The following is a 115,343-nucleotide window of genomic DNA, read 5'->3' as shown; positions in this document are numbered from 1 at the left end:
GCCTGCACGCCCATGGCGTTGGCCGTCGTCGCAGCCGGGATCCGCGCCTCCGGAAGCGAGTGGTAGAGGCTGGTCATCAGGGGCGTGCCGACGAACGCCAGCCCGACGCCGCGGACGAACAACGCCGCGACCAGCACCGGCGGATTCGTGTGCGCCGAGGCGAGCGCGAACGGAAGCGTGCCGGCCGCGACCAGGGCGAGGCCGACGAGGACCGGCAGGCGCGCGTTGCGCGAGACGTCGACCAGCCACCCGGCCAGGAGCACCGCGACGAGCGTGCCCGCCCCCTGCGCGGCGAACAACCAGCCGGCCTGCCGGGCCGACAGGCCGTCGACGGTCTGGAAGTACAGCGGCACCAGGAACACCGCGGCGAAGAGCGCGAAGTGGTGGAGCAGCGACGCGGAGGCCGAGGCGGCGAACGCGCGGTCGCGGAACAGACGCGGATCCACCACCCGCCCGGTGGATCGGGCCGCCCACCCCACGTACGCCGCGAGCAGCCCCACCCCGGCCGTCAAGGGGAGTGCGACCTCGGGCGTGACGACCGAGGCGACGTTCCCGCCCATCCGGCTCAGCCCGAAGACGACCGCGGTCAGTCCGCCGCTCAGGCAGATCAGCCCGCCCACGTCGAGCCGGCCGGCGACCGCCGGGTCGGGTGCGAAGGGAAGGAGCACGGCGGACAGGATGCTCGTCAGCAGCAGCAGGGGGATGGTGAGGAAGAAGATCCACCGCCACGACAGCACGTCGATGACCACTCCCGCGACGACGGGCCCGGCGATGGGCGCCGCCTGTACGGCCACCGCGATCAGGGCCATCGCCCGGCCGCGCCGCTCGCGGCCGGCGACCTCGGCGACGAGGATGCGGCTCAGCGGGAAGACCATCCCGGCGCCGAGTCCCTGTATCACCCGGAAGGCGATGAGGGCGCCGAACGACCAGGCCAGCCCGCACAGGACCGAGCCGGCCAGCGACAGGACCAGTGCGGTGATCCACACCGCCGCCGCCCCGAACCGCTGAGCCAGCCATCCGGTGACAGGGATGACCATCGTCGCGGCCAGCAGGTAGGCGGTGATCACCCACTGCGCGTCCGCGTACGACGCCCCGAAGTCCATGGAGAGCGTGCGCACGGCCGTCCCCATCACGGTGCCGTCCAGGAGCACCATGAACCCGCCCAGCGCCGGCACCGCCGCCACGATCATCGGTGGCGCGTCGAGCATCCGCGCGCCGGGCCGCGGGCCGTCGGCGGCCGGAGGCGCGGACGACAGCGGCAGCGTGCGCGGAGGCGGGGCGTCGGAGGGCCGCGGCCCGTCGTACGGCGGTGGGCCGGCGCCGGGACCGGGGTGGGCGGCGGGATGGGCGGCCGCGCGGGCGCCTTCCGCGAGCAGGGTGTCGGCCGAATGGCCGGCGCCGAGGAGGCTCAGCAGGATCTGCCGGGCGGCGGGGCGGCGGGCGGGGTCCTTGGCCAGGCAGGCGATGAGGATCTCGCGCAACGGGCCGGTCAGTGCGCCGGTGAGGGGGCCCAGGTCGGGGTCGGCGTGCAGGATGCGGTGCATGACCGCGGGGATGGAGTCCTGCCCGAAGGGCGTGGCCCCGGTGGCGGCGTGCGCGATCGTGCAGGCCCAGGCGAAGACGTCGGCGGCAGGACCGACCGCCTGTCCCGCGATCTGCTCGGGCGCCATGTAGGCGGGGGTGCCCACGACCGCGCTCGACATGGTGCCGGTGGCGTCCAGCGCCCGCGCGATGCCGAAATCGATCACCCGCGGTCCGTCCGCCCCCATGATGACGTTGCCCGGCTTGAAGTCGCGGTGCACCACCCCGGCCTCGTGGATCGCCGCCAGCGCGGTCACCGTCGCGATCGCCAGCCGCTCCAGCGCACCGCCCGTCACCGGCCCGCCCGAGGCGATCACCTCACCCAGCGACGGCCCCGCCACGAACTCCGACACGATGTAGGGGCGATCCCCCGCCACGTCGGCGTCCAGCACCCGCGCCGTGCAGAACGCCGCCACCCTGCGCGCGTGGTCCAGCTCGGCCGCGAACCGCGCCCGCGCCCGGTCGTCCCCGGCGAACCGCGCGTGCAGCAGTTTCACCGCCACCGGCTCACCGCCCGGGGCCAGTCCCTGGTAGACGGTTCCCTGGCCGCCCTCGCCGAGCAGACCGAGCAGCCGGTAGAGGCCCACCTGCCGCGGATCGTCGGCACGAAGCGCCCGTAACCCCGCCATGTCCCCCTCCCGGTATCGGACGGGGCGACATTACCGGAACCGATCACCACGGGTCAGGATCAATCGAGAAGCGCCTTGTCCGACGGCACAGGCCCGGCGGGCAGCATGACCCGGAACGCCGTACGGCCGGGACGGCTCTCGACGTCGACGGTGCCGCCGTGCGCGGCCACCACCGCCTTGACGATCGCGAGCCCCAGGCCGCTGCCGCCCGAGGCCCGGGTGCGGGCCTTGTCGGCGCGGACGAAGCGCTCGAAGATCTCGCCCCGCAGGTCCTCGGGGACTCCGGGGCCGTCGTCGGTCACGGTCAGCTCCACCTTGTCCGGGCCGGGCACACGCAGGGCCACGGTCACCGTCGTGCCGGGCGGGGTGTGCGCGCGGGCGTTGCCCAGCAGGTTGGCCACCACCTGGTGCAGCCGGTCGGGGTCCCCGGGCACGGTGACCGGCTCCTCGGGCAGATCGAGCCTCCAGCGGTGGTCGGGCCCGTAGGCGCGGGCGTCGCCGGTGGCGTCGATGGCCAGGCGGGTCAGGTCGACCACCTCGCGCGCCAGCGGGCGGCCGGCGTCGAGCCGGGTGAGCAGCAGCAGGTCGTCCACGAGCGTGCCCATGCGGGCCGACTCGGCGTCGATGCGTTCCAGGGCGTGCCGCACGGCGCCGGGGACGGCCCGCTCGTCGCGCCGGGCGAGCTGGACGTGGGCGCGGACGGTGGCGAGCGGGGTGCGCAGTTCGTGACTGGCGTCGGCGGCGAAGGTGCGCATCCGCTGCTCGCTGGCGTGGCGGTGGGCGAGGGCCCGCCCCACGTGGCCGAGCATGCGGTTGAACGCCTCCCCCACCTGGCCGATCTCGGTGCGGGGGTCCTCGTCGGGCACCCCCTCGGGCAGCTCCACCTCACCGTCGGCCAGCGGCAGGCGGGCCACGCGCCGGGCCGTGGCCGCGACCCGGTCCAGCGGGCGCAGCGACAGCCGCACCCAGACGGCCCCGGCGATACCTGTGACGAGCACGACGACGGCGAACACCCCGATCTCGGCCATCTGCAGGCGCTGCACGGTGTCACGCACGTCGTCCAGGGGCAGGCCGGTGACGAGGAGCTCCCCGTCGTCGTTCTCCACGGCCATCACCCGGTAGTCGTCGAGTCCGCCCGAGGACATGTCCACCGTGTGCCCGAGCCCGTCGGCGGGGACGGCGGCCAGCAACCTCTGGTCCGCCGCGGACAGGACCGGGTCGGCCCGGCCCACCACCGCCGGCTCGCCCACCTGGCCGTCCCGGACGAGGACGCCCAGCGTGCCGGGGGCCTGGCCGCGCGAGTCGCCGCGCTCGCCGTACGGATTGCGCGGATACCCGTGCTCACGCTCCTCGTGGGCCAGGCTCGCCGCGAACCGCCCGGCCGTCACGGACAGCTGCTGGTCCACTCGTTCGACCATGAAGCGTTCGAGCAGGAGGGACGAGGCCGCCCCGGCCGCCGCGCAGGCGAGCACGAGCAGCACCAGCGTGCCCACCACCAGGCGGGCCCGCAGCGTCGTCGGCACCAGGCGAAGCAGGCGGCGGCGCGTACGCGGCACCGTCCGGCGCGGCGCTGTCTCGCGCGGCACCGCCTGGCGCGGCGAGCCGGTCACGGCGGCGCTGTCACGGCCGCAGGACGTATCCCACGCCCCGCACCGTGTGAATCAGCGGCCTGCGGCCGGCGTCGATCTTCTTGCGCAGGTAGCTGATGTACAGCTCGACCACGTGCGCCTGCCCGCCGAAGTCGTACGACCAGACGCGGTCGAGGATCTGCGCCTTGCTCAGCACGCGCCGGGGGTTGCGCATGAGGAAGCGCAGCAGCTCGAACTCGGTCGGCGTGAGATCGACCAGCTCCCCGTCCCGGGTCACCTCGCGGGCGTCCTCGTCCATCACCAGATCGCCCACCACCAGCCGGTCGCCCTCGGCGCTGCGCGCCATGCCGGCGCGGCGCAGCAGCCCGCGCAGCCGGGCGAGCACCTCCTCCAGGCTGAACGGTTTGGTCACGTAGTCGTCCCCGCCCGCCGTGATGCCCGCGATGCGGTCCTCCACCGCGTCGCGCGCGGTAAGGAACAGCACGCACACGTCCGGGGCCTCGGCACGCAGGCGGCGCAGCACCTCAAGCCCGTCGAAGTCGGGCAGCATCACGTCCAGCAGCACCGCGTCGGGCTGGAACTCCCGCGCCTCCTGCACGGCCGACGTCCCGTCACCCGCCGTGCGCACCTCCCATCCCTCGTACTTCAGCACCGCGGCGAGGACCTCGACGAGGTCCGGTTCGTCGTCGACCACGAGGACGCGTACGGGGGTTCCGTCGGGGCGGACCAGTCCGGGCTGGTCGTTCGAAGTCTTACGCATGATGCTTACAGGGTCCTCCCCGCTCACCGGGCCTACCCTGTGAGCCGCCTCAGAGAATCCTATGAATGATCCGCAGGTGCCCCGGTTCATAGGAAAACAAGAGGTTCGGTTGGCACGGTGGGTCGCGTGATGACGACGAGGAGGCACCCGTGACCACGACATATCCGGGGACAGCGGTGACGGCCCGTCACGCGCGTCCACCGCGCCGGAGCGTGCGCGCCCGCCCCGAGGCCGTCCTTGCGCTCATCGCCGCGGGCGTCGTCGCGGTCGTCGGCATGTGGTGGGCGAACACGCCCAGCGTCGCGGGCTTCGACGACTGGCTGACGAACGGGGGGCGCATCACCGGGCTGCTCGCCGGATACGCGATCGCCGTGCTGCTGGCGCTGATGGCCCGGGTCCCCGCGCTGGAGCGCGGCGTCGGCTCCGACCGGCTCGCCCGGTGGCACTCCATGGGCGGCCGCTACGTCGTCGGTCTGGCGGTGGCGCACATGCTGCTGATCATCTGGGGTTACGCGCTGACCGACCGCACCGACGTGGTGAGCGAGACGGTGACGCTGAACCTCACCTATCCCGACGTGCTGAAGGCCACCGTCGCGCTGCTGCTCCTGGTGGGCGTCGGTGTCGTCTCCGCCCGTAAGATCCGCCCGAAGCTGCGCTACGAGACGTGGTTCCACCTGCACTTCTACACCTATCTGGCCGCGTGGCTGGCCTTCGGGCACCAGCTCGCCACAGGCGCGGAGTTCGCCGTGGCCCCGGTCGCCCGCACCTCCTGGTACGTCCTCTACTGGGGCGTCGCGGCGCTGATCGTGTGGTATCGCTTTCTCACGCCCGTACGGCTGGCCGTGCGGCACCGCCTGAGGGTCTCCCGGGTGGTGCCCGAGGCTCCGGGGGTCGTCTCCGTGTACGTGACCGGACGGCGCCTGGACCGGCTGCGGGCCGAGCCCGGCCAGTTCTTCCGCTGGCGGTTCCTGACCAGGCACCTGTGGTGGTCCCCCAACCCGTACTCGCTGTCCGCCCCGCCCGGTGCGAGCGAGATGCGGATCACGGTGAAGGACCTGGGCGACCAGAGCCGCTCTCTCGCCGGTCTGCGGCCCGGCACCCGGGTGCTCGCCGAGGGGCCGTACGGCGCGTTCACCGCGAGCGGGCGCCGGGCGCGCAAGGTGCTGCTCGTCGCGGGCGGCGTCGGCATCACGCCGCTGCGCGCGCTGTTCGAGTCGGTGCCGGCCGCCTCCGGCGACCTGATCCTCCTCTACCGTGCGCGCGACGAACGGGACCTGGTGTTCCGCGCCGAGCTCGAGGAGATCGCCAGTGCGCGCGGCGCGACCCTGCGCTACTGCGTCGGCCCCCGGGCCGTGATCGGCGACCCGTTCACCCCCGCGACGCTCGCCGAGCTGGTGCCGGACCTGCCCCGCCACGAGGCGTACGTCTGCGGGCCGGCCGAGATGACGAGCGCCGTCACCGCCGCCCTGCGGGCCGCCGGGGTGCCGAAGCGCCGCATTCACCACGAGTCGTTCGAGTTCTGACCATCCGGATTGGAAGTGCCATGCGCAGAGCAATACTGGCCGTGCTCGCGACCGCCGTCGGTCTCGTGCTGCTGCTGTCCTTCAAACCGCACGAGGTGACCTCGCTTGCCGAGCGTCCGGCCGCCGTCACCCAGCGTGACGCCGGGGCGGCGGGCGGGAGCGGGGAGGGCTCCGGCGACGGCTTCTCCGGCCGTGACCGCGACCACGACGACGAGTTCGACGGCGGGGACGGGGACCGCGTCGGCGGGAGCTCCTCCGGTGCCGCCGGCTCCTCGGGTTCCTCGGGTTCCTCCGGTGCCGCCGGTTCCTCGAATCCCACGGGATCCTGGACCGGGCAGGGCGCCACCGCGGGTGTCACCAGCGGTGGGCAGACCCTCACCGGCGACTCCGCCGACACCCGCTGGGGACCGGTGCAGGTGGCGATCGTGATCTCCGGTGGGAAGATGGCCGGCATCAAGGTGCTCGACGCCCCGGCGAACAACCACCGCGACATCAGGATCAACAACGAGGCCCTGCCGATCCTTAACGAGGAGGCGCTGACGGCGCAGTCCGCCCAGATCGACACGGTCTCCGGCGCCACCTACACCAGCGAGGGTTACATCCGCTCCCTGCAGAGCGCGCTCGACAAGGCCGGCCTTTGACCCGCCACGTCGAGCACGTGATGGGGACGGTGTTCTCCTTCGACGTACGTCACCAAGACGACGACGCCGCACCGTTTGTCGCGGCGGCCATCGAGGAGGCGGTGGCCTGGCTGCACCACGTCGACGAGGTCTTCTCGACCTACAAGCCGGACAGCCCGGTCAGCCGGCTGGGCCGGGGCGAGATCACCCTGGCCGACTGCCCGCCGGAGGTGGCCGGCATCCTCCGCATGTGCGAATCGGTGAGCGACCGGTCCCGCGGATACTTCACGGCCTACCCCGGGGGCCGGCTCGACCCCTCGGCCATCGTCAAGGGCTGGGCGGTCGAACGGGCCGCCGCCATGCTGCGCGAGGCGGGCGCGCCGGACCACTGCGTGAACGGCGGCGGGGACGTGCGGCTGTCCGGCGCGGCGGGCCCCGGCCGCTCCTGGCGGGTCGGCGTCGCCCACCCGCTCCGCCCGGGAGACCTCGCCGCCGTGGTGTCGGGCAACGACCTCGCCGTGGCGACCTCGGGCACCGCGGAGCGCGGGGCGCACGTCATCGACCCCCACACCGGCCGGCCCGCCACCGAACTGGCCTCGGTGACGGTGATCGGACCCGACCTCGCCCTGGCCGACGCGTACGCCACCGGCGCCTTCGCCATGGGCGGCGCCGCCCGGGAGTGGGTGGAGGAGCTGGACGGCTACGAGGCCTTCGCCGTCACCGCGACCGGCGCCACCTGGCGGACGTCCGGATTCCGCGCCCAGGCCGCGACCTGAACTCGGAGGCCCCGTCGCCGTACGCCTGGCATGATCGACGGCGAGGCCGGTGCCGCAGGTCGGCGAACGACGATCACTCAATCAGCAGGCGGCAGCTAAGGTTCCGGCGTTCTGCACGCGGTCCACCTTGATGTGGATGGCCTGACTGGCTGCCACCTTGGGGGCCTCCACAGGCTGTGCCGCTGCCGCCGGGGCTACCTTGAGCTGCGCCGCCCGGACCTCCGCGCTGATCTCAATGCTGTGATCGATCGCCAGTGCCGCGGTGAAGGTGCGCGAGCTCAGGATGTGGTTGAAGAGCCTCTGCAGATCCTCGCCCTTGGCCTTCCGGATAGCCTTGCGCTCGGCTCGGTCTATCTTCGCGTACGCCCAGATGTTCGCGTCCTTGGCGTGGCCTTCCAGGCACTCGAAGATGAAGTAGCTGCCACGCTGGTGAAGGATCCCTGCGAGTGGAATGTCGTAGTGGTTCAGCACCTTATCGATCTTGGTCGAGTCGGCCGGTCGCCAGGGCTCGGCACCGATACTCAGATGAATCTGATCACTCATCGTCACCCTCCCTCCACTCCGGATCTCCAAAGCAGGCGTTGAAGCGATCCCTGTCATCATCTGTCCACGGACGCTTCGAGTCTAGATTCTCCACCGAAACGCGAACCAGGTTCCACGAGTTCGGGGTGAACCTGACGCGAAATAACGCCTCCCGGGGGGTTCCCGCTGTCGCGTATCTCACACCCTCACCGGGGGCGGCGGCCGACCGCCTGTTCGGAAAGCAGCGGACGGCTTCATCGACTGTCAGCTTGCCACGCATCAAAGAGACGGCGTTCGCCACCTGCGGTTTTACCGGTTCATCCTTAAATGGCCGACCTTTGACGGGGCGGTCTCTATTGCCGTACTGAGTGAGGATCTCTTCGTCTCCGATCCTCTCTCCACGCCTGAACAGTCGCATGAGGAGAGATGTTAAAGCCAGGCCGGAGCACCTGTAATCAGGGCAACACTTTCTGCGATTAAGTGCAGCTCACAGCGATCCAAAATGGTGGGGAATTGCCACATTTGAACCATCGGTCGCATATTAGCCTATATAAGAACCTGCTCCTTCCTGCATTAATGCCGTATAAGCATGAACAGGCGGCGTGTCACCACGCGAGAGCATGCTTGAGCCGTGTGGCGGCGGCCACGGCGGGCCACAGGCGGGTGGCCAGGTTCCTGGCGAGGATGCCGCCTCGCGTCGCGGGAGCGAGAAGCGCCGACGCCTGCGCGACGTTGCGCTGCTTGGGGTCCACCAGGCGCCGGTGCGCCGCCTCGTACCGCAGGAAGGCCGCCGCGGGGTCGCCGGAGTGGGCGGCCAGTGCCTCGGCGAGGGTGAACGCCCCCGCCATGGCCAGGGTGGAACCGTCCCCGAACAGCGACACGCAGGACGCGGCGTCGCCGAGGAGCGCGACGCGGCCCTTCCACCACCGGGGCAGGCGCACCTGGCTGACGGAGTCGAAGTAGAGGTCGCCGGCGGTGCGTACGTGGTCGAGCAGTTCCGGCGCCCGCCAGGACACGTCCGCGAAGGCGTCGATCAGCATCCGCCTGTGCTGCTCGGTGTCGCGGTGGTCGAACCCCGGCGCCGCCGGGCTGCGGTAGAGGAAGAACGCGCCTGCGGGCCGGGGGTTGACGGCGATCGCCTTGCCGGGCGTGTTGTGCATGAGAATGTCCCGGCCCGCTCCGGCCGCCCCGTCGGGGAGCGGCGTCGTCGCGACGTACAGGCCCATGTGGCGCACGAGCCCGCTCTGCGGCGTCCCCGTCTCCTGGCCGAACGTCAGGCGCCGCGTCACCGAGTGCAGGCCGTCGGCTCCGATCACCAGGTCGAAGCGGCGGGGGGCGGCGCGCTCGAAGGCGACGTCCACCCCATGCTCGTCCTGGCCGAGCGCCGTGATGGAGTCGTCGAAGAGGAACTCGGCGTGGTCGCGGCTCGCCTCGTACAGGATCGACGCGAGGTCGCCGCGCGGCACCTCGACCTCGTCCGGCCGCTGCACGGCGCGCATGTCCATCCGGCCGACCCGCCTGCCCGCCGCGTCGACGAAGCTGACCCCCGTCGTGCCGGTGGCGGCCCGGCGCAGCCGGGGCATGACGCCCATTCGTTCCGCGACCGTGACGGCCGGCCCTCTGACGTCCACCGGGTTGCCGCTGGACCGGGGCTTCCCCCCGCGTTCCACGACCGTGACCCGGAATCCGTGCCTCGCCAGCCAGTAGGCCAGCGTCGGGCCCGCGATCCCGGCCCCCGAGATCAGCGCTGTGCTCATCACGTACCCCCTAACCGGAAGATTTTCCTCCGCATAAGCGACGGTATCCTAACCGGAGGAAAATCGTCCAGATCCTTCGCGAGGTGGCAGTGGAGAAGGGGCTGCGCGCCGACGCGCGCCGCAACCGGGACCTGATCGTCGCCGCGGCCCAGGAGCTGTTCCTGGAGCAGGGCGTCGACGTGCCGCTGGAGGAGGTCGCCCGCCGGGCCGGCGTGGGCGTCGGCACGCTCTACCGCCGCTTCCCCGACAGGGACGCGCTCCTCCGGGCGGTCGGCGAGGAGAGCCTGCGCCGGCTTGTGGACCTGGCGGAGACGGCCTGGCACGAGGAGCCGGACGCCTGGCACGCGTTGTGCCGTTTCCTGCGCGGCTCGGTGGCCCTGCGGCTGGGCGTGCTGCCGGCCAAGCTCGAACCGCACCTGCACCAGCGGATGCGCGTCGGCCCGGATCTGCACGAGATGCGGCAGCGGGTGATCGTCGCCGTCCTGCGGATGATCGAACGGGCGCAGGCGGACGGCGTGCTGCGCGCCGACGTCGGCCCCGGCGACATCGCCCTGCTGATGACCCTGGACGTGTACACGCCACCGGGCATGCACAACGAGCAGGCCATGGGACGCGTGGTGGAGATCATGCTGGACGGCCTGCGCGCCGACGCGGAGTCGCCCCTCCCCGGAGCTCCGCTCGGCGAGGACGACCTGCGCCACTACACGGCCGTAAAGCTCCCGCCCACCGAGTGATGCTCGGGAGCCTTGTTTCCGCTGCTAGCGTTCCGAATTGGCGGGAGGAGACGGCGTGCTCGTGATCCACGCGGCCTGCGACGGCGGGCGGCTCGCACTCCAGGTGAGGGAAACGGCGTGATCGTGATCCACGCCGCCTGGAACGGCGGGAGACTCGTGCTCTGGGCGGAGGAGACGGCCGGCGCGGAGCCGGTGGCCTCCCACGCCGAGGTGCGCCCTCACCCCTTCGCCGCTCCGGCGAGCACCCTCGCCGCGGAGCTGCCGCGCTGGGGGGACGCCGCGGCCGAGGCGGCGGGCAAGGCCGTGTCCGGCGAGGCGGTGCTGCTGCTGCCGAGTTCGGCGACGAGTCCCCTCCCCTCGCCGGAGACCGGTCTGCGGATCATCGCGCGCCGGGCGAGGATCAGCCCGTGGCGGGTGCCCGCGCTGCTGGTCGAGCCGGGGCCCGCGCTGCGGCTGCTGACCGGGGCGTTCGAGCCGCCGCCCGCCGCCGGGCCGTCCCTGCGCTATCTCACGGTCGTCGCCGCCCACGCCCGTGACCTGGTGCGGCGCGGCCGGGTGCTGCCCCAGCTCGTCGCCGAGGACGGCGGCTACGCGGCGCGCTGGCGGCCGGTGTTGACCGGCGCGCACGCCGACCGCGTCCGCGAGCTCGCCGCCGCCATGCCGCCGGCCTGCCGGGCCGTGGGAGAAGAGCGGCCGTCCGCCCATGTGCTGATCGAGGCGCTGGCGGGTCTGGCCGACGCCGCCGTACGGCAGGCGCTGCCCGAGCGCCTGCTCGGCGGGCACCGGCCCGGGCCGCGCAGTCCCCTGGCCGACCGGTGGACGGTGGCGCTCACCGGGGACACCGCGGCCCTTCCCGGCGCGCGCCGGGAGGAGGCGGAGGCGCTGGCCCGGCCGCTGGAGGACTGGTTCAGGGCGGCCCACCAGCTCGACGGCCCGGTCAAGGTGTGCTTCCGCCTCGTCGAGCCCCTCCTGGCCGAGGAGCAGCCCGGCCACGAGGCGGGCGCAGGGGCGTGGCGGGTGGAGTTCGCCCTCCAGTCGGCCGAGGACCCGAGCCTCTACGTGCCCGCTCCCCTCGTCTGGGCGGGCGAGAGCATGCCCGGCCTGCCCGGGCGGCCGGACGAGACGCTGCTCGCCGGCCTGGGCCGGGCGGCGCGTCTCTACCCGACGATCGACCACGCGCTCCGGGAGGCCCGGCCGACGCACGTCGGCCTCGACGTGGAGGGGGCCTTCCATTTCCTCCGGCACGCCGCGCCCCTCCTCCAGTCGGCCGGGTTCGGCGTGCAGCTGCCCGCGTGGGCGGGGCGCACCCGGCTCGGCCTGAAGCTCACCGCACGGTCCCGCTCCGGACCCGGCGCCGCCGCCGACCAGGGGTTCGGGCTGGCGCAGCTCGTGGACTTCCGGGCCGAGCTGGCCGTCGGCGACGAGACGATCAGCGAGGCGGAGCTGGCCGATCTGGCCCGGCTCAAGGTGCCATTGGTCCGGCTGCGGGGGCAGTGGGTCGAGCTGGACGCCCGGCAGCTCGGGGCCGCGCTCAAGGCGGTGGAGCGCCGCGGTTCGGACCGGATGACGATCGGCGAGGTCATCCAGGAGGTGGTCCACGGCGGGGACGACGAGCTGCCGCTCGTCGAGGTGGACGCCGACGGCCTGCTCGGCGACCTGCTGTCCGGCGAGGCCGACCGCCGTCTCGAACCCGTGGCGACCCCGGCCGCCTTCCACGGCACGCTGCGGCCCTACCAGGAACGCGGCCTTGCCTGGCTCAGCTTCATGTCCCGGATCGGACTCGGCGGCATCCTCGCCGACGATATGGGACTCGGTAAGTGCCTGATGCCAGATTCACCGGTTTTCGTGAATGGCGCGCTTACCCCTGCGGCCGATATCTGGCAGAACTACGCCGCTGACATCCTCTCCGAGGAGGGCGGTGAGTGGGCCACCCCGTTGTCTCCGCTCTTCACCAATGCGATCGACGCCAAAGGTCGGATGGTGCAGGCCCCATTCACTCGTCTGTACCGCCAGCATGTGCGGGAACGGCTTCGCCGAGTCCGTCTGGACGATGGCAGCGAGATCACGATCACCAGGCGGCACCGCCTGCTCGGCGTCAACGGGTGGACCCGTGACATCCGGTCCGGCGACCGAATCTGCGTACCCCGTCGCATCCGTTGGGATGGAGAGCCGGTCGATCCCGACCTCACCGTTCTCCTGGCGTGGCAGATAAGCGAGGGCCACGAGAATCGCAAGGCGGATCTGCGAATAACCCAGAAAAACCGTGCCGTTCTCGACGCACTCCATGAGCGGGTCCTCCGGATCGGCACCCGCTTCGGGCTGTTCGTGAACAAGCCGACTGTACGACCTACAAGGAATGTTCACGAGTTGCGCCTGTGCAGCGTCGACTATGCCGCGTTCCTTTCCGCCCGAGGCTACAAGTGGGGCTGCCTGTCCGCCGCGAAGCGCATTCCTGATTTCATCATGGCCGCTGACGATGACACGGCCCGGCTTTTCCTCAGGGAGTTCTTCACGGCCGAAGGCAGTGTCGTCGCGGGAATGCGGATGATCGAGATCGCGTCCGCCTCGCGCTGGCTCATGTCCCAGCTGAGCATGATGCTCCGCCGTTTCGGGATCTGGCTGCGGACGACTGAGAAGATGAAGGCGGCCACCAACGGCACTGGAATCAGGCGGCCGTATCAAATCGGCATGATCGGCGGTCCCGGGGTTCGGCTGTTCCGAGATCTCATCGGGTTCTCCGACCCGGTGAAGCAAGCCAAATTGGACGGCGTCTGCGCGAAGCCGGCCAACTCGAATGTGGAGGGCGTACCCGGCAGCGATCTTCTGTTACTCGCTCGGGCGTCCACCGGCCTTCCCATGCGTCATTTCGGTGTCGGTACCGTCTACTTCACAGGGACCCAGGAGCTTTCCCCGAAGAGCGCGGCCATGGCGGTTCAGGCGATGGACCGAATGTTGTCCGGCGCAGCGGAACGCGAACATCTGACGCAACCGGAGAATCGATGGACCGGGAAGGTCGCTGCCGCCTATCGCGCCTTGGATCGGGATGCATTGCGCGCCATCCGTGATGAGCTCGTCATGCGCGCGGAGCGTGAGGTCTTCTACGCGCGAGTCGTCTCGGTGGAAGAGATCGATTACGAGGGATACGTCTATGACTTCGAGGTGGCGGAGCACCACAACTTCGTCGCCGGGAACGTCCTTTGCCACAACACAGCCCAAACCCTTTCGTTGCTGGTGAATGAGCGGGAGCAGGAAGAGCAGGTGGGGGCGACGCTGCTGGTGTGCCCGATGTCGCTGCTCAGCAACTGGCAGAAGGAGGCGGCCCGCTTCGCGCCCTCGCTGGACGTCTACCTCCATCACGGCACGAGCCGCCTGCGCGACGAGGAGCTGGCCGAGCGGGTCGGCGTGGCCGACCTCGTCCTCACTACGTACGGCACGGCGTTGCGCGACCGGGACGCCCTGGCCCGGTTCAGCTGGTCCCGGATCGTCTGCGACGAGGCCCAGGCCATCAAGAACGCCGCCGCCCGGCAGGCTCAGGCGGTGCGCTCGCTCCCGGCGCGAACGAGGCTGGCGCTGACCGGCACCCCGGTCGAGAACCATCTGGCCGAGCTGTGGTCGATCATGGAGTTCTGCAATCCCGGCCTGCTCGGATCGGCGAGGGCCTTCCGCGACCGCTACCAGGAGCCGATCGAACGGCGGGGCGACGAGGTGGCCACAACCGCGCTCAAGCGGGCCACCGGCCCGTTCGTGCTCCGGCGCCTGAAGACCGACAAAACGATCATCTCCGACCTTCCGGACAAGATGGAGATGAAGGTCTGGTGCACGCTCACCCCCGAGCAGGCGAGCCTCTACCAGGCGGTGGTCGAGGACATGATGGACAGGATCGCCGGCAGCGAGGGCATCGAGCGGCGCGGGAACGTCCTGGCCGCGATGACCAGGCTCAAGCAGGTCTGCAACCATCCCGCCCACCTGCTCAAGGACGGCTCCCGGCTGACCGGCCGGTCGGGGAAGCTGGCCCGGCTGGAGGAGCTGGCCGAGGAGATCCTCAGCGAGGGCGACAAGGCGCTGGTCTTCACGCAGTACGCCGAGTTCGGCTCGATGCTGCAGCCCTATCTGGCGGCCCGCCTCGACCGCCCGGTGCTGTGGCTGCACGGCGGGCTGCCGAAGAAGACGCGCGACGCGCTGGTCGAGCGGTTCCAGACCGAGGACGAGCCGATGATCTTCCTGCTGTCGCTCAAGGCCGCCGGCACCGGGCTCAACCTCACCGCCGCCAACCACGTCGTGCACGTGGACCGGTGGTGGAACCCGGCCGTGGAGAACCAGGCCACCGACCGGGCGTTCCGCATCGGCCAGACCCGCAACGTGCAGGTCAGGAAGTTCATCTGCGCGGGGACCCTGGAGGAGCGGATCGACGAGATGATCGAGCGCAAGAAGGCCCTGGCCGAAAGCGTCGTCGGGACGGGCGAGGACTGGATCGCCGGGCTGTCCACGGCGGAGCTGCGCGAGCTGTTCCGCCTGTCCCCCGAGGCGGTGAGCTGAATGCCGGTCGGGCGGGACGGCTGGTTCGAGGCCGCGCGGCCCATCAGGGTCGAGGGCGGCATCAAGGCGCGCTCGAAGCGGGGCTCCATCGGCGAGCAATGGTGGTCGCGGCGGTTCATCGACATCCTGGAGCGCGTCTGCGACGCGGGCAGGCTGAGCCGGGGGCGGGCCTACGCGCGCCGGGGCCAGGTGCTCGACCTCGACCTCGGTCCCGGCCTGGTGAAGGCCCGGGTGCAGGGCTCGCGCCCGGAGCCGTACGACGTGAGCGTGCGGATCACGGCGTACGGCGCGCGGGAGTGGGCGGGGCTGGTCGAGGCGCTCGCCGCGCAGGCCCTCCACCGGGCCAAGCTGCTCGCCGGGGAGATGCCGCCGGAGATCGAGGACGTCTTCTCCGGGTGCGGGCTTCCGCTGTTCCCCGGCGAGCGCGGCCTGGACATGGCCTGCTCCTGTCCCGACTGGGGCTTTCCGTGCAAGCACCTGTCGGCCGTGCTCTACCTGCTGGCCGAGGCGTTCGACGGCGACCCGTTCCTGGTGCTGGCCTGGCGGGGCATGGGCAGGGAGGTGCTGCTCGACGCCCTCCGCGCCACCGGCGGAGGCGGCCACGGCGGCGACGTTCAGGGTGGCCGCGTTCAGGGTGGCCTCGTTCACGGTGGGTCCGGCGGCGGCATACCCGAGCTGCTCGACGTGGCCGACGTTCCGTTCGCCGAGCGGATCGGCGACTTCTACGAGTCCGGCGCCTCACCGGCCCGCCTCGGCCCGCCGGCCGACCCCGGGTCGCCTCCCGACCTGCTGCTGCGCGCGCTGGACCCGCCGCAGGTCAAGGCCAGGCACATCCCGCTCCTCGACCTGCTGCGGCCCGCGTACCGGACTCTCGCGGCCGAGGAGAACGAGTAGGGATCAGGTGTCCTCGAAGCTCTGCGGAACCATCACCCGGACGCCGTTCGGGATGGTCCTGAGCACGAGCGGGGTGCGCAGCCGCACCTCGCCGTCGATGTCGGCCGCCATCGGCGGGTCGGTCTCCAGCAGCATCTCCTGGCCGGTCACGAACGGCCCGCCCGCGAGGCTGGTCCACCTGCCGGTGGTCGCCCGCACGAGGGTCTCCCCGAGCAGGCGCAGCCGCTTGCCGGAGCCGAGCTGGTAGGCCACCAGCTTGCGGTTGTCGATGCTGACGTCCCTGGCGATCTGCCAGCCGCCGTGGAAGCGGCCGTTGGCGATGTTGAGCTGGTGGGTCAGCAGCTCGTGGCGCTTGCCGTCCACCGTGATGTAGGCGCGGAACGGCCGGTGCCTCGGCAGGATCGTGATCGCGGTCAGCGGGTAGGCCGCCCGGCCGAGCATCCGCTTGAGCCACGGCTTCACGGTGCCCGCCACCTCGACCGAGACGCCGAAGCTCGCGAGGTTGGCGAAGGGCCGGTCGCCGCAGATCCCGAGGTCGATGTCGGCCACCTTGCCCTCGGTGAACACGCCGATCGCCCCGGCCAGGTCGAGCGGCAGCCCCAGGCTGCGGGCGAAGTTGTTGGTGGTGCCCAGCGGCAGCACGCCGAGGGCGACGTCGCGGCCCGCCACGTGCCTGACCGAGCTGCTCAGCGTGCCGTCGCCGCCGCCGACGACGAGCAGGTCGGGGCCGGAGTCGAGCGCGCGGGTCAGGATGTCGCGCAGCCGCGAGGGGTCGGTCACGGGGTGGACGCCGGTGAGCCGGAAGTCCCGCTCCTTCAGCAGCCGCAGCACCTCGGCGTAGTGGCGGCGGCCTCGCCGGGACTTGGTGTTCACGACGACGGCTGCCTTCCGCTCCCGGTGGATGGCCGCCGTGTGATCCGCCTTGCTCCGCACGCTCACATGCTAGGGGCCGCCGGGCGCGGGCGCGCATTCCACGAAAGGCGGGCATGAGTGTGCCCGGCTGCCGTCCGGAGCGGACGGCGGCCGGGCACGGGGACCGCAGGGTTTTACAACCCGGTGGCGGTTACTTCTTGGCCGGGGTGACCTGGACGATCGCGCCCAGGTTGGCCGGCAGCGGGCTGATCAGCTTGATCTGCACGCCGAGCTGCTTGCCCTCGTCGCCGGGGTTGCCGGTGCCGAGGATCGCGCCGCCGATGTCGGTGCCGTACAGCTCCGTCGCCGGGGTGCCGTCCGCGTGGACGATCCTGGTCGAGTACGGCTGGTTGTCCTTGGACGGGACGACGGCAGAGGAGTCACGCTGGCGGTAGTAGAGGCTGTCGTCGCGGACCTCCAGGCCGGGGTACCAGCCCTTGGCGTCCGTGAACGTCGACACCGCGGCCTGCTTGCCGAACGAGGTGCAGTACTCCGTGAACGGCTCGCCCTCGACGCACTCCTTGAACGGGTAGGTGCCGACGAAGTTGAACGCCGCGTTGGACGACTGCGGACGGGACGGGAGGTTCTTCAGGACCGACGGGTCCTTCTCCGCCGCCGCACCCGTACGGCGCAGCGGGTCGAAGTGCGAGTCCACGATGAGCAGCTCGCCCTTCGGGCCCACCGACGGCAGGTCGAACGTGCGGCCCGAGACGTCGTTGTTGGCAACCGAGGTGTCGCGGTACCACACGAGCAGGCCGGGGGCGTTGTACTTGACCTTCTCGACCTTCCACGCGCCGTCGCGCAGCCAGGTCGTGTCGTAGGCGTACTGCAGGCCCTTGTCGAACCCGTCGAAGTTGCGCCACTCGGCCAGGTAGTACTGCGCCGCCTGCTCCTGACCGGAGTGGATGACCCAGCCGGCGCCGCTGGAGTCGGTGAACGTGCCCTTGGTGGCCGTCCAGCCGTTGGCGCCGCCCTCGACGTCGTCGGTCCAGACCGCGGTGGCGCCGTTGTTCAGCGAGAAGTCGTCGTTGAACCAGCCGCGCTGCACGGACGCCGCGTCCGTGGCGTAGCGCAGGCGGATCTGGACGGACTTGCCCGCGAACGGCGCGAGGTCGACGTACAGGTGGTGCCAGCCGCCGCTCTCACCGGTGAGGCCGTACTTCTTGTTGCCGTAGTCCTTCAGGCGGCCGTTGGGGTCGGTGTAGTCGTCGCCGGTGCTGGCGAGGCTGCCGTCCTCGTTGTAGATCTTCTGCTCGGTCCAGGTGGTGCCGCCGTCGGCGGAGATCTCGAAGAAGCCGAAGTCCCAGTCGGCCTCGATGCCCCAGTCGCTCCACCACCAGAACTTCGCGTCCGGTCCGGCGGGGACTTCGACGGTCCTGCTCAGCTTGTTGTCGGCCCAGTCCTGGTCGCTGTTGGACCACCACAGGTTCGCCCCGCTGTGCGGGGTGGACATGATGTTCTGCTTCTCCGGCAGGTTGATCCGGACGCCGTCCTCGGTGCCCTTCGGCGTACGCGAGGTCTGGCCGACCGCCACGAGCTGGTTCTTGCCGCCCGGCTCGATGACCTTGGGGTTGGCCCAGCCGAGCACCCACTTGTCCCACAGGCCCATGTGGGTGGGCAGGGACTGGAAGATCGGCCCGGAGTGCGAGCCGCTCGACATCAGGTCCCAGAAGTCGACGTCGGAGTCGCCGGCGCCGGTGGTGTCGTACAGGTCCGGCAGGCCGAGGTCGTGGCCATACTCGTGGGCGAACACACCCACGCCGGAGTCCTCCGGCTGCAGGATGTAGTTGGAGATCTTCACGCTCGTGCCCGGCACCGTGTAGCCGCCGGCCACGTCGCTGGAGTGGGCCCACAGGGCGAGCGTGCCCTCGGCCCCGCCGCCGCCCGACTTGTCCTCGCCGGCGTGGATCAGCACGAGGTGGTCGACGACGCCGTCGGGCTCGTCGTAGTTGCCGTCGCCGTCGGCGTCGGAGGTGTCCTCCACGTCGTAGTCCGCCCACGGGAAGTTCGGGTTCGACTTCACGAGCGCGTCGACCGCGTCGACCGCGAGCTGGGCGGCGCCGCGCGGGTTGTCCGGGTGGCCGGTCATGTCCTGCGGGTAGGTGTGGCACTTGCCCGCGCCGTACCACGCCTCGGAGTGCGGGACCTTGATCCAGCCGACGGCCTCACCGGTGACGGTGTAGGCGCCCTTCGACATCTCCTCGTACATGTTCTTCATGGTGGAGCCGGAGATGTCGATGCCCTTCTTGCCGTCCCGGGGGTCGGTCAGGTCCGGGCGGACCCGGGTCGTGATCCCCTTGGAGGTGTAGAGCATGTTGTTGTAGTGGGCCGTGTTGAAGTCGGCCACCCACATGGAGTTGTTGTCCTTGCCCCCACCGCCGGCGGTCGCGGGGTCGGGGATCTTGTTGTGCAGCGGGCCGTTCAGCTTGGTGCCCGGCGGCTCGGTCACGCAGTCGTCGACGTCGTCGATCGTCTTCGGGTGGGACCAGCCGGAGAAGTCGTCGTTGGCCTGGTCGTTGAACTCGACCAGCAGCGTGAGGAGCTTGGCGGTGCGGGTCGTCTTCGCCTTCTTGTAGATGAAGTCGAAGGGGTTCTTCCCGGTTCTGATCGCCTGCTTCTCGTGCTTGGCCAGCACCCGTGCCGCGACCGGGTTGCCGCTCGCGAACTTGTGGTCGACGGCCTGCGCCAGGGCCGCGGTGCGCTTGGCGCCCTTGGCCGGGACCTTCTCCTCGGTGGTGGTGAAGTCGCCCTGCACACGCGGCGGCGCGTAGTTGATGTAGTGGTCCTTGGCGGAGGGCTGGTAGCCCGCCGTGGGCGCCGCAGCCGCACCGGCCGCGGCCAGACCTCCTGCCGCCAGCCCGAGCGCGGGCACGATCGCGGCGAGACGCCGGATTCTTCTGGACAACGAGATCCCTTCCCGTCCGGGTTCCCCGGACACCCATGCACGGCGCGCCGGGATGAGCGCGCATGCGGGACCTTAAACGAGGGGGTAAAGGGGGGGTAAAGAGGCAACCGGTATGGTTGTCAAAATGTGATCTGTACCGAAAACCGTTAATAATTCCGGATGAGACCCGATACCGAACCGTGCCGTAAAGTCCAAACGTGAACGAGCTGACCTCCGCGCTCGCCGCGGCGCTGCCGGACGGGCGAGTCCTCACCGATCCCGACGTCATGGACTCGTACGCCAGGGACCGCACGTTCGTGCCGCCGGGCAGGCCGCTCGGCGTGGTGCTCGCGCAGTCGCGCGACGACGTCGTGGCCACGATGCGCTGGGCGAGCGAGCACCGCGTGCCGGTGGTCCCGCGCGGCGCGGGCACCGGGCTCGCCGGCGGGGCGACGGCCGTCGACGGCTGCGTCGTCCTGTCCCTCGCGCGGATGACGGCGATCCGCGAACTGTCGCCGCAGGACGAGATCGCGGTCGTGGAGCCCGGTGTGATCACCGCCGACCTCGACCGGGCGGCCCGCGAGCACGGCCTGATGTACGCCCCCGACCCCTCGTCGTACGAGATCTCGACCATCGGCGGCAACCTGGCGACCAACGCGGGCGGCCTGCGGTGCGTGAAGTACGGCGTGACCCGCGACTCCACGCTCGGGCTCGAGGTCGTGCTGGCGGACGGGCGGGTGCTGAACACCGGCCAGCGGACGATGAAGGGCGTGACCGGCTACGACCTGACCGGCCTGTTCGTCGGCTCGGAGGGCACGCTCGGCGTGATCACCGCCGCGACCGTGCGGCTGCGGCGGGCGCCGCGCGAGATGGCCACGGTCGCCGCCGAGTTCACCTCCCTGCGTGACGCCGCGGCGGCCGTGTCGGCGATCGTCGCCGCGGGCTGCCAGCCGTCGATGCTCGAACTGATGGACCGCACGACCCTGCAGGCCATCGACGAGTGGAAGAACATCGGGCTGGAGCCGTCCACCAGGGCGATGCTCATCGCCCAGGCGGAGGGCTCGGCCGACGAGATGGCGGCGCTGTGCGGGGCCGCGTCGTTCGTCGCGGTGTCGTCCACGCCGGAGGAGGCCGCCGAGCTCATCGGCATCAGGCGCCTGGCCTACCAGGCCAAGGAGCGGCTGGGCCAGTGCCTGGTGGAGGACGTGTGCGTGCCCCGCTCCGTGCTTCCCGAGATGATCACCACGATCGAGGAGGTCGCGGCCCGGCACGGCGTGATGATCGCGACGGTCGCCCACGCGGGGGACGGCAACGTGCACCCGGTGTTCGTGTTCGACCGCGGCCTCGCCGAGCCGCCGGAGGAGGTCTGGACCGCGGCCGACGAGGTCTTCCGCGCCGCCCTCGACCTCGGCGGGACGCTCACCGGCGAGCACGGCGTGGGCCTGCTGAAGAAGCGCTGGCTCGGCCTGGAGACCGGCCCGGTGGCGGCCGAACTGCACCAGGGCATCAAGCAGGTGTTCGACCCGCTGAACATCCTCAACCCCGGTAAGGCGATCTGACCACTGGTAGCGTTTGGTCCCATTGTCAGGTTGCGTGTTAATCGGGGGCGATGGTGGCGTTAGAGGCTGGGGATCCCGACCGCCTGGGCCCGTTCACGCTCGTCGACCGGCTCGGGGAGGGCGGCCAGGGGGTCGTCTTCCTCGGGCGCGGCCCGGCGGGCGAGCAGGTCGCGGTCAAGTTGCTGCACACCCGGCTGACGGCCGATCCCGAGGCACGGGAGCGGTTCCTGCGCGAGGTCGCGCTGGCGCAGCGGGTCGCGCCCTTCTGCACGGCCCCCGTCCTGTACGCCGACCTCGCGGGCAACCAGCCGTTCATCGTCAGCGAGTTCGTGTCCGGGCCGTCGCTGCGGCAGCTCGTCGACCGGGAGGGCCCGCGCAGGGGCGCCGCGCTCGAACGGCTCGCCATCAGCACGGCGACGGCGCTGGCCGCCATCCACCGGGCGGGCATCACCCATCGCGACTTCAAGCCGGCCAACGTCCTGATGGGCCCCGAGGGCCCGGTCGTCATCGACTTCGGGGTAGCCAGGGCGCCCGACTCGCCCCAGTCCACCGCGACCGGCGCGTCCATCGGCACACCCGCCTACCTGGCCCCCGAGGTGCTCTCCGGCGGCACGGCGGGCGGGTCCGCCGACATGTTCGCCTGGGGCGTCACGATGGTGTTCGCCGCCACCGGCAGGCCCGCCTTCGGAGCGGACTCGATCCCCTCGGTGATCACCCGGATCCTGCACTCGCAGCCCGACCTGGGCGACCTCGCGTCGCCCCTGCGGGACATCGTCGCCGCGTGCCTGTCGAAGGACCCCGCGCTGCGTCCCTCGGCCGAGGACGTGGTCGCGCGGCTCACCGGGCAGCCCACCGTGCCCGTACGGCCCGCCGCCGCGGCCGGGCCGCAGGCACCCGGGCCGCAGGCACCCGGGCCGGGACCGCACGGCGCCGCACCCCATGCCCCCATGCCGGGACCCGGGCCGCACGCGCCGGGCCCGCCCGCACCGGGGCCGCGGGGCGCCGGAGCGCCCGCACCGCCCGTACGGCGCGGGCCCGGCCCCGACGGGTCGCGACCGCGGCGGCCGGTGCTGACGTGGACGGCGGCCGGTGTCGGGGTGTCGGTCCTCGCGGCGGCGGCCTTCCTCGTGCCGACGTGGGTGTCCGCCCAGCAGATCTCCTCGGAGGACCCCCTCGGTCCCACCGCGTCGCCCACGGTGACGCCCATCGTGGCGCAGTCCCAGGACGACGACGTGCCCATCCCGCAGCCGTCCGATCTGGTCACCAACCCCGTGCGGCCGAAAGACAGGAAGCCCTCGCCGAGTCCCTCGGCACGCCGGCCGAGCGTGGGACCGAAGCCGGCCGCCTCCCCCACGCGCACCCGCCAGGCACAGCCGTCGCCCTCCCACCCGGTCCCGACCCAGGTCAAGCCCACTCCCAAGGTCACCACGCCGGCGCAGACCACGCCGGCGCCCGCGAAGACCACTCCGGCTCCGGCGAAGACCACGACGGCGCCCAAGCCCAGCGCGACGGCGAAGGCCACCCCGACGCAGACCGCGGCGCCCAAGCCCAACCCGTACACCGCCAAGGGCGTGTGCGGCGGCGGCTACGCCGTCGTCGACTCGCACTCCTACGGGCAGGCGACGACATACCTGCTCTACAACGCGTCCAACGGCTACAACTGCGTGATCACCATGTCGAAGTACGTCGTGCCCGGAAAGATCAAGATGAGCGCGGTACTCAAGGTCCAGAACGGCTCGTCGAAGACCGACTCCGGCAGCTACACGACCTACGCCGGGCCGATCCGGCTGCCGGCCAAGGGCAAGTGCGTCATCTGGGGCGGCGGCTACGGCACCGCCGCCTGGAGCAGTGCGTGGTCACACTGCGGCTGACGCGAAAGGCGTTGGTGCTGGTTCGGGTCGGGGTTGATTCGGCCGGGGCCGACCCGGAGCCGGACCCGGCTCGTTGACGTGACGGCGGCTCACCACGGAGGATCATCAGGTGACAGAACTCGGTTCGGTGGTGCCATGACGGTGCTCGTCAGCCGGCTGGACACCTCCAGCGGCGAGTACGGAACGCGGCGCGAGGCCATGCTGGCGAAGCTCGCCGAGCTCGAGGCCGAGCACGCCAAGGCCGTCGCCGGAGGCGGGCCCAAGTATGTCCAACGGCACCGGGAGCGCGGCAAGCTGCTCCCCCGCGAGCGGATCGAACTGCTCGTCGACCCCGACTCGCCGTTCCTGGAGCTGTCCCCGCTGGCGGCCTGGGGCACCGAGTATCCCGTCGGCGCGAGCGTCGTGACCGGCATCGGGGTGATCGAGGGCGTCGAGTGCGTCGTCACGGCCAGCGACCCGACAGTGCGCGGCGGCGCGTCCAACCCCTGGACGCTGCGCAAGACGCTGCGCGCCGCCGAGATCGCGCTGCGCAACCGGATGCCGTACGTGAACCTGGTGGAGTCGGGCGGCGCGGACCTGCCGTCGCAGAAGGACATCTTCATCCCCGGTGGCCAGGTCTTCCGCGACCTGACCCGGCTGTCGGCCGAAGGCGTCCCGACGATCGCGCTGGTCTTCGGCAACGCCACCGCGGGCGGCGCGTACGTGCCGGGCCTGAGCGACCACGTCGTCATGGTGCGGGAGCGGGCCAAGGTGTTCCTCGGCGGCCCGCCCCTGGTGAAGATGGCGACCGGCGAGGAGTCCGACGACGAGTCGCTGGGCGGCGCGGAGATGCACGCGCGGGCCTCCGGGCTGGCCGACCACCTCGCCACCGACGAGTACGACGCGCTGCGGATCGGCCGCCGCATCGTGCGGCGGCTCAACCGGCGCAAGAGCGGGAACGTTCCCGCCCCCGGCTACGCGGCTCCGCTGTACGACGAGGACGAACTGCTGGGGATCGTGCCGGAGGACCTGAAGGTCCCCTTCGACCCCCGCGAGGTCCTGGCCCGGGTGGTGGACGGCAGCGACTTCGACGAGTTCAAGCCGCTCTACGGGCCGAGCCTGGTCACCGGGTGGGCGAGCGTCCACGGCCACCCGGTCGGGGTCCTCGCCAACGCCAGCGGCGTGCTGTTCGGCGCGGAGTCCCAGAAGGCCGCCCAGTTCATCCAGCTCGCGAACCAGTCGCGTACGCCGCTGGTCTTCCTGCAGAACACCACGGGGTACATGGTCGGCAGGGAGTACGAGCAGAGCGGCATCATCAAGCACGGCGCGCTGATGATCAACGCGGTGGCCAACTCGACCGTGCCGCACATCACGATCGTCATGGGCGCCTCCTACGGCGCGGGCAACTACGGCATGTGCGGGCGGGCCTACGACCCCCGCTTCCTGTTCAGCTGGCCGAGCGCCAAGTCGGCCGTCATGGGGCCGGCCCAGCTCGCGGGCGTCATGTCGATCGTGGGCCGGGCCGCCGCCCAGGCGCGGGGGCAGGTCTACGACGAGGAGGCCGACTCGGCGATGCGCGCGGCGGTCGAGGCGCAGATCGAGTCGGAGTCGGCGGCGTTCTTCCTGTCCGGCCGGCTGTACGACGACGGGGTCATCGACCCCCGCGACACCCGTACGGTGCTCGGGCTGTGCCTGTCGGCGGTGGCGGGAGCGCCGGACGCCGGCCGGGCCGGCTACGGCGTCTTCCGGATGTGACCGGCATGCTCATCGGCACCGTGTTCATCAGCACCGTGTTCATCAGCACCGTGTTCACGCAGATCGGCGGGGGTGAGGGGTCATGATCGGGCGGCTGCTGGTCGCGAACCGCGGGGAGATCGCCCGCCGGGTCTTCCGCACCTGCCGGGAGCTGGGAATCGAGACCGTCGCCGTCTTCACCGACGCCGACGCGTCCGCCCCGCACACCGCCGAGGCCGACCAGGCCGTACGGCTGGGCGCCCCCCTGGCGTACCTCGACCCGGAGCGGATCGTCGAGGCGGCCCGCAGGTCGGGAGCCGACGCGGTCCATCCCGGATACGGCTTCCTGTCGGAGAACCCCGGCTTCGCCCGCGCGGTGCTGGACGCCGGGCTGACCTGGATCGGCCCCTCCCCCGAGGCCGTCGCCGCGATGGGCAAGAAGATCGAGGCCAAGGCGCTGATGGCGGAGGCCGGCGTGCCGGTCCTGCCGACCATCCCGCTGTCCCCGGACGGCCCAGTGGGCCCGGTGGAGATAGCGGCTCCCGTGCTGGTCAAGGCGTCGGCGGGCGGCGGCGGGCGCGGCATGCGGGTGGTGCGCGATCCGGCCGATCTGGCCGGGGCCGTCGAGTCGGCCCGGCGGGAGGCGCTGTCGGCCTTCGGCGACGGGACGCTGTTCGCCGAGCCGCTACTGGAGGGCGCCCGCCACATCGAGGTGCAGATCCTCGCCGACGCCCACGGCACGGTCTGGGCGCTCGGTGAGCGCGAGTGCTCGATCCAGCGCCGCCACCAGAAGGTGATCGAGGAGGCCCCCTCTCCCGCGGTCACCCCCGAACTGCGCCGCGAGCTGAGCGAGGCGGCGATCCGGGCCGCCCGCGCGATCGGCTACCAGGGCGCGGGCACCGTCGAGTTCCTGCTGTCGGACGAGGGCTTCTTCTTCCTGGAGATGAACACCCGCCTCCAGGTGGAGCACCCGGTCACCGAGTGCGTCTACGGGGTGGACCTTGTCCGGCTGCAGATCGAGGTGGCCGAGGGCGCCCATCTCGCCGCGCTGCCGCCGAGCCCGGTCGGTCACGCGATCGAGGCCCGCCTGTACGCGGAGGACTCCGGAGGCCGCCCGCAGAGCGGCGTGCTGCACCGTTTCGAGATCCCCGGCGTGGACGGCGAGTTCGGACTCGGGGCACGGCTGCGGCTCGACTCGGGAGTGCTCTCCGGGTCGGAGGTGGGCGTCCACTACGACCCGATGCTGGCCAAGGTCGTCTCGTACGGCCGGGACCGGGCGGAGGCGGCCCGGCGGCTGGCGGACGCGCTCGCGCGGGCGCGCATCCACGGGCTGACGACCAACCGCGACCTGCTCGTGGGAGTGCTGCGGCACCCGGACTTCCTGTCCGGGGCGCTCGACACCGGCTTCCTCGACCGGCATCCCGCACCGGCCCCGCTCGCCGGTCCCGAGGCCGTACGGCTGTCCGCGCTCGCGGCGGCGCTGGCCGGGGCGGCGGCCGGCCGCGCGGCCGCCCGGCGCGACGGCGTGCTGGGCGGGCTGCCGAGCGGCTGGCGCAACGTCCCGTCCCAGCCGCAACAAGCGGTGTTCTCCGCCGAGGACGGCGGACGCCTGGAGGTCGCCTACCGGCTGACCAGGGACGGGCTACGGGCCGACGGCTTCGAGGACGTCACGCTCGTGGCGGCGGAACCCGGCCGGGTGGTGCTGGAGACGGCGGGCCTGCGGCACGCCTTCGAGGTGGCCGCCTACCCCGGCATGCACCCGGGCATGGTGCATGTCGACTCCCCGCTCGGTCCGGTGCGGCTCACCCCGGTCGAGCGGCTGCCCGAACCGGCCGCGCGCGTGACGCCGGGAGCACTGCCCGCCCCGATGCCGGGTACGGTCCTGCGTGTCGAGGTCAAGCCCGGTGACATGGTCGAGGCCGGGCAGCCGGTGGTCGTGCTGGAGGCGATGAAGATGGAGCACCTGATCGTGTCCCCCGCCTCGGGCACGGTGGCCGCGGTGCACGTGACGCCGGGCGCGCAGGTCGAGGCGGGCGTGCCGCTCGCCGTCATCGAGCCGTCGCCGCCGCGGGAACCGGACGGTGGCCCGCACCCGGAAGGCACCGGAACGGAGCCCGCGACGGAGCCCGGGACCGCGGCCGGCCCAGCGGCCGGCACAGCGGCCGGTGCGGGTTCGGACCCGGATCGCGGCGCGGATCCGGGCACGCACGGCGGCCCAGAAATCGGCGCGGAGATCGGCCCAGAAATCGGCAGGGAGATCGGCGCGGATCCGGGCGGGGAGGCGAGCCGGCCGTGAGCGAACCCCAGGAGGTGCTGGTACGCCGGGAGCAGGCGGGCGGCGTGGCCACGATCACGCTCGACTCGCCGCACAACCGCAACGCCCTGTCGTCCCGGCTGCTGCGGCAGCTCGACGACGCCCTGTCGTGGGCGCTGGACGAGCCCGCCGTACGGGTCGTCGTGCTCACCGGCGCGGGGCCGGTGTTCTGCGCGGGCGCCGACCTGAAGGAGCAGCGCGGCGGCGGGGCGCCGGTCACCGCGTCGTTCCCCGACATCTTGCTGCGGATCTGGGAGAGCCCGAAGCCGGTCGTGTGCCGTCTGAACGGAACGGCGCGAGCGGGCGGCCTCGGCCTGGTGGCGGCCTGCGACTTCGCCGTCGCCCCGGCGACCGCGTCGTTCGCCTTCACCGAGGTGCGGCTCGGGGTGGTCCCCGCCATGATCGCGGTCACCTGCCTGCGGCGCCTGGAGCCCCGGGCCGCGGCCGAGTATTTCCTCACCGGAGAGGTCTTCAGCGCCGAACGCGCGGTGGAGATCGGCCTGCTGACCCGGGCCGTCCCGGAGGAGGACCTCGACGCGACCGTGGCGCACTACACCGGCATGCTGCTGCGCGGCGGCCCCGAGGCGCTGTCGATCACCAAGCGGCTCGTGCGGGAGGTGCCGCTGCTGCCGGTCGAGGAGGGGTTCCGCGCGATGGCCGCGCTGTCGGCCGAGCGCTTCACCTCGGAGGAGGGGCAGGAGGGCATCCGGGCCTTCGCGGAGAAACGGCCCGCCGCCTGGGTGCCCGCCGAGACCCCGGCCGGAGACGCGGGACGATGACGGCGGAGGCCGGACGGCCGGGACCGATGCGGGTCGCGAACTGCGGCGGCTTCTACGGCGACCGGCTGTCGGCCGCCGAGGAGATGGTCGAGGGCGGGCCGATCGACGTGCTGACGGGCGACTGGCTGGCCGAGCTCACCATGTCGATCCTCGCCGGCAACCGGCTCAAGGGCCGCCCCGGCTACGCGCGTACGTTCCTCACGCAGATGGAGCAGGTCCTCGGCACCTGCCTCGACCGGGGCATCAGAGTCGTCGCCAACGCGGGCGGCCTCGATCCGGCCGGCTGCGCCGAGGCGGTCTCGGCCCTGGCCGACCGGCTCGGGCTGCACGCGGCCGTCGCCCACGTCACCGGCGACGACCTCATGCCACTCGCCGAACCGCCGGTCAACGCGGACACCGGCGAGACCCTGCGGGCGGCCCCGCTCACCGCCAACGCCTACCTCGGCGGCCGGCCGATCGCCGTGGCGCTGGAGCACGGCGCGGACGTCGTCGTGACCGGGCGGGTCACCGACGCGGCGCTGGTCACCGGGCCCGGCATGTGGTGGTTCGGCTGGGATCCGGGCGATCTCGACCCGCTGGCCGGTTCCGTCGTCGCCGGGCATGTGATCGAGTGCGGCTGCCAGGCGACCGGCGGCAACTACGCCTTCTTCGGAGAGGTGCCGGACCTCGCCCACTGCGGCTTCCCCATCGCCGAGTTGTACGCCGACGGGTCGAGCGTGATCACCAAGCACCCCGGCACCGGCGGGCTGGTCTCGACCGGGACCGTGACCGCGCAACTGCTGTACGAGATCGCCTCGCCCCGCTACCTCGGACCGGACGTGACCGCCCGGTTCGACACCGTCCGGCTGGAGCAGGAGGGCCCCGACCGGGTCAGGATCACGGGCGTGCGCGGCGAACCGCCTCCGGACACGCTGAAGGTCGCCGTCACCTACCTCGGCGGCCACCGCAACACGATGACGCTCGTGCTGACCGGCCTCGACATCGCGGCCAAGGCCCGGATCGCGCAGGAGGCGATCTGGGCCCGTGTCCCCCGCGAGTCGTTCGAGCAGGTCCACGTGGAACTCACCCCCCTCGGCGCGGGCGACGCCGGGACCGCGTTGCTGCGGATCACGGTCATGGATCCCGATCCGCGCAGGGCGGGGCGGGCGTTCTCCTCCGCCGTCGTGGAGACCGGCCTGGCGAGCTATCCCGGCTTCTACGGTCTGACGCCGCCCGGCGACGCCTCCCCCTACGGGGTCTACTGGCCCTCGTCGGTCGACGCGCGGGCCGTGCTCCCGGTGGTGACCGTGGACGGAGTCCGCGTCGAGGTGCCGCACGTGCCGCCGTCCGGCCCGGTGCTGGGCGAGCAGGCGGGCGGGCCGCCGCCCGGCGACGCGGTCGGCGCCGCGATTCCACCGTACGCCGGGGATCTGGCGGCCGGGCCGGTCGCGCCGCTCGGCACGGTCGCCGGCGCCCGCTCGGGCGACAAGGGCGGCGACGCCAACCTCGGCGTCTGGGTGCGCGACCCCGCCCGGTATCCGTGGCTCGCGGCGTTCCTGACCGTGGACCGGCTCAGGGAACTGCTGCCGGAGGTCGGCGACCTCCCGATCGAGCGGTTCGCGCTGCCGAACCTGCACGCGCTGAACTTCGTCGTCCACGGGCTCCTGGGCAGAGGCGTGGCGGCCAGCCCGCTCCTGGACGCCCAGGCGAAGGCGCTCGGCGAGCGTCTTCGCGCCGTGTGCGTGCCCGTTCCCCCATGACTAGGATTGCGCCCGACCGCCGCCAATCGGGAGAGAAGGACATGCGATTGCGCTTTCTCGGCTCCACGTCGGAGGCGGGGGCCTGCCCCTCCCTCTACGAGACCGACCGCGGCACGATAGTCGTGCAGGGCCTGGAGGTCGTGGACCGCGAGGCCCGCGCCGACCTGCGCCATGTGCTCGACGGGGAGACCGCGGTCGAGGTGCCGAGGGAACTCCTCGTCGAGATCGCCCGGCGGGTCTTGCCTGATCACGACTGATGGCCGCCCTCTGGCGTGATCCGGCGTGCCGGGTCTACGTTGGTCCGCACCACGGCCGGAGGTGGGCATGAGCGGTTTCCATCAGGCCCGCATGGACCTGGGAGCCCAGCTACGCCGGTTGCGGGAGAACGCCCGCCTGTCCGGGAAGGACCTCGCCGAGCGGCTGCGCTGGCAGCCGTCGAAGGTCTCGCGGATCGAGAACGCCCGCCAGACGGCCACCGAGGACGACGTGGCGGCGTGGGGGAAGGCGGTGGACGCCGATCCGCAGGCGATCGACGGCCTGGTCCGGCAGGCGGCCGGGCTGCTGGAGCGGCAGGACTCCTGGCGGCAGCGGCATCGGAACGGCCTGGCCGCGCTGCAGGAGGACGTCCGCGACCTGGAGGCGCGTACCCGGCTGTTCCGGGCCTTCGAGCCGGGCGTGGTGATCGGTCTGCTACAGACCACCGAGTACGCCAGGCACATCTTCGGCAAGGTCAGGCGGGTGCATGAGTCCACCGACGACGTGGACGACGCCATCCGCGTCCGCATGCGGCGCCAGGAGATCCTGTACGACCCGGCCCGGCGGTTCCGGTTCGTCATGCCGGAGGCGGTGCTGCGTTACCGGCTCGCGCCGCCGGACGTGATGCGCGGCCAGCTCGACCGGCTGATCGCGGTGACCACGCTGCCGAACGTGGAGTTCGGGCTGCTGCCGTTCGAGGCGCAGTTGCCGTCCGCCCTGATGAACTCGTTCTGGATCTACGACGACTGCCTGGTCGGGGTGGCGACCAGGACCAGGGACCTGCTGCTTCGCGACTCCGAGGACGTCGCCTTCTACGCCCAGGCGTTCGAGGAGTTCTGCGAGGTGGCGGCCTTCCGCGACGACGCGAGGGCGCTGATCGTGCGCGCCCTCGACGACTACGCCCGGCCGCGCTGATCCGCCCGCCGTACGCTCACGGCGAGGTGCCGCCGGCGGGCCTGTGGGCCTTGAGCCGGTCAGAGCTCGGCGGCGAGCGAGCGAAACCCGGCGATCACCTCCGCGCCGCTGGGGGCGCGGTCGGGATCCACCAGCCATTGCAGCATCAGGCCGGTCAGCAGGGCGAGCGGCACCGAGCCGCCGAGTCCCTCCCGTCCCTCGCGCTGCCCCTTGGCGAGGTGTTCGCGCACCTCCGGTGACCGCTCGGCCTGCACCACGGCCTCGAGCTGGGCCACCCACAACGCCCGGTGGGTGGTGAAGCTGTCGATCAGCGCCTGCCAGCCCTCCTCGGGTTTGCCGGACGGGGCGCGAGAGGCGAGTTCCTGGGAGAGTTCGTCGACCGCTTCGACCAGGGCCTGGGTGAGCAGGGCGTCCTTGGAGCCGAAGTGGTAGCCGATGGCGGCATGGCTGACCCCGGCGGCAGCGGCGATGTCGCGGACGGTCGTGTGCGCCCAGCCGCGCTCGATCAGGCACCGCTTGGCACCGGCCAGCAGATCCTCTCGGTTTCCCATGCCGCGCAGCATACCCGACCTCTTGCCCAAATGGTTTATCCAAACGGTTTGACCAAATGGACAAACGCGGGCTACGGTCATGCCGTGACCACGACGAAGGTTCTGATCTCGGGTTCGAGCGTGGCCGGACCCGCCCTTGCCTACTTCCTGCACCGCGACGGCTACGACGTGACGGTGGTCGAGCGCGCGCCGGACCTGCGCGACAGCGGCTACGCCGTGGACTTCCGCGGCGCGGCCTTCGAGGTGCTGGAGGAGATGGGCATCCTCTCCGAGGTCCGCGAACACGACACGAAGATGGGCGGCACCGTCCTGGTCGACGAGGAGGGCGCCGAGATCGGGCGCCTGCCCGCCGAGGCGTTCGCCGGCGAACTGGAAGTGCCCAAGCGGGAGCTGACCCGCGTCCTGCACCGCATCACCGCCGGCGACGTGGCATACGTGTTCGACGACTCGATCAGCGCACTGACGCAGCACGAGTCTGGGGTCCACGGGTCTGGGATCCACGGGTCTGGGATCACGGTCGAGTTCGAACGCGGCGGCACCCGCGAGTTCGACCTGGTGTTCGGCGCTGACGGCGTGTATTCGAAGGTCAGGCAGCTGGCCTTCGGCCCCCATGCCGAGGCGCTGCGGCACCTGGGCCTCTCCGGTGCCGGCTTCAGCATCGCCAACCACCTCGGCCTGCGCCGCGGCGGGATCCTGCAGCACGGCAAGGACACAGCGATCTTCCTGCTCGGCACCGGCGACGCCGACCGGCTCACGGTCAGTCTGTCCTTCTCCACCGCCTCGCCCGCACTCGACAGGCGGCCCAGGCACGAGCAGGAGCAGGCGGTGCGCGCCGCCTTCGCCGGGCGCGGCTGGCAGGTGCCCCGCCTGCTGGAGGCGATGAGCGAGGCCGACGACTTCTACTTCTCCTCGACCTGCCAGGTCCATCTGGACCGCTGGTCGTCGGGCCGGATCGCGCTGGTCGGCGACGCGGGGTACTGCGCCGCGCCGACCAGCGGCATGGGCACCTCACAGGCGCTGATCGGCGCCCGGACGCTGGCACGCGCCCTGGCCTCGGCCGGCGGCGACCACGCGGCCGCCTTCGCCGCGTACGAGGCGGAGCTGCGGCCCTACGTCGCGGAGAACCAGGCGATCGGCCAGGAGACCGCGGCGACGATGTTCGGCGGCGGTGGAACCGGCCCCGCGGGCGCGCACAGCGCGTAGCGTCGCTCGTCCTGAACGTGCGCAGCCTGCCGTGCAGGTCACACACCTAGTCCCGCCTCACTCCACCTGTGGGCGTCCGTCACTTCCCCAGGGCGGTCTGCAGGTCCATGACGTGGTCCTGGGTCTGCTGGAGCAGCGGGCGCAGCGCCTCGGCCACGTCGCTCAGGCCGAGTTCCTGGGCCTGCTCCACGCGCTCGCGGTAGCGGCGCAACTGCTCCTGCTCCAGCTCCAGGTCGAGCCGGAGGGCGTCGGCGCCGTCGGTCGCCACCGGCACCTCGGGAACGCGGACGCTCGGGACGCCGCCGAGGAAGTCGATCTGCCCGGCCAGCGTGCTCGCGTGGTCGAGTTCCTGACCGAGGTGCTGCTTGAGCTCCTCGATGATCGACAGGTACTGCGCGCCCTTGATCGTGGCCGTGTGCTGCACGTACTGCACGATCGAGCGGTACTCGCTCTCCAGGTCCTCGTTGAGCAGGGCGATGAAGCCCTCGGTGTCCATGTGGGGTCGTCCTTTCGTCGGTCGGAAGTCCCATCACGTACCCGCTGAGGAGGCGGCCGAACGCCGTCAGCCCAGCTTGTACAGCGAGGACCCGTCACCGTCCGTACCGCTGTCCGTGCCCCCGTACTCCGCGGGCTCGACCTGCGTGCCGTGCGCCTTCACCCATTCGGTGACGTCCGAGCTCGCGCCGCGGGAGGGTCCGAAACCGCCGTCGCCGATCAGGATGTACGTGAGCTTCCCCTCGGCGACGTAACGCTGCAGCTTGTCGACCGTCATCGCCGGGTCCGACCCGGTGAACCCGCCCATCGCGATGACCGGCTCGCCGGTGGACAGGATGAGCGACGACGCGCTCTGCGCGCTGTCCACCGCCACCAGCCAGGTGGCGCCGCCCTTGTTCCGCTTCAGGTAGGCCGCCATCGCGGCGTCCACCTGGCCGCCGGGCCCGCGCATGCCGCGTCCGCCCTGCCGGTTCCCGGCCTGCACGTTCCCGGCCTGCGCGTTTCCGGCCTGCGCGTTCCCGCCGGGCGCCTCCCCCTCGGGAGCCGTCGCGCCTCCCGGTCGCGTGCCCGCCGGCGGGTTCATGCCGCTCGTTCCCCCCGGCCCGCCGGGGCCGGGGCCGCCGGGGCCGCCGGGGCCGAACGGTCCTCCCATGCCCTGCGACGGCCCCGCCGTGGGGTTGGTGCCGTTCACCGCCGCGCCCAGCGGCGTCACCGCGTACGCCGCCGGACCGGCCAGCCCGGCCGCGACCGCCGCGGCCAGCGCCACCGCCGTGATCCGCGCGGCCGCCCGGCCCCCACGCCCGGCCGGGCCGCCACGCCCCGTGCCGCGGCCCGCGAGCGCCGTGACCGCCAGGGCGAGCGCCGCGACCGCCGTGCCGCCCGCGACGGCCCAGGCGAGCCACGGCACGAACTCCGGCGTACGGCGCAGCACGACGAACGACCAGGCCCCGGTCACGGCGACCGCGGCGGCCAGGATCAGCCGCCAGACGGCCGATGCGCGTGCCGCCCGCCACATCAGCACGCCGCCGATGCCGGTCAGCGCGGCGACCGCGGGGGCCATCGCGGTCGTGTAGTACGGGTGGAAGGTGCCGCTGGAGAAGCTGAAGACGGCGTAGTGCACGACGAGCCAGCCGCCCCACACCAGCAGCGACGCGCGCACCGCGTCCCTCGCGGTCCCCTTCGACGGCTCGGGGCCCGGCCTGGCGACCAGGACGAGGCCGCAGACGAGGGCCACGGCGGCGAACGGGAGCAGCCAGGAGATCTGCCCGGCCATGACGTCGTTGAACAGCCTGCCCGCGCCGGACGCGCCGCCGAAGCCGCCACCGGCGCCACCGCCTGGACCGCCGCCCATGCCGCCGCCGAAGGCGCGTGTCACGCCTTCCGGGGCGTCGGCGGGAAGTCTGCCCGGGCCGCCGCCGTTGCCCGCGCCGCCGAAGATCCGGCCCAGGCCGTTGTAACCGATCACCAGGTCCCAGACGGTGTCGTCCGTGCTGCCGCCGATGTACGGCCGCGAGGACGCGGGCCACCGGTCGACCACGACCATCCACCACGCGCTGGTGACCACGAGGACCGCCCCGGCGGCCAGGAGGCGCCCGATCCGGCGTACGAACGCGCCCGGCGCGGCGTAGAGAAAGGTCAGCGCGAACGCCGGCAGCACGAGGTACGCCTGGAGCATCTTGGTGTTGAAGGCGAGGCCCACCAGCACGGCGGTGACCAGCAGCGTGCGCAGGCGCCCGGTGCGGATCGCCTCCAGGCAGAACCATCCGGCCGCGACCAGCAGCAGCACCAGGACGGTGTCCGGGTTGTTGTCCCTGTTGATGGCCACGGTGATGGGGGTCAGCGTCATGACGAGCGCCGCCAGCAGGGCCGCGGCCCCGGCCGCACGGGCGTCGAGCCCGCGTAGCGCCCGCCGTACGGCGGAGTGGACCAGGGCGACCGACGCCACGCCGGCCGCCGCCTGCGGCAGCAGCATGCTCCACGTGCCGAACCCGAAGATCCGGGCCGAAAGGCCCATCACCCACAGTGCGAAGGGCGGCTTGTCGACCGTGATGTACGACCCGGCGTCGAGCGCGCCGAAGAAGAACGCCTTCCAGCTCTTCGTGCCGGAGTAGATCGCGGCGGCGTAGTAGTCGTTGGCGTACCCGTTGCGGCCGAGCGCCCACGTGTAGAGCACTGCGGCGAGGACGAGGACGGCCCACCTCCCCCAGCGCAGGAGCGGGGTCACCCTGTCCGCCGGGGCCCGGTGGCGTGTCTGAGTCACGGCGGCGAGGAGGGTCATCGGGAGTCCTTCCGGGGCGCGAAGACCCAGGATCGCAGGAGCAGGAAGCGCAGCAGGGTGGCCAGGCCGTTCGCCACGACGACGGCGGCGAGCTCGGCCGCCCGTGACGCGCCGCCGGGCAGCGCGGCCAGGCCCCCGCTGGTCAGCGCGAGCCCGGCGACGAAGGCGACGAGCCCGCCGAGCTGATGCCGCAGAGCGCCCGCCCGGCCCCGCACGCCGAAGGTGAAGCGGCGGTTGGCCGCGGTGTTGGCGACGGCGGTGACCAACAGCGCGATCGCGTTGGCCGCCACGGGCGGCAGCACCGAGCGCAGCATCCAGAACAGCGCCAGGTGCGCCACCGTGCTGATCGCCCCGATCACCGCGAAGACGGGGATCTGCGTGCGCACCGACGTCCGGGACGGCGGTGCCGCGGGGGCCGCGAGGCTCCCCCGGGCGACCCGCCACATGCCCCTGAGGTCGTCCACGGCCGTCCTGACGATGTCCACCCGGCTGTCGGGGTCGTCCACCCAGTCGACCGGCACCTCGTGGATGCGCAGCCCGTGCTGCTCGGCCAGCAGCAGCAGCTCGGTGTCGAAGAACCACGCCTCGTCCTTGACGGCGGGCAGCAGGGCCTGCACGACCTCGGTGCGGGCCGCCTTGAAACCGCACTGCGCGTCGGAGAAGCGCGCCCCCATGAGCGAGCGCAGCAGCAGGTTGTACGACCTGGAGATGACCTCCCGCTTCGGGCCGCGCACCACGTTGGACCACGGGGACAGGCGGGTCCCGATCGCCAGGTCGCTGTGGCCGGTCATCAGCGGCGCGATCAGGGGGAGGAACGCGTCCAGGTCGGTCGACAGGTCCACGTCCATGTAGCCGACCACGTCGGCGTCGCTGGACTCCCACACCCGCCGCAGCGCCCGGCCCCGGCCCTTCTGGTCGAGGTGGACGGCCCGCACCCCCGGCAGCTCCCGGGCCAGCCGCCGGGCGATCGTCCACGTGCCGTCCGTGCTCGCGTTGTCGGCGATCGTCACGCGGAAGCCGTACGGGAAGTCGCCGCTCAGGTAGGCGTGCAGCCGCTCCACGCTCGCGGCCAGGACGCGCTCCTCGTTGTATACGGGGACGACAACCTCGACCAGGCGGGTCCTGCGGGACGCCCCCGCCGCCGGCCCGGAAACCATCGTCATGCTCATGCGGTCTCCTCGCCTGACGGCTCGGAGTGGCGTCGCGCCTGAGGCGCGCCGATGACGCCGGCGCAAACCGCGCTGTGCCTGTTGAGTCGCTCGCTTCGCTCGCTCATGGGCCCACGCTCGCGGGCCGGAATGGGACGGCTCTGAGGCGTTCATTAACCCCGGATGAGAACGCTCCCGAGAGGCTCAGGTCAGACGATCGGGGGGCGGCCCGCGCGGGTGAGCCGTGCCACGGTGGCCCAGGACATGGGACGGCGCTGCCCGTGCCCGCCCTTCAGGCCCTCGCGCAGCCCGCGGAACCAGACGGCGAGGTTCGCACGGGAGCGAATCCGGGCGACGCTGACCACGGTCCAGAGGGCCAGATAGACGGGAATGAGCGGGGCGGGCAGCCGGCGGTAGGCGAGCCACACGCGGTTGCGCGCGACGAGGCGGTAGAAGGGAGCGTGCCTCGCGGGGTCGGTGGCGGGGTGGTGGATGACGACGTCCGGCGCGTAGTAGCCGGTGCGTCCGAGGTCCCACAGCCGCCAGCTCAGGTCGATGCCCTCGTGGAAGAGGAAGAAGTGGCCTGGCCAGCCCCCGGCCTGCTCGTAGTCGGCGCGGCGGATGAGGACGACGCCTTCGGCCATGACGGTGATGGTGCCCGGCCGGGTGGCCGTGCCGGCGCGCAGGCGGGGCACCCATCGGCGCAGCGTGACCCCGGTGCCGGGGTCGGCGATGCGGGGCTGGATGTAGGCCGCCCGGGTGTGGCGGCGGGCGACGGCGACGAGCCGGGCGAGGGTGTCGGTGGCAGGCAGGACGGCGTCGTTGTCGAGGAAGAAGACGAACTCGCCGGCGTCCGGCCCGGCGAGGGCGTCGGAGCCGGCGTTCCGCCCGGCGGGGATGCCCTCGTTGACGGGCAGGACCACCGTACGGACCCCGGCGGGCACGTGATCGGGCTGTACGCCGTTGCCGACGATGACCACGCGCAGATCGACGTCCCGCTGGGCCAGCAGGGATTCCATCGCCCGTTCGAACGGCTCGGGCCGGTCGTTCATGGTGAGCACCACCACGTCGACGGTGGCCTTCGGGCTGGTCATCCTGTCGCGTCTCCCGAACGGGCTCGGCACCTGGTGGAGCGAGCGGGATCTCGTCATCCGTCGTTCCCGTCGCGTTAACCCACCACCCTAGTGGTCGTCACCTGGGGATCCGGGCCGATCGCGGACGCCCGGGCGGCAGTGGCCCCGCCGGACCTCGGCGTCCACGCACCCGAGCCCGCCCAGACAGGTCAGGCCGTGGTCGGGCCGCCGGGGAGTTCGACCGTGGCGAGCGTGCCGCCTCCCGGCGCGTTCTCGATCGCGACCCGTCCCCCGGCGTCCCGTACGGCCTGCGCCACGATGGACAGGCCGAGGCCCGAACCGGGCAGGCTGCGCGCCGACGGCGAGCGCCAGAACCGCTCGAAGACGTGCGGCAGCTCGTCCCCGGGGATGCCCGGGCCCTCGTCGCGCACGGTCAGCACGCCGCCCTTGAGCCGCACGGTCACCAGCCCCCCGGGTGGGCTGAACTTCACGGCGTTGTCGAGCACGTTCACCGCGGCCCGCTGCAGGCCCCGGGCGTCCCCGTGAACCTGCCACGGCTCCAGGTCGACGTCGAAGCGCAGCCCGGGGCCGCGCCGCCTGGCCCGCTCGACCGCCGACGCCACCACCTCGTGCAGGTCGATGTCGGACGACAGCTCGCCGCTCTCCGCCTTCCTCGACAGCTCCAGCAGGTCGCCGATGAGGCTCGACATCTCCTCGAACTGCTCCTTGACGTTCGCCAGCAGCCGCCGCTTGGCCGAGGGCTCGATGGCGCGGCCGGTGTTCTCGCTGCGCAGCAGCAGGTCGATGTTGGTGCGCAGGCTCGTCAGCGGGGTGCGCAGCTCGTGTCCCGCGTCGGCCACGAGCCGCCGCTGGCGCTCCTGCGAGCTGGACAGGGCGGCGGTCATGGTGTTGAACGACCGGCTGAGGCGGGCGATCTCGTCCTCCCCCTCCACCGGAATCGTCACGCGCAGGTCCTCCGTCCTGGCCACGTGCTCGACCGCACGGGTCAGCCGCTCCACCGGGCGCAGCGCCGTACGGGCCAGCCAGAGACCGGCCACGGCGGCGCCGAGCACGCCGAGCACGCTGACCGAGCCGAAGACGAGGGCGAGGATGCGGAGCGTCTGGTCCATCTCGGCGGTGGAGCGGAACACGCTGACCGTCATCGGGCCCTGCGGCAGGGGCGGCTCCGGGAACTGCGCTGCGTCGCCCGGCGGGCCGCCGAGACGCGGCTCATATCTGAAGGTGTAGACGAGCACGGAGGTGCCGTCGGTGGTGACCGCGTCGCGCAGCACGGGCGAGCCGCCGGAGACGGCCATCACCCGCTCCCGCGCGGTCGGCGTCACCTGCGCCGATCCGGACGCGACGCACACCGAGCCGTCCGCCAGGACGATCTGCCAGCTGCGCCCGGAGGGGTCCCAGTCGGGCCTCGGGTGGCCCTCCTTGCGTCCCTGACCTGCGCAGTCCCGCAGCGCGAACCCGACCTGTTGCGCCGGCGGCTGCAGGTGCGTGATCGAGCCGACGATCTGGCCGCGCATCTCGCCGCGCACGAGCAGCCAGCACACGGCCGCCGCCACCGCGACGGCCAGGGCGACCGCCGCCGCGATCAGCAGGGTGAGCCGGGACCGGAGCGAACGCCGCCTCACGGCGACGGCCGCAGCACGTAGCCCACGCCGCGCACGGTGTGGATCAGGCGCGGCAGCCCGCCCGCCTCGGTCTTGCGCCGCAGGTACATCACGTACACGTCGAGCGAGTTCGACGACGGCTCGAAGTCGAAGCCCCACACCTCCCGCAGGATCTGCTCGCGGGTGAGCACCTGCCGGGGATGGGTGAGGAACAGTTCGAGCAGCAGGTGCTCGGTGCGGGTGAGGTCGAGCCTGCGTCCGGCCCGGGTGACCTCCCAGCTCACGGTGTCCATGCGCAGGTCGCCGAAGGCGAGGACGTCGCCGCCGCTCTCGTCCTGCGCGTACTGCCCGCCGCGCCGCAGCAGCGCCCGCACCCGGGCGAGCAGCTCGTCGAGCTCGAACGGCTTGACCAGGTAGTCGTCCGCCCCGGCGTCCAGGCCGGAGACGCGGTCGCCGACGGCGTCGCGCGCGGTCAGCATGAGGACCGGGAGCCGGTTGCCCGAGGCGCGCAGCCGTCGGCAGGTCGTCAGCCCGTCGAGCCGGGGCATCATGACGTCGAGGAGGACCCCGTCGTACGTTCCCCCGTTCTGTGCGGCGCGGTCGAGGAGGTCGAGCGCGGTCAGCCCGTCCGCGGCGGTCTCGACCGCGTAGCCCTCGAACTCCAGGCTGCTGCGCAACGCCTCCCTGAGAGCGGGCTCGTCGTCCACTACCAGTAGTTTTGCCGGTTCCTCACGCACCGGCACAAGCTACCCGAGCGTCATGAAGGTTCCGTTAAGAGCGCCATCGCGGCGTTGTGACCGGGGATGCCGCTGACGCCGCCGCCGCGCCGGGCGCCCGCGCCGCACAGCAGCACCCGCTCGTGCGCCGTCTCGACGCCCCACTGAGCAGGCCGAGCCCCGTGGCCGCCCTCCTCGCCGTACGGCCAGGACAGGTCGTGGTGGAAGATGTGGCCGCCGGGCAGGCCCGCGTCCCGCTCCAGGTCGAGCGGGGTCTTGACCTCCAGGCAGGGCTCGCCCGAGGGCGCGCGCAGCAGGCAGTCCTCGATGGGCTCGGCGAGCACGGAGTCGATCGAGGCGAGCGTGCGGGCCAGCGCCTCCCGCTTGGCCGCCGGGTCCGTGAACAGGCGCGCCGGCATGTGCAGGCCGAACAGCGTCATCGTGTGCGCCCCCGCCTCCCGCAGCCGCGGGCCGAGGATCGAGGGGTCGGTGAGCGAGTGGCAGTAGACCTCGGCGGGCGGCAGGTCCGGCACCTTCCCCGCGGCGGCCTGCGCGTACGCCGCGGCGAGCTGATCGCGGCTCTCGTTGATGTGGAAGGTGCCGCTGAACGCCTCGGCGGGGTCCACGGCGGGGTCCCGCAGCCGGGGCAGCCGCGACAGCACCATGTTGATCTTGAGCTGGGCGCCCTCGGGCCGCTCGGGCGTCTCCCCGAGCAGCCGGGCGAGCACGGCGGGCGGCAGATTGGCCAGCACCTTCCCCGCTGTCACCGCGTGCTCCGCGCCGTCGTCGAACGTGACCTCTCCCGTGCCCGGGTCGATGGCCAGCACCTCGGCGCCGGTGCGGATCTCGGCCCCGTGCCGCCGGGCGACCTCGGCCAGCTCGGTGGTCACCGCGCCCATGCCGCCGACGGGCACGTTCCAGTCGCCCGTGCCGTCGCCGATGACGTGGTAGAGGAAGCACCGGTTGGCCAGCAGGTCGGTGGCCGGATCGGCGAAGGTGCCGATCAGGGCGTCGGTGAGGACGACCCCGCGCACGGTGTCGTCGGCGAACCGCTCGTCCACCACCTCGCCGACGGGCCGTTCGAACAGGTCGCGCCACGCCTCGTCGTCCCCCACGACCTCCCGCAGGGCCGTACGGCCGCGCAGCGGTTCGAGCAGCGTCGGCGCGACCCGCCGGGCCACGTGGGCGGTCATCCCGTAGAACCGCTCCCAGGCCGCCAGGTCGTGCCGTCCCCCGGTCACCGCCTCGAAGGAGGCGGCGGTGCGCGCGGCGTCCTCGTTGTCCACGAGCAGGCCGGTGTCGCCGGCCGGGGTGTAGGAGGCGAAGCGGCGGCGGCGCAGGTCGAGGCGCAGCCCGAGATCCTGAACGATCTTCGTCGGCAGCAGGCTGACCAGGTAGGAGTAGCGCGACAGCCGCGCGTCCACGCCGGGGAACGCGCGGGCCGACACCGCGAGGCCGCCCACGTGGCCGAGGCGTTCCAGGACCAGCACGCCGCGCCCCGCCCGGGCGAGGTAGGCCGCGGCGACGAGGCCGTTGTGCCCGGCGCCGGCGATGACGACGTCGTAGTGCGAGCGTGGCATGGAGCGTTCTCCCGGGTCGTACGTGGCTCGGAGTCGCGGTTGTATGCGGGCCGGATGCGGGTCGCGGCGGCGGGCGTGGGAGGGTCTCGGAGGGGGTGACGGGAGGATGGCGGCGGGTGGGCCTGGGCGGACGCCCGCAACTTATCGCAAGATTCCCCGCATGACCCGGGCAGAATATGCCGAAGCGGACAATCTTCCGCCAACGAAAGCACCCCAAGCGGGAGACAGGAGAGACATGCGCGTTTCCGATGAGGTCGCAGAGGCGCTGGCCGCCGGCCGTCCGGTCGTCGCCCTGGAGTCCACCATCATCTCCCACGGGCTTCCGCAGCCCCGCAACCTCCAGGTCGCCCTCGAACTGGAGGACATCGTCCGGCAGGCGGGGGCCGTGCCGGCGACGGTGGCGGTGCTGGACGGCGTCCCCCGGGTGGGCCTGGACAAGGACGGGCTGGAGCGGATCGCAACCGAGCCGGGCCTGCGCAAGCTCGGTTTCCGCGACCTCGCCCCGGCCGCCGCGCTCGGGCTGAGCGGTGCCACGACCGTCTCGGGCACCTCGTTCCTGGCCGCCCGCGCGGGCGTGCGGGTGTTCGCCACCGGGGGTCTCGGCGGCGTCCACCGCGGCTGGACCACGGTGCAGGACGAGTCGGCCGACATCGACACGCTCAGCCGCACCAGGATCACGGTCGTGTGCGCCGGGGTGAAGTCGATCCTCGACGTGCCCGCGACGCTCCAGCGGCTGGAGACCAAGCAGGTCACCGTCGTCGGCTACCGGACCGACGAGTTCCCCGGCTTCTACCTGCACAGCTCCGGCGAGCCGGTGGACTGGCGCATCGAGACGCCGCAGGAGGCCGCCGGCGTCATGCGGGCCCAGGACGCGCTCGGCGGGCTGGACACGGCGCTGATCGTGGCGAACCCGGTTCCGGCCGAGCTCCAGCTCGACCCGGACCTGCACGACCGGGTGCTCGCGGAGGGCCTGCGCGCCGCCGAGGAGCGCGGGATCACCGGGCAGGCCATCACCCCGTTCCTGCTGGAATACCTGGTCGAGGGCACGGGTGGCGCGTCGCTGGAGGCCAACCTCGCGGCCGTACGCGGCAACACCCGCCTGGCCGGGGAGATCGCGGCCGCCTGGGCGGCCGGGTGAGCGGTCTGCTGGTGATCGGCGACGTGGTCACCGACGTCGTCGCGCTGCACGACGGCCCCGCGGCCACCGGCACCGACACGCCCGCCGACATCGCGTTGCGCCCGGGCGGCTCGGGGGCGAACACCGCCTCCTGGGCCGCCCGGCTCGGCGCCGACACCCGCCTGCTCGCGCGGGCCGGGTACGACACCGGCGAGTGGCACGAGGCCCAGCTGACCAAGGCCGGGGTCCGGCCGCACCTGCGGATCGACCCGGAACGGCCCTCGGCCGTCGTGATCGCGATGGTCGACTCCACCGGGGAGCGGTCCATGCTCACCAACCGCGGGGCGAGCGGCCACATCGGGGTCGGCGACTGGACCCCCGACCTGCTCGACGGGGTCGGGCATCTGCACCTGTCGGCGTACACGATGTTCGCCGAGCCGGGCGTGGAGCTCGTGCGGCTCGCCATGCGCGAGGCCGCCGGGCGCGGGATCCCCGTCAGCGTCGATCCGGCCTCCTGCGGGCCGCTGCGCGCGTTCGGCACCGAGCGGTTCCTCCGTGAGACCGCCCCGGCGAGCGTCGTGATCCCCAACCTTGAGGAGGCGCTGCTGCTCGCGGACGCCGCGGATCCCGAGACGGCGGCCCGCACGCTCAGCGCCCACTACGGCACGGCGGTGGTCAAGCTGGGGGCCGGTGGTGCCCTGCTGGCCCGCGATGGCCGTATAGTCGCCAGAGCGGCCGCGCCCCCGGCGGAGGTGGTCGACTCGACGGGCGCGGGAGACGCGTTCGCCGCGGGGTTCCTGGTCGCCTCGATGGCCGGGAGCACACCCGAGGAAGCCCTGCGCAAGGGGTGTGAGACGGGCGCGGCGGCGGTCGCGCAGGTCGGCGCCCGGCCGGATCCTGGGAACTTTACCCTATTGACACCAATTGCTGGTTTGCGGCGTAAGCTGCACCATTAGCAACATGCGTCACTCTCGGGAGGGTGCGGTCATACCGATGGACGCCGAGTCAACGATCTGCCTGAGCGACCTGGTCCCGGCCCTGCGCTGGAGCCGTCCTCAGCAGGTGGCCGAGATGCTGGCCGACCCGCGCCTGCCCGGCGGCTGGTGGGCATCCGTCGGGATCGGCCGCGCGATGCGGGCGACCGGCGTTGACTGGCTCTGCGAGCGGCTCGCCCGCCTGGCCGTCGGCCGCTGGGATCACCTGCCCCTCACCGACCTGCTCCCGGCGCTCCAGGTGCACACCGTGGACCCGGCCATGCCCGGCTGGCCCGATCCCGTACGCACCGTGGTCAACCACCTCGGCGGGTGGTACCGGCTGCGCCGTCTGACGCCGTGCGATCTCCAGGCCCCGGCCGCCCCCGCCTCGCCCGAGGTCCTCCTGACCACGGTGTTCCGTGAGGTGTTCGGACGCCTGGAGAGCGAGCTGGCGTCCGGGCGGTCCGCGCAGGCGCTCGCGGGGGGCGAGGCCGCACCCCAGGCACAGGCACAGGCACAGCCACAGGCACAGGCGCAGGCACAGGCGCCCGCCGGTCCCGCCTCCGAACCCCTCCCGCAGGCCGCCGCGCCCGGAACCACCTCCCAGCCCTTCCCGCAGGCCGGGCCGTCCGCTCAGCCCTTCCCGCAGGCCGCGCCCGGGACGACGTCGCAGCCGTTCCCCCAGGCCGGGCCCTCCTCTCAGCCCTTCCCGCAGGCCGCCGCCCCCGGAACCACCTCGCAGCCGTTCGCCCGGCCGGCCGCGCCGGCGCCCGGGCAGGCCGCTCAGACGCCCGCCCAGACACCCGCGCAGCAGGGGCAGGCGCCCGCCCGGCCGGGGCAGGGCGCGCCGTCACCGGCCCCGTCGCCCGCCGCGCCGGCGCCTGTCGCGGGGCCGGCCAAGCCCGCCACCCAGCCCTTCGCCCGGCAGTCCGGGGCCTCGCTGCCGCAGCCCGCGGCCGCCCCCGCCCAGCCGCCGGCCGAGGCGGCACGGGAGCGGCAGCCGGCCGACCTCAGCGCGCACCCGATGGTCGCGGTGATCGAGGGCCTTTTCCGCGGCTGGGACCCGCTCGCCAGAGCCGTCGCCGCCGAGCGGCTGTTCGCCGCCGAGCCGGTGAGCCTGCGCACGCTGGCGCACAACCTCAACGTGGACCGCGAACTGCTCTCCCAGGCCCAGCGCACGGCTGAGGAGCGGGTGCTGCTGTGGCTGCGCTCCCCCGACTCCGCGCCGCTCACCGGCCATCTGTTCGGGCTCACCGAGTGGCTGGGCGCCGCCGCCACCCAGGAGCAGCTCATCGCGGCGGACCCGTCCCACCCCATCGAGGTCCCGGCCCTCGGCACGCCGCTGTGGCGGGTGCTGGTGACGCTGATGCCCGACCGCCGCCTGCAGGACGGCTGGCTCGTGGTCGGCGACCTGGCGGGGCTGCGGGAGAAGACCCGCCAGCTACTGGCGAACAAGCCCGCCGACGCCGACGTCGTGGAGCTGCTCGGCCAGCTCGGCATCCGCGCCCACTCGGCCAAGGCGTGGCTGGACTCCATGCCGCAGCCGGGCTCCCCGTCCGAATTCGGCTCCCTGCCCACCCGGCACGGCCCCGACCAGACGGCGAAGCCCGCGCCGCTGCCCCGCCGTACGCCGGGCGCGAACGGGCACCACCACGGCCGCGGCGGGGTCCCGATCCCCTCGCAGGCCAACAACGGGCCCGACGCCGCCACCGCGCTCGCCGCACTCAGCGCGCTCACGAGCGGCAGCCTGAACGGCACCGTGAACGGGCACCCGGGCGGTCATCCGAACGGGAACCTGGCGGGCGGTAACCTCGCGGGGGGCGTGCCCCGGCCGCACCTGGTGCCGAACCCCCGCCCGACCTCCAGCCCGGCCTCCGACCCGCGCCGCTGGCAGCGGATCGACGTCACCAGCGGTCATCTGCGCGGCGAGCCGGTGGCGGTCCCCGAGGGGTACGCCGCCCAGCTCGGCATGCGTCCGGGGACGCTGCTGTCGGTCACCGGCCCGGGGGACAACGCCGTCGTGCTGGTGTGGCGCGACCGGCAGCCGGTGTTCGACTCGCTCCAGCCGGTCCTGATGCGGCTGAACGCGCGGCCCGGCGACTCGGTCTACGTGACCGTCGACGGCTACCGCCTGGACGCCCAGCTCACCTCGGCCGTCTGACCGTCCCGCCCGCGAGTGGCCAACGGCGCGACGCGCGCGGGATCTCGCCGGAAGGGCGGCCGGGTCATGCCTGCCGCCCGGTGCCGACGATGAGCGTGTAGTCGGCGCCGACGCGGAAGCCACCGGAGGACCCGTGGATGGTCAGCGTGTGGCGGCCGGGCCGCAGCGGCTGCAGACGCACCCAAAGCCCACACGCGTAGAAGGATTCCGTTCCCTCCACGCCGGTCAGAGGATTGTCCGCCACACCGGTCACGGCGACGTCCTCCTCTTCCATCCGTTCCGGCCTGGCCGGTCGGCCGTCGAGGACGGCGCCGCCTTTCGCTGTGACCATGAAGTCCTCACAGTCCGCCTGGGAGCCGACCAGATTCACCAGCGGGAACACCACCGGCCTCCCCGAGGGAAGCGCGCATGTCCGCCGTACGGTGCCGCCGAAGGTGCCGGCGAGGAACCAGACGTCCTCCGGCTGGTTCCGGTCGCAGAACTCTCCGGTGTCGTCCGCGACGGGGTTGGTGCTCTCGGCCTCGGAGGACGCCCACGTCCACCAGCGTCCTTGGATGGACTCCACGGGCGAGGCGGACGGCTCCGAAGACACGACGTCGTCCGTGCTGCTCTTGCGGCCGACCGCGCCACAGCCGACGAGGAGACCGAGAAGCACCAGAAGCGGCAGAACGGATCTTGGAGGCATCCGGGAATCATAGGACGCGATCATCGCCGGCCTCAGGTCGATCAGGAGTTTCCCGATCCCGCGAGCCCGGACAGCGCACTCATGTCTTCGGTCTGAGCATCTTGCGGTAGTAGGTGGCGGACACCTCGTAGCCGAGGGCGCCGTAGAACTCGGCGGCCCGCCGGGTCGCCAGCGCGACGTATCCGGCCTGCCGTGAGCGCGCCCACGTCTCGAACTCCTCCAGCAGCCGCCGCCCGATGCCGTGGCGGCGGTAGCCGCTCTCGATCATCGCCTCCTCGACCCACGCGACCCTGCCGTTGGCGAACAGCGTGAGGTGGGTGAAGCCCAGCAGGTAGCCGCGTACGGTCCCCTCGACCGTGGCGACGATGAGGAAGGCGTCCTCGTTCTCCAGGAGTTGCGGCAGCGCCGCTTCGAACGGCGCACGCTCGGGCCGGAACGTCACCGCGAACTCGCGGGCGAGTGCGAAGATCTCGTCCGCGTCGGTCTTCTCGGCCCTCCGGAGCTGGAGATCACCAGACGTCATGAAAGGGACTCTAGGAGTACCCAGGCACATACGTCCAATCCGAGCTGACCCCGCGGGATCGGCGGCGGGCGGGGAGGGCCCCTCAGTCGGCGGTGACGGCGAAGGACCGCTGGGCGTGCCGCACGAACTCGCGTACGGCGGGGCCCTGCCCGCCGCGCCACAGCAGCGCGAGCAGGGCGGGCGTGTCGGCGTCCTCGATGGTGAGCGCGGTGAGCCGGTCGCGGTGGGCCGCGGCCATCGACTCGCTGAGGACGGCGACGCCGAGTCCCCGGGCCGCGAGGCCGGCGACGGCGTCGGCCGCCCCGGCCTGCAGCGCGATCACCGGCTGGAGGCCCCGGGACGCGCAGGCCCGGTCGAACACCGCGCGCAGGCCGGTGCCGTACGGCATGCAGACGATCGGATAGGAGCCGAGGTCGCCCAGAGTGACCCCGTCCCGGCCCGCGAGGGGGTGGCCCGGGGGGACGGCGGCGACGAGCCGCTCGCTGATGACCGTCGACGTCTCCAGGCCGTCCGGAGCGGCGGCGAGACCGGCGAGGGCCAGGTCGAGGGCGCCGGCGCGCACCCCCTCGACGAGCCGGTCGGAGTTGTCCTCCAGCAGGGAGATCTCGACCCCCGGATGGGCCCGGTGGAATGCGGCGAGGGCGTCGAACAGCGGCGCGACGGTGCAGCCGACGACCATTCCGACGGTGAGCCGGCCCCGGATGAGGCCGGTCACCTCGCCCACCGCCTGTCCCAGTGCCCCGGCCGCGGCGAGCGCGGCGCGGGCGTGGTCGAGCGCGGCCTTCCCCGCGACGGTCAGCGTGACGCTCCGGGCGGACCGGTCGAACAACTCGGCGCCCAGTTCGCGTTCGAGCTGCCGGATCTGGGCGCTGACGCCCGACTGACTGATGTGCACCCGCTCGGCGGCGCGGGTGAAGTTGCGCTCCTCGGCGACCGCGACGAAATACTCCAGCTGACGCAGTTCCATAACCGCCGATTCTAGTTCCCATCCGATCCATCTGTTGGACTTCTGAAAGGCGGCTCGGCAGGCTGGAGGCCGTACGAGAGTTCGGGAGGAACCCATGCCGGAGTACGAGAAGGCCATGCGGCCGGAGGACATCACCCGCCTATTCGTCGAGCGGTCCAACGCCGGGGACGCCGCGGGAGTGGCGGCGCTGTACGAGGAGAACGCGGTGCTGGCCTACCCGCCAGGCAGCGTGACGGTCGGCCGGGAGGCGATCCGCGCCCTGTGGGAGAAGGTGCTGGCGAACCGGCCCCGTTTCGAGCCCGAGGAACCGCTGCCGACCCTGGTCAGCGGCGACATCGCGCTGACCTCGACTCCACCGAGGGACGGCGCCGGCGCCCGGGCCCAGGTCGTACGGCGCCAGCCCGACGGAAGCTGGCTGCGGGTGCTCGACCAGCCGGAGTTCCAGCCGCCCGCCCGCTGATCCGGTTACGGGTGAGCCACCGGGACGGGCGGCTCATGCCCGCCCAGCCCGGCGTGCGCTATCGGCCGCAGTTTCTCCCCGTGCCCTCGGCCGGCCACGCCGCGGCCTGTTTCACTGCTTTCGCATCGGCCACCACGTCCGTGGTGTCCGCACCTGTGGCGTCCACGCCGCGCAAGTCAGCCCGGCGTAGCACAGCGCCGTACAAGCACGCCTCGCGCAGGTCAGCGCCCCGCAGATCGGCCTCGTCCAAGCGTGCCCGGTCCAAAATGGCCCTACGGAAGGACGCCCCCTGGCCCTTCACGCCGCTGAGGTCCATGCCGTGCAGGTCCAGCCCGTCCAGTGTCGCGCCGGAAAGCAGCGCGCCATGCAGGTTGACGCCTTTGAGATCGTCGGCGCTCAGCTTTCTGCCGCGGAAATCCGCGGGAGCAGAACCAGCCGAGAAAGACTCAGTCCCGTTGACTTTCACATCGCGGGTGGAGAAGAACGGCACCCCGAGTTGATGACCGAGCCAGGCGATCACCACCAGCAACACGGCGAGGACGGTGACGGCCAGTCGATGGCCGGCCTCCAGCACCTCGTCACCGACGAACAACACGAGGACGGCTATGACGATCACGCCACTGATGAAGGTTCCGAGCGAGCCCCAGAGCATTCCGACACCAGCCATGATCGCCAGCGCGACAACCGGCCACATCCACAGGAATTTGTCGCGCGCCCGCAACGTCCGCCGCGGAGTCGTCCCTTGCGCTATTGAGGGTGGCGAGGCAGGGGCCAATCCATATTCCCCGGCGGTCACGGGAGTGCCCACGGGAAGGTCCTCGCCTTCCATTGCCGTGACCAGGCCGCCGCTGCCCGCGGTGGACTGGGGGGGTATCACCGGGTCAGTCATCGGAACACCATAGTGGTTCGATCATTCCTCTTGGTCCGATGACATCGTCGGCTGCTCCGAATGCGACTCCTCGGGAGGCTGCACCGTGGGGGCGAATGCGAGGAATGGTGGGTTTTGATGCGTGGACGGCTCCGCCCGGAAGATTTTCATGACCGTCTCGTTACGCGTGCGCTCCTGCGTCATGTCATCAGGCTGGGCAAGGCGGAGGCGTTGGTAGAGAGCGAACCTGTTCAGGTCGATAAGCGTTGCGATCGCCATGCCATACTCAGCAGCCAGCGCGACCGCTCCGCGATAAGCGGTGTACGCGATGCCGTATGGCACCAGCGCCAGCAGCAGCCAGGCGCCCTCGCGCCACATGAACGGAATCGTCACGACGGCGGCCAGCAAACCGAGGACGGCCGTCCTGACCGCCAACTCCATCTGAACGCGCTGGTTGTCGAGGTACTCCAGTTCCCGAGGCTGAGCAGTCATCGCCATTCGGGGAAGGGCCACCAGTGGATCGATGCCGTACATCGAGCCCGCTCGCCGTTCGTGCCGGCGCAGCATGTTGCCGAGCTGAGTCGGCAGGACCTCTTCCAAGCGGTCCGGATACCGGGTCTTCAGACGGCGCATTTCAGCGCTCAAGGCGGCGGCGCGCAACGTCTCAATCGCACTGTCGGGGGATGAGGGGCTGTTCTCATCGGCGATGTGAGCCAGATACCAATTACTTGAGTTGAGTCGGCTTTCAATCGACAGGTAGCGGCGACGATGGTGCAGCGTCCGCGAGAGAGCCAGGAGTCTCAGCAGCGAACCATTCCAGTATCCCTCCATGAACTGCACGAGCATGAACTGCAGGGGATTCGCCGCCAGCGCGCCTGCTGCGGTGAGGATCGTCAGCAGGGCGACGTCTGTCAGTTGCAGCCCGTCGAAGACTTTCGCCCAGTTGAGTCGGCCATCCCAGGCGCCGCTTCTGATAAGCAGATAGAGATACGTCGCGAACAGCGCGGACGGGATCGCACTGACGACCGTGAAGTAGCGGCCGATCCGGGTGATGCCACCGGACGCCCCCGCGAGCAGATTCGCCATCATCGACCTTCAGCGAGTTCTGAATCTCCGGCCGCAATACTGACAGGTGACGACATCGCCGGAGTCGGCATTAGGATGCCCGCATCGAGCATGAGGGCAACGCACGAGGGTGAAGCGGTGCCGGTTGGGGCATTGCCATACTCCGTTCCCATCTCGGCGGCTGAAGCTGGAGCAGGCCGGGCAGCGGTTGCCCAGCGTCCGGTCGTGAACATCGCATCGCCAACCCGGCAACCCGGAATTCACCATGTAATGGCTACTCCCAGGCCACAAGGTACATTCCTCGACGAGGAAACGTCCACGGCATCGCGTGCACTCATGCCTCGGCGGTTCAACCGTCTGTGCCGAGCGACAATGCGGGCAGAGAACGCCACCGCCGGTTCCGGGGCCATCCCCCGGAGGCGTGTAAGCGGGGCCAGTTTGCGCCATCATCACCAGGAGCCATAGGGGCACCGGCAGTCGCATAAGCCGATGATGATGGATGACCCATGCCGCGCCAAGACCGATGAGCCGCATCACCGGGGACCGGCCTCGCCCGTGGTAAGGCGCCGGCGCATCCCGGCGCGGAACCACTTGTGGCGGCGCACCTCCGCTTTCCCGGCGCGCTCTTCAGTGGTCCGCCCGGCCGCCTGGCGCACCGGGAAGCGACTGGCGCAGAGCCCTCAAGCAGAGCCCTCAAGCAGAGCCCTCAAGCGGACGGGGCGGCGGCGGGGGCGCGGTCCGCCTCGGGGGCCGGGGCGGCGCCCCCGTCGTCCACGAACGTCGCCTCGTCGAAGGGGGCCCGGCCGGCCAGCACCTCCTCCGCCCGCGAGCGGTCGAAGTCGCCCACCCACGTGCCGATCAGGACGGTGGCGACCGCGTTTCCCGCGAAGTTGGTCAGCGCCCGGGCCTCCGACATGAACCGGTCGATGCCCACGATCAGGCCGACGCCGTCCACGAGGGCCGGCCGGTGCGACTGCAGGCCCGCCGCCAGCGTGGCGAGGCCGGCGCCGGTGACGCCCGCCGCCCCCTTGGACGCGATGATCATGAAGACCAGCAGACCGATCTGCTCCCCCGCGGAGAGCGGCAAGCCGGTCGCACGCGCCACGAACAGCGTCGCCATGGTCAGGTAGATGGCGGTGCCGTCGAGATTGAAGGAGTAGCCGGTCGGGACCGTGATGCCGGCGACGGCGCGGCTCACCCCCAGGTGCTCCATCTTGGCGATCAGGCGCGGCAGCGCCGACTCGGAGGAGGACGTCGACAGGATGAGCAGGAACTCCCGGCCGAGGTAGCGCAGCAGCGACAGCAGGTTGATCCGCGCGCCCAGCCACAGCACCGCGCCGAGCACGACCCCCACGAACAGCAGGCACGTCAGGTAGAACCCGCCCATCAGCACGGCCAGGCTGCGCAGCGCGTCGAACCCGCCCGCGCCGACCACGGCGGCGATCGCGCCGAACGCGCCGACCGGGGCCGCCCACATGATCATGGCCAGGACGCGGAAGACAAGGCGCTGCAGGTGTTCGAGCCCTCGCAGGACGGGCGCCGCCCGCTCCCCCATCGCCTGCAGCGCGAAGCCGGTCAGCAACGCGACCAGCAGGGTCTGCAGCACCTGGCCCTCGGTGAACGCGGAGACGAAGGTCGCCGGGATGATGCCGAGCAGGAACGACGTCATGTCGCTCTCGCTGCCCTTTGCCGCCTGCTCCTCGGCGGCCTTGCGCAGCTCGTCGGTCAACTGGAGCCCCTCGCCGGGGTGCAGGACGTTGCCCACGAGCAGGCCGACGGCCAGCGCCACCGTGGACATGACCAGGAAGTAGCCGATGGCCAGCCCGCCCACCTTGCCGACCTTCGCGGCCTGGGCCACCGATCCGACGCCGAGCACGATCGTGCAGAAGATGATCGGGCTGATCATCATCTTGATCAGGGCCACGAAGGCCGTGCCCAGCGGCTTCAGCGCGATCCCGGCGTCCGGCGCCGCCAGCCCGACGGCGATCCCGAGGAGGACCGCGACGATCACCGCCAGGTACAGATAACGGGTCCGGTCCCGGGGCACCCGGTCACCCGTGCGGTTCAGTGTGGTCGTCACGCGACCCTCCTCGTCCTCATGCGGCCCGCGACGACGCGGGCGCGGATGCGATCTGGTCGGTGACTATGCGCCACGGTAGTGATCTGGGTCACTATTGCGTACATTTCGTTCACGGCGGTTCTCACCGGCGCGACCCCCGGCGGTGAAGCCGCGCAGACCCGCACGTGGAGCGAGGACGCTGAGGCCGTGACGACGATGACCGCCAGGCTCGGACGCTGGAGCCTGGCCCGGCAGGTGCTCGTGCTGCAGATCCTGGTCGTCGGGATCACCGTGGCCGGCGCCACCCTTCTCGGCTTCCTGCGTACGCGCGAGCTTCTCGGCGACGAGGCCGCGAGGACGAGCAGGGCGGTGGCGATCAGCGTGGCCGACGCGCCCACCGTGCTCGACGCGCTGGACGACCCCGATCCCTCGGCCGCGCTCCAGCCGTACGCGGAGCGGGTGCGCGCCGAGGCCGGGCTGGACTTCATCACGATCATGAGCAGGGAGGGCCGCAGGTACACGCATCCCAACCCCCGGCAGATCGGCGGGCGCTTCCTCGGCAGCACGGCGCCGGCGCTGGCCGGGCGCACGTTCACCGAGACCTACACCGGCACGCTGGGGCCGTCCGTACGGGCCGTCACCCCCGTGCGGGACGCCACCGGCAGGGTGCGGGCGCTGGTCAGCGCCGGCATAACGGTGGCGAAGATCAGTGCCGAGGTGCGCGGGCAGATCGGCTCGGCCGTCCTCACCGGCCTGCTCGGCCTGGCGGCGGGCATCGCCGGCGCCTACCTGGTGGGCGCCCGCCTGCGCCGCCAGACGCACGGGCTGGGCCCGGCGGAGCTGAGCCGCATGTACGAGTACCACAACGCGATCCTGCACGCGGTGCGCGAGGGGCTGCTGCTCGTCGACCGGCACGGCCGGCTGACCCTCGCGAACGACGGCGCCCGCGAGCTGCTCGCCCTGCCCGGGGACGCGGAGGGACGGCACGTGGGCGATCTGGGCCTGTCGCCCTCGCTGGCCGCGATGCTCGGTTCCGGCGAGAGCCGGTCCGACGAGATCCACCTGACCGGGGAGCGCGTGCTGGTGGCGAGCGCCGCCGTGGTCCGTTCCGGCGCGCGCTCGCTCGGCACGGTGGTCACGCTCCGCGACCACACCGAGCTGCAGGCCCTCACCGGGCAGCTCGACGCCGAACGCGGCTTCGCCGAGTCGCTCCGCTCGGCCGCGCACGAGGCGGCCAACCGGCTGCACACGGTCGTCGCGCTCGTGGAGCTGGGCCGCGCCGACCAGGCGGTGGAGTTCGCCACCGCGGAGCTGCGGGCGGCCCAGCGGCTCACCGACCGCGTCGTGGGCGCGATCCGCGAACCCGTCCTCGCGGCGCTGCTGCTCGGCAAGAGCGCGGCGGCCGCCGAGCGCGGAGTCGACCTCGTGATCAGTCCCGACAGCGAACTCGACGACGTCGCCCTCGACGCCCGCGACCTCGTGACCATCGTCGGCAACCTGATCGACAACGCGATCGACGCCGCGGTGCAGGGCACCGTGCAGGGCGCTGTGCAGGGCGCCGTGCAGGGCGCGCCGACCGCCCGGGTCCGCGTCCACCTGCGCGCCGAGGACGGCACGTTCCTGATCCGGGTCGCCGACAGCGGTCCCGGGATCGACCCCGGCGTCGTACGGGACGTGTTCCGGCGCGGCTGGTCCACGAAAGGGGACGGCCGGGGGCTCGGCCTGGCGATGGCGGGGCAGGCGGCCCGGCGCCTGGGCGGCGGCATCGAGGCGGACGCCACTGGTCAGGGCGCCGGTGGTCAGGGGGCGGTCTTCACCGTACGGCTCCCGCTGCCGCCCCCGGCGGCCGGGCCGGGCCCGGCGGCCGCAGGCGCTCCCGGCGGCGGCTCGGCGCGCGAGGAGGTGCGGCCGTGATCTCGGTCCTGATCGTGGAGGACGAGGAGCTCACGGCCGAGGCGAACCGCCTGTACGTCGAGCGGGTGCCGGGCTTCCGGGTCGCCGGCGTGGCCAGGTCGGGCGGCGAGGCCGTCCGCGTGCTGCGCCGCGATCCGGTGGATCTCGCGCTCCTCGACCTCTACCTGCCGGACATGCACGGGCTGGACGTCTGCCGGGCCGTGCGGGCCGCGGGCCTCCCCTGTGACGTCATCGCCGTCACCTCCGCGCGGGACCTGTCGGTGGTCAGGTCGGCCGTCTCCGCCGGTGTCGTGCAGTATCTGCTGAAGCCCTTCACCTTCGCCCTGCTGCAGGAGAAGCTCGAACGGTACGCGGCGTTCCGGTCGTCGATCAGCGGGCCGGGCGAGGTCAGCGGCCAGGGCGAGGTGGACCGGGCGCTGTCCACCCTGCGCGGGACCGCCCGCTCCCATCTGCCCAAGGGGATGACGGCCGACACCCTGGAGGCGGTGGCGGGCGCGCTGCGGGACGCCGCCGGCGGCATGTCCGCCCAGGCCGTGGGCGCGGCCGTGGGCGTGTCCCGGGTGACGGCCCGGCGCTACCTGGAACACCTCGTCGACACCGGCGTCGCGCGCCGGGTCCCGCAGTACGGCGGCCCCGGCCGTCCGGAGCTCCGCTACACCATGGCCTGACCGAGGCGTCTGCCCTGAAATGGGCAGGTATAGGTCGAGGTGAGGGCCATGGAGGAGCGTCGTCGAGAAGACCGGGCCGAGAGCGCGGAGACCGGGTGCTCTCGCCGCCGGTTCCTCGCCTACTCGGCGGCCTGCACCCGCAGGGCCCGCAGCGCAACCAGGTGCTGACCGGCCCGTCCTATCCCGCCCCCGTCCGGCCGACCGTCGGGCGGGTCCGCGGCGCTCTCGAACTCGACGACGGCGTCACGCTGTACCTCACCGTACTCCCACCCCGGACCATGCCGTAAAGATCCGCGTCCGCCCGTGGGGGGCCCGCCGCGCGCCGCGCGATGCACGGCACCGGTCGTGACCATCAGTCGCGGCGGGCCACCATGTCGGCGATCCTGGCGAGCCGCGAAGAGGTCACCCGTCCGGCGACCACTTCCTGACGATCGGCCTCGCGGTAGGCCATGTACATCCCTTGCACGCCCAGCCAGCGCAACGGCTCGGGCTCCCACCTCCTGACCTTCCTGCCCACCCAGGGCAGCCTGGTCAGCGTCGTGTCGGCGCCCAGAACGAGGTCGCGGAGCGTGCGGCCGGCGAGATTCGCCGTGGCCACTCCGTGTCCCACATAGCCTCCCGCCCAGCCGAGTCCCCTGCGTCGGTCCAGCCCCACCGTGGAGCACCAGTCACGGGGCACGCCGAGCACTCCGGACCAGGCATGCGCGATCTCGGCGTCGACGGTGGACGGGAACAGCCTGACGAGAGCGTCCCGCAACTGCCGTACGGTCGCCGCCCGGGTGCGGCCGTCGTTGTCCGTCCTCGATCCGAATCTGTACGGCCAGCCCCGCCCGCCGATCGCGATCCTGTCGTCCGCGGTCCGCTGCGCGTAGATGTACGCATGGGACACGTCGCCGAGCAGTTCCCTGCCCGTCCAGCCGATCCGCGCCCAGAACCGCTCGCCGAGCGGTTCTGTGACGATCAGCGAGGAGTTCATCGGCAGCCAGGTGCGCCGCTCACCCGGCAGTCCCGCGGTGAATCCCTCGGTCGCCCTGATCACGAACCCGGCCTTGACGGTCCCGTACGGCGTCTCGGCCACGTGGGGGGTGATCCCGGTCACCGGGGTCGACTCGTAGATCGCGACGCCGAGCCTCTCCACGGCCCGTGCCAGCCCTTGCACCAGCTTGGCCGGCTGGACCCGGGCGCAGTGCGGGGTGTAGGCAGCGCCGAGCGCACCGGCGACACCGATCCTGGCGACCGTCTCCTCCGCGTCGAGCAGCACCACGTCGTCGTCCCACTCCTGGGCGGTGACGACCTGCTGGCGCAGCCTGGGCAACTGGGCGGGCGCGTGCGCCACGCGCAGCATGCCGTTCTTCACGATGTCGGCCTCGATCCCCTCGGCCGCGGCCACCGCGATGATCTCGTCGACGCTGTCGTTCATCGCCCGCTGAAGGTCGAGGACGGCCTGCCGGCCGTGCGTAGCGGCGAAGCGCCGCCGTGACCCGGCGAGGGCCGCCGTGATCCAGCCGCCGTTGCGACCTGAGGCGCCGTAGCCGGCGAAGCTACGCTCGAGGACCGCGATCCGGAGGCCCGGATCGCCCTTCTTCAGGTAGTACGCGGCCCACAGGCCGGTGTAGCCGCCGCCGACGATGCACACGTCGACGTCGATGGACCGGTCGAGCGGCCGACGGCGGCTGGGCAGGCCGATCTCGCGATACCAGAACGACACGCCTCCGTTGACGGTCACCGCGCCACCCCCACGGCAGGAGCGGGGACGGCCGCGCCCTCGCGGACGCGCCCGATGCGCAGGCAGACCAGTGTGAACACGTAGAACAGCACGGTTATCAGGGCGACCGGCCAGTAGTGGCCGCCGGTCCACTCCAGCGACGCGGTGGAGAACAGCGGCACGACGCCTCCGCCGATGGCCCCGGCGAGCTGGTAGGACAGCGACATGCCGGTGTAGCGGACGCGCGGCGCGAACAACTGGGCCACGTACGCCGCGCCCACCGAGTAGGTGGCGGTCACGCCGATGAGCCCGACGCCGACGCCCACGCAGAGCCAGAAGGCGCTGCCGGTCCCGAAGAGCCAGAACGGCGGCACCGCCCAGAGGAGCCCCGCCACGGCGCCCCAGCCGATCACCTTGCCCTTGCCGTGCTTGTCGCCCATGGCGGCGAAGACGAACATGAGTGCCGCCTCGACCACCGCTGCCACGATCTGCCCGGCCAGTGCGGTGGATTTGGGCAGGCCCAGCTGAGTGGTGGTGTAGGCGAGCATGAACGTGGTGAGCAGGTAGTAGGCGACGAAGCCGCCCGCGAAGATCCCCAGGCCCACCACGATCTGCCGCCATGAGGTGCGCAGGCACTCGACGATGGGCAGCGTGTCCGATCGCGTGGACCTCTGGAAGTCGGGGGTCTCCTCGATCCTCATCCGCACCACGAAGCCCACCGCGACCAGCACGATGGAGACGAGGAACGGGAAACGCCAGCCCCAGCTCTCGAACTGCTCGGTGGTCAGCAGGCCGTTGAGCACCGTGAACATGACGGTGGCGAGGAGCAGCCCGACCGGCGAGCCGATCTGCGCGAACGCGCCGAAGAAGGAGCGCCGCCGCGCCGGCGCGTGCTCGACGGAGATGAGCGCCGCGCCGCCCCACTCACCACCGACCGCCAGGCCCTGAATGAAGCGCAGGACGACGAGCAGCAGAGGTGCGAGCGCGCCGATGCCGCTGTATGTGGGCACGCAACCGACCAGGAAGGTCGCGGTGCCCATCATGAGCAGCGTCCAGACGAGCGACTTCTTACGCCCGATCCGGTCCCCGAAGTGACCGAACACGACGGCACCGAGTGGCCTGGCGACGTAGCCGACGGCGTACGTGGCGAATGCCGACAACACGCCCGCGATCGGAGACAGTGTGGGGAAGAACAGCTTGTTGAAGACCAGCGCGGACGCGGTCGTGTAGATGAAGAAGTCGTACCATTCGATGCTCGTGCCGAGCGCGGACGCGAGTGCCACACGGCGCATCTGCGGTTTCGTCATTGGGGGGTCTCCTTCACGATCAAGCCGTCCCTCAGGTCGGCCTCAAGGTCTGCCACCGGCCTCTCGGCGGACGGGCCGTAGCCTCCGCCTCCGCCGGTGCGCAGGCTGACCCGTTCACCGGCGGCGAGCTTGACCGCGTCGATGTGGGACAGCCGCTGGATGGTCCCGTCGGACCTGGTCACTTCGAGCCCGCCGGTGGCGCCGTCGCCGCCGCCGAAGAGGCCGCGGGCGCCGTAACGGTGCCGGTCGGAATAGGCGGAGAAGGTGACGCCGTCCCTGGTCGCCTCGTACGTCCGCACGAAGCCGAGGCCGCCGCGATTGCGGCCGTCTCCTCCCGAACCGGGGATGAGAGCGAACTCCGTCACCCTGAAGTGCGAGTAGTCGATCTCCAGCGCCTCGACGGGGGCGCTGGCGCAGTTGGAGATCGGGTTGTCGAGCCCGTCCGCGCCGTCCTGTCCGGGACCCGCGCCCCAGCCGCCGCCGAGCACCTCCAGGACCACCTGGTATTCGTGGCTGTCGGGGTCGAGGTAGCTGAGCGCCGCGGCGCTGGTCGTGTCGTAGCCCGTGGCCACCACACGGTCGGGCAGCGCGTCGGCGAGCGCCCGGATCACCGCGTCGAACGCGCGGCTGGCCGGGGTGAGCCTGGCCCGGACGGCGACCGGCGCGGCCGGATTGAGAATCGAGCCGTAAGGGGCCTTCACCGTGATGGGCCGGTTGCAGCCCTCGTTGAACGGGATGTCCTTGTCCCTGAGCAGGCCGCGAATCGCGCTCTGCACGGAGGAGACCGTCGAGGCGAACGGGCAGTTGAGGTTGGCGCCGACCTGAGGGTCGGTACCGGCGAAGTCGACCTCGATGTCGGAGCCCCGCACGCGGACGGAGACCCTGACGTGGTGCCGATCGCCTCCCCAGGACGACGCGTCGATGATCTCTTCGGCGGAGTAGTCGCCATCCGGGATCTCGGAGATGGAGTCGCGCAGCCGCCGCTCGGCGTAGTTCTGCAGTTCCTCCATCACCGCGAAGGTGAGCTCGGCCCCATGTCTGGAGACCAGCTCGCGCAGCCGTTCCGCGGCAACGCTGTTGGCCGCGAACTGCGCGTTCAGATCGCCCACCACGAGGTCGGGAACCCGGACGTTGAGCCGGAAGAGCTGCTCGACGAAGCCGCCGTGCCAGTCACGGGAGACCGAGAACGGCCGCCCGGGCAGGCGCAGCCCCTCCTGGAAGACCTCCTTGGCGTTGATGGTCAGCCCCGGCTCACCGCCTCCGATGTCCACATGGTGCGCGACACTGGCCGCGAACCCGACGAGCAGGTCCTCGTGGAAGACGGGTGTGAACAGATAGATGTCCTGCAGGTGCTGACCGCCGTTGAAGGGATCGTTGTAGAGGATCGCGTCGTCGGCCGTGAGAGTGCGCGGGTCGTTGCCGGCCAGCACGGCGGCGATCGCGTGCGAGATGCCGGCGGTCATGATGGGGATGGCCTCGGCCTGGCTGACCACGTTCCCGTGCGGATCGACGAGCGCCACCGCGTAGTCCCGTGCCTCCCGCACGACCGAGGAGAACGCGGCACGCCGCAGGTTCGCCGCCATCTCCCGGGGGATCGCCGCCAGCGCGGTGCCGACGATGTTCAGGGTGACCGGATCGACCGTCATGTCAGGCTCCTCGCGTCAGCAGCAGGTTGGTGGCGTCGTCCACGGCGGCTGTCCAGCCGGGCGGCACGTAGGTGGTGGCGGAGTCCTCCTCGATCACCGCCGGTCCGTTGATCGCGAAGCCGGGCGGCAACCCCGCCCTCCACAGGAACGCGCAGGTCTGTTCCCTCCCGTCGATCACGACGGGCAGATCCTCGCGGCGCGCGGAGCCTTCCACCTGTACGGCGGGCAACGCCGTGTCGCGCCGGGGCAGCCGTAGGGTGAGCCGGTAGGTGACGACCTGAACCGGCTTACCCCGGGTGGCATGGCCATACCTGAGGGTGTGGGCATCGTGGAACAGCTCGGTGGCCTCGGCCGGCCCCGCTCCCATCGGCACCGGGACCGTCAGCTCGAAGCCCTGGCCCCGGTATCGCAGATCCAGCTCGTGTTCGACGAGCATGTCGTCCGGGTTCATGTCCTGGGCGGCGATCTCGGCGCGGGCGTCGGCGAGCAACTCGGCGAAGACCTCGTCGAGCTCGCCCGGCGCCAACTCGTCCAGGTCGGCCACCCGGGTGACCGCGAAGCGGCGCTGGAAGTCGGAGCTGAGCAGGCCGTACGCGGACATGAGGCCGGCGTGCGGCGGGACCAGCACGGTCCTGATGCCCAGCTCGTCGGCGACCGCGGCGGCGTGCAGCGGGCCGGCGCCCCCATAGGCGACGAGCGTGTGATCGCGGGGGTCGTGGCCGCGCTCGGTGGAGACCAGCCTGATCGCGCCCGCCATCGCGACGTTCGCGATACGGAAGACGTCCTCGGCGAGCTGGGCGGGCGTACGTCCCAGCGGACCGGCGAGCACGTCGAGCGCCCGCACGGCGGCCGGCCGGTCGAGCGCGTGCCTGCCGCCGAGGAAATGACCGGGACGGATCAGTCCGCGGGTGACGTTCGCGTCCGTCACGGTCGGGACCGTTCCCCCTCGGCCGTAGCACGCGGGACCCGGGTCGGCGCCGGCGCTCCGCGGGCCGACCTGGAGCATGCCTCCCGGATCGAGCTGGACGATGCTGCCACCGCCCGCACCCACGGTGGCGATGTCCACCATGGAGAGCATGACCGGAATCCTGTCGATCATGGACTCATTGGTGATCTGGGGCCGGCCCCCCGTCACCAGGCAGACGTCGGTGCTGGTGCCGCCCATGTCCATGGTGACGATGTCGTCGATGCCCGCCGCGGCGGCGACCGCGACGGCACCGGCCACCCCTGCGGCCGGGCCCGAGAGCAGAACGTGGATCGGCCGCCGCCGTACGTAGGCGGCGGGCACCACACCGCCGTTCGACTGCATCATCGACACCGCGCCCATGCCGCGCTCGGCGAGGGAACGCTCCAGGCGGCTCAGGTAGCTGTCGACCGTCGGCTTGACGAAGGCGTCGATCGTGGTGCTGCTGGCCCGCTCGTACTCGCGAAACTCCGCCACGACCTCACTGGACAGCGAGACGTCGAGGGCGGGCGCGACCTCGGCGGCGAGCTCACGGACCCGCTGCTCGTGGGCGGGGTTGCGGTAACTGTGCAGAAAGCACACGGCGATCGAGGTGACGCCGAGCCCGGCCAACTCAGAGACCGCTTCACGGACGACCTGTTCGTCGAGCGCGACCAGCGGCTTGCCGTTCGCGTCGAGTCGCTCCGGCACCTCGCGCACCAGCTCACGCCGCACAAGTGGCCGCGGCTTGCGGTAATGCAGGTCGTACATCACATCGCGGTCGTGCCGTTGCAGCTCAAGGACGTCGCGGAAGCCCTGGGTGACGATGAGGCCGAGCTTCGGTCCCTTCCGCTCGAGGACGGCATTCGTGGCGACCGTGGAACCGTGCAGGAGCGGCGTACCGGACAGGTCAACCGTCTCCAGACGGGAGATGGCCTCCAGCACGGCGAGGGACGGGTCGGCCGGGGTGGAGAACACCTTCCCAGTGGCGACAAGCCGTCCGACGTCATCGAGCAACACCAGGTCGGTGAAGGTTCCGCCGCACTCCACGCCGAGTCTCATCGCAGTCCTCTCTGTCGATTGGAGAAACGGTCACATGGCCTACTATCTGCGGCAATACGTCGATTACCCTATGGACAACCCTTGCCGGGACCGCACCGCCTGAAGTACGAGGAGACGCCCGTGGATGTGTCCTCCCTGCCGGGGATGGCACGCGTCTCCGCCGACGGCACGGTGATTCGGCTGGACGACATCGGCGTCGACCTCTCCAGCAGGCCGATGCTGGTCCGGGCGGCGATCGCGCTGTTGCGGGCGGGACGGGACGCCCTCGCCTTCCTGGAGGTCGAGCGGGACGAGCGCTGGACGCACGTCTCGATGACGGTGGCGCGCGAGACGGACGACGTGGTGGTGTCCGCGGTCGAGGTGCCGCCGCCGTACGGGCTCACCCCGCGCGAGCTCGACGTGCTGACCCTCCTGGCGGGAGGGCTCACCAACACGGACGTGGCGCATTATCTGGGTACCAGTCCGCGCACGGTTTCCAAGCAGGTGGAGAGCGTGCTGGCCAAGCTCGGCCAGGCGACCCGCAGCGGCGCCGCCGCCTTCGCGGTCGACCACGGCCTTCTCCGGCTGCCGATTCCCGGCCGCTGTCAGGAACTGGCCGCCCTCGCGGTGGGTGCCGTGGACAAGCTGATGCACACCGCGGGGCCCCTGCCCGCGTTCGCGACCTTCGGGGTGGTACCACGCCGGCCGGTCGCGGTCGCGCCGCACGAAGTCGGGCTGTTGCTGCCGCTGCTGGGCGCCTCGGGGGACGACGGCGAGCAGATGCGCCGAGGAGCTGAGCTGGCCGTCGAGGAACTCAACGCGCGCGGCGGCGTGGCGGGCAGGCTCGTGCGCACCTATGTCACCGCTGTGGACGCGCTCGACGCCGAGTCGGTCTCGGCGGGCCTGGCGGAGCTCGCGGCCAGGGAGGTGTCGGCCATCGTCGGCGGCTACCTGCTGACCGACGAGCGGGCCTCGTACGAGATCGTGGCCGACTTGGGCGCGCCCTACCTCAACATCGCCACCAGCGATCTGCAGGCCGCGTGGGTGCGGCAGGAGCCGGACAGGTTCGGCCGGATCTTCCAGACCGGCCCCACTCGCGGCAACTACGGCAAGGGCTTCGCCCGCTTCCTGCACGAGCTCAGACCGCGTAGGCGGAGTGTCGGCTTCATCGAGACCACGATGCCCGACACGCAGGCGTTCAACGAGGAGACCTCGCGACTGATCGAACAGGCGGGGCTGACCATCGACTTCGTCGTCAGGCTCACCCCGCCGTACGACGACTGGAACGAGGCGCTGCGCGCCATCCGCACCCACGCGCCGGGCGCGGTGATGGTCACGCATCACCTGGCCGAGGAGGCGGCCGCGTTCCAGCGGGAGTTCGTGCGCGAGCCGTCGCCGACGCTGGTCTACATGGTCTACACGCCGGCCGTACCGCAGTTCTTGCAGTTGGCCGGGCAAGCGGCGGAAGGCGTCGTATGGGCGACCGTCACCGGCCTCTACGGCGACAGCCGGGGTCGCGCCTTCGTCGACCGCTTCACCAGGAAGTACGGCACCGCGCCGGGCAGGGCCGTGGCGAGCGCGGCCTACGACCAGATCAACCTGCTGGCCCTGGCCTGGGCATCGTGCGGGCGCCCCCAAGACTTCGACGCCGTCGCCCGCGACCTGCGCGCACTCGTCTACCGCGGTGTCAACGGGGTCTACGACCTCGACCGAGGCGGGCAGACCAGCGTGGCGTTCCCCGACGAGATCGCCGACCCCTCGCTCGGTCAGGCGCACCTCATATTCCAGGTCCAGAACGGCGCACACCGGATCATCAGCCCCACGCCCTATGCCGAGGCGACGTTCCGCCGGCCCCCGTGGATCGGCCTGGCAGGCCATCGGCCGGCTTAGGCGGCACGGGGATCGGGGTGGCGACGAAGCGGATGACGTCAGCGGCGCCGCATCGAGGGTGGTCAGTCTCCGGGCCCGCGCCGGCCGGTGGGCAGCGTGTAGTGCCAGCCCGTCTGCCAGGCGAAGGGCGCGTCCACCAGGTCTTCCAGGCGCGCGCCGGTCAGCAGGCAGTCCAGCGCCCACCTGTTGGCCGAGTGAGCGACGACGAGCACGCGGGCGCCGTCCCAATCGGCGGCCAGATCACTCAGGAAGCTCTCCGTGGCCTCGACCACCTGACGGAAGCTGTCTTATACACGATCTCGACCGCCATGCCGCCCTCCGTCCCCCGCAGGCTTCCCACGGTGCGCGACGCCCCGGGACGAGGTCCGGCGCTTCGCCCTCCGCTGAACCCTCAGGCGGGCAGGCCGAGTTCGCGGGCGATGAGCATGCGCTGCACCTCGCTGGTGCCCTCGCCGATCTCCAGGATCTTCGCGTCGCGGTAGAAGCGGCCGACGGGAAACTCGTTCATGAAGCCGTAGCCGCCGAAGATCTGGGTGGCGTCGCGGGCGTTGTCCATCGCGGCGTTGGACGACACGAGCTTGGCGATCGCCGCCTCCTTCTTGAACGCCAGGCCGGCCAGCATGCGCTCGGCGGCGTGGTAGTAGGCCAGGCGGGCCGTGTGCACCCTGGCCTCCATGTCGGCGATCTTGAACTGCATGGCCTGGTAGCGGCCGATCTCCTGGCCGAAGGCCCGGCGCTCGCGCACGTACCGCAGCGACTCGTCCACGCAGCCCTGGGCGAGGCCGACCGACAGCGCGGCGATGGCCACCCGGCCCTCGTCCAGCGTCTGGAGGAACTGCGCGTAGCCCCGGCCGCGCTCGCCCAGCAGGTTCTCCTCCGGCACCCGGCAGTCGGCGAACGACAGCTCCCGGGTGTCCGAGGCCGACCAGCCGACCTTGGAGTACTTCTTCGACACGGTGAAGCCGGGTGTGCCCGACGGCACGAGGATCGTGGAGATCTCCGGCCTGCCGTCCTCCCTGCGGCCGGTGATCGCCGCCACGGCGACGACGCCGGTGATGTCGGTGCCCGAGTTGGTGATGAACGCCTTCGAGCCGTTGATCACCCATTCGCCGCCGTCGAGGACGGCCGTGGTGCGCATGCCGCCCGGCACGTCGGACCCGCCGCCGGGCTCGGTCAGGCCGAACGCCCCGAGGATCTCCCCGGCCGCCATCTTCGGCAGCCACCGCTGCTTCTGGGCGTTCGTGCCGAACCGCAGGATGGGCATCTCGCCCAGCGAGACCGCCGCCTCCAGGGTGATCGCCACCGAGGAGTCGACCCTGGCCAGCTCCTCCAGGGCCAGGCACAGCGCGAAGTAGTCCCCGCCCATGCCGCCGTACTCCTCCGGGACGGGCAGGCCGAACAGGCCCATCGCTCCCATCCTGCGGACGATGTCGTACGGGAACTCGCACCGCTCGTAGTAGTCCCCGATGACGGGGGCCACCACCTCGCGGGCGAACTCCTCGACCGACTTGCGCAGTTCGACGTGCTCGTCGTTGAGCATCTCAAATCTCCTTGGCCAGAGCCTGGACGACGCGGGAGGGGCTCGGCCGGCCCAGGATCTCGGCGAGCCAGAGGCTGGTGGCGGCCAGCGACCTGACGTCCACCCCGGTCTCGACGCCGAGACCGTCGAGCATCCAGACCAGGTCCTCGGTCGCGAGGTTGCCGGTGGCGCTCTTGGCGTACGGGCAGCCGCCGATGCCGCCGGCGGAGGAGTCCACGACCGTGATCCCCCGCTTGAGGGCGGTGAGCGTGTTGGCCAGGGCCTGTCCGTAGGTGTCGTGGAAGTGGACGGCCAGCCGGTCGGGCCCGACCCCGGCCTCGGCGAAGGCGTCGAGCAGCGCCTCGACGTGCCGGGGCGTGCCGACGCCGATCGTGTCGCCGAGCGACAGCTCGTAGCAGCCGAGGTCGAGCAGCCTGCGCCCGACCCGGGCGACCTGCTCGGGCGCGACCGGTCCCTCCCAGGGGTCGGCGAAGCACATCGACACGTACGCCCTGACCCGCATGCCGTGGGCGAGGGCCCGTTCGACGACGGGGGCGAACATCTCGAACTGCGACTCGACGGTCCGGTTCAGGTTGCGCTGGGCGAACGACTCGGTGGCGCTGCCGAAGATCGCGATGTCGGTGACGCCCTGCTGCAGGGCCCGGTCGAGGCCCCGCTCGTTGGGGACGAGCACCGGGTAGCGGACTCCCGGCACCCGCGGCAGGCTCTCCAGCAGCTCCCCTGCGTCGGCGAGCTGGGGCACCCACTTGGGGTGGACGAAGCTCGTCGCCTCGATGGTCGTCAGCCCGGCCTCGGCCAGCCGGCCGATGAACTCGCGCTTGACCTCGACGGGCACGACGGCGGACTCGTTCTGCAGGCCGTCGCGCGGGCCGACCTCGTAGATCGTCACTCGCACGGCGTCACCCTCGCCACGACCGCGTCCAGCTCCACCGTCTGCCCCGGCCGGGCCCGCAGCTCGGCGAGCACGCCGTCGGCCGGCGCCGTCAGGGTGTGTTCCATCTTCATCGCCTCCACGACGACCAGCGGCTGCCCCGCGGTGACCCGGTCGCCCTCCGCCGCCTTCACGAGCAGCACCGTTCCCGGCATCGGGCTGCGTACGACCCCGTCGCCGGCGAGCGCCCCGCCCTGCCGGTCCTTCGGGTCGCCGGGATCGTGCCGGGTGACGGGCCATGCGCGGCCACCCTCGGCGAGCCACACCGTGTCGCGGTTCCGAGCCACCGCGTACCTCCGGGTGACGCCGCCGAGGGTGACCGCCGCCTCATCGGTGCCGGTCCACTCCAGCCGCACCCGGCCGAGTGAACGCTCGTTAACTTCGATCTCCGCGTCGCCGGCGGAGCCCCGCACCCGTACGGGTACGCCGAGCCGGTGCACGGTCCAGGCGGGCTCTCCGACGCGCCACCCGTCCGCCACGTCCCACGGGTCGTCCGTCGTACGCCCGGAGACGTGGAACCCGGCGTGGAAGACGAGCGCGGCCGCCGCCAGCACCTCATCCGGCACCTCGCCGCTCACCAGGTCGCCGAGCCGCCGCTCGACCAGCCCGGTGTCGAGGCGCCCGGCCGCGACCTCGGGGTCGGCCAGCAGCGCGCGCAGGAACCCGATGTTCGTGGTGACCCCGAGGATCACGGTGGAGGCCAGCGCACGGTCGAGGGCCGCGAGCGCGCCCGCCCGATCGGGGGCCCAGGCCACCGCCTTGGCCAGCATCGGGTCGTAGTCGCTGCCCACGGCCATCCCGCCGGTCAGCCCGGAATCGAACCGCACGCCGAACCGCACGCCCTCGCCCGCGGGCTCGCGCAGGGCCAGGATCCGGCCGCCGGTCGGCAGGAAGTCGCGGGCCGGGTCCTCGGCGTAGACGCGGGCCTCGACCGCGTGGCCGCGCAGGCGCACCTCGTCCTGCCCGAACGGCAGCAACTCCCCCGCGGCGATCCGCAGTTGCAGTTCGACCAGGTCGAGGCCCGTGACCATCTCGGTGACCGGGTGCTCGACCTGCAGCCGCGTGTTCATCTCCATGAAGAAGAAGTCGCCGGGATGCGAGCCGGGGACGATGAACTCGACCGTCCCGGCGCCGACGTAGCCGACCGACCGGGCGGCCTGCACCGCCGCCGCCCCCATGCGGGCCCGCGTCTCGTCGTCGAGCAGCGGCGAGGGCGCCTCCTCGACGATCTTCTGGTGCCGCCGCTGCAGGCTGCACTCACGCTCGCCGAGGTGCACGACGTTCCCGTGGCCGTCGGCCATGACCTGGATCTCGATGTGCCGGGGCCGGTCCACGAACCGCTCGATCAGCAGGGTGCCGTCCCCGAAGGCCGCCGTCGCCGTACGGCGGGCCGACTCGACGGCCGCGGCCAGGCCGTCGGCGGACTCGACCCGCAGCATGCCCTTGCCGCCCCCGCCCGCGGACGGCTTGATCAGCGCGGGGAAGCCGATGCGCTCGGCGACCTCGGCCAGGTCGTCGTGCGGTTCCGCGCCGCCGGGCACGACCGGAACGCCCGCGCGCGCGACCGTCTCCTTGGCCCGGATCTTGTCGCCCATGGCCTCGATGGCCCCGGCCGGCGGGCCGACGAACACCAGGCCCTCCTGCGCGCAGCGCTGGGCGAACTCGGCGTTCTCGGCGAGGAAGCCATACCCGGGGTGGACGGCCTCGGCGCCGCTCGCCAGGGCGGCCTCGACGATCGCGTCGATGTCGAGGTAACCGCGCGGGAGCCGTACGGCGAGGTCGGCCTCGCGCACGTGGCGCGCGTCGCGGTCGGCGTCACTGTGGACGGCGACGGCGCGCACGCCCAGGGCGCGCAGCGTACGGATGATCCGGACGGCGATCTCGCCCCGGTTGGCGATCAGGACACTGGAGAACATCACGAGAGAACCCGACGCAGTGAGCGGAGTGAGCGGTGAGGAACGAGCCGCTCGCGAAGCGAACGAGGAGCTGGTGAACGAGTCATCGACACTGCCTCACATCCGGAAGACGCCGTAGCCGACGGGTTCGAGGGGGGCGTTCGCGGCGGCGCCGAGCGCCAGGCCGAGGACGGTCCTGGTGTCCGCCGGGTCGATCACCCCGTCGTCCCACAGACGCGCGGTCGAGTAGTAGGGGTTGCCCTGGTGCTCGTACTGGGCCCGGATCTCGTCGGCGTCGGCGTCGCCGACCATGGTGAGCACGGTGGCCGCCTGTTCGCCGCCCATGACCGAGATGCGGGCGTTCGGCCACATCCACAGGAAGCGGGGCGAGTAGGCGCGCCCTGCCATCGCGTAGTTGCCCGCGCCGAACGAGCCGCCGATGATCACCGTGAACTTCGGCACCCGGGCGCAGGCGACCGCCGTCACCATCTTCGCGCCGTGCTTGGCGATGCCCCCGGCCTCGTACGCCTTGCCGACCATGAAGCCGCTGATGTTCTGCAGGAACACCAGCGGGATCGACCGCCGGTCGCACAGTTCGATGAAGTGCGCGCCCTTGAGCGCCGACTCGCTGAACAGGATGCCGTTATTGGCCACGATCCCCACGGGGTGCCCGTGGATCCTGGCGAACCCGGTGACCAGGGTCGGGCCGTATTCGGCCTTGAACTCGAGGAACCGGCTCCCGTCGACCACGCGGGCGATCACCTCGCGCACGTCGTACGGCCGGCGGGTGTCCTGGGGGACGATGCCGTACAGGTCGCGCGGGTCCCACAGCGGCGGCTCGGCGGGCGCGACCTCCCAGGGGCGGGGGGTTTTCGGCGCGAGCGTCGACACGATGTCCCGCACGATCTTCAGGGCGTGCGCGTCGTCCTCGGCCAGGTGGTCGGTGACGCCGCTGACGCGGGCGTGGACCTCGCCGCCGCCCAGTTCCTCGGCCGTGACGGTCTCGCCGGTGGCGGCCTTCACCAGCGGCGGCCCGCCCAGGAAGATCGTGCCCTGGTCGCGGACGATCACGGCCTCGTCGCTCATCGCAGGGACGTACGCGCCGCCCGCGGTGCAGGAGCCGAGCACGGCCGCGATCTGCGGGATGCCCCGCGCCGACATGGTGGCCTGGTTGTAGAAGATGCGGCCGAAGTGCTCGCGGTCGGGGAAGACCTCGTCCTGTTTCGGCAGGAAGGCGCCGCCCGAGTCGACCAGGTACACGCACGGCAGGTTGTTGTGGAGGGCGACCTCCTGGGCGCGCAGGTGCTTCTTGACCGTGATCGGGTAGTACGTGCCGCCCTTGACGGTGGCGTCGTTGGCCACGATCACGACCTCGCGTCCGGCGACCCGCCCCACGCCGGTGATGATCCCGGCGGCCGGGGCCTGGTCGTCGTACATGCCGGTGGCCGCGAGCGGGGACAGCTCCAGGAAGCGCCCGCCGGGGTCGAGGAGCGTGTCGACGCGGTCCCTGGGCAGCAGCTTGCCGCGCTGGACGTGCCTGGCCCTGGCCCGCTCGGGGCCGCCGCGCGCCGCCGCCGCGAGCCGTTCCCGCAGGTCCGCCACCAGGCGTTCGTTCGCCTCCGCGGTGCGCTTATACGGCTCGCCGCCCGGGTCGCACCGGCTCTCCAGCACCGGCCAGTCACTCGTGCTCATGCTCGGATGTTAATCATCATTAACAGACTCCGTCTACCATGGTGCCGTGACGACCGGGAGGACCGTGAAGACCCCTACCCGCAATCGGCGGGCCGAGATCCTCGAAGCGGCCGCGGACCTCTTCGCGGCGCGCGGCTTCCACGGCGTGTCCATCGAGGACATCGGCACGGCCGTGGGCGTGTCGGGGCCGGCGCTGTATCGGCACTTCAGCGGCAAGGAGGCCCTGCTCGCCGAGATGCTGCTGGACATCAGCGAGCGGCTGCGCGAGCAGGGGGCACGGCTGGCCACCACCGCCGACCCCGACACCGCGGAGGCGGCGCTCGACGCGCTGCTGTCCGGGCACATCGAGTTCGCGCTGACTCACCCCGCGCTCATCCGCGTCCACGAGCGCGAGCTGGACAACGTGCCGGACCAGGCCCGCCGGGCCATCCGGCGGCTGCAGCGGCTGTACGTCGAGGAATGGGTGACGGTGCTGTCCGAACTGCACCCCGCGTGCCCGCCCGCGCGGCTGCGCGCCGCCACGCACGCGATCTTCGGCCTGCTCAACTCCACCCCGCGCAGCGCCGGGGAGCTCGCCCCCGAGGCCATGGCCGACCTGCTCCGCACCATGGCCCGCGCCGCACTGGCGCGGCTTTGACCGCCCGGCCGGTCAGGCGAGCAGTTTGCGGGCGGCGCGTTCGATGTCGGACTCCGACAGCAGCACGGTGTCGGCGGCCGGGCCGAGCGGCACGAAGCTGTCCTGTGAGGTCACCCGGGAGATCGGACCGCGGAAGCCGTTGTCGACGAGCGCCGCGATCACGCTCTCGGAGACGCCGCCGCTGTGGCGGGTCTCGTCGGCGATCAGCACGCGCCCGGTCAGTTCGGCCGCGCGCATGAGGTCGTCGACCGGCAGCGGCGACAGCCACCGCAGATCGAGCACCCGGCAGCCCATGTCCTCCGCGGTGAGCTTGACCGCCGCCCGCAGGCTCATCCGCAGGCCGTTGCCGTAGGTGACGATGGTCAGGTCGCGGCCGTCGCCGTAGGAGCGGGCGCGGCCGACCGGGACGTGCGTCTCGTCCCAGCGCGCCGGCGGCGCGTACGGCGTGAGCCAGCCGTCGTCGCCCTCCTCGAAGAGATCACGTGTGTGGTACAGCGCGATGGGTTCGAGGAACACGCAGACGCTGCCGTCCGCGCGCGCGGCGGCCAGGCAGGTGCGCAGCATCGCGGCCGCGTCGTCGGGCCGCGCCGGAGACGCAACGATCACGCCGGGAATATCACGCAATGCGGCAATTGAGTTGTCATTATGGAAATGTCCCCCAAAGCCCTTTTGGTAGGCATATGAGGCGACTCGTACGACCAGGGGATTGCGATACGCGCCCTGCGAGAAGAACTGCATGGTCGACGCCTCGCCGCGAATCTGATCAAGGGCGTTGTGCAGGTAGGCCAGGTATTGGATCTCCGGCACCGGCAGCAGCCCCGACACCCCGGCCCCGAGCGCGAGGCCGAGGATCGCCTGCTCGTCCAGGAGCATGTCGAAGACCCGCTCGGCCCCGAACCTGCGCAGCAGCCCGCGCGTGACGCCGTACACCCCGCCCTTGCGGGCCACGTCCTCGCCGAACACCAGGACCCCAGGGTCCAGCGCCATCGCGTCGGCCAGCGCCCGGTTGACCGCCTGGGCGACCGTCAGCCTGCCCTCCTGCTCCGGCAGGGTGGCGAAGGCGCGCTCGCGCGCCTCGGCGGGCGCGGACCGCAGGGCCTCGGCGGCCACCGCCTCGGGACGGCGCGGCGCGAGCGGGGCCATCACCTCCGCCGCCGTCACGAGCCGGGGCCGCCGCGCGCACTCCGACGCCAGCTTCAGCACGTGGTCGCGCTCGGCCTCGTAGCGTGCGAGCAACTCGTCGGGCGCGGCCAGGCCCGCCTCCACGAGCAGCCGTGCCGTACGGACAAGGGGGTCGCGGTCCAGGTCGGCGGCGATCTCCCGGCGGGTGCGGTAGCCGATCTCCACGTCGGACCCCGCATGGCCCATCAGGCGGACGGTGCGCAGGTGCAGGAACGCCGGGGCGCGGTTGACGCGCACGTGCTCGACGGCGCGCAGCGCCACGTCGTAGGTCTCGACCAGGTCGCCGCCGTCGGCCTGGAAGTACTCCAGCAGGGGGTGCCTGGCCTGCGCGATCCACTCCGGCGGCGTCTTCACGCTGATGCCGAGGCCGTTGTCCTCACACACGAAGAGCACCGGGATCTGCAGCCCGCGGAAGCGGCCGTACGCGGCGGTGTTCAGCCCGGTCAGCGCGGAGGCGTGGTTCATCGACGCGTCGCCGAAGCTGCAGACGGCGACGGCGTCCCCGGGCCAGGGCGAGGGCAGCCCGAGCATGCGCGCCCGCTCGATCGCGAAGCCGACGCCGACCGCGCGCGGCAGGTGACTGGCGATCGTGGAGGTCTGCGGGATGACGGCGAGGCCGGGGTGGCCGAACACCTTGTGCCGGCCGCCCGCGATCGGCTCCTCGGCCGACGCCGCGATCCCCAGCAGCACGTCGCGCAGCCCCTCCTCGGCCAGCCGCCCGGCCTGAGCCGAACGGGTCAGGTAGAAGGCGCCGGACCGGTAGTGCAGGAGCGCGGGGTCGTCCACACGGAGCGCGGCCGCCACGGCGGCGTTGCCCTCGTGCCCCGACGACCCGATCGTGTAGAAGCCCTCGTCGCGCTCACGCATGAGGCGGGCGGCGACGTCGAGGAGCCGGCTGCCGAGCTGCACGGCGAACAGTTCACGGCACCGCGTTCCCGTCAGGCCCGTGCCCGGCCGCACCGGCAGGTCCGGATCCCGGGAGGGTCCGGGGGTCAGTGCCCCGACGGCCTCGGCGAAATGCGTCTCCACAGCGTCCCGCACCACACGGCCGATTATGTCGCACGATGCACGCTCCGTCCCGCACAGCGACAACTCCGTACACCAGACGGTTATGGATCATGCTTTTTGACACAAATCGATGACGATAAGTCAGAGGGCTCAACCATTGCCGGTATTCGCCCGTCTACTCGTTATGAATGACGTGGCACCCTCAGGCCGCGTTCAACCACCGGGAAGGATGGTTCACCGGAATGTTGAAACGCATTCATGCCGCGATCGCGGCAGTGGCTCTGGGAGGGGCGGCCCTCGTCGCGCTCCCGGCCACCGCCGGCGCGGCGACGGCGGCGGGTCCCGGCGACCTGGCCGTCTCCCCCAGTCCCGTGGTCGTCGGCAGCGGCGCGGGCACGACGGCGACCTTCACCTACAAGGCGTCCGACAAGGGCGCGGCCAGGCTCGTCGACCGCGACGGCCGGGCCGTCCCCCTGGACCCCGGCCCCGCGGGCTCCGGCGCCTACTCGGCCACGTACGGCTTCACGTTCAGGGACGAGCCGGGCGTCTGGAAGCTGGAGGTGCGGGCCGGCGGCGGCACCGCGAGCAAGGAGTTCCAGGTCCACTGGACCACCGACCTCGACTTCGACGCCGCGCCGGACGTCGTCGACCAGGGCGACCACATCAGGCTGACCGGCGCGCTGACCTACCGGGACGGCGACGGCCGGCAGGCGTACGACGGGCAGCGGGTCTACATCGCCTTCAAGCCGGTCGGCGGCTCCTCCTACAGCCGGGTCGGCTCGGTGACGACGGACCGGCACGGCCGGTTCTCCCTCCGCGAGCTGGCGGCCGGAAGCGGCTGGTGGCGGGCCGAGTTCGCCGGCGCCTCCGACGCCGAGCCCGCGACGAGCGACAGCGACCGGGTCGACGTCAGGACCCAGTCCAGCCGCACCCGGATCACCGGATTCGACGCCTCCCCCGAGCCCGTCGACGCCGGTGACACGCTCCGCCTGCGCGGCCGGGTGGAGATCTCCGGTTTCGCCGGCTGGAGCGGCTACGCCGACCGGCAGGTGCGGATCCTGTTCAAGCCCGACGGCGGCTACCAGTGGCAGTACGTCACCTCCGACCGGACCGACTCCGACGGCCGCTTCCTGGCGGACGTCACGGCCAGGACCTCCGGCTGGTGGCGGGCCGAGTTCGTCGGCTCGGGCGGGGCGGCGTACTCGGCGAGCGCGACCGACTACGTGACGGTCCGCGTGCCCCGGCCGACGCCGCCACCCACGCCCAAGGCCGACACCCGGGTCGTCCAGTTCAACGCCGCGCCGGAGCCGGTCAGGTATCACCGGTACCTCACCTTCCGGGGCAAGCTCCAGGCCTGGGACGACGGTTGGGAGGGCTACGGCCACCAGAGGGTGAGCGTGTGGTTCAAGAAGGCCGGCGGCTCCTGGCACTACGTCAAGACGCTGTGGACGAACAGCACCGGCAAGTTCTGGGGCAAGACCAAGGCGTCGGCGTCCGGCTACTGGAAGGTCGTCTTCGCCGGGAACGGCGAGGCCGATCGCTCCACCAGCCGGAGCGACTGGGTGCGCGTGAAGCGCTAAACGATCACTGAGCCGGCCCGGGGCGTGCCGCACGCCCCGGGCCGGTTCGCGTCCGCGATCGTTCACCGGCCGGGACGGCTAGAGTTTCGGCGATCACGGCGAGCACGGCATCGGGGGCGACGGTTGGACGCGTTGATATTGATCGCCTTCGCGGTGACGGCCGTCGTGATGGTCGCGGCCTTCGCCCTGGCCGCCCGGCGGCTTCTCGGCCTGCGCTTCGGGACGGTCCGCACGCTGCTCGGCGCCGCCCTCGCCGTCCTGCTGTTCGGCCCGGTCTCACAGGCCCTGGTCGGCCCGATAGTGGGTAACCAGGCCGGAATCACCCCGCTGTGGTTCATCATCCTCGCGTTCGCCTGCGCGCTGCTGGCCTCGATGGTGTTCCTGGCGATCGCCGAGGCCCTGGTGCCGACGGGGTCGATCCCGGGCCCCCTGGAGGCGGTGGCCGCGATCCGGCGGCGAGCAGGGCGATCACGACGTTATCTGCGCATCACCCGCATTCTCATCCGCCACGGCCTCGGCCCATATCTGCGCGGCCGCCACCCCGACCTGGGCGCTCCCTCCAGCCGCTTACGGCTGGCCCGCTCGCTGCGGGAGGCGCTCGACGAGGGCGGGGTCACGTTCGTGAAGCTGGGGCAGATCCTGTCCACCCGCGGCGACCTGCTGCCGCCCGAGTTCGTCGAGGAACTGCGCCTGCTGCAGGACCGGGTCGAGCCCGCGCCCTGGGAGGAGATCGAGCGCGTCGTCACCGGGGAACTGGGCGGGCCGGTGGAGGAGGTCTTCGCCTCGTTCGAGCGCACGCCGCTGGCGGCGGCGTCGATCGCGCAGGTCCACCTCGCGCGGCTGCGGTCGGGAGAGGAAGTGGTGGTCAAGGTCCAGCGGCCCGGGATCGCCCCCGTGGTGGAGAGGGATCTGGACATCGTGGCCCGCCTCGCCCGTACGGCGGAGCGGCGCACGCGCTGGGCCCGCGGGGTGGGCGTCGGCGACCTCGCCCGGGGCTTCGCCGAGGCGCTGCGCGAGGAGCTCGACTTCCGGGTCGAGGCGGCGAACATGGCCGCCGTCGCCGCGACGTCGAAGGACGCGGCCGTACGGTCGCCCGTGCCCCATCCGCGGCTGAGCGGCCGCCGCCTCCTCGTGATGGAGCGGCTGGACGGCGTTCCGCTCGCCACCGGTCAGGACGGCCTCGGCCCCTCCGAACGCGAGGAGGCCGCCAGGGCCGTGCTGCACGCGCTGCTGGAGCAGATCCTGCTCAACGGGGTGTTCCACGCCGACCCCCATCCGGGGAACATCATGCTGCTGTCCGGCGGGGGCGTCGCCCTGCTGGACTACGGGTCCGTCGGACGTCTCGACGGCGCTCTCCGGGCCGCGCTCCAGCGCCTGCTCGCCGCGCTGGACCTGGCCGACCCCGCGGGCGTCGGCGACGCCCTGCTGGAGCTGGTGCCCCGGCCGGACGAGATCGACGAGCGCGAGCTGGAGCGCGAGATCGGCCGCTTCATGGCCCGGCACCTGGTGCCCGGCATCGTCCCGGACTCCCGGATGTTCGCCGACCTGTTCCGCCTGGTCTTCGCCCACAAGCTGTCGGTGCCGCCGGAGGTGGCGGCGGTGTTCCGGGCGCTCGGGACGATCGAGGGCACGCTCACCGGCCTCGCGCCCGGGTTCGACATCGTGAAGGAGGCGCGGGACTTCGCCGGCCGCCGCCTGTCCCCGCCCGGCGGCCGGGAGGAGATCCGCGCCGCGGTGGCCCAGGAGGCGGTGCGCCTGCTGCCCCTGCTGCGGCGGCTGCCCCGGAGCGTGGACCGCATCGTCGGAGCGGCGGAGAGCGGCAGGTTCAGCGTCAACGTGCGGCTGTTCGCCGACGCCCGGGACCGGCGGCACATGACCGGCCTGCTGCACCAGGCACTCCTGACGGTGCTGGCGGCCACCGCGGGGATCATGGCCGTGCTGCTGCTCGACTCGGAGCGCGGGCCGCGGGTGACCCCCGCCGTCACCCTCTATCAGCTCATCGGCTACAACCTGCTGGTGGTGAGCGCCATCCTCGCGCTGCGCGTGCTCGTGGCGATCTTCCGGGAGCGCCGGGAGGAGTGACCCGGCGCCCCGCGGACCGATCACTCCGTACGACGGAACTGGAGGACGGCCACGCCGAGCAGGGCGGCGCCGATCGCGGCGACCAGGCCGAGTTCGAGCGGCACCGCCAGCCTGTGGCCGAACCAGCTCACTCCGGGGTTGAGCATCGCGTCCACCTGCGGCGGCACGTCGAGGTGGCCGAAGACCGCCCGGCGCATCGGGTCCACCGCGTACGTCAGCGGGTTGACCGTGGTCAGCACGTGCAGCCACGACGGCAGGTTGGCCAGCGGGAACATCGCGCCCGACAGGAACATCATCGGCATGATCGCCATCTGCATCACGCCGAAGAAGCTCTGCATGTTGCGCATCCTGGCGGCCAGCGTCACGCCGAACGCCGTGATCGTGAAGGCGGCCAGGAACATCTCGCCGAGCAGCGTGAGGATCAGCACCGGCGAGTACGGCACGCCGACCAGCCCCGCGAGAGCGAGGATGATCACTCCCTGCAGGCAGGCGACGACGGCGCCTCCGAGGCACTTGCCGATCACGATCGCGCCCCGGCTGACCGGCGCGACCAGCATCTCGCGCAGGAAGCCGAACTCGCGGTCCCAGACGATCGAGCCGGCCGAGAACATCGCCGTCATGATCACCGTCATGGAGATCATGCCGGGGTACATGAACGTGCGGAAGTCGACGCCGGGGATCGACCCGCGCACGAGCGTGCCGAGCCCGGTGCCCATCACGAAAAGCCACAGCACGGGCTGGACCAGCGAGGAGACGATCCTGGTGCGGTCGTTCGCGAACCGCAGCATCTCCCGGTGCAGAACCACCTTGATCGCGCGCAGGTCGTGGCCGCCGCTCGCGCGCGGCACGCTGACCCGGACCACGTCGGTCGTCATCGGCTCACCTTCCCCGCATGGCTCTCGCCCGCATCCACTGGTTGCCCGCGCCCGACGACTCGGCGTCGCGGATCGTGGAGCCGGTGTAGGACATGAAGACGTCGTCGAGCGACGGGCGCGACACGCTCACCGACCGGATCGGCACGCCGAGGCCGGCGAACAGCCGGGGCACGAACTCCTCCCCGGACGCCACCGCGAACGTCACCTGGCCCTCGCGCACGGCGGCGTCGACACCGAATCTCTCCTTGAGCAATCCGATGGCCCGCTCGTCGTCGCCGGTCTGGATCTGCACCCGGTCCTTGCCCACGCTCGCCTTCAGCGCCTCCGGCGAGTCGATCACGACGATCTCGCCGTGGTCGATGATCGCGATGCGGTCGCAGTACTCGGCCTCGTCCATGTAGTGCGTCGTCATGAAGATCGTGATGTCCTCGCTGTGACGCAGCTTGTTGATGTACCCCCAGATGGCCGAGCGCGTCTGCGGGTCCAGGCCCACCGTGGGCTCGTCCAGGAACAGCACACGGGGCGAGTGCAGCAGGCCGCGGGCGATCTCCAGGCGGCGCTTCATGCCACCGGAGAACGTCATGACCTTGCTGTCCTTGCGGTCCCACAGCCCGACCATCTCCAGCACCTGGCGCATCCGGTCGCCGAGCACCTCCTTCGGCACGCCGTACAGCTCGGCGTGGAAGCGCAGGTTCTGCTCGGCGGTGAGGTAGCCGTCCAGGGTCGGGTCCTGGAAGACCAGGCCGATGTTGCGGCGCACCTCGTCACGCTGCTTCACCACGTCGTACCCCGCGACGTGCGCCGTGCCGCCCGTGGGGGTGACCAGCGTGCACAGCATGCTGATCGTGGTGGTCTTCCCCGCGCCGTTCGGTCCGAGGAAGCCGAACACCTCGCCGGGCGCCACCTCGAAGCCGACGCCCCTGACGGCCTCGACCTCGCCGTAGTTCTTGCGCAGCCCGCGCACCTCCACCGCGGCGTTCACGCGTCCTCCGCGAGGATCCGGAACATCGCCTGCCTGGTGCTCTTGAGCAGCTTCTTGGTCGCGGCGACCTGGCGGTCGTCCGCGACGTGGGTGAGGTGGACGAACGCCTCGTTGAGCTGCCCCCACAGCGTCCGCAGCTCGTGCCGGTCCTCCGGCAGGCTGCGGCACACGTCGGCCCACGGCTCGGCCCGTTCGTCGGCCTGCCGCCGCCCCTCCTCCGTCAGCCGGTACGTACGGCTGCCGCCGGCCTCCACCCCGCTGACCAGCCCCTCGTCCTCCATCTGCTGGAGGGCGGGGTAGACGGAGCCGGGGCTGGGCCGCCACACTCCCCCGCTGCGCCGCGCAATCTCCTCGATCATCTGGTAGCCGTTGCGCGGCTCCTCCGTCAGCAGGCGCAGCAGGGCCGCGCGGACGTCGCCCCGCCGTACGCGCGGGCCGAGCGCGGGCGGCACACCGAGCGGGGGTCCGGGTGGAACCGGCGGCAGCGGGAGATCGAGGTGGGGTGGCGGAGGCGGTGCGAACGGGGCCGCCGGAGGCCACATCTCGTCGTGCAACTCATCCTCCAACTATCGAGATACGTAAACGATATATCTAGATAGTTGGCACGACAAGGCCGTGCCCGGCTCCAGGAGGCTCAGAGCCAGTCGCGGCGCTTGAAGACCAGGTAGAGCGTGAGACAGACGACGCCCATGAGCATGATCGCCACGGGGTATCCGAGCAGCCAGTGCAGCTCGGGCATGTGGTCGAAGTTCATCCCGTAGATCGTGCCGACCAGCGTCGGGGCGAACAGGATGGCCGCCCACGCCGAGATCTTCTTGACCTCGTCGCCCTGGGCGATGCTCGCGGCCGTGAGCTTGGTCATCTCCTCGTTCTGCTGCTGGCTGACGAGTGTGGAGTTGACGACGAGGATGTCCTGGAGCATCTGCCGGAAGCCCGCCACGCGCTCGGTGACCGTGATGGCGTGGTCGGACACGTCGCGCAGGTAGCGCTGCAGCTCCTCGTTCACGCCATATTTGGGAGAGCCCGCGATGAAGCCGTCGAGCATCGGGACCAACGGGCTGGTCGCCCGCTGGAACTCGATGACCTCCCGCGACAGGCTGTAGATGCGCCGGGGCGCGGCGGGGTCGCCGCCGAAGACCTGCACCTCGATCTCGTCGATGTCGTTCTGCAGCCCGGCGACCACCGGCGCGTAGCCGTCCACCACCGCGTCGAGGATCGCGTACAGCACGGCCTGCGGCCCCTGGCGGAGCAGGTCGGGATCCGACTCCATGCGCCGGCGCACCTTGGACAGGTCGGGCGCCTCGCTGTGCCGTACGGTCAGCACGAAGTCGGGGCCGACGAAGACGTGCAGCTCGCCGAAGGCGACCTTCTCGGGTTTGTCGAGATACTGCGCCGCCCGCAGCACGACGAACAGCGTGTCGCCGTACCGATCGGCCTTGGGCCGCTGGTGGGCGACGATGGCGTCCTCGATGGCGAGCTCGTGCAGGCCGAACTCCTCGGCCGCCTTGATCAGCTCGGCCTCCTCCGGCCGGTAGAGGCCGATCCACGCCATCGCCTTCGGCCGCGAGCGCAGCGAGGCGATCGCGTCGCCCAGCGACAGCGGCGAGTCCACGCGCTCGCCGTCCACGTACACCGCGTTGTCGATCACGCTCTGCCTGAACGTCTCCCCCTCGTCCGCACGGGGGTCCATGGAGTGCTCGGGAGCCTGCTCCGGTTTCGCCCTCATCAGCCCACTCAATCCGCGCAGTCCACGCATACGCCGCTCAGCCACACATAGAAGGTAACCGCCATCGTCACCCTTACTCAGGCGGACCGTACGGGCCGAGGACGGAAGCACGGGGAGCACGGGCCGGTGCGGCGGGCCGTACGATCTCGGGGGTGAACCCCCTGAAGCCTCTGTGGAACCACCTGACCGCCACCCAGATCGCGCCCCCGCTCTGGCTGGTCGTCCTGTCCGGGTTCGCCGCTCTCGTCGTCGTCGCCTACCCGGCGTCGTGGCACATCTCCCGCGGCCTCATCACGATCGCGCACGAGGGGGGCCACGCGCTGGTCGCGGTGCTGACCCGGCGCAAGCTGCGGGGCATCCGCCTCCACTCGGACACCTCGGGCGTGACGCTCACCAGAGGCAGGCCGACGGGGCCCGGCATGATCGCCACGGCCGCGGCGGGGTACGTCGCACCCTCCCTGATCGGGCTCGGATCGGCCTGGCTGGTCTCCGGCGGGCGGATCACGATGCTGCTGTGGGCCGTGCTCGCGCTGCTGACGTGCATGCTGCTGATGATCAGGAACTTCTTCGGCGCCGTCTCGGTGCTCGCCGTGGGCGGCGCGGTCTTCGCGCTGTCGTGGTTCGCCCCGCCCCACGTCCAGTCGGCCTGCGCGTACGCCGCCGCGTGGTTCCTGCTGCTCGGCGGTGTGCGGCCGATCCTGGAGCTGCAGACCAAGCGCCGCCTCGGCCGCGCCCCGGACTCCGACGCCGACCAGCTCGCCCGGCTGACCCGCGTGCCCGGCACGCTCTGGGTGCTGCTGTTCCTGGTCGTCTCCACCGCCGCGCTCGTCTACGGCGGCTATCTCCTCACCGCCCGCTGGCTGCCGCTGTGAGCCGTTGACCTTGACGCGACGTCAACGTCTCTAATGAGAGCATGCGGATCGGAGAACTCGCCGCGCTGGCCGGGGTGTCCACCCGTACCGTGCGGCACTACCACCACCAGGGCGTGCTGCCCGAGCCGCCGAGGCGGATCAACGGCTACCGCGAGTACGGCCTGCGCGACGCGCTCCGCCTCGCCCGGGCCCGCAGACTGACCGAGCTGGGCCTGTCGCTGGACGAGGTGCGCGACGTGCTGGCCGGCGACTCCGCCCGGGAACTGCGGGAGATCCTGCTGGAGCTGGACGCCGACCTCGCCCGGCAGGAGGCGGCGATCCGGGCCAGGCGCGAGCGGCTCGCCGTGCTGCTGAGCGAGGAGTCGCCGTCGCCGGACGGAGCCGTCTCGCCGCGGATGGCCGAGTTCCTGCGGTGCCTCGAGCCCGTGCGCGAGTCCCCGTTCGCGGCGGCCGACGCCGAACTGCTCGCCCTCCTCGACACCGCGGCGGAGCCGGAGGACCGGGACCGCCTGCTGGAGCTGATGCGGCCCATGACCACGCCGGAGGCGCTGGCCCGGGCCGAGGCGTTGTATCGGAGGCTGGCGGAGCTGGACCGCGCCGGCCCCGCCGATCCCCGCGTCGGCGCCCTCGCCGCCGACTTCGCCGCCCACCTGCCCCGCGAGCTCGCCGCCTCACTGGCCTGCGCGATGCCCGGCGCCGACGACCCGTTCGCCCAGGCGTTCCTCGCCGATCTGTCCCCCGCGCAGGCCGAGGTCGTACGGCAGGCCATGGCGCTGCTCACGGGCGGAGAGTCGTCGTGAGGCACGCCGTGGGCTACAGCCGGGAGCAGACGCCGACGATGGCGGCGATGCTGTTCGTGCTGGTCCTGGAGACCGTGGCCATGGACCTGCTGCTGCGCCGGTTCGGGCTGCCGGACGTGCCGCGCCTGGTGATCCTGGCACTCGACGCGTCGTCGGCCCTCGGCGTCCTCGGCGTCATGGTGAGCTGTGCCCGCCGGCCGCACACCGTGTCGCCGGACGGGCTGCGCCTGCGGTACGGCCGGCTGTTCAGCCTGGACGTCCCGGCGGAGCTCATCGCGTCGGCGCGGATCGACCGCCGCTACGACGAGAAGAGACTCGTGTGCGTTGCGGACGGCGAACTCGCCCTCGCGGTCTCGTCCCAGACGAACATCGTGGTCGAGCTGCGCGAACCGATCGAGGTGCCCCGCCCGCGCCGCCCTTGGATGACGGCCGTACGCTCGGCGGCGGCCGTACGGCGGGTGCGGTTCTTCGCCGACGACCCGGCGGCGGCGGTGCGGGCCGTCGCCGCGCTAGCACCTGCCGAACACGGCCCAGGGCTCACGACGACGCGGCCGGATCGGCCTAACCGGCCGCGAGGACGGACGCGAGCGCGGCGGCGGTGATGTTGCGGCCCGAGACCACCGCCACGACCCGCCCGTACGCGGCGACCTTCCCGGCGAGCAGGGCGGCGACCGGCACCGCTCCCGCGCCCTCGGCCACGTATCCACGCTCGGCGGCCAGGTAGCGCAGCGCGGCGCGGATCTCGTCCTCGGTCACCGCGACCAGTTGATGCGCATATCGCGCGACGAGGCCGACGGTGACCGATCCGGGCTCGATGTTCCCGGCCAGGCCGTCGGCGAGGGTCGGGCCGACCTCGACGGGCACGCGGCGGCCCGCGGCGACCGCCGCGGACACGGCGGTGGAGGCCGCCGCCTCCACGCCGACGACGCGTACGTCCGCGCGGCTCGCGGCCCACAGCGCCAGCCCGGAGGCGAGCCCTCCGCCCCCGACCGGGCACACCACGGTCAACGGCCCGTCGAGCTGCTCGTCCAGCTCGTGTCCGATCGTGCCCTGACCCGCGATGACGTACGGATCGTTGTAGGCCGATATGTAGCACCACCCCGACGCCTCGGCGAGTGCGAGCGCTTGTTCCTCCGCCTCGTCGAAGCTCTCGCCGGTGCACACCAGGTCGACGTCCAGGCGGCGCAGCCGGTCCGTCTTCGCCGCCGAGGCGGTCCTCGGGACCACCACCGTGGCCTTGCCGCCGAGCGCGTTCGCGGCGAAGGCGACGCCCAGCCCGTGGTTGCCGGCCGACGCCGTCACCACACGGGGTGCGGGTGCGGCGGCCACGGCGTTGAGCGCGCCACGGACCTTGAACGACCCCGTGGGCTGCAGGCTCTCCAGCTTCAGCGCGGGATCGCCGGCCGTGCCCGCACCGAAGTCCACCGGTGTGGGGCGCAGGTGGGCCCGCACCACCCGTCTGGCGTCCTCCAGATCGTCGTGCCGGGGGATGACGACGGTTCGTACCGATCGGTTCTCGTCCATGTTCCGATCATGTGCGCGGTCGCTCGTCGCCGCAGCCCGCCCGGTCCTTTACGTTGTAGATTCGTTCGTTGCGTCGCGGATGAGGGCGATGTCGGCGGGGTCGGCGGGCCGGCCGTTCTCGGCGGCGGCCTGGGCCACGAGGAGCTCGCCGGTGTGGGCCACGTGGCCGCGCATCGCCGCGGCGGCGGCGTCCGGGTCGCCCCCGAGGACGGCGGCGAGGATCGGCTCGTGCTCCGCGGCGACGTCCGCCAGCGAGCGGGAGCGGTCCACGGTGGAGGCGCCCAGCGTCACCGTGGCGTCCCTGAGCCCGGCGACGACCTCGGCGAGGCGCCGGTTGGCCCCCGCGGCGAGGATCGCGTCGTGGAACGCCCGGTCGTGCCGCATGAACCGCGGCTCGTCGTGGTCGGCCGCCGCGGCGCGCATGGCCTCCAGCTCCTCGCGCAGCGCGCGGGCGAGGCCTGGACCGGCATGGCGGGCCGCCCGCCTGGTCGCCGGCACCTCGAGCAGCAGCCGCAGGTGGAACACCTCGGCGATCTCCCTGGGGTCGCGGCGCAGCACCCGGAAACCCCGGCTCCGCTCGAACCGCACCAGGCCGGCCTCCGCCAGCCGGAGCATCGCCTCGCGTACGGGGGTGCGGGAGACGTTGAGCTGCTCGGCCAGCCGATACACCGAATAGAGCTCTCCCGGCCGCAGCTCCCCCGTGTGGATGGCCTCCCTGACCGCCTCGATGACCTGCTCGGTGAGACTGGACGTGCCGGCGACCGCTCGCACCGTCTGACCACCCTCCGGGAATGGGCCCGCCCGCGTACGGCGGCGCATTGACATGCAGCATGCTACATGCCAGGTTGCCCATCGGGTGTGCCGCGCGCCTCATAGGCATCCCCGGCCTGTGCCCTCATGACCCCGCGAGTGAAAGGCCCCGCGATCGTGATCGTGCCGAGCAACCCCGAGTCCGTCTTCACGTACGGCGCGCCCGCCCTGAAGTTCGGCCCCGGCGCGTCCGCCGAGATCGGCTTCGACCTCGGGCAGTACGGCGTGCGCCGCGTGCTGGTGATGACCGACGCGGGCGTGGCGGCGACGGGCGCCCCGGCGCGGATCGCCGAACAGATCGCCGGGTTCGGCATGCACGCGGAGGTGTACGACGGCGTGCACGTCGAACCCACCGACGAGAGCCTGCTCGCGGCGATCGGGCACGCCCGCGCGAGCGGGCCGTGGGACGCCTTCGTCGCCGTCGGCGGTGGGTCGAGCATCGACACGGCCAAGGCCGTCAACCTGCTGACGACGAATCCGGGCGAGCTGATGGACTACGTCAACGCGCCGATCGGCGCCGGGCGCGCCCCCTCCCGGCCGCTCAAGCCGCTGGTCGCGGTGCCCACGACCACGGGCACCGGCTCGGAGAGCACCACGATCTGCGTGCTCGACGTGCTCGGCCTGAAGATCAAGACGGGGATCAGCCACGCCCGCCTCCGTCCCGTGCTGGCCGTCGTGGACCCGGACCTCACGATGACGCAACCGCCCGAGGTGACCGCCGCGGCGGGGATGGACATCCTCTGTCACGCCCTGGAGAGCTACACCGCCCGGCCGTACACCTCCTACGAGCGCAGGCGGCCGGAGGAGCGCGTGCCGTACTGCGGGTCGAACCCGGTGGCGGACATGTGGTCGGAGCAGGCGATCCGGCTGCTCGCGGGCTCGTTCCGCACCGCCGTACGGCACGGCGACGACGTGGAGGCGAGGGGCGCGATGGCGCTGGCGGCGACGTTCGCGGGGCTCGGGTTCGGCAACGCGGGTGTGCACATCCCGCACGCCAACGCCTATCCGGTCGCGGGCCGGGTGAAGGACTTCCACCCGCGTGGCTATCCCGGCGGCGAGCCGATGGTGCCGCACGGAATGGCCGTGGCGCTGACCGCGCCTGAGGCGTTCCGGTTCACCTTCGAGGCGGCCCCGGCGCGGCACCTGCGCGTGGCCGAGCTGCTCGATCCCACGGCGGCCGTGCCTGACGAGCCGGCGGAGTTCCTGCCCGGCGTGCTGACCGCGCTCATGCGCGACGTCGGCATCCCGAACGGCATCGGCGGGGTGGGATACGCGCAGGCCGACGTGCCGGCGCTGGTGGAGGGGGCGATGAAGCAGCAGCGGCTGCTCACCACCTCTCCCAGGCCCGTGCGGGAGGAGGACCTCGCCGGCATCCTGACCCGTTCGCTCGCCCTTTGGTGAGCCCGGCCCGTCCGGCCCTCTCCCCGCCCGTCGCTCCGGCGGGTCCTCGGCGGTGGCCGACGCTCAGCAGTGCTTGCTCAGCGACATCCCCTTGATCAGGGGGTACAAGCTGGGGTCGAACCTGCCTTCGGCCAGCCATCGATACTTCCGCGGCCAGGCGAGGGGCAGGTTCTTGACGAACTTGGTGCTGGTGCTGCCGGGTATGCGTATGTCGGCGAGCAGTGCGCCGTTCTCGTCCTTGAGATGTGCCCACATCAGCCAGGCGTCGTCACCTGACATGCTGGTGAGCGTGGCGTCGAACCAGGCCGTGCCGTCCGGGTAGAGCGTCCATGTCGGGGCCGTCCAGCCGGCGCCGCCGCTGTACATCGTGCAGTCACCCGCGGTGGAGCCGTGCTTCCAGGTGAACGTCTTGTAGCCGCCGGACGCGTTGGCCGTTCCCGTGGGGAGCGACAGGCCGAGGGCGAGGGCGCCCACGGTGACGACCATGACCGTGCTCCTGCGGATGCTCTTCATGACATGCTCACCTCTCATCGGTCGCTGTGCCGCTCAGCCGGTCTGGCGGAGCCCCGCGGTGGACTCCGCGGGCCTTGCAAACCGTTGATAGGTCCGCACGGTTGCAGAGTGCTTGACCTTCTCTTGCCCGTGACCGCTCTTGCCCCTGACCCGGGCCGTCGGACTGCGGGAGCGCCGCGGGCGGGGAGGTCAGCCGGCGCGTTGCGGTCCTCAGGATGTGGGCGTCGTGCCGGTTGGGCGCCTCACACCCCACGGCAGGCGGAACCGCCGGAGCCGGTGAGGCTCCGGCGGTGGGTTCAGCGGTGCGACAGGGTGGAGCCGGAACGGCCCTTGACCACGCGGAGCTGGGCGGGGATGCGCACCCGAAGCTCGGCGACGTGGCTGACCACGCCGACGGCCCGGCCGCCCTCGCGCAGGCCGTCGAGGATGTCGAGCACGTCGTCGAGTGTCTCGTCGTCGAGGGTGCCGAACCCCTCGTCCACGAAGAGGCTGCCGATCTCCGCGCCGCCCGCCTCGGCGGTCACCACGTCGGCCAGCCCCAGCGCCAGGGCGAGTGAGGTGATGAAGCTCTCGCCGCCGGAGAGCGTGGCCGGGTCGCGTTCCACACCGGTCCAGGCGTCGAGCACGCGCAGGCCCAGTCCGCCGCCCGACCGGCCCCGGTCGCCCGCGGACCGGTTCAGGTCGTGCCGCAGCAGGTAGCGCCCGCTCGACATGCGGTCGAGGCGCTCGTTCGCCGCGTCGACGACCTGGCGGAGGCGCTCGCCCAGCACGTACGCCGACAGCCTCATGTGCCACCGGTTGTCGCCGGACGTGCCGGTCGCCAGCTCGGCGAGCCGGCGCGCCAGGCGGTGCCGTTCCTCCGCGGGCCGGTAGGCGCGCAGCGCCGCGTCCAGTTCGCCGGCGAGCCCCGTGAGCTGGTCGAGCCTGCCCTTCGCCCGGTCGCACGCCGAGGTGCGGGCGGTGTGGTCCCGCTCGGTCCGCTCGTGGCCGGCTTCCAGCTCCGGCAGGTCCGCGGCGGGCTCGGCCGCCGCCGCGACCAGTTCGGGATCGGCGAGCAGCCCCTCGACCGTGGCCCGCCCGGCGTCCAGGTGTCCCAGCCGCTCGGACATCGCCTCCCGCTCCTCCGGCGTGCGCACGGCGGCCGCCGCGTGCTCCACGCTCGCGAACCCCTCCCCGCCGGCGGCCCTGGCCGCCTCGGCCAGCGCCGTCTCGCTCTCGCGGTCGGCGGCGGCGGCCGAGGCCGCCGCCTCGGCGGCCTCCCTGAGCAGGTCCGCCTCCTCGCCCAGCCGGTCGAGGCGGGTGGCGAGCGAGGGGTCCTCGCCCCGGGCGGCGTCGATCACCTCGGCCAGCCTGCGCTCGTCGGTCTCCAGCCCGTCCCTGTGCGCGCGTGCCTCGGCGAGCGCCGCGCCGGTGCGCGCGGCCCGCGCACTCAGCTCCTCCAGCTCGGCGGCGAGCCGGGCGGCGCGGGCGGTCAGTTCCTCCTCTGCCGCGGCCAGAGACCGGGCGCGTTCCAGGTCCGCCTCCGCCGTCGCGAGGTCGCCCCGCAGACCGGCGGCGAGCCGCTCCCCCTCCGCGAGCAGGGCGTCCCGCCTGGTCCTGATCTCGGTCAGCAGCCCGGTCAGCTCCGCGGCCCGCTCGCGGGCCGACTCCAGCTCCGCCGCGAGCCGCCCGGCCTCCGCCTCGGCAGCCGCGACCGCCGTCTCGGCCGCGCGCAGCCGCGCCAGCTCCTCGCGGGCGTCCGCGAGGGCCGCGGACGCGTCCTCCCGGGACAGGTCGGCGGCGCGCGCCGCCGCGTCGCCGAGCCGCGACGAGAGGGCGGCGACGCTCGTCTCCGCCTCCTCGCGGGCCCGCTGCGCGGCCTCGAACGCCTCCTGCGCCGCCTGCTCGTCGTCCGCGGTCGCGGCCTGTCCGGCTGGCGCGGCGGGACGGGGGTGCTCGGTGGCGCCGCAGACGGCGCAGGGCGCCCCGTCCACGAGCCCGGCCGCCAGTTCGGCGGCCATGCCGTCGATCCTGGCCTGGCGGACCTCCTGGAGCCGGTCGCGACGCTCCTGGGCCAGGTCGACGGCCGCGCGCCGGTCGTGCTCGGCCCGCTCAAGATCGGCGGTCAAGGCGTCGCGCAACCGCGCCGCCTCCAGCCGCTCCCCCGCCATATGAGCGGCGGCCTCCAGCGCGGGGACGCGCGCGGCCATGTCGCGTAAGCCCCTGAGCCGCTCCTCGGCGCCGGCCAGCGACTCCGGCAGCTCGGCCTGCGCGGCCAGCGCCCGCACCTCGTCCTCGGCGAGCCGCGCCAGTTCGGCGTCCAGCAGCGCGGCCTGCCCGGTGACCTCCCGCAGCCGGAGCGCGGTGTCCCTGGCGGCCGTCAGGCCCGGCAGGCTCGCCGCCGCCGCGCGCGCCCGGGCGAGCCGTTCCTCGGCGTCGAGCCGCTCGGCGGGCAGGGCCGCCAGCCGCCGGGTCAGCTCCGCCTCCTCCTCGGTCAACTCCGCCAGCCCGCGTTCGGCGTCCGCGCGCTCGCTTCGCACCTGCCGCAGGCGCGCCTCCTCAGGAAGGATCTGACGCACCCGGGCGACCTCGTCGCGCCGCTCCCGCTCCAGCACGGCCAGCCGCTCCGTGTCTATCCGCTCCGGGTCCGTCCGCTCCGGGTCCGTCCGCTCCGTGTCTATCCGCTCCGGGTCCGGTCCCTGCGGGCCGGGCCGGGCGACGACGCTCTCGGCCCCCGGCCACATGTCATCCGGCCGCGTGACCTCCGGCCACTCCGCGCCCGGCCGCTCGCCCGGCCGCTTCACGCCCGGTTCCCCGTTGAGCCCCGGCCCGCGGCCGGGTAGCGCCCGGAGCACGGCGTCGGCCGCCACCCGCCGCGCCTTGGCGGCGGCCTCCGCCCGCTGGGCGGCCTGCCGGATCAGCGGCGCCACCCGATCGGCCCGGGCGGCCTCGTCGAGCATCGCCTCCAGGTCCGACCGCTCGTCCGCCGCGGCGTCGAGCTCCTGCCGCCGGGCGAGGGCGGCGGCGTGCCTGCGCTGCCGGTCGGCCAGGGCCCTGCCCTCCTCCAGGCGGGCGCGGATCGACAGCAGCGCCTCCTGGCTCGCCGCGCGGGCCGTGACCGCGTCGGCGAGCGCCCCGCGGGCGAGGTCGAGCACCTCCCCCGCCCAGACCGCGGGGTCGTCGGCGTCGTCGGGCAGCGGCAGGTCGTCGCCCGCCGCGCCGCGCATGCGGTCGAGCACCGACTCGACCCGCTGGCCCAGCTCCTGCGCCTCCCGCCACGTGCGCGTGCGGTGGTCGGCCAGCCACCGCTCCATGTCGCCGAACACCCGTACGGAGAACAGCCGCTCCAGCAGCTCCCGCCGCTCCTCGCCGCCGGCCCGCAGGAACTTCGCGAACTCGCCCTGCGGCAGCATCGCGACCTGGCAGAACTGGGCCGCGGTCATGCCCGTCAGCGTGTTCACGAAGTCGCCGGCCTCGTCGCTGCGGGTGCTGCGCACGACCCACTGCCCGCCGGGCTCGGTCAGCTCCTCGATCCGGGCCTTGGCCTTCTCCTCAATCAGGCCGGAGCCCCGCAGCTTCGGCCGCATCCAGGCGGGCGAACGGGTGATGCGCAGGCGCCTGCCCCGGATCGTCAGCTCCAGCGTGACCGACGGCCCGCGGTCGGGCGGCGCGTGGTCACAGCGCAGACTCCTGGCGCTCTCCCGCTGGCCGGGCACCCTGCCGTACAGGGCGTAGCAGACGGCGTCGAGCACGGTCGTCTTGCCGGCGCCGGTCGGCCCGTGGATCAGGAACAGGCCCGCCTCGCCGAGCGCGTCGAAGTCGACCTCCTCCGCCCCGGGAAACGACCCGAACGCGACCAGGCGCAGCCGATGCAGCCTCACCGGACCTCCTCACTCGTCCACGGTCCGGGCGGGCCGCCGGTGCCTGCCGATTCGCTCGCTCATGCGCTCTCCTTGATACGGCACGCCTCGACCGCCTCCCGCAGCAGGCGCCGTTCGTCGTCGTCCGCGGGCTCACCGCGGACCTCGCGGACGAAGTCGAGCGCCACCTCGATCTCGGCCCGGCCGGCGATCCTCGCCCGGCCCGCCGGTCCCTCCGGCACGCCGTCCGGCTGGAAGGCGAGCGCCAGCGTGTGCGGGAAGCGCCGGCGCAGGCGCTCCATCGCCTCGCGCGGCCGCACCGGATCGGTCAGCGTCACCTGCAGCCAGTGGTCCTCGTACCGCTCGAAGCGGCCGTCGGTCAGCAGGTCGTCGATGCGGCCCCGCACCGTGCTCACCGGCCGGGGCACGGGGGCGGGGACGAACTCCGTCCGGCCCGTGTCGAGGTCGGCCAGCCAGGAGCCCTTGGTGTGGCCGGCCTCGGAGAAGGAGTAGGCGATCGGCGAGCCGCTGTAGCGGACCGTCTCGCTCATCACCTGACGGCCGTGCAGGTGCCCCAGCGCCACGTAGTCGACCCCGGAGAACACGCTCAACGGCACGTGCGAGACCCCGCCGACGCTGATGTCCCGCTCGCTGTCGCTGGCCTCTCCCCCGGTGACGAACGCGTGGGCGAGCACGACCCTGCGCCCCGCCGGATGCGCCCGCACACGATCCATCGCGTACGTGACGGCGGCGGTGTGGCTGCGCTCGGCCAGCTCCCACGGCCCCCTGACCAGCTCGGGCTCGAGGTAGGGGATGCCGAAGAAGGCCACGTCGCCGATCACGACCGGCTCCCAGGCCCTGCCGGGGTCGGTGCGCAGGTGCACCCGCTCCATGAGGTCGGCGCCGAAGCCCAGCCGTACGGCGGAGTCGTGGTTGCCGCTGATCAGCACGGTGTGCACGCCGAGGGCCTTGAGCCTGGCCAGCGCCTCGTTGCACAGCGCGACCGCGTCGACGGGAGGCAGGGCGCGGTCGTAGACGTCGCCGGAGACCACCACGACGTCCACGCGCTCGGCCAGCACGGTCTCGACCAGGTGGTCGACGAACGCGGCCTGGGCGCCGAGCAGGCTCTCGCGGTGGAACGACCGGCCGAGATGCCAGTCGGAGCTGTGCAGGACACGCATGTCGCAGGAAGCTAACAGGTCCCGCCGACAAACGCGGCCCCAACCGCCCCTCTGGTGCACGACGCAAAGGAGGAGTAATGACTTAGCCTGGGTTCGGTATCGCGAGTACGCATGGGGGAGCGGCCTCATGAACGTCGGCCGGGGCACTCTCGGGGTGATCGCCGGTGTGCTGATGGTGGTGCTCGCCGCCGTCGGTTACATGCTCTCCCCACCGGCCTTCGATCCCCCACCTCTGTCCACTTCGCCCCAGTTTCGCGACTTACCTCCCCAGCCCGCCGGCGAAGCGCGGCCGGTCACCCGCACCGACCGGTTCCGTACCGAGTCGCTGCTCGTGCCGGCGAAGAACGAGACGCTGAAGGCGACGATCAGGGCGCCCCTGTCCCCGGGACGCCATCCCGCGATGGTGTTCGTGCAGGGCTCGGGGTCGGGCGACGGCGGGGAGTTCACCCAGCAGGCCGAGTGGCTGGCCCAGGCGGGCATCGTGACGCTGGCCTACGACAAGCGGACGGTGGGCTACTCCTTCCGCAGCCGCGATTTCGGCCTGCTCGCCGACGACGCCCTGCGCATGCTGCGGGTGCTGCGCGGGCGGCCCGACGTCGACCCGGCGCGAGCCGGCCTGTGGGGCGTCAGCGAGGGCGGCTGGGTCGTCCCGATCGCCGCCGAGCGTGATCCGCAGGCCGCGTTCGTGGTCCTGGTCTCCTCTCCGAACGTCTCACCGCTGCGCCAGGTCGCCTGGGCGCTGAACGAGCAACTGCTGCGCCTGCACGCCCCGACCGGCGTACGCGACCTGCTCACCCGGGCGATGGGCGGGGTCGGCTTCGACTTCCTGCGTTACGACGGGGTGCCCGCCCTGCGCGGAATCACCCAGCCCGTCCTCGCGCTGTACGGCACCGACGACCCGTCCATCCCGTTCGTGGAGAGCACCGAGACGCTCACCGGCGCCCTGGCCAAGGGTGGCAACACCGACTACACGATCCGCTTCCTCGCCGGGGCCGACCACGCCATGCGGATCCGCGGCGGGCCGTACGCGGCGGACTACCTGCCCACGCTGGCCAACTGGATGAAGGACCTGCCGCGTACGGCCAGGTCCCCGGTGGCGATCGCGGGAGCGACCCCGGTGCAGCGCTTCGAGGCGGCCGACGTGCCGGCCGCGCCGTGGTGGGGGGACAGCACGATCCTGTGGCTCACGCTCTGCCTGGCCGCAGTGGGGTACGTCGCGGCGCCGGTCACCGAGATGGTCGTCCGGCTGCGCGGGCGCGACCTGCGACTGCAGGCCAGGGTGGAGGCCAACGTGCAGCTGTGGCCGGCCATCCGGCGGCGGCTGCGCCGGATGGCCTGGACCGGCCTCGGGGAGCTCGCCGCCGTCCTGGCGTTCATCACGCTCATCGTGCTGTTCTCGGTCAACCAGGCCGGCGCCTGGCCCGCCGTGCAAGCCGGATGGCTGGTCGTGCGCCTGCTCGCCATCCTGATGCTCGTGCAGACGGTCACGACGTTCGCGGCGGTGATCGGCGGCCTGCGGGACGGCTGGGAGCCGACGCCCTGGCAGAAGAGCGTGCTCGCCGGCGTGCTCGGCGGGACCGCGCTGCTGCTGCTGACCGCCGCCTACTACGGCCTGTTCGCCTTCCCCTGGTAGGTCGAGCCCCAGGTCGAGCCTCGGTCAAATGCCGGTATGGACTGCTCCGGCTCGGGCCGGTCACGGGTTTTCTGCGGCCGGTGTCGCTTCAATTGACGCGTGGTCACCCCTGATCTGGCACCCCGGAACGGCGCCTCGCCGGCGACGCGTCGCAGCGGGCCGGTGTTCAGAGCCGCCGCGCTCATCGGCTGGGTGGCGCTGTCGGCGGTGCTGCCCGGCGCGGCCCACCTGCGAGCGGGCCGGTGGCGCACCGGGCTGCTCCTGCTCGGCGGCTACCTGACCGTGGTCGTCGCCGTCGCGTGCCTGGCCGTCGGCGCGGACGCGGGCCTCGCCGGGCGCGCGCTGGGCTGGCTGGGCCAGATCTCACTGGTGTTCGCGGCCTGTGCCGTCGCCTGGTTCTCGCTGGTCGTCCGTTCGTACGTCGTCCTGCGTCCCGGGCGGCTGCCCCGCAAGGGGCAGATCCTCACCGGGCTGGTCGCGGGCGTGCTCGCGGTCGTCGTCGCGGTGCCGTTCGCGATCGCCGCCCGGTATGTCCGCGTGTCCGAGCAGACCCTCGACTCGCTGTTCGCCGCGCAGGGCGGGACCGCCCAGGCGGGCGGCGCCGTACGCCGGGACGACCCGTGGGCGGGCCGCGACCGGGTCAACGTGCTCCTGCTCGGCGGCGACTGGGGCGACAACCGGATCGGGATGCGCACCGACAGCATCAACGTCGCCAGCGTGGACGTGCGGACCGGCAACACCGTGCTGCTCGGCCTGCCGCGCAACCTGGAGCACGTCCGCTTCCCTCCGGGCAGTGCCATGGCCGCCCGGTTCCCCTTCGGTTTCCAGCTTCCGGAGTATCGCCCCGGCTGGCGCGAGGACCTGCTGTTCTCGGTGTGGCAGTACGCCGACGACCACCCCGAGCTGTTCGGCGGGCGGCGGCACATGGGCGCCGAGGTCCTCAAGGAGACGGTCGGCCACATCCTGGGCCTGCGGATCGACTGGTACGCCCTGGTCAACATCTGGGGCTTCGCGAAGATGATCGACGCCCTCGGCGGGCTCGTGGTGGCGGTGGACCGCGACATCGTGTACGGCCTGCACAACGAGGGCACCGTCAGGGCGGGCACCAGACGGCTGAACGGCACCGAGGCGCTGTGGTACGCCCGCTCCCGCACCTTCAGCGACGACTTCGACCGGATGCACCGGCAGCGCTGCGTCCTCGGGGCCCTGCTCTCCCAGGCCGACCCGGCCACGGTGCTGACGCGGTTCACCGAGATCGCGGCGGCCACGCGCAGGATCATCAGCACCGACGTGCCCCGGCCCATGCTGGAGCACCTGGTGCCGCTGGCCTGGAAGGTCAAGCACGCCGCGATCACCAGCCTGCAGTTCGTGCCGCCCCTGATCAACACCGCCTATCCCGACTGGGACCGGATCCGGCTGCTCACGGCCAGGGCGATCCGCGCCTCGGTCCACGCCCAGGCCGGCCCTTCCGCCACGCCGTCCGGCTCCCCGCCCGCACTGGGGCCGCACCGGCACCGGCACTCCCTGCCGCCGCCCTCCCCCACGCCCGTGCTCTCACCGCCGGGGACGCCCAGCCCGATCGACGACGGCTGCGGGGCGCCGCACACGGCGATGGCGCGCTGAGCCCGTCTCTTCTCGACGGCCGCGGCGGGGTTCTCCTCGCCGAAGCCGGCCGCGTGAACGATGAAAGGCGGGTTCCTGCGAGGTCACCCGTGCGATGAGTGCGTCGTCGCCGTCAGACGCGGAACGACTCGCGGGCCATGCGGCGCACCCGGTCCTCGTCCACCGTGTGCCCGAGACCGGGCTGGGTGAGCGGCACGGCGACGACCCCGCCGGACGCGCCGACCGGCGGGAGCACCACCTGGGCGCTTCGCGGCGGCTCGGCCACGTCGCTGGGCAGGGAGCAGCCGGGCAGGCTGGCGACGGCGACCGTCGCGGCCCGAGCCAGCCCCGCGCCGAGGCCGCCGGCGCAGACGATGTCCCACCCGGCCTCCACCGCGCGGTCGTGCGCGAGCCGTACGGCGCCGAGCGAGCCGAACTTCGCGGGGCGCAGCAGCAGCGCCCGGCCCGCTTTGAGGCTCACCGCCTCGTCGAGGTCGGACACGGAGGTCACCTCGACCGCGACCGCGGCGGACACCCGGTCCTGCAGGTCGGCGCTGGTCAGCAGGTCCTTGAAGGGGCGTTCGATGGCCACCACCCCGTAGGCGTCCAGCGCCTCCAGCTGCGCGATCTCCGTGTAGGCGCCGCGCCCGTCCACCGCGATGGCCAGGCCGGGATAGGCGGCGCGGACGGCGCGCAGCGGCTCGACGTCCCAGCCGGGGTGGACGTCCAGCGTCACGTGGCCGTAGCCCGCGCAGACGTGCCGGTTCACCCGGGCGACCATGCTCTCCAGGGACCGGTCCGCCGCCAGCCTGACGGTCGCGATCAGCGACGTGCGGCTGCCGCCGAGGGCGTGGGAGAGCGGGACGCCGTTCATGCGGCCCCACAGGTCCCAGCAGGCCATGTCACCGGCCGCGCCGCCGGGGATCTCCCCCAGCTCCGCGGGGTGCTCCCAGTCGAGGCCGACGAGCGCGGGCAGGCCCCGCTCGAGCGGGCCGGCCTCGGCGGGATCGACGGCCTCGCCCCAGCCGACCATGCCGCCGTAGTCCGTGATCTTTATCAGGACGGTCTCCGGACGCCTGCCGTACGGCAGGGTCATCCTGAAGACCTCCAGCTCCCGGACACGCGGCACTCGGATCCCCTCGCTTCTTCCCCCGGATCCCGCCGAAGGCCGTCCCGGCGGCGCCTCGGGTGCGCTGCGTCCGGCCGGCCTGCTCCACGGCGGGATTCCCGGGATTCCCTAGACCTCCATGGTGCCCGCTTCGCGGCGGTGCTCGAAACGGCCGCCGACGAGAGTGGCCGTGCCCGCCATGACGACGAGCAGGCCCAGGCACGTCACGTAGACCCACGGCCGGCCCCCGTACGCGGCGAACACGGCCCCCGTGATCGCGACGGCGACGACGGAGAAGACCGACTCGCCGATGCTCAGCGACGAGCTGTTGCGGCCCTCCTCCCCCGGCGCGGACAACTCCAGCACCAGCACCGACAACGTCGGGAAGACCATTCCGATGCCCAGGCCCGCCACCACCCAGCCCGCGAAGACCACGGCTGCCGGCGTGGCGGGGATGACGATCAGAGCGGTGACGCAGATGCCGACGGCGATCAGCGTCGCGCCGAGGCGGATGGTCAGCGCCCGCGCGTGGGGCCTGCGGCCCTGGATCCACGAGCCGAGCGACCAGGCGAGGGCCCCTCCGGTGAGCGCGAGCCCGGCCTCGGCCGTGTTCAGGTCCCGCTCCTGCACCAGCATCAGCGGGACGAACACCTCGGCGGCGAAGAACGATCCGGCCGCCAGGCCGCGCAGCGCGATCACGGTGGGTAGCCCGCGGGCCGCCCGCAGCGTCCCCTTGGGCAGCAGTTTCGGCAACGCCAGCGCGAGGACGGCCACTCCGGCGACCGCCAGGACGATCCCCGCACCCGCCGCGCCGCTGCCGTACTGCAGCAGGGCCGCGCCGATCGCGGCGCACACGCCCCAGGCGAACCGGGGCAGGAAGGCCCGGCCCATCGCCTCCCTCGGCTGCCCGCCCGTGGCGGGCAGTCCCCGCCACATGATCAGCGCGGCGGGGACCGACAGCACCGCCACACCCAGGAAGATCAAGCGCCAGTTCCAGGTCTCCGCCACGAAGCCGGTGACGGCCGGGCCGACCACGGACGGCAGCACCCACGCCGCGGCCAGCGCGGAGAACACCCGCGGGTGCATGGCGGAGGGGTACGCCTGGGCGACGAGGACGTACAGCGCCACGTTGAACAGGCCGCCGCCGAGTCCCTGGAGGAAGCGCCCGACGAGGAAGACCTCCATGGCGGGCGCGAACCCGGAGACGGCCAGCCCGGCGACGAATCCCGCCACTCCCGTCCACAAGGCGGGGAACGGCCCCCGTGCGTCGCTCCAGCGCCCGCCGACCACCGTGGCGATGACGTTGGCCGCCATGCCGCCGCTGAAGGCGAGGCCGTACAGGTGGTAGCCGTTCAGCTCCCGGCCGATCAAGGGCATCGCGGTGGCCACCGCCAGATACTCGAACGCCACGAGCATCACCAGGGCCACGATCCCGACGCTCAGGGCACGGTAGCGCTGACTGAAGACGGCTGCTGGGGCGGTCATTACCGAAGACATGATACGGACATTACAAATCACCGTCCCGACGCGAAAATGCGACCTTGGTCGTAGGACCGGCGCTCGATGGCGGCCGCCATGAGGCCGGGAAAGGCGTCCGGTGTGCAGGCGAAGGCCGGCACGCCCATCGCGGCCAGCGCCGCCGCGTTGTCGTGGTCGTACTGCGGCGCCCCCTCGTCCGACAGTGCGAGCAGCACGATCACCTGGACCCCGGCGGCGGTCATGGCGGCGATCCTGCGGAGCATCTCCTCCCGCGGCCCGCCCTCGTACAGGTCGCTGACCAGCAGGAAGATCGTGTCGGCCGGCCGGGAGACGAGGTTCTGGCAGTAGGCCACCGCCCGGTTGATGTCGGTGCCGCCGCCGAGCTGGGTGCCGAACAGCACCTCGACGGGGTCGCGCAGCCGGTCGGTCAGGTCGGCCACGGCCGTGTCGAAGGCCACGAACGAGGTCTTGAGCGAACGCATCGAGGCGAGCACCGCGGCGAAGACGCCCGCGTACACCACCGAGGCGGCCATCGAGCCGCTCTGGTCGACGGCCAGCACGACCTCCCGCTGGACGGCCCGCTGCCCACGGGCGTACCCGACCAGCCGGGACGGCACGACGGTCTTCCGCTCGGGAAGGTAGTTGCGCAGGTTCGCCCGGATCGTACGGTTCCAGTCGACCTCGGCCGCCCTCCTGGGCCGGTGGGTCCTGGCCGAGCGGTCGAGCGCGCCGCCGACGGCCGTCAGGGTGCGCCGCGTGAGCCGCGCCTCCAGCTCCCGCACGACCGTGCGCACGACGGCCCTGGCCGACTCGCGGGCCCGCTCCGGCATCAGCCGGCTCAGCGACAGCAGCGTGCCCACCAGGTGCACGTCGGGCTCGACGGCCTCCAGCATCTCGGGCTCCAGCAGCAGCCGGGTCAGGTCGAGCCGCTCGATGGCGTCCTTCTGCATGACCTGCACGACGCCTGCGGGGAAGTACTCCCTGATGTCCCCCAGCCATCGGGCCACCCGCGGCGCGGACGCGCCGAGGCCGGCGCCGCGCCGTTCCTGCCCGTCGTAGAGGGCCGTGAGGGCGGCGTCCATCCGGGCGTCCGCTCCCTCCAGCGTCCCCTCCGCCGCGCCGCCCAGCACCAGCCGCCAGCGGCGCAGCCGCTCGTCCTCGCCGCCCATCATGGCCTCCCGCCCGTCCCGCGTCCCAGGATGTCGCGCACGGTCCGCACGGCTCCCGCCGCCAGCCCGTCGTCGTAGTCCGCCCCCTCGTCGCCGCCCGGCGAACCGGGACGCAGCGCGGCGCCGGAGCGGACCCGCCCGCCGATCATCCGCCGCTCCGGCGCCGGGAACGCGCCGAACGTGCGCCGCAGCAACGGCAGCACGTCCACGAACGCCTCGGGTGACAGGCCGGTGAGCCAGGCGTCAACGGTGGCGAGCAGGCGCGGGTCGTGGACGAGCAGCAGGCCGCCCCCGGACAGGAAGCCCTCCATCCAGGCCGCCGACCGGGCCGGGGGGTTGCCGGGCGACATCGACCGCGCCATGCGGGCGGCCACGTCGTCCCCCAGCGCATCGGCGTCGAACAGGATCCGCACGATCCGGCCGTCGAGCAGCCCCGGCAGGTCGCCGCGCCGGGCGATCCCGGTCAGCGTCGCGAGCCACCGGCCGCTCCCCATCAACCCGGCCGCGGTGTGGACGCCGTCCATCAGCGCCGCCATCTCGCGGGCCGCGTCCTCGTCCAGTCCCGTGAGGGCGGGAGACAGCCCGGCGCAGATCCGCGCGAGCATCGACTCGGTGACGCCCGCGAGCCCCTCGGTGCCGCGCACGTCCCCGTACCGGCGGGCCCGCACGAGCGCGGGCAGCGCCCCCATGAGATGGCGCACCTCGCCGTCGAGCGCCGCCCGGTCCTCGATCCGCCCCAGGACGTACGGCAGCGCGTCCGGCAGGTGGGCGAGCAGGCAGCGCTCGACCAGCGCGGACAGCTCGGGCAGGCCCGCGCCGCCCGCGAGGTCGCGGACGCGGGCCGTCGCCGCCGCCTCGACCGTGATCCCCCACACGGCGGCCTCGATCAGGGCCACGTCGAGCTCCGGACGCCACTCCAGCGACCAGGACTCCTTGAACGTCCCCTTGCTCCGGGCCCGCCGTGGCGTCCCCCAGGGCACGTCCAGCAGGGCGAGCCGGTGCAACAGCCGGCTTCGGCCGAGGTCGAGCGGCCTGCGCAGGTCGAGGTCGTGCTCCCCGGACACGGCCTCGGGCTTCATGCGCAGCCGCCGCTGCTCGTCGCGCAGGTCCCGCCGCAGCGGCACCATCGGCGTGGCGTCCGGCACCCGCCCGAGCCGCTCCCCCACGACCATCCGCCGCTGCACCAGCTCGACCGGCAGCTCGTCGCCGCCGCACAGCACCGCCCTGACCGCCTCGGTGACCTCCGACAGCCCGGCGAGCGGCCTGCCGCGCAGCGCCGCCAGTCCCTCGGCCAGCCGTACGGCTTCGATGACGTGCGCGGAGGAGACGGGCAGGTCCTCCTCCCGCAGGATCGCGGCGGCGCGGGCGAGCCAGCGCTCCACGGGGCGGTCGGGCGCCGTGAACAGGTGCTCGTACCACCCGGGCGCGGCCACGCCCGCGCCGTAGCCCGCCCCCGCGGCGAGCCGTCCGTGGGTCCACGGCACCCACGTCATCTCGATCCTGACCTTGGGCAGACCGCGCAGCAGCCGCTCGTCCTCGGCCGGGGAGGGCAGCCGGCGGGGCCCGTCCGGCGCGTCCGGGCCGGACCCGTCGGGCAGGCCGCTCCCGCGGGCGCGGCCTCCGGGCGGGGACAGCGCGGGCGGGGACAGCGCGGGCAGGGACAGCGCGGGCGGGGTCAGCGCGGGCAGGTGCCAGGCCCCGCAGACCACCGCGATCCGGGCGAAGCCCTCTCGCGCCGCCTTCCGCAGCGTCCTGCGCATGTACGCCTCGCGCCGGGCCTCGGCGCCTTCCGCGACGTGCCCCTCGCGCACGGCCCGCATCGCCTCGGTGACCACGTCGAGCGTCCCGGCCTCGCCCCGGTGCTCGACCAGGTCCTCCCACCACCGCTCCGGGTCGTCGTACCCCGCCGCGCGGGCGAGTTCGCCGATGGGATCGCGGCGTACGGGGTCGGCGTCGAGCGCGAGACCGTGCGCGGCGGGCAGGTCGCAGAAGCGTGCCTCGACGCCCGCCCGGGCGGCGTAGGCGATCGCCTGCCACTCCGGCGAGAACTCCGCGAACGGCCAGAAGGCGGCCCGCGACGGCTCCCCCGGCACGTACGCCAGCAGCGCGACGGGCGGGCGCATGCCGGGATCGGCGGCGAGCGCCACCAGGCCGTCGGCTTCGGGCGGGCCCTCGACGAGCACCAGATCGGGCCTGATCCTGTTCAGCTCGTCACGCACGGCCCTGGCCGACCCCGGCCCGTGGTGCCGCACCCCCAGCACCGACAAACGCGGCACAGACGAACCCGGCGGCACAGACGAACCAGGCACCGACACCTCCGGCACCGGCGCCCCCGGCCCGGACGAGGCGCCGGCGGCGATCTCAGCCGGCATCGCGGCAGGCCCGGTAGAAGTCGCGCCAGTCGTCGCGGTCGCGGACGACCGTCTCCAGGTACTCCTGCCAGACCACGCGGTCGGACACCGGGTCCTGGACCACCGCCCCCAGGATGCCGCCCGCGACGTCGGCCGGGCGCAGCACGCCGTCCCCGAAGTGGGCGGCGAGCACGATGCCGTTGGTGACGACCGAGATGGCCTCCGCCGTGCTGAGCGTGCCGCTGGGCGACTTGACCTTGGTCCGCCCGTCGGAGGTCACGCCCGCGCGCAGCTCCCGGAAGACCGTCACCACGCGGCGGATCTCCTCCAGCCCGGTCACGGTCTCGGGCAGCTCCAGGGAGCGGCCGAGCTGCGCCACGCGGCGGGCCACGATGCCGACCTCCTCCTCCGTGGTGGCGGGGACCGGCAGCACGACGGTGTTGAACCGCCTGCGCAGCGCGCTCGACAGGTCGTTGACCCCGCGGTCGCGGTCGTTGGCGGTGGCGATGACGTTGAAGCCCTTGGCCGCCTGCACCTCCTCCCCCAGCTCAGGGATCGGCAGCGTCTTCTCCGACAACACGGTGATCAGGGCGTCCTGGACGTCGGACGGCATGCGGGTGAGCTCCTCGACCCGGGCCAGCCGTCCCTCCGCCATCGCGCGCATGATCGGGCTCGGCGTCAGCGCCCCGTGAGAAGGGCCCTCCGACAGCAGCCGCGCGTAGTTCCACCCATAGCGGACGGCCTCCTCCGCCGTGCCGGCCGTGCCCTGCACGAGCAGGGTCGAGTCGCCGCTGATCGCCGCGGCGAGGTGCTCGGACAGCCAGGTCTTGGCCGTGCCGGGCACGCCGAGCAGCAGCAGCGCCCTGTCGGTGGCGAGCGTCGCCACCGCGACCTCGACGATCCTGCGCGGGCCGATGTACTTCGGCGTGATCTGGCCACCGTCCCCCAGCACGTAGGTCGTCACCGCCCAGGGCGACAGCCGCCAGCCCGGCGGGCGTGGCCGGTCGTCGGTCTTCGCGAGGATCACCAGCTCGTCGGCGAACTGGTCCTCCGCGTGCGGGCGCAGAACGCTGGTCATGCAAGCTCCTTGAGCATGTCGAAGCGGAACCGCAGGGTCGCGGCCAGTTCGGGGACCTCCCCGGCGTGCTCGTGCATCGCGGGGTCGAACCGCTCCCCCGCCAGCCGGATCAGCTCGCCGGCGTTCCACGGCTGCGTCCGCGTGGTCTCGACGATCTTCTTGAGCACGGCTCTCGCCAGCCGGTGCCCCCACGGCCGCGGCACGCCGCCCAGCATCATGACCATCTGGCCGTCCACCGGATGGCCCGCCACCAGCTCGGCAGCCCGGTGGGACCGCTCCTCCGGCGGGAGCACGGCCAGCAGGTCGGTCAGCGGCTCGGCCTCGAACAGGGCACGCGCCCAGGTCGCGTCCCGCTGCAGGATCGCGGCCCTGGTCCAGCCCATGCGGACCTCCCGCTCCCAGTCGCCGATCCGGGCCCCGGCGATCTCGTCCGGCGGCATGGCGAGGTGACCCGGCCAGAACGACAGCGGCGTGTGCGCCACCACCTGCTGCAGCCACCAGCCCCGCGTCTCCATCCCGGCGGGTGGCCGCGCCCTGACGCCGTCGCGCTCCATCGCGCCGTCGCAGGCCGGCGGCGGCTCCGCCCGGAGCCCGGAGCCGTTCCTGGTCACGGAACGGCGCGCCCGTGCGGTCATGCGGAGGGCCAGCCGCGACCGCGGCAGGCGGGTGAGGAGGTCGGCGGCGGCCTGCCGCACCTCGCGGCGCCGGTCGTCGAGCACCGCCTCCAGGAACGGCTCGTCGGCCATGCCGAGGCCGTCGGCGAGGATCGTCACGAAGACGGCCCGCTCCTCCGGCGTCTCCGCGCTCCAGCCGCGTTCGAGCAGCTCCCGCGCGGCAGCGGGGTCGCGGCGCCGCAACACGGTCAGGAAGGCACGCCTGTCGCCGCTCGTGCCGAGCTCCCACACCTCGTCGGGCGGCACCTGCGCCGGCTCCGCCAGCAGGTAGGACCAGGCGGAGTTGAGACCGGCCAGCCAGCGGCCCCGGGCTCCGGCGACCGCCCCCAGGCAGGCGCGGATCGACCGGTCCCGCGCCCCGAGGTCGAGCAGCCCGGGGATCATCTCGGCCGGGACCCGCACCCGCCGCGCGGCTGCCGTCTCCAGCCACTCGGTCAGCAGCCTGCCCTGCTCACCCGCGAGCATCCGGGCCAGCCGGTCCGCGGCGGCCCCGGGCACGAGTGGCAGCGTCTCCGCCGCCGCCGGGGCCGGCGGCCTGCCCCTGCCCGGCCGCCGCCCCGCGCGCATCCGGACCACCTGCTCGGCGGCCCGCTCCAGGAGGCTCTCCGGCGGGACGGCGCGGCGGTCGGCACCGACCAGCGCGGTGGACACCAGCTCCTCCCACGCAACCCGCCCGGTCTCCCATCCGCCGGAAGCGGCCCGCGTCATAACCGCACCACCCCGCCGTCCTCGTTCCACGCCGTCAGCGGGAGCAGCCCGCGCGGCGTCCATTCGGCGGCGACCGTCACCGGCCGCCCGCCGGAGACGGCCAGCAGCCGCCACGGGACGCCCGCGGACGGATGTAGCGGCAGCGCGTTCCCCTCGTCGTCCGCGAGCCCGTCCGGGCAGGGGACGGCTCCGTCGAGCACCAGCGGCCAGGAGTCGGTCCAGGGGTCGGCCGCGAGCACCTCCGCGATCAGCGCGGGCACCTGGGAGACCTTGGTCCCCGGGGGCGGCCCCGCGTCGACGAGGCCCCGTCGCGCGGCAACCAGGGCGCGCAGCGGCGACGCCCCCGGGTAGAAGGCCAGGTCGGCGTCGATCGTCGTGCCCGGCGGCGGAAACGACTCGAGCGGCTGCCCGGCAGGCGCGAACGACAGCACCATCGCCAGGCGGCCCGTCGTCCGCCCCGCCAGCCACACGCGCCGGGCGACCAGCCGGTCCTGCTCCTCGTCCCGGCAGCCGACGACATCCCAGTGGTCCGGCACCGCCGGGGTGGCCAGGACGGACTCCCTGGTGACAGGGAAGCCGACCCGCGCCCGCACGGTCTGCCGCAACGGCTCGGGAAGCGCCGGTGCCCGCCGGTGGGCGACCGCGAGCAGATGAAGCAGGGCGTACTCACCGAGCAGAAGGCCCGGCCAGTCCTCGGCGCCGAGCACCCGCGAGAGCCGGGTGACCGTCCCCGCCACACCCGGCGCCTGCGCGTCGACCAGTCGCCTGGCGAGGTCGTCCCAGTCGGCCGGCCCCGTCTGGCGCGCCTGCGCGATCCCCTGCCCGATCTGGTCGGCCAGCCACCGCTCCAGCTCCGACAGGCCCGCGGCGACCCTGCTCTCCCGTTGCTCTGCCTGGGTGCGCCTGGCCGCCGCCCGGTCACCGCCCTCGGCGCCGGTCCGGCCGCGGCCCGCCTCGGCGTCGCCCGTGTTCCGGGTCGCGGCCCCGCCCCACCGTTCCTCCACGCGCCGCACAGTAGCCACGCGCTCCGACATTTAGGCTCGCTCGCGAAGTCGGGCCAGTTCACGGTCCGGGGAGACGGTGTCCGGCGGACACCTCGCTGCGGCGAGCCCGGGCCCGCCGCGCACGGTGATCCGGCGGTTCGCCCGGCGCCGGAGGATCAGCGGCGCCTTATGACGGCCACCGCTTCCGCGCCGAGATGATCATGTGGGTGCCGAAGAACCTCTTCTTCCAAGCTATGGAGACGAATCCGACTCGACGCAGGATCGCGACGACCTCCTGCGGGGTCATGAATCCCAGCGTGGATCTCTGCAGGTATGCGTACGACTCACGATCGCGCGCGACCATCTGGCCGAGAAGGGGGATCACCACCCGAACACCCAGGCTCACCGGGTATCGGAGCAGCCCTCGTGGTCGGCAGGTTTCCAGAATGACGACCCGGCCTGCGGGTTTGAGCACCCGGTGCTGCTCTTCGAGTACGCGCTCGACATCATCGACGTTGCGGAGGAGGTAACCATGCGTGACGGCATCAAATGACTCGTCATCGAAGGGCAGATCGTTCGCATCCGCATGCTGCCATGTGATGGCGGACGCCCCCGGCTTGTTCGCCGCCTCCGCCAGCATCCGCTCCGAGAAATCGACGGCGAAGACGGCCGAGTCCGGATACCTCTCCAGTGCCGCAAGAGCGATGACACCGGTTCCGGTGGCGATGTCGAGCAGGCTTCCACCTGGGGGGACCCCCGCGCTCGCCGCGACGTCACGACACCAGGCGGCATGCCGTCCCACTGTCATGAGGCGATTCATCCGGTCGTAGTGGTCGATGACTTTGTCGAACGTCCGCTGGACCTCTCGACCCTTGGGCGACCGCCGGTCATGCGATGACATCTGTCGTGGCTCCTCATTCACCCTGCCACTTTGCCGAAGTCACCACCCGTCCTCCTCCCCCGCACGGGGGATCACGCACCTCGCACGGATCCTCGGGCTTCCTGGACACCCGGTTTCTCGTCGCCGGCAGACGTCCGGGGGCAGGTTCCCCGCGCAGATTCCCGGCGGCAGGTTCCCGGCCGCAGGTTCCCGACGGCCTGGTGCGCCTCGGGTGTCCGGCGCGCGGGCGGAAATGTCGGCGACGTCTGGCAGGGTCGGGTCCATGAGCGAGATACCCGAGGCCAACTACTCGAAGAAGTGGGACGACGATTCCCGGTCCTCCCTTCCCCTCGTCGGCGACGAGCGGGAGATCCTCACGGCCTTCCTCGACTGGCACCGCGAGACGTTCGCGCTGAAGTGCTCGGGCATCCCGAAGGATCGGCTGTCGGACAAGGGGGTGCCGCCGTCCGGGCTCAGCCTCCACGGGATCCTCCGGCACCTCGGGGGCGTGGAGCGGTGGTGGTTCCGCATCCAGTTCGCCGGTGAGGACGTCCCGCTCCTTTATTACTCCGACGACGACCCCGACCAGGACTTCGAGGATCTGGACGGAGACGTCGAGGAGGCGTTCGCCGTGTGGCGGGCGGAGTGCGCGCGCTCCCGCGAGATCGTCGCCGCCGCCCGCTCACTGGACGAGACCGGTGTCCACCGCGCCACCGGACAGCCGGTCTCGCTGCGCCGCGTCCTGGTCGGCATGATCGCCGAGTACGCGCGCCACAACGGGCACGCCGACCTGCTCCGCGAGCGGATCGACGGCGCCACCGGCCAATGAGGACATGAGCCGGGCGGTCCCCGGCGATCGCCCGCGACCGGTGAACGCCGAGCCGGCCGGCTCTCCCGATCAGGGGTCGATGTCCGTGACCACGCCCACCGGGGTGACGAGGCGGCCCAGACCGTCGATCTCGATGCGCACCTCGTCGCCCGGCGTCAGCGTGAAGTCCGACTCGGGCACGAGGCAGGTGCCGGTGGCCAGGACCACCCCGTACGGATAGCGGTCGGCGCGCAGGAGGTGTTCGACGAGATCGTCGATCCGCCGGTGGAGCAGGCCGGTGCTCGCCGAGCCCGTCCAGATCTCCCGGGAGTCGCGCGAGATGCCGAGACGGATGCCGAGGGCGTAGGGGTCCGGCACCTCCCAGGCGGGGCGGATGCCAGGCCCCAGCGCGGTTCCGCCGAGGTAGACCTTCGCCTGCGGGAGGTACAGCGGGTTCTCGCCCTCGATGGAACGGGAGCTCACGTCGTCGCATATGGTGTAACCGGCGATCTCCCCGTTGGCGCAGACGACCACGGCCAGCTCCGGCTCCGGGACGTCCCAGGACGAGTCGGGCCGTACGGCGATCGTCTGCCCATGCCCGCGCACCCGCCAGCCGAGCGACTTGAAGAACAGCTCGGGGCGGGGAGCGTCGTACACCATCTCGTAGACGTCGGGGGCGCGGCTCTCCTCTCTGCGCGCCTCCCGCGATCTACGGTAGGTGACCCCCGCGGCCCAGACCTCCGTCCAGTGGTCCACGGGGGCCGCGAGCGCAGCCAGCGTCACGGCCTCACCGGTCGCCGCCGCGAGGGATCGGCGGAAGTGGCCGAGGCCGGACGAGAGCGCCTCCCCGAGTGAGAAGTCCTCGGGAAGCAGGCGGTCGCCCTCCTCGTCACGGACGGCCCAGCGCGCGGGGCCCGAGGCGCCGGCATCACCGGCGAGGTAACCACGAACAAGTCGCATCAGTATGTGCCTTCACGAGTCGACGACTGTTTCTCATCGGCAACTGCTGCGGCCCATCGTGGTAGGACCCGGCCCGGGAGGGAAGGCCCCGCTCCCGGGCGGGCGGTTCTCAGAGCCCTCCACCGGGATCGGCACGGGATGGCCCATCAGGAGGAAAGGCTCCGGTGCGGCGGATGCCGCCGCACCGGAGCCTCCTCACCGGAAGGAAAGGATCATCAGGCGGGGATCGCGGCTCCGGGCGTCAGCTCCGCGTCCATTTCTGGTTGTTGCCGCCCCAGCAGGAGTAGAGCTGGATCTGGGTGCCGTTGCTCGTGCCCGCGCCGACGGCGTCGAGGCACAGGTTCGACTGGACCCCGACGATGGTCCCGTCCGAGTTGAGGCGCCACTTCTGGTTGTCGCCACCCCAGCAGCTGTAGATCTGGACCTTGGCGCCGTTGCCGGTGTTCGCGGCGTCCAGGCACTTGTTGCCGTAGACCCGCAGCTCCTGGGCGGAGGTGTAGCTCCACTGCTGGTTGCTCTGACCGTTGCAGTCCCACAGCTGCACCTGGGTGCCGTCGCTGGTGCTGGCGTTCGGCACGTCGAGGCAGCGGCCGGCGGCGACGTTCTTGATCTGGCCACCGCCACCGGACGGCGGGTTGCTCGGAGAGGCGGTGGGGCCGCCGGTGGAGCTGGAGCCGCCGATCGTGATGTTGGAGTTGCCGCTGCTTTGGTAGCCCTCGGTCGCGAGGATCTGGTAGTCGTGGCTGCCCAGGTTCATGCCGTAACGGGCCCAGGCGTCGAAGTGGTTACCGGTGGTGATGCTCCCGCCGGTCCGCTTCTGCTGCCGGACGCTCCAGTACTGGTTGAAGGTCTGGTTGCCGTCGATGGAGGGCGCGTTGTAGCGGGTGGTCTCGTAGATGTCGTAGGTGCCGCCGTCGGTGGTGACGGTGCCCTTGTACGTTCCGGTGGGCCGGTAGGTGCCCCAGTTGTCGACGATGTAGTACTCCACCAGCGGGTTCCTGGTCCACCCGTACAGCGACAGGTAGGCGTTACCGGACGGGTTGAAGCTGCCCGAGTAGTTCACGGTCCTGCGTCCGCCGGGCATCCAGCCCTTGCCGGCGACGAAGTTGCCTGTGTTGCGCCAGGAGGTGCTGTAGTTTCCGCCGGACCCCAGATCCATGGAGACCGTGCCCTGGCTGTCGGTCCAGAAGGAGAAGAAGTATCCGTTGTTGGTGCCCGTCTGGTTCGTCGTGACAGCGGCGTGGGCGACGCCGGGCAGCAGCGCCACGGCCGCGGCCAGCGCCACGGCGCAGACACGGACGACGAGCATCCTGACGCGGCCGCGTCTGCGGCCTGACCAGTGAACGGGAGCGTCGATCATGCGCGCTTCCTCCTCGTGAGGCTGAGGGGACAGGCACCGTGGGCTGGGGCGGCCGAAGTGACGGCCACCGCGCCGGCGCCGCGATTCCGAAAGTATCGGCGTAGTGGCGAAAGTATCGGACCCCCTCGCCGAGTCGTCAACGTCACCCGAAATGATCCGGAAAAGTACATCCACCCGGCATCGCACGAGGGGAAGCATTCAGCCTGGTGGAAGGTATGACGATGCGATCGAACCGCTCGACGGACGGTTCGGCGGACGCTGAAAAGTTCAGCAGCCTTTCGGATGACGCTTCGGGCCGGATGCGGCGGCGTGCGAGGCCGGGTGGGCGGAAGCGCGGGACCGGTTCTGTCGGGGTCGCGTGTCATACTCACCTGCGTGGTTGCGCGTACGCCCCAAAGGGTGCTGATCGGGCGTTCCGCAGAGCTCGATCGGCTCGTGGGCGTGCTCGACGCCGCCGCGGCCGGGCTCGCGGGGGTCGCCCTGGTGGGCGGCGACGCGGGGATCGGCAAGACCCGGATCGTCACCGAACTGTCCGACCTCGCGCAGCGGCGGGGCTTCGTGACGCTCACCGGCCAGTGCGCCGAGCTCGGCGACGCCCTGCCCTACCTGCCGCTCGCGGACGCCCTGCGCGGCGCCGCCGCCGACGCCGAGGGGCCGGTCGGTCCGGCCGTCACGGCCCGTCCCGCGCTGCGGCGGCTGCTGCCCGGCGACGAGGCGGGCCCGGCGGAGGGGACCACCGGGGGGCTCGCCCAGCAGCGCCTGTTCGGGTCGGTGCTCGACATGCTGTCGGAGGTGGCCGGACGGCAGCCGGTCCTGTTCGTGTTCGAGGACCTGCACTGGGCCGACCGCTCGACCCGGGACCTGCTCGTCTTCCTCACCCGCATGCTGCAGCGCGAGCGGGTCTGCCTCGTCGGCACCTACCGCACGGACGACCTCCACCGCCGCCACCCGCTGCGTCCGGTCCTGGCCGAGCTGCGGCGGCTGCCGCTGGTCACCTCCGTCGAGCTGCCGCCGCTCGGCGACGACGAGATGGCGGAGTATCTCGCCGTCCTCGACCGGTACGGCGAGGGCCCCGCGGGCCCGGTGGCGGGACACGGCCTGACGACCGTTATCGAGCGCGCCGGGGGCAACCCGTTCTTCGCCGAGGAACTCCTGGCGGCCGGCGCCGAACGGGCTCGGCTGCCAGGAACGCTGGCCGACCTGCTGCTCGCCCGGGTGGAAACCCTGTCGGAGACCGCCCGTCAGGTGCTGCGGGTCGCCGCGGTGGCCGGCCGCCGGGTCGGCCACGACCTGCTGCGCGACGCGACCGGGCTCGGCGACCTGCCGCTGGAGGACGCGCTGCGCGAGATCGTCTCGCAGCGGCTGCTCACGGCGGGCAGCGACGGTTACACGTTCCGGCACGCGCTCCTCCAGGAGGCCGTCTACGACGACCTGCTGCCGGGCGAGCGGACCCGCCTGCACACCGCGTTCGCCGCCCTGCTCGCCGAACGCGGCGGCGCCCCCGCCGAGCTGGCCCATCACCATCTCGCCGGACACGATCTGCCGGGCGCGCTGCGGGCGTCGGTGGAGGCCGGGCGGCTGGCCGCCGGGCTCGGCGCGCCGGCGGAGGCGCACCGGCACTTCGAGCGGGCGCTCGAGGTCTGGGACCAGGTGCCGGAGGCCGAACGGCTGGCCGGGGAGAACAGGGCGAGGATCGCGCTGGCCAGCGCCGCGGCGGCGGCCGCGGCCGGCGACTACCACCGGGCGGCGGAACAGGTGCGGCGGCTGCGCCGCGAGGCGAGCGACCCGGTCCTGATCGCGGAGACCGGCGAGCGGCTGTCCTACTATCTGGCGGACGCGGGCGGCGACGAGGCCGAGGCGATCGCGGCCGCCCGGGAGGCGGTGGACATCGCACCGCACAGCCCGCTGCTGGCCAGGGCCCTGGCCACCTACGCCCGCGCCCTCTTCAGGCAGTACCACGACGAGGAGGCGGCGGCGACGGCGTCCAGGGCGCTGGAGGTCGCGGAGGCGACCGGCGCCCACGACGCGGAGGTCAGCGCCCTCGTCTCGCTCGCCCTGATCGAGGAGGAGTTCGGGAGCAGCGTCGAGCACGCCGTCGACCTGCTCACCCGCGCCACCCGCCGCCCCTCGGGCGACCTGTCCATCGACCTGCGGGCGCGCTTCAACCTCGCCCGCATCCATTACGAGAACGGCGCCCTCGCGGTGGCCGCCCGCATCACCGAGGACGGCGTACGGCTCGCCGGGGAGACCGGGCTCACCTGGAGCACGTTCGGCACCGACCTGCGTTTCCTGCACTACCTGGTGCACTACGCCGACGGCGACTGGGACGCCGCGGAGCGGCTGGCGGGAGGGTTCGGTGTCAGGGTCGGCACCAGGGCCGAGGCCCAGCTGTCGTCGTTCGCACTCTTCGCCGAGGTGGGCCGGGGGCGCCCGGGCGCCGACGAGAGACTGCGGTGGCTGTCCCGCTTCTGGTCGGACGCGCTGATCGGCTACATGGCGCGCGGCATGGCGGCCGAGCAGGCGCTGTGGCGCGGCGACCCGCAGACCGCGCTCGACCACGTCGACGCGATCGTCGCGGCGCTCGAGCCGTTCGATCCCAGTTTGATCCGCATCGCGGCCACCGGCCTGTGGGCGCTGGCCGACCTCGGCAGGACCGGCGAGCCCTGCGACGACCTGCTGCGCCGGGCGCGGTGGGCGGCGGAGAACGGGCCGAACGGCCCGCGCGGCCGGCTGGGGCCGGAAGGGGTCGCCTGGCTGGCCCGGGCGGAGGCCGAGTGGCACCGCGCTCACGGCACGGAGGATCCGGAGGTCTGGCGGCGCGCCACCGCGGCCTTCGGCTTCGGCTTCGTCTACGAGGAGGCGCGGTCGCGGTGGCGCCTGGCCGAGAGCCTGCTTCGGACGGGTGACCGCGCGGCGGCCCGCGCCGAGTGGGAGCGCGCGGTGCACGTAGCCGCCGCGCTGGGAGCCCGGCCCTTTCTCGAGACGCTCAGGGCGGTCGGGACGCGGGCCGGATTCCCCGACCCGACGGCGGCCATTCCCACGGCCTCCCCCGCCGCCCACGACGGCGACGCACAGGAGATCGCCGCCGGTGAGCCGCCGAAGGTGGCACGGGAGCCGGGTCGGCTGTCCGCGCTCACCGCGCGCGAGCGGGAGGTGCTGGCCCACGTCGCGGACGGCCTGGCCAACCGGGAGATCGGCGCGCGGCTGTTCATCTCGCAGAAGACGGTCAGCGTGCACGTCTCGAACATCCTGGCCAAGCTCGGCGTGACCAGCCGCACCCAGGCCGCCGCCGTCGCCCTGCAGGAGGGGCTGTCGCCGGGCGCCGCGGACGGAAATACTGTGTAATCGAGGCTCGGCACCAGCAACAATTCCGGAGGTCAGCGGTGGCTCTGCAGATCGTTTCCGTCGTCGCGGGTGAGGAGCTCTCTTCGGGCACGCCGTACGAGTCCGTGAACCCGGCGCGGCCTTCGGAGACGGTGGCGACCATCCTGCTCGCCGGCGCGGACGACTTCGCCGGCGCCTGCCGCGCCGCGTCGGTGGCCCAGCGGGAGTGGGCGCGCGTCCCCGCGCCGGTGCGCGGACGGGTGATCGCGTCGATCGGCCGCCTGGTCGAGGCCAACACCGAGGCGCTGGCCCGGCTGGTGACCGAGGAGATCGGCAAGCCGTACGCCGAGGCGCTGGGCGAGGTCCGCGAGATCGTGGACACCTGCGACTTCTTCCTCGGCGAGGGCCGCCGTCTCTATGGGCAGACCGTGCCGTCGGAGATGCCCGACAAGAGCCTGTTCACCTTCCGCGTCCCGGTCGGCGTGGCGGCGGTCGTGACGGCGGGCAACTTCCCGGTGGCCGTCCCCTCGTGGTATCTGGTTCCGGCGCTGCTGTGCGGCAACGCGGTGGTGTGGAAGCCCGCGGAGTACGCCGCGGCCTCCGCGCACGCGCTCTACCGGCTCTTCGCGGCGGCCGGACTGCCCGACGGCGTGCTCAACCTCGTCTTCGCCGACGGCGGCCAGACGTACGAGGGCCTAGATCGCGCGCTCGGCGAGGGCACCGTGCAGAAGGTCGGTTTCACCGGATCGAGCGCGGTCGGCCGGGCCGTCGGCGAGCTGTGCGGCCGGCACCTGCAGTCACCCTGTCTGGAGCTCGGCGGCAAGAACCCGATGGTGGTCATGCCGGACGCCGATCTCGACCTCGCCGCCGAGGGCGCCCTGTTCTCCGGCTTCGGCACCGCCGGTCAGCGGTGCACCTCCCTCGGCACGGTCATCGTCCACGAGGACGTCCACGACGAGTTCCTGCGCCGGTTCACCGCCGCCGTGCGCGACGCGAAGATCGGCGACCCGAACGGCGACGTGCTGTACGGCCCGCTGCTCGACCACAAGTTCGCCGAGCGATACGAGGAGTACCTGGGCTGGATCCAGCCGCACCACACCGTGCTGCCGGGCCCGGTCGGCCGCATGGACGGCGAGGGCCTCTACTACCACCCCGTGGTGGTGGACGGCGTCCGCCCCGACGACCGGCTGTTCCTGGAGGAGACGTTCGGCCCGATCGTGGGCGTGACGACGTTCTCCACCCTCGACGAGGCGATCGCCCTGGCCAACCGGCCGGGATACGGCCTGTCGTCGTCCATCTACACCACCGACCCGAAGGCGGTGTTCCGGTTCCGCGAGGGCGTGTCGGCCGGCATGGTCAGCGTCAACAACTCCACCTCCGGCGCGGAGGCCCACCTGCCGTTCGGCGGGAACGGCAAGTCGGGCAACGGCAGCAGGCAGAGCGGCATGTGGGTGCTCGACCAGTTCACCCGCTGGCAGGCGATGAACTGGGACTACTCGGGCCGCCTGCAGAAGGCCCAGATGGACGTGGCCGAGATCACGCCCGACCTGGGCTTCCGGCTCTGACCCGAGGACCGATCGCCGCCCCGCGACCCGCTGTCCTGGCACGCGTGGGCACGCCGCCCCGCGACCCGCGGCCCTGACACGCGTGGGCACGCCGCCCGGTGACCACACCGGACGGCGTGCCCGTCACGCGGTGGAACGATCCCCGCGCGTGCTCAGTCGTCGTGGGGGTCGCAGGGGAAGCTCGCCGCTCCGGCGGTCATCTGGATGCCGCCGAGCAGGTGCTTCAGGAACAGCGGGTCGCTGTATGCCTCCTTGGTGTGGCCCATGCCCGTGTACCAGGCGCGCCCGCCGTCGTAGTTGTGGCACCAGGCGATCGGGTGGTCGCCCATGGCGCCGGAGCCGGGGTTGTAGGACGTCTCGTCGAGGGCGGCGAGCACGCGCACCCCGGCGTCGCGCGGGTTGGTGCGGTAGTTGTACCACTCGTCCCAGCGGTTCCAGCGGTTCGGCAGCCCGCGGTTGGACGCCGCGCCCTGGCCGACGATCTTCACCGTGGCGTACTGCTGTGCCGGGTGGTTGCGGAAGTAGGCGCCGACGAGGCCGCCGTACCAGGCCCAGGTGTAGCCCGAGTCCCCGGCGGCGTGCACGCCGGCGAATCCTCCGCCGTTCTCGATGTAGCGCTCGAACGCCGCCTTCTGCTCGGGCTGGCCCAGCGGGTCGCCGGTCGTGGACATGAAGACGACGGTCTGATACTTGGCCAGGTTCGCGTCGGTGAACTGGGTGGCGTCCTCCGTCACGTCCACCGCGAAGCCGTTCTCCTGACCGAGCTTCTGGATCGCCGCGACACCGGCGGGGATCGAGTCGTGGCGGAAGGCGGTGGTCTTGGAGAAGACCAGCACGCGGAACGCGGAGTCGTCCGCGGCGGCCGCGTGCGCGCTGACGCCGGCGAACGCCGGCGCGACGATCGCGGACAGCGCCGCCAGAGCGAGTAGTCGCTTGCGTGACATGGGTGACAGTCCTCCATCTCGTGCGCCCTGGACGGCGTGGCCCACCCTCAGGGGTGGGTCACGGGTCCGGTGACGAAGGCGGGGTCGTGCGCCGGAAGGTGGCGACGGCCTCAAGTGGGCGCCAAGTTATCCTCTTTGGTCACGAGTGGGAAGAAGTTACGTCCAAGTTTCAACGACTTTCGTTTGAGGTAGGACAAAGTCGTGACCGAGCCAGAATTACTGCCGGACAGGCCGTTCGCCCAGGTCCTCGCCGCGGCCGGAAGGACGGGTCAGCGCCGGCCCCGGAAGGTGCGCCGCAGGTCGTCCACCCACTCGCCGGGAATCTCCCAGGGGATGAAGTGGCCGCCGCGGTCGTGGGCGTTGAGGTTGACGAGGTTGTACCAGCCGGCGCGGTCGCCGTCGAGGAAGTGCCGCACCCGCTGGTCCGTGCTCACGCCGGGCGGATTCTCGTAGCCGACGAAGGTGATGCCGGTGGGGGCCTCGACGGCCGGCTGCCGCTCGTGGGACGGGGTCCAGGGGTAGCGGTTGTTGTTGGCGTAGGTCCGTATCGACGTGCCGATCGAGTTGGTCACCCAGAAGATCATGGCGTGGGTGAGCAGGTCGTCCTTGGTGAAGACGGTCTCGACGTCGCCGCCGTTGTCGCTCCAGTTCGCCCAGCGCTCCAGTATCCAGGCGAGCATCCCAGCGGGCGAGTCGGACAACCCGTGGGCGAGCGTGCTCGGGGCGAGCACATGCGCGGCGAGGTGGACGGCGAACCGCCTCTCCCACGCGACGACCTGGGCGTGGACGTCGGCGGGCAGGCCGTCAGGGATGGGCTTGCCGCCGCTGAGATCCCAGCCCCGGTCGCCGTTGAACAACGTGAGCTTCTGGCCCGACCCGATGTGGATGGCGTGCAGCTCGCCGGCGTACTTGTGGCCGAGCTGTCCGGTCACCATGGCTCCGACGTCGCAGCCCGCCGCGCCGTACCTCTCGTAGCCGAGCGTTTCGGTCATCAGCGTGTGCCAGAGGTCGGCGACCTTCCAGAAGTTCATGCCGAGGTGGCCCGGCAGCGGGGTGGAGAACCCGAAGCCGGGGAACGAGGGCACGATCACGTCGAACGCCTCGGCGGGGTCGCCGCCGTACGCGCCGGGGTCGGCCAGCGGATCGACGACCTTGGACCAGTGCCAGAACGTCCAGGGCCAGCCGTGGGTGAGGATCAGCGGTGTGGGGGCGGGACCGGCGCCGGGCCTGCGCATGAAGTGGACCGGCACGCCCTCGATCTCGACGCGGTAGTGCTCGTAGGCGTTGATCGCGGCCTCGGCCGCCCGCCAGTCGTAGCCGTCGCGCCAGTAGTCGACGAGCTCCCGCAGGTAGGCGGCGCTCACGCCGTAGCGCCAGTCGTCGTTGCCCGCGTCGTCCGGCAGGCGGGTCAGTTCCAGGCGCCGCCGCAGGTCGGCGAGCACCTCGTCGGGCACGTGGATCGGCGCGGGCTCCAGCGGGAACGGCCGGGCCTCGGCGGACGGGGTGGTCGTGGGGTGCATCGTTCATCTCCTCGCACTGTCACGCGGCGTGTCCGTGCCGGAGTCGCCCGCACAGGCTTCCCGTTCGATCGGTGGGTCCCCGATCGCGGTGGAGTGCAGTTCGACCATGCGGGCCAGCGCGGGCAGCGCCGCCGCGACGGCCGCCCGCTCCGCCTCCGTGAGCCGGTCGGCGAGCTCGGAGAGCCGGGCCATGCGCTCGGCGCGCCGTCCGTCCACGATCGCGGCGCCCGCGGCCGTGACGCGGACGAGGACCGCCCGGCCGTCCGACGGATCGGGGTGACGCTCCACCAGGCCCTCACGCTCCAGCTTGGTCACCATCTGGGTGATCGCCGACTGCGTGACCTGTTCGCTGCCGGCGAGTTCGGTGAGCCGCTTGGGACCGTCGCCCGCCAGCGTGTGGAGGACGGACAGGGTCGTGAAGCTCAGCCGCCGCTCCGCGGGCAGCCGGATGTGCATGCGGGTGAAGTCTTCGAGCACGCGGGTCAGACCGGCGATGCTCAGCTCGGCGAACTCAGGCACGCGCCGAACTGTATCAGAAACTTAATTAAGTTACTGAAGCGAATAGTGCCCGGAAAACGCCGATCCCCGGCGGGCCACGCCCGCCGG

At 72.4% G+C, this 115,343-nt stretch carries 89 protein-coding genes and 1 pseudogene (1 of these 90 only partly in view); 36 read left to right on the top strand and 54 right to left on the bottom strand.

The window, feature by feature from the left end:
- The 3 genes in view from QSK36_RS03540 to QSK36_RS03530 are tightly spaced (at most 59 nt apart) and all read right to left on the bottom strand, a layout consistent with a single transcriptional unit that may run on beyond the window.
- On the bottom strand, positions 1-2,210 hold the 5' portion of the coding sequence (locus QSK36_RS03540) for a DHA2 family efflux MFS transporter permease subunit (protein WP_285781317.1). The gene continues 181 nt to the left of window position 1, outside the view; 2,210 of the gene's 2,391 nt are visible here — the first part of the coding sequence; the start codon lies at positions 2,208-2,210; its stop codon lies beyond the left edge, outside the window.
- A gap of 59 nt (positions 2,211-2,269) precedes the next feature.
- Positions 2,270-3,820, bottom strand: a complete 1,551-nt coding sequence (locus QSK36_RS03535) for a sensor histidine kinase (RefSeq protein ID WP_285781316.1) — start codon at positions 3,818-3,820, stop codon at positions 2,270-2,272.
- 10 nt (positions 3,821-3,830) lie between these two features.
- Positions 3,831-4,559 (bottom strand): response regulator transcription factor, encoded by a 729-nt coding sequence (locus QSK36_RS03530; RefSeq protein ID WP_139574907.1) that lies wholly within the window; start codon positions 4,557-4,559, stop codon positions 3,831-3,833.
- Between the two features lie 149 nt (positions 4,560-4,708).
- On the opposite strand from QSK36_RS03530, the gene QSK36_RS03525 reads away from it, so the two are divergent.
- Genes QSK36_RS03525 through QSK36_RS03515 form a run of 3 tightly spaced genes read left to right on the top strand, consistent with a single transcriptional unit; the run spans position 4,709 to position 7,478 of the window.
- A complete protein-coding gene (locus tag QSK36_RS03525; RefSeq protein ID WP_285781315.1) occupies positions 4,709-6,082 on the top strand; it encodes a ferredoxin reductase family protein in 1,374 nt (457 codons plus the stop codon).
- 20 nt (positions 6,083-6,102) lie between these two features.
- Positions 6,103-6,723, top strand: coding sequence for an FMN-binding protein (locus QSK36_RS03520; RefSeq protein ID WP_285781314.1), 621 nt, complete (start codon positions 6,103-6,105; stop codon positions 6,721-6,723).
- Positions 6,720-7,478 (top strand): FAD:protein FMN transferase, encoded by a 759-nt coding sequence (locus QSK36_RS03515; protein ID WP_285781313.1) that lies wholly within the window; start codon positions 6,720-6,722, stop codon positions 7,476-7,478. Before QSK36_RS03520 ends, QSK36_RS03515 begins: the two co-directional genes overlap by 4 nt.
- Positions 7,479-7,559: 81 nt before the next feature.
- On the opposite strand, the gene QSK36_RS03510 is transcribed toward QSK36_RS03515, so the two are convergent.
- The 3 genes from QSK36_RS03510 to QSK36_RS03500 form a co-directional block, all read right to left on the bottom strand.
- A complete protein-coding gene (locus QSK36_RS03510) occupies positions 7,560-8,021 on the bottom strand; it encodes a hypothetical protein (protein ID WP_183536622.1) in 462 nt (153 codons plus the stop codon).
- Positions 8,014-8,418: a P-loop NTPase family protein gene (locus QSK36_RS03505; protein ID WP_285781312.1), complete on the bottom strand. Its 405-nt coding sequence runs from the start codon at positions 8,416-8,418 to the stop codon at positions 8,014-8,016. Before QSK36_RS03505 ends, QSK36_RS03510 begins: the two co-directional genes overlap by 8 nt.
- 187 nt (positions 8,419-8,605) lie before the next feature.
- Positions 8,606-9,757: an FAD-dependent monooxygenase gene (locus tag QSK36_RS03500; protein WP_285781311.1), complete on the bottom strand. Its 1,152-nt coding sequence runs from the start codon at positions 9,755-9,757 to the stop codon at positions 8,606-8,608.
- 83 nt (positions 9,758-9,840) lie between these two features.
- On the opposite strand from QSK36_RS03500, the gene QSK36_RS03495 reads away from it, so the two are divergent.
- The 4 genes and pseudogenes from QSK36_RS03495 (at position 9,841) to QSK36_RS03480 (ending at position 15,921) form a co-directional block, all read left to right on the top strand.
- Positions 9,841-10,491 carry a TetR/AcrR family transcriptional regulator gene (locus QSK36_RS03495; RefSeq protein WP_285781310.1) on the top strand — a complete coding sequence of 217 codons (651 nt, stop codon included), beginning with the start codon at positions 9,841-9,843 and terminating at the stop codon, positions 10,489-10,491.
- Between the two features lie 657 nt (positions 10,492-11,148).
- Positions 11,149-12,066: pseudogene (locus QSK36_RS43680) on the top strand (SNF2 helicase-associated domain-containing protein); the annotation flags it as partial.
- Positions 12,055-15,027 carry an SNF2-related protein gene (locus QSK36_RS43675; protein ID WP_502883279.1) on the top strand — a complete coding sequence of 991 codons (2,973 nt, stop codon included), beginning with the start codon at positions 12,055-12,057 and terminating at the stop codon, positions 15,025-15,027. The pseudogene QSK36_RS43680 and the gene QSK36_RS43675, both read left to right, overlap by 12 nt.
- On the top strand, positions 15,028-15,921 hold the full coding sequence (locus tag QSK36_RS03480; RefSeq protein ID WP_285781309.1) for an SWIM zinc finger family protein: 894 nt from the start codon (positions 15,028-15,030) through the stop codon (positions 15,919-15,921). It abuts the gene before it with no gap.
- 3 nt (positions 15,922-15,924) lie between these two features.
- Here QSK36_RS03480 and QSK36_RS03475 read toward each other — a convergent pair whose 3' ends face one another.
- Together QSK36_RS03475 and QSK36_RS03470 are read right to left on the bottom strand one after the other, a co-directional pair.
- On the bottom strand, positions 15,925-16,854 hold the full coding sequence (locus QSK36_RS03475; RefSeq protein ID WP_183536611.1) for a diacylglycerol/lipid kinase family protein: 930 nt from the start codon (positions 16,852-16,854) through the stop codon (positions 15,925-15,927).
- A gap of 130 nt (positions 16,855-16,984) precedes the next feature.
- Positions 16,985-19,738, bottom strand: a complete 2,754-nt coding sequence (locus QSK36_RS03470; RefSeq protein ID WP_285781308.1) for an immune inhibitor A domain-containing protein — start codon at positions 19,736-19,738, stop codon at positions 16,985-16,987.
- A 197-nt stretch (positions 19,739-19,935) separates the two neighbouring features.
- Between QSK36_RS03470 and QSK36_RS03465 the strand changes: the two genes are divergently transcribed.
- The 8 genes from QSK36_RS03465 to QSK36_RS03430 all read left to right on the top strand — a co-directional run bounded on the left by QSK36_RS03465 (position 19,936) and on the right by QSK36_RS03430 (position 30,862).
- Positions 19,936-21,276, top strand: a complete 1,341-nt coding sequence (locus QSK36_RS03465; RefSeq protein WP_502883276.1) for an FAD-binding oxidoreductase — start codon at positions 19,936-19,938, stop codon at positions 21,274-21,276.
- 50 nt (positions 21,277-21,326) lie between these two features.
- Complete coding sequence (locus tag QSK36_RS03460) at positions 21,327-23,147, top strand: serine/threonine-protein kinase (RefSeq protein WP_285781307.1); 1,821 nt, start codon at positions 21,327-21,329, stop codon at positions 23,145-23,147.
- Between the two features lie 135 nt (positions 23,148-23,282).
- Positions 23,283-24,881, top strand: coding sequence for an acyl-CoA carboxylase subunit beta (locus QSK36_RS03455; protein ID WP_285781306.1), 1,599 nt, complete (start codon positions 23,283-23,285; stop codon positions 24,879-24,881).
- 82 nt (positions 24,882-24,963) lie between these two features.
- The gene (locus QSK36_RS03450; RefSeq protein ID WP_285781305.1) at positions 24,964-27,156 is read left to right on the top strand and encodes an ATP-binding protein; all 2,193 of its coding nucleotides are present in this window, start codon (positions 24,964-24,966) and stop codon (positions 27,154-27,156) included.
- A complete protein-coding gene (locus QSK36_RS03445) occupies positions 27,153-27,953 on the top strand; it encodes an enoyl-CoA hydratase-related protein (RefSeq protein ID WP_285781304.1) in 801 nt (266 codons plus the stop codon). The genes QSK36_RS03450 and QSK36_RS03445 overlap by 4 nt, the downstream gene beginning before the upstream one ends.
- Positions 27,950-29,692, top strand: coding sequence for an acyclic terpene utilization AtuA family protein (locus QSK36_RS03440; protein WP_285781303.1), 1,743 nt, complete (start codon positions 27,950-27,952; stop codon positions 29,690-29,692). The genes QSK36_RS03445 and QSK36_RS03440 overlap by 4 nt, the downstream gene beginning before the upstream one ends.
- 41 nt (positions 29,693-29,733) lie before the next feature.
- Entirely contained in the window at positions 29,734-29,949 is a 216-nt protein-coding gene (locus QSK36_RS03435) for a hypothetical protein (protein WP_139574895.1), read from the top strand.
- A gap of 67 nt (positions 29,950-30,016) precedes the next feature.
- Positions 30,017-30,862: a helix-turn-helix domain-containing protein gene (locus QSK36_RS03430; RefSeq protein ID WP_285781302.1), complete on the top strand. Its 846-nt coding sequence runs from the start codon at positions 30,017-30,019 to the stop codon at positions 30,860-30,862.
- A gap of 59 nt (positions 30,863-30,921) precedes the next feature.
- Here the strand turns inward: QSK36_RS03430 and QSK36_RS03425 are convergent, their stop codons facing one another.
- Positions 30,922-31,413: a TetR/AcrR family transcriptional regulator gene (locus QSK36_RS03425; protein WP_285781301.1), complete on the bottom strand. Its 492-nt coding sequence runs from the start codon at positions 31,411-31,413 to the stop codon at positions 30,922-30,924.
- Positions 31,414-31,497: 84 nt separating this feature from the next.
- Here QSK36_RS03425 and QSK36_RS03420 point away from each other — a divergent pair, with 84 nt between their 5' ends.
- Complete coding sequence (locus QSK36_RS03420; protein ID WP_285781300.1) at positions 31,498-32,616, top strand: FAD-dependent monooxygenase; 1,119 nt, start codon at positions 31,498-31,500, stop codon at positions 32,614-32,616.
- 79 nt (positions 32,617-32,695) lie between these two features.
- On the opposite strand, the gene QSK36_RS03415 is transcribed toward QSK36_RS03420, so the two are convergent.
- The 7 genes from QSK36_RS03415 to QSK36_RS03385 all read right to left on the bottom strand — a co-directional run bounded on the left by QSK36_RS03415 (position 32,696) and on the right by QSK36_RS03385 (position 41,528).
- Positions 32,696-33,112: a ferritin-like domain-containing protein gene (locus tag QSK36_RS03415; protein ID WP_183537464.1), complete on the bottom strand. Its 417-nt coding sequence runs from the start codon at positions 33,110-33,112 to the stop codon at positions 32,696-32,698.
- 66 nt (positions 33,113-33,178) lie between these two features.
- A complete protein-coding gene (locus QSK36_RS03410) occupies positions 33,179-35,389 on the bottom strand; it encodes an ArnT family glycosyltransferase (RefSeq protein WP_285781299.1) in 2,211 nt (736 codons plus the stop codon).
- The gene (locus tag QSK36_RS03405) at positions 35,386-36,558 is read right to left on the bottom strand and encodes a bifunctional glycosyltransferase family 2/GtrA family protein (RefSeq protein WP_285781298.1); all 1,173 of its coding nucleotides are present in this window, start codon (positions 36,556-36,558) and stop codon (positions 35,386-35,388) included. The genes QSK36_RS03410 and QSK36_RS03405 overlap by 4 nt, the downstream gene beginning before the upstream one ends.
- Before the next feature lie 188 nt (positions 36,559-36,746).
- A complete protein-coding gene (locus QSK36_RS03400; RefSeq protein ID WP_183536593.1) occupies positions 36,747-37,631 on the bottom strand; it encodes a glycosyltransferase family 2 protein in 885 nt (294 codons plus the stop codon).
- A gap of 188 nt (positions 37,632-37,819) precedes the next feature.
- Complete coding sequence (locus tag QSK36_RS03395; protein WP_285781297.1) at positions 37,820-39,253, bottom strand: sensor histidine kinase; 1,434 nt, start codon at positions 39,251-39,253, stop codon at positions 37,820-37,822.
- On the bottom strand, positions 39,250-39,969 hold the full coding sequence (locus tag QSK36_RS03390) for a response regulator transcription factor (protein ID WP_285781296.1): 720 nt from the start codon (positions 39,967-39,969) through the stop codon (positions 39,250-39,252). Before QSK36_RS03390 ends, QSK36_RS03395 begins: the two co-directional genes overlap by 4 nt.
- Before the next feature lie 20 nt (positions 39,970-39,989).
- On the bottom strand, positions 39,990-41,528 hold the full coding sequence (locus tag QSK36_RS03385; protein ID WP_285781295.1) for a phytoene desaturase family protein: 1,539 nt from the start codon (positions 41,526-41,528) through the stop codon (positions 39,990-39,992).
- Positions 41,529-41,763: 235 nt separating this feature from the next.
- Between QSK36_RS03385 and QSK36_RS03380 the strand changes: the two genes are divergently transcribed.
- The 3 genes from QSK36_RS03380 to QSK36_RS03370 are packed head-to-tail and all read left to right on the top strand — an operon-like array spanning position 41,764 to position 45,780.
- Positions 41,764-42,666 (top strand): pseudouridine-5'-phosphate glycosidase, encoded by a 903-nt coding sequence (locus QSK36_RS03380; protein ID WP_285781294.1) that lies wholly within the window; start codon positions 41,764-41,766, stop codon positions 42,664-42,666.
- Positions 42,663-43,601 (top strand): carbohydrate kinase family protein, encoded by a 939-nt coding sequence (locus QSK36_RS03375; RefSeq protein ID WP_183536587.1) that lies wholly within the window; start codon positions 42,663-42,665, stop codon positions 43,599-43,601. Before QSK36_RS03380 ends, QSK36_RS03375 begins: the two co-directional genes overlap by 4 nt.
- A 37-nt stretch (positions 43,602-43,638) precedes the next feature.
- On the top strand, positions 43,639-45,780 hold the full coding sequence (locus QSK36_RS03370; RefSeq protein ID WP_285781293.1) for an amino acid adenylation domain-containing protein: 2,142 nt from the start codon (positions 43,639-43,641) through the stop codon (positions 45,778-45,780).
- A 64-nt stretch (positions 45,781-45,844) separates the two neighbouring features.
- On the opposite strand, the gene QSK36_RS03365 is transcribed toward QSK36_RS03370, so the two are convergent.
- From QSK36_RS03365 to QSK36_RS03355, 3 genes are all read right to left on the bottom strand, one after another.
- Positions 45,845-46,465 carry a signal protein gene (locus QSK36_RS03365; protein WP_285781292.1) on the bottom strand — a complete coding sequence of 207 codons (621 nt, stop codon included), beginning with the start codon at positions 46,463-46,465 and terminating at the stop codon, positions 45,845-45,847.
- A gap of 79 nt (positions 46,466-46,544) precedes the next feature.
- Positions 46,545-46,988, bottom strand: coding sequence for a GNAT family N-acetyltransferase (locus QSK36_RS03360; protein WP_285781291.1), 444 nt, complete (start codon positions 46,986-46,988; stop codon positions 46,545-46,547).
- An 82-nt stretch (positions 46,989-47,070) separates the two neighbouring features.
- Positions 47,071-47,955 (bottom strand): LysR family transcriptional regulator, encoded by an 885-nt coding sequence (locus QSK36_RS03355; RefSeq protein WP_285781290.1) that lies wholly within the window; start codon positions 47,953-47,955, stop codon positions 47,071-47,073.
- A 94-nt stretch (positions 47,956-48,049) separates the two neighbouring features.
- Here QSK36_RS03355 and QSK36_RS03350 point away from each other — a divergent pair, with 94 nt between their 5' ends.
- Positions 48,050-48,415 (top strand): YybH family protein, encoded by a 366-nt coding sequence (locus QSK36_RS03350; RefSeq protein ID WP_183536581.1) that lies wholly within the window; start codon positions 48,050-48,052, stop codon positions 48,413-48,415.
- A 58-nt stretch (positions 48,416-48,473) separates the two neighbouring features.
- Here QSK36_RS03350 and QSK36_RS03345 read toward each other — a convergent pair whose 3' ends face one another.
- The 3 genes from QSK36_RS03345 to QSK36_RS03335 all read right to left on the bottom strand — a co-directional run bounded on the left by QSK36_RS03345 (position 48,474) and on the right by QSK36_RS03335 (position 52,428).
- Complete coding sequence (locus QSK36_RS03345; RefSeq protein WP_285781289.1) at positions 48,474-49,304, bottom strand: pentapeptide repeat-containing protein; 831 nt, start codon at positions 49,302-49,304, stop codon at positions 48,474-48,476.
- Positions 49,305-49,325: 21 nt separating this feature from the next.
- Positions 49,326-50,369, bottom strand: a complete 1,044-nt coding sequence (locus tag QSK36_RS03340) for a hypothetical protein (RefSeq protein ID WP_285781288.1) — start codon at positions 50,367-50,369, stop codon at positions 49,326-49,328.
- Between the two features lie 685 nt (positions 50,370-51,054).
- Positions 51,055-52,428 carry a cation:dicarboxylate symporter family transporter gene (locus QSK36_RS03335; RefSeq protein ID WP_285781287.1) on the bottom strand — a complete coding sequence of 458 codons (1,374 nt, stop codon included), beginning with the start codon at positions 52,426-52,428 and terminating at the stop codon, positions 51,055-51,057.
- A gap of 195 nt (positions 52,429-52,623) precedes the next feature.
- Between QSK36_RS03335 and QSK36_RS03330 the strand changes: the two genes are divergently transcribed.
- The 3 genes from QSK36_RS03330 to QSK36_RS03320 all read left to right on the top strand — a co-directional run bounded on the left by QSK36_RS03330 (position 52,624) and on the right by QSK36_RS03320 (position 55,276).
- Entirely contained in the window at positions 52,624-54,321 is a 1,698-nt protein-coding gene (locus QSK36_RS03330) for an ATP-binding protein (RefSeq protein ID WP_285781449.1), read from the top strand.
- The gene (locus QSK36_RS03325; protein ID WP_183536573.1) at positions 54,318-54,989 is read left to right on the top strand and encodes a response regulator; all 672 of its coding nucleotides are present in this window, start codon (positions 54,318-54,320) and stop codon (positions 54,987-54,989) included. The genes QSK36_RS03330 and QSK36_RS03325 overlap by 4 nt, the downstream gene beginning before the upstream one ends.
- Before the next feature lie 95 nt (positions 54,990-55,084).
- Complete coding sequence (locus QSK36_RS03320) at positions 55,085-55,276, top strand: hypothetical protein (RefSeq protein ID WP_183536571.1); 192 nt, start codon at positions 55,085-55,087, stop codon at positions 55,274-55,276.
- Between the two features lie 65 nt (positions 55,277-55,341).
- Here QSK36_RS03320 and QSK36_RS03315 read toward each other — a convergent pair whose 3' ends face one another.
- The 4 genes from QSK36_RS03315 to QSK36_RS03300 are packed head-to-tail and all read right to left on the bottom strand — an operon-like array spanning position 55,342 to position 61,652.
- A complete protein-coding gene (locus tag QSK36_RS03315) occupies positions 55,342-56,715 on the bottom strand; it encodes an NAD(P)/FAD-dependent oxidoreductase (protein ID WP_285781286.1) in 1,374 nt (457 codons plus the stop codon).
- Entirely contained in the window at positions 56,712-58,001 is a 1,290-nt protein-coding gene (locus QSK36_RS03310; RefSeq protein WP_285781285.1) for an MFS transporter, read from the bottom strand. The genes QSK36_RS03315 and QSK36_RS03310 overlap by 4 nt, the downstream gene beginning before the upstream one ends.
- On the bottom strand, positions 57,998-59,647 hold the full coding sequence (locus QSK36_RS03305) for a hydantoinase B/oxoprolinase family protein (protein WP_285781284.1): 1,650 nt from the start codon (positions 59,645-59,647) through the stop codon (positions 57,998-58,000). The genes QSK36_RS03310 and QSK36_RS03305 overlap by 4 nt, the downstream gene beginning before the upstream one ends.
- A gap of 1 nt (position 59,648) precedes the next feature.
- On the bottom strand, positions 59,649-61,652 hold the full coding sequence (locus QSK36_RS03300) for a hydantoinase/oxoprolinase family protein (RefSeq protein ID WP_285781283.1): 2,004 nt from the start codon (positions 61,650-61,652) through the stop codon (positions 59,649-59,651).
- 120 nt (positions 61,653-61,772) lie between these two features.
- On the opposite strand from QSK36_RS03300, the gene QSK36_RS03295 reads away from it, so the two are divergent.
- Positions 61,773-63,521, top strand: coding sequence for an ABC transporter substrate-binding protein (locus tag QSK36_RS03295; protein WP_285781282.1), 1,749 nt, complete (start codon positions 61,773-61,775; stop codon positions 63,519-63,521).
- Between the two features lie 62 nt (positions 63,522-63,583).
- On the opposite strand, the gene QSK36_RS03290 is transcribed toward QSK36_RS03295, so the two are convergent.
- The 5 genes from QSK36_RS03290 to QSK36_RS03270 form a co-directional block, all read right to left on the bottom strand.
- Positions 63,584-63,793, bottom strand: coding sequence for a hypothetical protein (locus QSK36_RS03290; protein ID WP_183536558.1), 210 nt, complete (start codon positions 63,791-63,793; stop codon positions 63,584-63,586).
- A gap of 119 nt (positions 63,794-63,912) precedes the next feature.
- Positions 63,913-65,061, bottom strand: coding sequence for an acyl-CoA dehydrogenase family protein (locus tag QSK36_RS03285; RefSeq protein ID WP_285781281.1), 1,149 nt, complete (start codon positions 65,059-65,061; stop codon positions 63,913-63,915).
- A 1-nt stretch (position 65,062) separates the two neighbouring features.
- On the bottom strand, positions 65,063-65,956 hold the full coding sequence (locus QSK36_RS03280; protein WP_183536554.1) for a hydroxymethylglutaryl-CoA lyase: 894 nt from the start codon (positions 65,954-65,956) through the stop codon (positions 65,063-65,065).
- Positions 65,947-67,908, bottom strand: coding sequence for an acetyl/propionyl/methylcrotonyl-CoA carboxylase subunit alpha (locus QSK36_RS03275; protein WP_285781448.1), 1,962 nt, complete (start codon positions 67,906-67,908; stop codon positions 65,947-65,949). The genes QSK36_RS03280 and QSK36_RS03275 overlap by 10 nt, the downstream gene beginning before the upstream one ends.
- 96 nt (positions 67,909-68,004) lie before the next feature.
- Entirely contained in the window at positions 68,005-69,579 is a 1,575-nt protein-coding gene (locus QSK36_RS03270) for a carboxyl transferase domain-containing protein (protein WP_183536552.1), read from the bottom strand.
- Positions 69,580-69,625: 46 nt separating this feature from the next.
- Between QSK36_RS03270 and QSK36_RS03265 the strand changes: the two genes are divergently transcribed.
- Entirely contained in the window at positions 69,626-70,216 is a 591-nt protein-coding gene (locus tag QSK36_RS03265; protein WP_285781280.1) for an SACE_7040 family transcriptional regulator, read from the top strand.
- Between the two features lie 12 nt (positions 70,217-70,228).
- Here QSK36_RS03265 and QSK36_RS03260 read toward each other — a convergent pair whose 3' ends face one another.
- A complete protein-coding gene (locus QSK36_RS03260; protein ID WP_285781279.1) occupies positions 70,229-72,442 on the bottom strand; it encodes a thiamine pyrophosphate-dependent enzyme in 2,214 nt (737 codons plus the stop codon).
- Between the two features lie 206 nt (positions 72,443-72,648).
- Here QSK36_RS03260 and QSK36_RS03255 point away from each other — a divergent pair, with 206 nt between their 5' ends.
- Complete coding sequence (locus QSK36_RS03255) at positions 72,649-73,986, top strand: hypothetical protein (protein ID WP_285781278.1); 1,338 nt, start codon at positions 72,649-72,651, stop codon at positions 73,984-73,986.
- A 123-nt stretch (positions 73,987-74,109) separates the two neighbouring features.
- Positions 74,110-76,068 (top strand): ABC1 kinase family protein, encoded by a 1,959-nt coding sequence (locus QSK36_RS03250; RefSeq protein ID WP_285781277.1) that lies wholly within the window; start codon positions 74,110-74,112, stop codon positions 76,066-76,068.
- A 20-nt stretch (positions 76,069-76,088) separates the two neighbouring features.
- On the opposite strand, the gene QSK36_RS03245 is transcribed toward QSK36_RS03250, so the two are convergent.
- From QSK36_RS03245 to QSK36_RS03230, 4 genes are all read right to left on the bottom strand, one after another.
- Positions 76,089-76,943, bottom strand: coding sequence for an ABC transporter permease (locus tag QSK36_RS03245; protein ID WP_285781276.1), 855 nt, complete (start codon positions 76,941-76,943; stop codon positions 76,089-76,091).
- Positions 76,944-76,947: 4 nt separating this feature from the next.
- Positions 76,948-77,925, bottom strand: coding sequence for an ATP-binding cassette domain-containing protein (locus QSK36_RS03240; protein ID WP_285781275.1), 978 nt, complete (start codon positions 77,923-77,925; stop codon positions 76,948-76,950).
- Complete coding sequence (locus tag QSK36_RS03235; RefSeq protein WP_285781274.1) at positions 77,922-78,479, bottom strand: PadR family transcriptional regulator; 558 nt, start codon at positions 78,477-78,479, stop codon at positions 77,922-77,924. Before QSK36_RS03235 ends, QSK36_RS03240 begins: the two co-directional genes overlap by 4 nt.
- A gap of 80 nt (positions 78,480-78,559) precedes the next feature.
- Entirely contained in the window at positions 78,560-79,651 is a 1,092-nt protein-coding gene (locus QSK36_RS03230) for a magnesium and cobalt transport protein CorA (protein ID WP_225898029.1), read from the bottom strand.
- A 152-nt stretch (positions 79,652-79,803) separates the two neighbouring features.
- Between QSK36_RS03230 and QSK36_RS03225 the strand changes: the two genes are divergently transcribed.
- Genes QSK36_RS03225 through QSK36_RS03215 form a run of 3 tightly spaced genes read left to right on the top strand, consistent with a single transcriptional unit; the run spans position 79,804 to position 81,925 of the window.
- Complete coding sequence (locus QSK36_RS03225; protein WP_285781273.1) at positions 79,804-80,523, top strand: M50 family metallopeptidase; 720 nt, start codon at positions 79,804-79,806, stop codon at positions 80,521-80,523.
- Between the two features lie 41 nt (positions 80,524-80,564).
- A complete protein-coding gene (locus QSK36_RS03220; protein WP_285781272.1) occupies positions 80,565-81,323 on the top strand; it encodes a MerR family transcriptional regulator in 759 nt (252 codons plus the stop codon).
- On the top strand, positions 81,320-81,925 hold the full coding sequence (locus QSK36_RS03215; RefSeq protein ID WP_285781271.1) for a hypothetical protein: 606 nt from the start codon (positions 81,320-81,322) through the stop codon (positions 81,923-81,925). Before QSK36_RS03220 ends, QSK36_RS03215 begins: the two co-directional genes overlap by 4 nt.
- Here QSK36_RS03215 and QSK36_RS03210 read toward each other — a convergent pair.
- Positions 81,885-82,847, bottom strand: a complete 963-nt coding sequence (locus tag QSK36_RS03210; RefSeq protein WP_285781270.1) for a threonine ammonia-lyase — start codon at positions 82,845-82,847, stop codon at positions 81,885-81,887. The genes QSK36_RS03215 and QSK36_RS03210 overlap by 41 nt on opposite strands.
- A gap of 48 nt (positions 82,848-82,895) precedes the next feature.
- Entirely contained in the window at positions 82,896-83,618 is a 723-nt protein-coding gene (locus QSK36_RS03205) for a GntR family transcriptional regulator (protein ID WP_285781269.1), read from the bottom strand.
- 138 nt (positions 83,619-83,756) lie between these two features.
- Between QSK36_RS03205 and QSK36_RS03200 the strand changes: the two genes are divergently transcribed.
- Complete coding sequence (locus QSK36_RS03200; protein ID WP_285781268.1) at positions 83,757-85,058, top strand: hydroxyacid-oxoacid transhydrogenase; 1,302 nt, start codon at positions 83,757-83,759, stop codon at positions 85,056-85,058.
- A gap of 63 nt (positions 85,059-85,121) precedes the next feature.
- Here QSK36_RS03200 and QSK36_RS03195 read toward each other — a convergent pair whose 3' ends face one another.
- From QSK36_RS03195 to QSK36_RS03185, 3 genes are all read right to left on the bottom strand, one after another.
- Positions 85,122-85,571: a DUF6294 family protein gene (locus tag QSK36_RS03195; RefSeq protein ID WP_285781267.1), complete on the bottom strand. Its 450-nt coding sequence runs from the start codon at positions 85,569-85,571 to the stop codon at positions 85,122-85,124.
- 296 nt (positions 85,572-85,867) lie between these two features.
- Positions 85,868-89,431, bottom strand: coding sequence for an AAA family ATPase (locus QSK36_RS03190; RefSeq protein ID WP_285781266.1), 3,564 nt, complete (start codon positions 89,429-89,431; stop codon positions 85,868-85,870).
- Between the two features lie 59 nt (positions 89,432-89,490).
- On the bottom strand, positions 89,491-90,591 hold the full coding sequence (locus tag QSK36_RS03185; protein ID WP_285781265.1) for an exonuclease SbcCD subunit D: 1,101 nt from the start codon (positions 90,589-90,591) through the stop codon (positions 89,491-89,493).
- Between the two features lie 127 nt (positions 90,592-90,718).
- Here QSK36_RS03185 and QSK36_RS03180 point away from each other — a divergent pair, with 127 nt between their 5' ends.
- Positions 90,719-92,224 carry an alpha/beta hydrolase family protein gene (locus tag QSK36_RS03180; protein ID WP_285781264.1) on the top strand — a complete coding sequence of 502 codons (1,506 nt, stop codon included), beginning with the start codon at positions 90,719-90,721 and terminating at the stop codon, positions 92,222-92,224.
- A 99-nt stretch (positions 92,225-92,323) separates the two neighbouring features.
- On the top strand, positions 92,324-93,847 hold the full coding sequence (locus QSK36_RS03175) for an LCP family protein (protein WP_285781263.1): 1,524 nt from the start codon (positions 92,324-92,326) through the stop codon (positions 93,845-93,847).
- A 112-nt stretch (positions 93,848-93,959) separates the two neighbouring features.
- On the opposite strand, the gene QSK36_RS03170 is transcribed toward QSK36_RS03175, so the two are convergent.
- The 8 genes from QSK36_RS03170 to QSK36_RS03135 form a co-directional block, all read right to left on the bottom strand.
- A complete protein-coding gene (locus QSK36_RS03170) occupies positions 93,960-94,955 on the bottom strand; it encodes an enolase C-terminal domain-like protein (RefSeq protein WP_183536517.1) in 996 nt (331 codons plus the stop codon).
- A 108-nt stretch (positions 94,956-95,063) separates the two neighbouring features.
- Complete coding sequence (locus tag QSK36_RS03165; RefSeq protein WP_225898028.1) at positions 95,064-96,419, bottom strand: MFS transporter; 1,356 nt, start codon at positions 96,417-96,419, stop codon at positions 95,064-95,066.
- A gap of 29 nt (positions 96,420-96,448) precedes the next feature.
- Positions 96,449-97,582 (bottom strand): VWA domain-containing protein, encoded by a 1,134-nt coding sequence (locus QSK36_RS03160; RefSeq protein ID WP_285781447.1) that lies wholly within the window; start codon positions 97,580-97,582, stop codon positions 96,449-96,451.
- Positions 97,582-99,858 (bottom strand): DUF5682 family protein, encoded by a 2,277-nt coding sequence (locus QSK36_RS03155; RefSeq protein ID WP_285781262.1) that lies wholly within the window; start codon positions 99,856-99,858, stop codon positions 97,582-97,584. Before QSK36_RS03155 ends, QSK36_RS03160 begins: the two co-directional genes overlap by 1 nt.
- Before the next feature lie 85 nt (positions 99,859-99,943).
- The gene (locus tag QSK36_RS03150; protein ID WP_139574852.1) at positions 99,944-101,011 is read right to left on the bottom strand and encodes an ATP-binding protein; all 1,068 of its coding nucleotides are present in this window, start codon (positions 101,009-101,011) and stop codon (positions 99,944-99,946) included.
- Complete coding sequence (locus tag QSK36_RS03145) at positions 101,008-102,393, bottom strand: DUF5691 domain-containing protein (protein ID WP_285781261.1); 1,386 nt, start codon at positions 102,391-102,393, stop codon at positions 101,008-101,010. Before QSK36_RS03145 ends, QSK36_RS03150 begins: the two co-directional genes overlap by 4 nt.
- Positions 102,390-103,397, bottom strand: a complete 1,008-nt coding sequence (locus tag QSK36_RS03140) for an SWIM zinc finger family protein (protein ID WP_285781260.1) — start codon at positions 103,395-103,397, stop codon at positions 102,390-102,392. The genes QSK36_RS03145 and QSK36_RS03140 overlap by 4 nt, the downstream gene beginning before the upstream one ends.
- 166 nt (positions 103,398-103,563) lie before the next feature.
- Positions 103,564-104,277 carry a ubiquinone/menaquinone biosynthesis methyltransferase gene (locus QSK36_RS03135; RefSeq protein WP_285781259.1) on the bottom strand — a complete coding sequence of 238 codons (714 nt, stop codon included), beginning with the start codon at positions 104,275-104,277 and terminating at the stop codon, positions 103,564-103,566.
- 262 nt (positions 104,278-104,539) lie between these two features.
- Between QSK36_RS03135 and QSK36_RS03130 the strand changes: the two genes are divergently transcribed.
- Positions 104,540-105,085, top strand: coding sequence for a DinB family protein (locus QSK36_RS03130; protein ID WP_285781258.1), 546 nt, complete (start codon positions 104,540-104,542; stop codon positions 105,083-105,085).
- 69 nt (positions 105,086-105,154) lie between these two features.
- On the opposite strand, the gene QSK36_RS03125 is transcribed toward QSK36_RS03130, so the two are convergent.
- The gene (locus tag QSK36_RS03125) at positions 105,155-106,024 is read right to left on the bottom strand and encodes a fumarylacetoacetate hydrolase family protein (protein ID WP_285781257.1); all 870 of its coding nucleotides are present in this window, start codon (positions 106,022-106,024) and stop codon (positions 105,155-105,157) included.
- Between the two features lie 241 nt (positions 106,025-106,265).
- Positions 106,266-107,384, bottom strand: coding sequence for an endo-1,4-beta-xylanase XynA (xynA, locus tag QSK36_RS03120; protein ID WP_285781256.1), 1,119 nt, complete (start codon positions 107,382-107,384; stop codon positions 106,266-106,268).
- Positions 107,385-107,759: 375 nt separating this feature from the next.
- Here xynA and QSK36_RS03115 point away from each other — a divergent pair, with 375 nt between their 5' ends.
- Positions 107,760-110,729 carry a helix-turn-helix transcriptional regulator gene (locus QSK36_RS03115; protein ID WP_285781255.1) on the top strand — a complete coding sequence of 990 codons (2,970 nt, stop codon included), beginning with the start codon at positions 107,760-107,762 and terminating at the stop codon, positions 110,727-110,729.
- Between the two features lie 38 nt (positions 110,730-110,767).
- On the top strand, positions 110,768-112,273 hold the full coding sequence (locus QSK36_RS03110; RefSeq protein ID WP_285781254.1) for an aldehyde dehydrogenase family protein: 1,506 nt from the start codon (positions 110,768-110,770) through the stop codon (positions 112,271-112,273).
- 152 nt (positions 112,274-112,425) lie between these two features.
- On the opposite strand, the gene QSK36_RS03105 is transcribed toward QSK36_RS03110, so the two are convergent.
- The 3 genes from QSK36_RS03105 to QSK36_RS03095 form a co-directional block, all read right to left on the bottom strand.
- Positions 112,426-113,217: a ThuA domain-containing protein gene (locus QSK36_RS03105; protein WP_183536495.1), complete on the bottom strand. Its 792-nt coding sequence runs from the start codon at positions 113,215-113,217 to the stop codon at positions 112,426-112,428.
- A 269-nt stretch (positions 113,218-113,486) separates the two neighbouring features.
- Positions 113,487-114,737 (bottom strand): epoxide hydrolase family protein, encoded by a 1,251-nt coding sequence (locus QSK36_RS03100; RefSeq protein WP_285781253.1) that lies wholly within the window; start codon positions 114,735-114,737, stop codon positions 113,487-113,489.
- A gap of 3 nt (positions 114,738-114,740) precedes the next feature.
- Complete coding sequence (locus QSK36_RS03095; protein WP_285781252.1) at positions 114,741-115,256, bottom strand: MarR family winged helix-turn-helix transcriptional regulator; 516 nt, start codon at positions 115,254-115,256, stop codon at positions 114,741-114,743.
- Between the last annotated feature and the right edge of the window lie 87 nt (positions 115,257-115,343).

The sequence above is a fragment of the Microbispora sp. NBRC 16548 genome (assembly GCF_030268985.1).
Classification (GTDB): domain Bacteria; phylum Actinomycetota; class Actinomycetes; order Streptosporangiales; family Streptosporangiaceae; genus Microbispora; species Microbispora catharanthi.
The sequence above is the reverse complement of the archived record's forward strand: the minus strand, read 5'-3'. Positions and strand labels throughout refer to the sequence as shown.

Excerpts from the sequence above, each read along its gene's own strand:
- QSK36_RS03530 (WP_139574907.1), bottom strand. The coding sequence starts at position 4,559 with ATGCGTAAGACTTCGAACGACCAGCCCGGACTGGTCCGCCCCGACGGA.
- QSK36_RS03520 (WP_285781314.1), top strand. The coding sequence starts at position 6,103 with ATGCGCAGAGCAATACTGGCCGTGCTCGCGACCGCCGTCGGTCTCGTG.
- QSK36_RS03510 (WP_183536622.1), bottom strand. The coding sequence starts at position 8,021 with ATGAGTGATCAGATTCATCTGAGTATCGGTGCCGAGCCCTGGCGACCG.
- QSK36_RS03505 (WP_285781312.1), bottom strand. The coding sequence starts at position 8,418 with ATGCGACTGTTCAGGCGTGGAGAGAGGATCGGAGACGAAGAGATCCTC.
- QSK36_RS03500 (WP_285781311.1), bottom strand. The coding sequence starts at position 9,757 with ATGAGCACAGCGCTGATCTCGGGGGCCGGGATCGCGGGCCCGACGCTG.
- QSK36_RS43675 (WP_502883279.1), top strand. The coding sequence starts at position 12,055 with ATGACGATCGGCGAGGTCATCCAGGAGGTGGTCCACGGCGGGGACGAC.
- QSK36_RS03480 (WP_285781309.1), top strand. The coding sequence starts at position 15,028 with ATGCCGGTCGGGCGGGACGGCTGGTTCGAGGCCGCGCGGCCCATCAGG.
- QSK36_RS03460 (WP_285781307.1), top strand. The coding sequence starts at position 21,327 with ATGGTGGCGTTAGAGGCTGGGGATCCCGACCGCCTGGGCCCGTTCACG.
- QSK36_RS03455 (WP_285781306.1), top strand. The coding sequence starts at position 23,283 with ATGACGGTGCTCGTCAGCCGGCTGGACACCTCCAGCGGCGAGTACGGA.
- QSK36_RS03450 (WP_285781305.1), top strand. The coding sequence starts at position 24,964 with ATGATCGGGCGGCTGCTGGTCGCGAACCGCGGGGAGATCGCCCGCCGG.
- QSK36_RS03440 (WP_285781303.1), top strand. The coding sequence starts at position 27,950 with ATGACGGCGGAGGCCGGACGGCCGGGACCGATGCGGGTCGCGAACTGC.
- QSK36_RS03435 (WP_139574895.1), top strand. The coding sequence starts at position 29,734 with ATGCGATTGCGCTTTCTCGGCTCCACGTCGGAGGCGGGGGCCTGCCCC.
- QSK36_RS03430 (WP_285781302.1), top strand. The coding sequence starts at position 30,017 with ATGAGCGGTTTCCATCAGGCCCGCATGGACCTGGGAGCCCAGCTACGC.
- QSK36_RS03425 (WP_285781301.1), bottom strand. The coding sequence starts at position 31,413 with ATGGGAAACCGAGAGGATCTGCTGGCCGGTGCCAAGCGGTGCCTGATC.
- QSK36_RS03415 (WP_183537464.1), bottom strand. The coding sequence starts at position 33,112 with ATGGACACCGAGGGCTTCATCGCCCTGCTCAACGAGGACCTGGAGAGC.
- QSK36_RS03410 (WP_285781299.1), bottom strand. The coding sequence starts at position 35,389 with ATGACCCTCCTCGCCGCCGTGACTCAGACACGCCACCGGGCCCCGGCG.
- QSK36_RS03405 (WP_285781298.1), bottom strand. The coding sequence starts at position 36,558 with ATGAGCATGACGATGGTTTCCGGGCCGGCGGCGGGGGCGTCCCGCAGG.
- QSK36_RS03400 (WP_183536593.1), bottom strand. The coding sequence starts at position 37,631 with ATGACCAGCCCGAAGGCCACCGTCGACGTGGTGGTGCTCACCATGAAC.
- QSK36_RS03385 (WP_285781295.1), bottom strand. The coding sequence starts at position 41,528 with ATGCCACGCTCGCACTACGACGTCGTCATCGCCGGCGCCGGGCACAAC.
- QSK36_RS03380 (WP_285781294.1), top strand. The coding sequence starts at position 41,764 with ATGCGCGTTTCCGATGAGGTCGCAGAGGCGCTGGCCGCCGGCCGTCCG.
- QSK36_RS03370 (WP_285781293.1), top strand. The coding sequence starts at position 43,639 with ATGGACGCCGAGTCAACGATCTGCCTGAGCGACCTGGTCCCGGCCCTG.
- QSK36_RS03365 (WP_285781292.1), bottom strand. The coding sequence starts at position 46,465 with ATGCCTCCAAGATCCGTTCTGCCGCTTCTGGTGCTTCTCGGTCTCCTC.
- QSK36_RS03360 (WP_285781291.1), bottom strand. The coding sequence starts at position 46,988 with ATGACGTCTGGTGATCTCCAGCTCCGGAGGGCCGAGAAGACCGACGCG.
- QSK36_RS03355 (WP_285781290.1), bottom strand. The coding sequence starts at position 47,955 with ATGGAACTGCGTCAGCTGGAGTATTTCGTCGCGGTCGCCGAGGAGCGC.
- QSK36_RS03350 (WP_183536581.1), top strand. The coding sequence starts at position 48,050 with ATGCCGGAGTACGAGAAGGCCATGCGGCCGGAGGACATCACCCGCCTA.
- QSK36_RS03345 (WP_285781289.1), bottom strand. The coding sequence starts at position 49,304 with ATGACTGACCCGGTGATACCCCCCCAGTCCACCGCGGGCAGCGGCGGC.
- QSK36_RS03340 (WP_285781288.1), bottom strand. The coding sequence starts at position 50,369 with ATGGCGAATCTGCTCGCGGGGGCGTCCGGTGGCATCACCCGGATCGGC.
- QSK36_RS03330 (WP_285781449.1), top strand. The coding sequence starts at position 52,624 with ATGACCGCCAGGCTCGGACGCTGGAGCCTGGCCCGGCAGGTGCTCGTG.
- QSK36_RS03310 (WP_285781285.1), bottom strand. The coding sequence starts at position 58,001 with ATGACGAAACCGCAGATGCGCCGTGTGGCACTCGCGTCCGCGCTCGGC.
- QSK36_RS03305 (WP_285781284.1), bottom strand. The coding sequence starts at position 59,647 with ATGACGGTCGATCCGGTCACCCTGAACATCGTCGGCACCGCGCTGGCG.
- QSK36_RS03300 (WP_285781283.1), bottom strand. The coding sequence starts at position 61,652 with ATGAGACTCGGCGTGGAGTGCGGCGGAACCTTCACCGACCTGGTGTTG.
- QSK36_RS03285 (WP_285781281.1), bottom strand. The coding sequence starts at position 65,061 with ATGCTCAACGACGAGCACGTCGAACTGCGCAAGTCGGTCGAGGAGTTC.
- QSK36_RS03275 (WP_285781448.1), bottom strand. The coding sequence starts at position 67,908 with ATGTTCTCCAGTGTCCTGATCGCCAACCGGGGCGAGATCGCCGTCCGG.
- QSK36_RS03270 (WP_183536552.1), bottom strand. The coding sequence starts at position 69,579 with ATGAGCACGAGTGACTGGCCGGTGCTGGAGAGCCGGTGCGACCCGGGC.
- QSK36_RS03255 (WP_285781278.1), top strand. The coding sequence starts at position 72,649 with ATGTTGAAACGCATTCATGCCGCGATCGCGGCAGTGGCTCTGGGAGGG.
- QSK36_RS03245 (WP_285781276.1), bottom strand. The coding sequence starts at position 76,943 with ATGACGACCGACGTGGTCCGGGTCAGCGTGCCGCGCGCGAGCGGCGGC.
- QSK36_RS03230 (WP_225898029.1), bottom strand. The coding sequence starts at position 79,651 with ATGAGGGCGAAACCGGAGCAGGCTCCCGAGCACTCCATGGACCCCCGT.
- QSK36_RS03220 (WP_285781272.1), top strand. The coding sequence starts at position 80,565 with ATGCGGATCGGAGAACTCGCCGCGCTGGCCGGGGTGTCCACCCGTACC.
- QSK36_RS03210 (WP_285781270.1), bottom strand. The coding sequence starts at position 82,847 with ATGGACGAGAACCGATCGGTACGAACCGTCGTCATCCCCCGGCACGAC.
- QSK36_RS03195 (WP_285781267.1), bottom strand. The coding sequence starts at position 85,571 with ATGAAGAGCATCCGCAGGAGCACGGTCATGGTCGTCACCGTGGGCGCC.
- QSK36_RS03185 (WP_285781265.1), bottom strand. The coding sequence starts at position 90,591 with ATGCGTGTCCTGCACAGCTCCGACTGGCATCTCGGCCGGTCGTTCCAC.
- QSK36_RS03180 (WP_285781264.1), top strand. The coding sequence starts at position 90,719 with ATGAACGTCGGCCGGGGCACTCTCGGGGTGATCGCCGGTGTGCTGATG.
- QSK36_RS03165 (WP_225898028.1), bottom strand. The coding sequence starts at position 96,419 with ATGACCGCCCCAGCAGCCGTCTTCAGTCAGCGCTACCGTGCCCTGAGC.
- QSK36_RS03160 (WP_285781447.1), bottom strand. The coding sequence starts at position 97,582 with ATGGGCGGCGAGGACGAGCGGCTGCGCCGCTGGCGGCTGGTGCTGGGC.
- QSK36_RS03150 (WP_139574852.1), bottom strand. The coding sequence starts at position 101,011 with ATGACCAGCGTTCTGCGCCCGCACGCGGAGGACCAGTTCGCCGACGAG.
- QSK36_RS03145 (WP_285781261.1), bottom strand. The coding sequence starts at position 102,393 with ATGACGCGGGCCGCTTCCGGCGGATGGGAGACCGGGCGGGTTGCGTGG.
- QSK36_RS03135 (WP_285781259.1), bottom strand. The coding sequence starts at position 104,277 with ATGTCATCGCATGACCGGCGGTCGCCCAAGGGTCGAGAGGTCCAGCGG.
- QSK36_RS03130 (WP_285781258.1), top strand. The coding sequence starts at position 104,540 with ATGAGCGAGATACCCGAGGCCAACTACTCGAAGAAGTGGGACGACGAT.
- QSK36_RS03125 (WP_285781257.1), bottom strand. The coding sequence starts at position 106,024 with ATGCGACTTGTTCGTGGTTACCTCGCCGGTGATGCCGGCGCCTCGGGC.
- xynA (WP_285781256.1), bottom strand. The coding sequence starts at position 107,384 with ATGATCGACGCTCCCGTTCACTGGTCAGGCCGCAGACGCGGCCGCGTC.
- QSK36_RS03105 (WP_183536495.1), bottom strand. The coding sequence starts at position 113,217 with ATGTCACGCAAGCGACTACTCGCTCTGGCGGCGCTGTCCGCGATCGTC.
- QSK36_RS03100 (WP_285781253.1), bottom strand. The coding sequence starts at position 114,737 with ATGCACCCCACGACCACCCCGTCCGCCGAGGCCCGGCCGTTCCCGCTG.